Annotated in this window: 91 protein-coding genes (2 of these 91 only partly in view); 44 read left to right on the top strand and 47 right to left on the bottom strand. The window is 49.5% G+C overall.

What is annotated here, in order from left to right:
- Positions 1-556, bottom strand: partial view of a PEP-CTERM sorting domain-containing protein gene (locus ACO0K3_RS11295; protein WP_422984615.1) — the 5' portion only. It extends 95 nt beyond the left edge of the window; 556 of the gene's 651 nt are visible here — the first part of the coding sequence; the start codon lies at positions 554-556; its stop codon lies beyond the left edge, outside the window.
- 250 nt (positions 557-806) lie between these two features.
- Positions 807-1,292, bottom strand: a complete 486-nt coding sequence (locus tag ACO0K3_RS11290) for a low molecular weight protein-tyrosine-phosphatase (protein WP_422984613.1) — start codon at positions 1,290-1,292, stop codon at positions 807-809.
- Between the two features lie 228 nt (positions 1,293-1,520).
- Here ACO0K3_RS11290 and ACO0K3_RS11285 point away from each other — a divergent pair, with 228 nt between their 5' ends.
- Positions 1,521-1,904, top strand: a complete 384-nt coding sequence (locus ACO0K3_RS11285) for a hypothetical protein (RefSeq protein ID WP_422984611.1) — start codon at positions 1,521-1,523, stop codon at positions 1,902-1,904.
- Positions 1,905-2,077: 173 nt separating this feature from the next.
- On the opposite strand, the gene ACO0K3_RS11280 is transcribed toward ACO0K3_RS11285, so the two are convergent.
- Positions 2,078-4,216, bottom strand: a complete 2,139-nt coding sequence (locus tag ACO0K3_RS11280) for a hypothetical protein (RefSeq protein WP_422984609.1) — start codon at positions 4,214-4,216, stop codon at positions 2,078-2,080.
- 514 nt (positions 4,217-4,730) lie between these two features.
- On the opposite strand from ACO0K3_RS11280, the gene ACO0K3_RS11275 reads away from it, so the two are divergent.
- Entirely contained in the window at positions 4,731-5,612 is an 882-nt protein-coding gene (locus ACO0K3_RS11275) for an EamA family transporter (RefSeq protein WP_422984853.1), read from the top strand.
- Here the strand turns inward: ACO0K3_RS11275 and ACO0K3_RS11270 are convergent.
- On the bottom strand, positions 5,609-6,439 hold the full coding sequence (locus ACO0K3_RS11270; protein ID WP_422984607.1) for a lysostaphin resistance A-like protein: 831 nt from the start codon (positions 6,437-6,439) through the stop codon (positions 5,609-5,611). The genes ACO0K3_RS11275 and ACO0K3_RS11270 overlap by 4 nt on opposite strands.
- 440 nt (positions 6,440-6,879) lie before the next feature.
- Here ACO0K3_RS11270 and ACO0K3_RS11265 point away from each other — a divergent pair, with 440 nt between their 5' ends.
- Entirely contained in the window at positions 6,880-7,722 is an 843-nt protein-coding gene (locus ACO0K3_RS11265; RefSeq protein WP_422984605.1) for a PEP-CTERM sorting domain-containing protein, read from the top strand.
- Positions 7,723-7,846: 124 nt separating this feature from the next.
- Here ACO0K3_RS11265 and ACO0K3_RS11260 read toward each other — a convergent pair whose 3' ends face one another.
- On the bottom strand, positions 7,847-8,488 hold the full coding sequence (locus tag ACO0K3_RS11260) for a hypothetical protein (protein ID WP_422984603.1): 642 nt from the start codon (positions 8,486-8,488) through the stop codon (positions 7,847-7,849).
- Positions 8,489-8,912: 424 nt separating this feature from the next.
- Here ACO0K3_RS11260 and ACO0K3_RS11255 point away from each other — a divergent pair, with 424 nt between their 5' ends.
- Positions 8,913-13,082, top strand: coding sequence for a hypothetical protein (locus ACO0K3_RS11255; RefSeq protein WP_422984601.1), 4,170 nt, complete (start codon positions 8,913-8,915; stop codon positions 13,080-13,082).
- A 301-nt stretch (positions 13,083-13,383) separates the two neighbouring features.
- Positions 13,384-13,632 (top strand): DUF3297 family protein, encoded by a 249-nt coding sequence (locus ACO0K3_RS11250; protein ID WP_422984599.1) that lies wholly within the window; start codon positions 13,384-13,386, stop codon positions 13,630-13,632.
- Positions 13,633-13,772: 140 nt separating this feature from the next.
- On the opposite strand, the gene ACO0K3_RS11245 is transcribed toward ACO0K3_RS11250, so the two are convergent.
- The 8 genes from ACO0K3_RS11245 to ACO0K3_RS11210 all read right to left on the bottom strand — a co-directional run bounded on the left by ACO0K3_RS11245 (position 13,773) and on the right by ACO0K3_RS11210 (position 22,974).
- Positions 13,773-14,555, bottom strand: coding sequence for a tRNA-uridine aminocarboxypropyltransferase (locus ACO0K3_RS11245; RefSeq protein ID WP_422984851.1), 783 nt, complete (start codon positions 14,553-14,555; stop codon positions 13,773-13,775).
- Between the two features lie 468 nt (positions 14,556-15,023).
- Positions 15,024-16,142 (bottom strand): HAF repeat-containing protein, encoded by a 1,119-nt coding sequence (locus tag ACO0K3_RS11240; RefSeq protein ID WP_422984597.1) that lies wholly within the window; start codon positions 16,140-16,142, stop codon positions 15,024-15,026.
- Positions 16,143-16,332: 190 nt separating this feature from the next.
- Complete coding sequence (locus ACO0K3_RS11235) at positions 16,333-16,947, bottom strand: HNH endonuclease (RefSeq protein WP_422984595.1); 615 nt, start codon at positions 16,945-16,947, stop codon at positions 16,333-16,335.
- A gap of 1 nt (position 16,948) precedes the next feature.
- A complete protein-coding gene (locus ACO0K3_RS11230) occupies positions 16,949-17,593 on the bottom strand; it encodes a hypothetical protein (protein WP_422984593.1) in 645 nt (214 codons plus the stop codon).
- Positions 17,590-19,881 (bottom strand): ATP-binding protein, encoded by a 2,292-nt coding sequence (locus tag ACO0K3_RS11225; RefSeq protein WP_422984591.1) that lies wholly within the window; start codon positions 19,879-19,881, stop codon positions 17,590-17,592. The genes ACO0K3_RS11230 and ACO0K3_RS11225 overlap by 4 nt, the downstream gene beginning before the upstream one ends.
- Entirely contained in the window at positions 19,878-21,167 is a 1,290-nt protein-coding gene (locus ACO0K3_RS11220) for an N-6 DNA methylase (RefSeq protein ID WP_422984589.1), read from the bottom strand. The genes ACO0K3_RS11225 and ACO0K3_RS11220 overlap by 4 nt, the downstream gene beginning before the upstream one ends.
- 722 nt (positions 21,168-21,889) lie before the next feature.
- The gene (locus ACO0K3_RS11215; RefSeq protein WP_422984587.1) at positions 21,890-22,594 is read right to left on the bottom strand and encodes a DUF3334 family protein; all 705 of its coding nucleotides are present in this window, start codon (positions 22,592-22,594) and stop codon (positions 21,890-21,892) included.
- 41 nt (positions 22,595-22,635) lie between these two features.
- Positions 22,636-22,974 (bottom strand): hypothetical protein, encoded by a 339-nt coding sequence (locus tag ACO0K3_RS11210; RefSeq protein ID WP_422984585.1) that lies wholly within the window; start codon positions 22,972-22,974, stop codon positions 22,636-22,638.
- 551 nt (positions 22,975-23,525) lie between these two features.
- Here ACO0K3_RS11210 and ACO0K3_RS11205 point away from each other — a divergent pair.
- The gene (locus ACO0K3_RS11205) at positions 23,526-23,966 is read left to right on the top strand and encodes a DNA/RNA helicase domain-containing protein (RefSeq protein ID WP_422984583.1); all 441 of its coding nucleotides are present in this window, start codon (positions 23,526-23,528) and stop codon (positions 23,964-23,966) included.
- Here ACO0K3_RS11205 and ACO0K3_RS11200 read toward each other — a convergent pair.
- From ACO0K3_RS11200 to dnaA, 6 genes are all read right to left on the bottom strand, one after another.
- A complete protein-coding gene (locus ACO0K3_RS11200) occupies positions 23,963-24,964 on the bottom strand; it encodes a virulence RhuM family protein (RefSeq protein ID WP_422984581.1) in 1,002 nt (333 codons plus the stop codon). The genes ACO0K3_RS11205 and ACO0K3_RS11200 overlap by 4 nt on opposite strands.
- Positions 24,965-25,063: 99 nt before the next feature.
- Positions 25,064-25,375: a nucleotidyltransferase family protein gene (locus ACO0K3_RS11195; RefSeq protein WP_422984579.1), complete on the bottom strand. Its 312-nt coding sequence runs from the start codon at positions 25,373-25,375 to the stop codon at positions 25,064-25,066.
- A gap of 8 nt (positions 25,376-25,383) precedes the next feature.
- The gene (locus ACO0K3_RS11190) at positions 25,384-25,797 is read right to left on the bottom strand and encodes a nucleotidyltransferase substrate binding protein (protein WP_422984577.1); all 414 of its coding nucleotides are present in this window, start codon (positions 25,795-25,797) and stop codon (positions 25,384-25,386) included.
- A gap of 83 nt (positions 25,798-25,880) precedes the next feature.
- Positions 25,881-28,409 carry a DNA topoisomerase (ATP-hydrolyzing) subunit B gene (gene gyrB, locus ACO0K3_RS11185; RefSeq protein WP_422984575.1) on the bottom strand — a complete coding sequence of 843 codons (2,529 nt, stop codon included), beginning with the start codon at positions 28,407-28,409 and terminating at the stop codon, positions 25,881-25,883.
- Between the two features lie 114 nt (positions 28,410-28,523).
- On the bottom strand, positions 28,524-29,630 hold the full coding sequence (dnaN, locus tag ACO0K3_RS11180) for a DNA polymerase III subunit beta (RefSeq protein ID WP_422955079.1): 1,107 nt from the start codon (positions 29,628-29,630) through the stop codon (positions 28,524-28,526).
- 331 nt (positions 29,631-29,961) lie between these two features.
- The gene (gene dnaA / locus ACO0K3_RS11175) at positions 29,962-31,368 is read right to left on the bottom strand and encodes a chromosomal replication initiator protein DnaA (RefSeq protein WP_422984573.1); all 1,407 of its coding nucleotides are present in this window, start codon (positions 31,366-31,368) and stop codon (positions 29,962-29,964) included.
- A 668-nt stretch (positions 31,369-32,036) separates the two neighbouring features.
- On the opposite strand from dnaA, the gene rpmH reads away from it, so the two are divergent.
- The 8 genes from rpmH (at position 32,037) to ACO0K3_RS11135 (ending at position 41,219) form a co-directional block, all read left to right on the top strand.
- Positions 32,037-32,171, top strand: a complete 135-nt coding sequence (gene rpmH / locus ACO0K3_RS11170) for a 50S ribosomal protein L34 (RefSeq protein ID WP_061535510.1) — start codon at positions 32,037-32,039, stop codon at positions 32,169-32,171.
- 60 nt (positions 32,172-32,231) lie between these two features.
- Complete coding sequence (locus tag ACO0K3_RS11165) at positions 32,232-32,660, top strand: ribonuclease P protein component (RefSeq protein WP_422984571.1); 429 nt, start codon at positions 32,232-32,234, stop codon at positions 32,658-32,660.
- Entirely contained in the window at positions 32,657-33,010 is a 354-nt protein-coding gene (gene yidD / locus ACO0K3_RS11160) for a membrane protein insertion efficiency factor YidD (protein ID WP_422984569.1), read from the top strand. The genes ACO0K3_RS11165 and yidD overlap by 4 nt, the downstream gene beginning before the upstream one ends.
- A gap of 7 nt (positions 33,011-33,017) precedes the next feature.
- Complete coding sequence (gene yidC / locus ACO0K3_RS11155) at positions 33,018-34,760, top strand: membrane protein insertase YidC (RefSeq protein WP_422984567.1); 1,743 nt, start codon at positions 33,018-33,020, stop codon at positions 34,758-34,760.
- Positions 34,761-34,970: 210 nt separating this feature from the next.
- Positions 34,971-36,413, top strand: coding sequence for a tRNA uridine-5-carboxymethylaminomethyl(34) synthesis GTPase MnmE (mnmE, locus tag ACO0K3_RS11150; protein ID WP_422984565.1), 1,443 nt, complete (start codon positions 34,971-34,973; stop codon positions 36,411-36,413).
- 414 nt (positions 36,414-36,827) lie between these two features.
- Positions 36,828-39,344 carry a penicillin acylase family protein gene (locus ACO0K3_RS11145; protein ID WP_422984563.1) on the top strand — a complete coding sequence of 839 codons (2,517 nt, stop codon included), beginning with the start codon at positions 36,828-36,830 and terminating at the stop codon, positions 39,342-39,344.
- Between the two features lie 103 nt (positions 39,345-39,447).
- A complete protein-coding gene (locus ACO0K3_RS11140; RefSeq protein WP_422984561.1) occupies positions 39,448-40,221 on the top strand; it encodes a class II glutamine amidotransferase in 774 nt (257 codons plus the stop codon).
- Positions 40,222-40,262: 41 nt separating this feature from the next.
- Positions 40,263-41,219: a LysR family transcriptional regulator gene (locus tag ACO0K3_RS11135; RefSeq protein WP_422984559.1), complete on the top strand. Its 957-nt coding sequence runs from the start codon at positions 40,263-40,265 to the stop codon at positions 41,217-41,219.
- Between the two features lie 222 nt (positions 41,220-41,441).
- Here ACO0K3_RS11135 and ACO0K3_RS11130 read toward each other — a convergent pair whose 3' ends face one another.
- On the bottom strand, positions 41,442-43,475 hold the full coding sequence (locus ACO0K3_RS11130; protein WP_422984849.1) for an FAD-dependent oxidoreductase: 2,034 nt from the start codon (positions 43,473-43,475) through the stop codon (positions 41,442-41,444).
- 420 nt (positions 43,476-43,895) lie between these two features.
- Positions 43,896-44,165 (bottom strand): DUF4148 domain-containing protein, encoded by a 270-nt coding sequence (locus ACO0K3_RS11125; RefSeq protein ID WP_422958987.1) that lies wholly within the window; start codon positions 44,163-44,165, stop codon positions 43,896-43,898.
- Between the two features lie 251 nt (positions 44,166-44,416).
- Between ACO0K3_RS11125 and ACO0K3_RS11120 the strand changes: the two genes are divergently transcribed.
- On the top strand, positions 44,417-45,352 hold the full coding sequence (locus ACO0K3_RS11120) for a LysR family transcriptional regulator (protein ID WP_422984557.1): 936 nt from the start codon (positions 44,417-44,419) through the stop codon (positions 45,350-45,352).
- Here ACO0K3_RS11120 and ACO0K3_RS11115 read toward each other — a convergent pair whose 3' ends face one another.
- Positions 45,353-46,054, bottom strand: coding sequence for a DUF1045 domain-containing protein (locus tag ACO0K3_RS11115; protein WP_422984555.1), 702 nt, complete (start codon positions 46,052-46,054; stop codon positions 45,353-45,355).
- 213 nt (positions 46,055-46,267) lie between these two features.
- Between ACO0K3_RS11115 and ACO0K3_RS11110 the strand changes: the two genes are divergently transcribed.
- The 3 genes from ACO0K3_RS11110 to ACO0K3_RS11100 all read left to right on the top strand — a co-directional run bounded on the left by ACO0K3_RS11110 (position 46,268) and on the right by ACO0K3_RS11100 (position 54,606).
- Positions 46,268-47,404: an alpha-D-ribose 1-methylphosphonate 5-triphosphate diphosphatase gene (locus ACO0K3_RS11110; protein ID WP_422984553.1), complete on the top strand. Its 1,137-nt coding sequence runs from the start codon at positions 46,268-46,270 to the stop codon at positions 47,402-47,404.
- Between the two features lie 562 nt (positions 47,405-47,966).
- Entirely contained in the window at positions 47,967-50,798 is a 2,832-nt protein-coding gene (locus ACO0K3_RS11105) for a TonB-dependent receptor domain-containing protein (RefSeq protein ID WP_422984551.1), read from the top strand.
- 718 nt (positions 50,799-51,516) lie between these two features.
- The gene (locus ACO0K3_RS11100; protein WP_422984549.1) at positions 51,517-54,606 is read left to right on the top strand and encodes a TonB-dependent receptor; all 3,090 of its coding nucleotides are present in this window, start codon (positions 51,517-51,519) and stop codon (positions 54,604-54,606) included.
- Between the two features lie 306 nt (positions 54,607-54,912).
- Here the strand turns inward: ACO0K3_RS11100 and guaD are convergent, their stop codons facing one another.
- The 3 genes from guaD to xdhA all read right to left on the bottom strand — a co-directional run bounded on the left by guaD (position 54,913) and on the right by xdhA (position 60,339).
- Positions 54,913-56,226, bottom strand: a complete 1,314-nt coding sequence (guaD, locus tag ACO0K3_RS11095; protein WP_422984547.1) for a guanine deaminase — start codon at positions 56,224-56,226, stop codon at positions 54,913-54,915.
- Positions 56,227-56,479: 253 nt separating this feature from the next.
- Positions 56,480-58,816, bottom strand: coding sequence for a xanthine dehydrogenase molybdopterin binding subunit (gene xdhB / locus ACO0K3_RS11090; protein WP_422984545.1), 2,337 nt, complete (start codon positions 58,814-58,816; stop codon positions 56,480-56,482).
- On the bottom strand, positions 58,813-60,339 hold the full coding sequence (gene xdhA, locus ACO0K3_RS11085; protein ID WP_422984543.1) for a xanthine dehydrogenase small subunit: 1,527 nt from the start codon (positions 60,337-60,339) through the stop codon (positions 58,813-58,815). The genes xdhB and xdhA overlap by 4 nt, the downstream gene beginning before the upstream one ends.
- Positions 60,340-60,952: 613 nt before the next feature.
- On the opposite strand from xdhA, the gene ACO0K3_RS11080 reads away from it, so the two are divergent.
- A complete protein-coding gene (locus ACO0K3_RS11080; protein WP_422984541.1) occupies positions 60,953-62,743 on the top strand; it encodes a methyl-accepting chemotaxis protein in 1,791 nt (596 codons plus the stop codon).
- Between the two features lie 92 nt (positions 62,744-62,835).
- On the top strand, positions 62,836-63,183 hold the full coding sequence (locus ACO0K3_RS11075) for an energy transducer TonB (protein WP_422958996.1): 348 nt from the start codon (positions 62,836-62,838) through the stop codon (positions 63,181-63,183).
- A 134-nt stretch (positions 63,184-63,317) separates the two neighbouring features.
- Here the strand turns inward: ACO0K3_RS11075 and ACO0K3_RS11070 are convergent, their stop codons facing one another.
- From ACO0K3_RS11070 to ACO0K3_RS11060, 3 genes are all read right to left on the bottom strand, one after another.
- Positions 63,318-65,492, bottom strand: a complete 2,175-nt coding sequence (locus tag ACO0K3_RS11070; protein WP_422984539.1) for a M3 family metallopeptidase — start codon at positions 65,490-65,492, stop codon at positions 63,318-63,320.
- A 179-nt stretch (positions 65,493-65,671) separates the two neighbouring features.
- Complete coding sequence (locus ACO0K3_RS11065; protein ID WP_422984537.1) at positions 65,672-66,844, bottom strand: pyridoxal phosphate-dependent aminotransferase; 1,173 nt, start codon at positions 66,842-66,844, stop codon at positions 65,672-65,674.
- A 224-nt stretch (positions 66,845-67,068) separates the two neighbouring features.
- Positions 67,069-68,310, bottom strand: coding sequence for an MFS transporter (locus tag ACO0K3_RS11060; protein WP_422984847.1), 1,242 nt, complete (start codon positions 68,308-68,310; stop codon positions 67,069-67,071).
- A 217-nt stretch (positions 68,311-68,527) separates the two neighbouring features.
- Here ACO0K3_RS11060 and ACO0K3_RS11055 point away from each other — a divergent pair, with 217 nt between their 5' ends.
- From ACO0K3_RS11055 to ACO0K3_RS11010, 10 genes are all read left to right on the top strand, one after another.
- Positions 68,528-70,018 carry an AlkA N-terminal domain-containing protein gene (locus ACO0K3_RS11055; RefSeq protein WP_422984535.1) on the top strand — a complete coding sequence of 497 codons (1,491 nt, stop codon included), beginning with the start codon at positions 68,528-68,530 and terminating at the stop codon, positions 70,016-70,018.
- Positions 70,019-70,082: 64 nt separating this feature from the next.
- Positions 70,083-70,568, top strand: coding sequence for a methylated-DNA--[protein]-cysteine S-methyltransferase (locus ACO0K3_RS11050; RefSeq protein ID WP_422984533.1), 486 nt, complete (start codon positions 70,083-70,085; stop codon positions 70,566-70,568).
- A 329-nt stretch (positions 70,569-70,897) separates the two neighbouring features.
- Entirely contained in the window at positions 70,898-71,248 is a 351-nt protein-coding gene (locus ACO0K3_RS11045; RefSeq protein WP_422984531.1) for an energy transducer TonB, read from the top strand.
- A 210-nt stretch (positions 71,249-71,458) separates the two neighbouring features.
- Positions 71,459-72,943, top strand: coding sequence for a metallophosphoesterase family protein (locus ACO0K3_RS11040; RefSeq protein WP_422984529.1), 1,485 nt, complete (start codon positions 71,459-71,461; stop codon positions 72,941-72,943).
- A 192-nt stretch (positions 72,944-73,135) separates the two neighbouring features.
- A complete protein-coding gene (locus ACO0K3_RS11035) occupies positions 73,136-75,358 on the top strand; it encodes a TonB-dependent receptor (protein WP_422984527.1) in 2,223 nt (740 codons plus the stop codon).
- A 262-nt stretch (positions 75,359-75,620) separates the two neighbouring features.
- Entirely contained in the window at positions 75,621-76,652 is a 1,032-nt protein-coding gene (locus tag ACO0K3_RS11030; RefSeq protein WP_422984525.1) for a TonB family protein, read from the top strand.
- Positions 76,653-77,152: 500 nt separating this feature from the next.
- Positions 77,153-78,355, top strand: a complete 1,203-nt coding sequence (locus ACO0K3_RS11025) for a hypothetical protein (RefSeq protein WP_422984523.1) — start codon at positions 77,153-77,155, stop codon at positions 78,353-78,355.
- A 43-nt stretch (positions 78,356-78,398) separates the two neighbouring features.
- Positions 78,399-78,779 (top strand): hypothetical protein, encoded by a 381-nt coding sequence (locus tag ACO0K3_RS11020; RefSeq protein WP_422984845.1) that lies wholly within the window; start codon positions 78,399-78,401, stop codon positions 78,777-78,779.
- A 251-nt stretch (positions 78,780-79,030) separates the two neighbouring features.
- The gene (locus ACO0K3_RS11015; protein WP_422984521.1) at positions 79,031-80,635 is read left to right on the top strand and encodes a methyl-accepting chemotaxis protein; all 1,605 of its coding nucleotides are present in this window, start codon (positions 79,031-79,033) and stop codon (positions 80,633-80,635) included.
- Positions 80,636-80,914: 279 nt separating this feature from the next.
- The gene (locus ACO0K3_RS11010) at positions 80,915-82,654 is read left to right on the top strand and encodes a methyl-accepting chemotaxis protein (RefSeq protein WP_422984519.1); all 1,740 of its coding nucleotides are present in this window, start codon (positions 80,915-80,917) and stop codon (positions 82,652-82,654) included.
- A 280-nt stretch (positions 82,655-82,934) separates the two neighbouring features.
- Here the strand turns inward: ACO0K3_RS11010 and ACO0K3_RS11005 are convergent, their stop codons facing one another.
- Positions 82,935-83,516, bottom strand: a complete 582-nt coding sequence (locus ACO0K3_RS11005; RefSeq protein ID WP_422984517.1) for an ATP-dependent Clp protease proteolytic subunit — start codon at positions 83,514-83,516, stop codon at positions 82,935-82,937.
- Positions 83,517-83,624: 108 nt separating this feature from the next.
- Positions 83,625-84,830 carry a M20 aminoacylase family protein gene (locus ACO0K3_RS11000; protein WP_422984516.1) on the bottom strand — a complete coding sequence of 402 codons (1,206 nt, stop codon included), beginning with the start codon at positions 84,828-84,830 and terminating at the stop codon, positions 83,625-83,627.
- A 203-nt stretch (positions 84,831-85,033) separates the two neighbouring features.
- Between ACO0K3_RS11000 and ACO0K3_RS10995 the strand changes: the two genes are divergently transcribed.
- The 6 genes from ACO0K3_RS10995 to ACO0K3_RS10970 all read left to right on the top strand — a co-directional run bounded on the left by ACO0K3_RS10995 (position 85,034) and on the right by ACO0K3_RS10970 (position 91,505).
- On the top strand, positions 85,034-86,626 hold the full coding sequence (locus ACO0K3_RS10995; protein WP_422984843.1) for an ABC transporter substrate-binding protein: 1,593 nt from the start codon (positions 85,034-85,036) through the stop codon (positions 86,624-86,626).
- A 153-nt stretch (positions 86,627-86,779) separates the two neighbouring features.
- Positions 86,780-87,757, top strand: coding sequence for an ABC transporter permease (locus tag ACO0K3_RS10990; protein ID WP_422984514.1), 978 nt, complete (start codon positions 86,780-86,782; stop codon positions 87,755-87,757).
- Between the two features lie 7 nt (positions 87,758-87,764).
- Positions 87,765-88,682, top strand: a complete 918-nt coding sequence (locus tag ACO0K3_RS10985) for an ABC transporter permease (RefSeq protein ID WP_422984512.1) — start codon at positions 87,765-87,767, stop codon at positions 88,680-88,682.
- Between the two features lie 10 nt (positions 88,683-88,692).
- Positions 88,693-89,712, top strand: a complete 1,020-nt coding sequence (locus ACO0K3_RS10980) for an ABC transporter ATP-binding protein (RefSeq protein ID WP_422984510.1) — start codon at positions 88,693-88,695, stop codon at positions 89,710-89,712.
- Positions 89,713-89,825: 113 nt separating this feature from the next.
- Positions 89,826-90,845: an ABC transporter ATP-binding protein gene (locus tag ACO0K3_RS10975; protein ID WP_422984841.1), complete on the top strand. Its 1,020-nt coding sequence runs from the start codon at positions 89,826-89,828 to the stop codon at positions 90,843-90,845.
- Between the two features lie 96 nt (positions 90,846-90,941).
- Positions 90,942-91,505, top strand: coding sequence for a hypothetical protein (locus ACO0K3_RS10970; RefSeq protein ID WP_422984508.1), 564 nt, complete (start codon positions 90,942-90,944; stop codon positions 91,503-91,505).
- Positions 91,506-92,237: 732 nt separating this feature from the next.
- Here ACO0K3_RS10970 and ACO0K3_RS10965 read toward each other — a convergent pair.
- From ACO0K3_RS10965 to uraH, 4 genes are all read right to left on the bottom strand, one after another.
- Entirely contained in the window at positions 92,238-92,762 is a 525-nt protein-coding gene (locus tag ACO0K3_RS10965) for an ureidoglycolate lyase (protein ID WP_422984506.1), read from the bottom strand.
- Positions 92,763-92,771: 9 nt separating this feature from the next.
- On the bottom strand, positions 92,772-93,782 hold the full coding sequence (gene alc, locus ACO0K3_RS10960) for an allantoicase (RefSeq protein WP_422984504.1): 1,011 nt from the start codon (positions 93,780-93,782) through the stop codon (positions 92,772-92,774).
- 60 nt (positions 93,783-93,842) lie between these two features.
- Positions 93,843-95,060, bottom strand: coding sequence for a urate hydroxylase PuuD (locus tag ACO0K3_RS10955; RefSeq protein WP_422984502.1), 1,218 nt, complete (start codon positions 95,058-95,060; stop codon positions 93,843-93,845).
- A gap of 78 nt (positions 95,061-95,138) precedes the next feature.
- The gene (uraH, locus tag ACO0K3_RS10950) at positions 95,139-95,492 is read right to left on the bottom strand and encodes a hydroxyisourate hydrolase (protein WP_422984500.1); all 354 of its coding nucleotides are present in this window, start codon (positions 95,490-95,492) and stop codon (positions 95,139-95,141) included.
- A gap of 272 nt (positions 95,493-95,764) precedes the next feature.
- On the opposite strand from uraH, the gene ACO0K3_RS10945 reads away from it, so the two are divergent.
- From ACO0K3_RS10945 to ACO0K3_RS10930, 4 genes are all read left to right on the top strand, one after another.
- Positions 95,765-96,478 (top strand): GntR family transcriptional regulator, encoded by a 714-nt coding sequence (locus ACO0K3_RS10945; protein ID WP_422984498.1) that lies wholly within the window; start codon positions 95,765-95,767, stop codon positions 96,476-96,478.
- The gene (gene puuE, locus ACO0K3_RS10940; protein ID WP_422984496.1) at positions 96,475-97,440 is read left to right on the top strand and encodes an allantoinase PuuE; all 966 of its coding nucleotides are present in this window, start codon (positions 96,475-96,477) and stop codon (positions 97,438-97,440) included. The genes ACO0K3_RS10945 and puuE overlap by 4 nt, the downstream gene beginning before the upstream one ends.
- A gap of 91 nt (positions 97,441-97,531) precedes the next feature.
- On the top strand, positions 97,532-98,050 hold the full coding sequence (uraD, locus tag ACO0K3_RS10935; RefSeq protein WP_422984494.1) for a 2-oxo-4-hydroxy-4-carboxy-5-ureidoimidazoline decarboxylase: 519 nt from the start codon (positions 97,532-97,534) through the stop codon (positions 98,048-98,050).
- Positions 98,051-98,208: 158 nt separating this feature from the next.
- Complete coding sequence (locus ACO0K3_RS10930) at positions 98,209-99,060, top strand: outer envelope protein (RefSeq protein WP_422984492.1); 852 nt, start codon at positions 98,209-98,211, stop codon at positions 99,058-99,060.
- Positions 99,061-99,124: 64 nt separating this feature from the next.
- Here the strand turns inward: ACO0K3_RS10930 and ACO0K3_RS10925 are convergent, their stop codons facing one another.
- Positions 99,125-100,444: a cytochrome-c peroxidase gene (locus tag ACO0K3_RS10925; RefSeq protein WP_422984490.1), complete on the bottom strand. Its 1,320-nt coding sequence runs from the start codon at positions 100,442-100,444 to the stop codon at positions 99,125-99,127.
- Between the two features lie 296 nt (positions 100,445-100,740).
- On the opposite strand from ACO0K3_RS10925, the gene ACO0K3_RS10920 reads away from it, so the two are divergent.
- From ACO0K3_RS10920 to ACO0K3_RS10905, 4 genes are all read left to right on the top strand, one after another.
- Positions 100,741-102,450: an ATP-binding protein gene (locus ACO0K3_RS10920; protein ID WP_422984488.1), complete on the top strand. Its 1,710-nt coding sequence runs from the start codon at positions 100,741-100,743 to the stop codon at positions 102,448-102,450.
- Positions 102,451-102,466: 16 nt separating this feature from the next.
- Positions 102,467-103,153: a response regulator gene (locus tag ACO0K3_RS10915; RefSeq protein ID WP_422984486.1), complete on the top strand. Its 687-nt coding sequence runs from the start codon at positions 102,467-102,469 to the stop codon at positions 103,151-103,153.
- A gap of 66 nt (positions 103,154-103,219) precedes the next feature.
- Positions 103,220-104,125 (top strand): DMT family transporter, encoded by a 906-nt coding sequence (locus ACO0K3_RS10910; RefSeq protein ID WP_422984484.1) that lies wholly within the window; start codon positions 103,220-103,222, stop codon positions 104,123-104,125.
- A gap of 161 nt (positions 104,126-104,286) precedes the next feature.
- Positions 104,287-104,529: a sigma factor-like helix-turn-helix DNA-binding protein gene (locus tag ACO0K3_RS10905; RefSeq protein WP_422984839.1), complete on the top strand. Its 243-nt coding sequence runs from the start codon at positions 104,287-104,289 to the stop codon at positions 104,527-104,529.
- Here ACO0K3_RS10905 and ACO0K3_RS10900 read toward each other — a convergent pair.
- The 12 genes from ACO0K3_RS10900 to ACO0K3_RS10845 form a co-directional block, all read right to left on the bottom strand.
- On the bottom strand, positions 104,428-105,456 hold the full coding sequence (locus ACO0K3_RS10900) for an adenosine deaminase (protein WP_422984482.1): 1,029 nt from the start codon (positions 105,454-105,456) through the stop codon (positions 104,428-104,430). The genes ACO0K3_RS10905 and ACO0K3_RS10900 overlap by 102 nt on opposite strands.
- Positions 105,457-105,474: 18 nt before the next feature.
- Positions 105,475-106,392 (bottom strand): xanthine dehydrogenase accessory protein XdhC, encoded by a 918-nt coding sequence (xdhC, locus tag ACO0K3_RS10895; RefSeq protein WP_422984480.1) that lies wholly within the window; start codon positions 106,390-106,392, stop codon positions 105,475-105,477.
- 135 nt (positions 106,393-106,527) lie between these two features.
- The gene (locus ACO0K3_RS10890) at positions 106,528-106,785 is read right to left on the bottom strand and encodes a BTH_I0359 family protein (RefSeq protein WP_422955023.1); all 258 of its coding nucleotides are present in this window, start codon (positions 106,783-106,785) and stop codon (positions 106,528-106,530) included.
- Between the two features lie 202 nt (positions 106,786-106,987).
- Complete coding sequence (locus ACO0K3_RS10885; protein WP_422984478.1) at positions 106,988-107,452, bottom strand: GTPase; 465 nt, start codon at positions 107,450-107,452, stop codon at positions 106,988-106,990.
- A gap of 15 nt (positions 107,453-107,467) precedes the next feature.
- The gene (locus ACO0K3_RS10880) at positions 107,468-108,196 is read right to left on the bottom strand and encodes a response regulator (RefSeq protein ID WP_422955021.1); all 729 of its coding nucleotides are present in this window, start codon (positions 108,194-108,196) and stop codon (positions 107,468-107,470) included.
- A gap of 84 nt (positions 108,197-108,280) precedes the next feature.
- Positions 108,281-110,623, bottom strand: coding sequence for a sensor histidine kinase (locus ACO0K3_RS10875; protein ID WP_422984476.1), 2,343 nt, complete (start codon positions 110,621-110,623; stop codon positions 108,281-108,283).
- Complete coding sequence (locus ACO0K3_RS10870) at positions 110,620-111,207, bottom strand: DUF4390 domain-containing protein (RefSeq protein ID WP_422984474.1); 588 nt, start codon at positions 111,205-111,207, stop codon at positions 110,620-110,622. Before ACO0K3_RS10870 ends, ACO0K3_RS10875 begins: the two co-directional genes overlap by 4 nt.
- A 103-nt stretch (positions 111,208-111,310) precedes the next feature.
- Positions 111,311-112,819 carry a 16S rRNA (cytosine(967)-C(5))-methyltransferase RsmB gene (gene rsmB / locus ACO0K3_RS10865; protein ID WP_422984472.1) on the bottom strand — a complete coding sequence of 503 codons (1,509 nt, stop codon included), beginning with the start codon at positions 112,817-112,819 and terminating at the stop codon, positions 111,311-111,313.
- 1 nt (position 112,820) lies between these two features.
- Complete coding sequence (locus ACO0K3_RS10860; RefSeq protein WP_422984837.1) at positions 112,821-113,459, bottom strand: LysE family translocator; 639 nt, start codon at positions 113,457-113,459, stop codon at positions 112,821-112,823.
- 81 nt (positions 113,460-113,540) lie between these two features.
- Positions 113,541-114,425: a lysophospholipase gene (locus ACO0K3_RS10855; protein ID WP_422984470.1), complete on the bottom strand. Its 885-nt coding sequence runs from the start codon at positions 114,423-114,425 to the stop codon at positions 113,541-113,543.
- A gap of 4 nt (positions 114,426-114,429) precedes the next feature.
- Positions 114,430-114,774 carry a DUF1840 domain-containing protein gene (locus ACO0K3_RS10850; protein ID WP_422959039.1) on the bottom strand — a complete coding sequence of 115 codons (345 nt, stop codon included), beginning with the start codon at positions 114,772-114,774 and terminating at the stop codon, positions 114,430-114,432.
- Between the two features lie 222 nt (positions 114,775-114,996).
- Positions 114,997-115,343 carry the 3' end of an MFS transporter gene (locus ACO0K3_RS10845; protein ID WP_422984468.1) on the bottom strand. 916 nt of this gene lie beyond the right edge of the window, so only the last 347 of its 1,263 coding nucleotides appear in the window; the start codon falls outside the window, past its right edge; its stop codon occupies positions 114,997-114,999.

Below are 115,343 nucleotides of genomic sequence, written 5' to 3'. Positions count from 1 at the left end.
CTCCAACTTCATACCCAATATCGACTAAGCCATATTGGTAGTGATTAAGAGCCGATGTAGGGAAGGTGTCTGCTGTACAGTTATTGCAGTAACGCATGTCATCATATTGAATAGCGCCGGTAGGATACCAGGAGGATGGTAAGGCATTACTGAAGTAATAAGCAGCACCAGGGGTGTTTGAAATCCCCATAACAAGGTAATCATGACCAGCCAGGAGTTGTACAGGAGATTCAAGATTTGCCCAATTCCAATCTGCACCGAAAACTGACCCTAAGGTTGTTTGGGCAAGTTCGGTATGTGTTGCAAAATCCCACAATGTCAGAGTATAGCTACCGTCAGTTACAGGGGCTATACCCAGTTGTGTAACCTCAATATCAGCCGCACCTGCTGTGAAGCGCCAGCCTCTGGCGTTTCCAAAAAAAATATTATTAGTATGAAATCCAAATGCTGTTGGATCTTGATCTCCAAGCGAATGAATAGTGGTGGCTGATGCTGATATTACTGTTCCCGCAAGTAATAAAATACCAACTAGTTGAGAGACGATTTTTTTCATCATGATATCCTTTAAAGAAATTTTGTATTTATCTAAAGCAATAAAGATGCCTTAAAAAAATATCGATAAAAAACAATACCTTATCTATTTTTCATGACTGAAATTTATAGATGCTGTAAAGAATTTCGACAGAGATTTGGCTTTCAGTATGAATCTTTGTCTTCACGTTCAAAATAAAAAATAGATGGTTCGGCTTGTACACGCGTCCTTCGTAGATTTTGTAAAGGTGGCCGGGCTGATTTCTGTCAGATGATTAATTTGGTTTTTTTAGCACCTCAATCAAACCATCAGACGCATCTTCGATGTAATCCAGTACCTGATCAAAACCGCGAGCGCCGCCGTAGTAGGGATCAGGTACTTCGTCTGCATCATTGTGAGTGGCATAGCTCATCATCAAACTGAGTTTGTGTTGATATGCCGCGGGGCAGATTTTTTCTAGCACGGCGAGATTATGTTTATCCATCGCGATGATTAAATCGAATTTGTCGAAGTCATCTGCAACGACTTTACGCGCTCGTTGACTGGATAAGTCGATCCCGCGTTTCATCGCGAATTGCTGAGATCGCAGATCTGGTTGTTCACCAATATGATACGCATGCGTGCCGGCGGAATCGAGCTGTAATTGATGACCTAAACCTGCTGCGTCGGAGCGCGCGCGAAATACACCCTCGGCCGTTGGCGAACGGCAGATGTTTCCCATGCAGACAAAAAGTATCGCCAGTTTTTTTTCAGAGTTCATGATCGTATAACTATGTTTGTTAATGAGAATTTGGAATGTAGTTTTATATTGATATTGTAGGTTGATACTCGCAGTTTGGTATGTCACGTAGATGCAGCGAAATATCTAATACAAATGCGACGTAACAATTCGCAACACATTCTTTGTCAACACATCGTCATCGGAGCGCGTTCTTGGCATACGTAGATTAACTACGTAACACAAACTAAATATAGAACAGGATTAATCATGAACAAGCTGATCGCCGCCTCCCTCGTTGCTGCTACCTTCGCCATGGGTACAGCGTTCGCACAAACTCCAGCTACACCGGCTAAAACAGTTGCGCCAGCTGCTACAAACTTAGTAGCGCAGGCGGCACCGGCAGCCAGTGCAGTAAAAGCATCAGCGACGACCACAGTCGCTGGTACAAAAACATCGATGCCAACAGCGATTGCTCCGATTGCGGATGCTAAGCCAGAGGCTAAAGTTGAAACGAAAACAGAAACAAAACCTGCTACGACAGCGACACCTGTTACTGAGAAAAAAGCGAAACATGTGAAACATGCTAAGGCAACGAAAGCAGCTAAAGCGGAGCCAAAAGCAGATGCAGTAAAAGCCGCATCAGTGAAATAATTCATCTTGCCCTAAGTAATAAAAACGCCGCATATCCAACGATATGCGGCGTTTTTTTATTAGCCTGCAAAGATCTTCTTAAGTATCTCCTGCCTGTTCAGTCATTGTCCCGGCTCGGCAAGTTCAGCAGGCATTGTCTGTCAATACGGACCCTTAGAAACCCTTACGAACGACTACCAGCCAGCGACTAAGGTGTATTTGCCGCTAGTTGCTCCGGTACCGCCCGCGTAGTAAATCACTTTCGCATAGAGCACTTTGGCGGTGGTGCCAGTATTGCTGTTGGTGACGGTATCGACAGCACCAGTTCCTGCGGTACTTGATGTCAGCTTAGTCCCCGTACTACTGTATAGCTCGAGATCATAGTCAGACGTCGCGTTTGGCGTCAGTTTTACTGTCAGTGTTTTCCCCGCAGGCAGACTGACCTGATAGTAATCCACATCGGTACTTGCGCTCATCGTGCCATTAACGGTGGTGTTCGCTGTACTGATCACGTTTGCTGTAGCGGTCGTGTTATTGCTTTCTGTTTCGTTGATGGTAGGACCTGTGGTGGTGGTTGATAAAATATTTTGTGCCTGGAATTTTGCCTTAAAGGTGTTCTCGTATGTTGCATCAGTCGGGAACAGATTATGTGCCGCATTCACAATTGCTGTTGCCATCGCTGGCATCTTGATATTCGACCCCAAACCAAAATGTGCCTCCAGAATAATCTGGTCGATATTCGCACGTGGCTTACCAGCAGCGATCAGTGACACCATCGCCTGGAATAAAGGTGTGGACCACAATTCATCTGACTGGAAAGTCACGCCGCCTTCGGTGACCGAGACGTGGGCGTCATAGCTTTTTGCGCTGTTGTACTTGGCATCGGTACGATTGAGCATGCGGCCAGCCCAGCAAGCGCCATGGCCATCCCAGCTAAACGCCCATTCAGGATGATAGATTTTGCCATTCGGTGTGCTATAAGAATACGAGGCTGCCCAGTAATCACCAAAGCCTTCGCCCATCCCGCCGGTATCGCCGCCACTCCAGCTGGAATTGATATTGGCCTGAATGCCATGACCATATTCATGCAAAATAACGTCGGCATCTTCGGTGTCATTCACGCAGCCATGACCAAATGCCAGATAGTCGCTGGAACCACCGCTGTAGTGAGAATTATCGTCACCATTCACACCGTCGGTATCGACATTCAGAGGACGATTGATGATCGATTTGGTACCGGTAAAACCGAGTGACTGGATATAACGTTGATTTTGATCGAGATGGAAATACACATTCGTGTCATCAAATGCGTTATTACCCCGCTTAGCTGTCCATACGCCATTGGTGGTCGTGCTTGGTGCGGTGTTTGGCGCTTCGATATTGGTGATGTTGACGTAAGGGCCGGATAATTTATACACACCGCCAGTCACGGTCAGATCACGCAAAGTCTTGGTCGAATAGGCGGCATCAAATGCCGATGCCGGTGACGTATCCGTCAGCGAATCTGTATTCAAAACCGTGCGTGGATCAGGATCGAATACCAGACCGCTACCGTTGATGCCAGAGGCGGCGGTTGCCAGTGTTGCAGTCGTTGCGGAGGCCGCGGTCAGTGTTGCGCCACCTTTTGTGTTCATCGCTTGCATCGCTGATTGACGATCCAGCGTTGGCCCTGCCAGCTCTGCACGTGCGGCGATTGAGCGATCTCCGTTTTTACCGATACGCGGTAAGGAGGTGGAGCGTGAGTCCAGCAGCACACCGTTTTGCGCATGGATATACTGGATAAAACCACCGGTGGGCATCTGCGCGGCGATTTCTACTTTATGGGCGAGCTGTACACCGTCTTTTGTCAGAACCCAGACCAAATTACTGCTTGGTGTGGCGACCAGCGGATGCTGGACTTTCATATTCGTCCAGGCTTTATCCATCGCCTGATCGGGTGTCAGTCTGGCCTGCACATACATCTGATTGACGGCATTGGCATCCATCTTATCGGTGATGTGTTTAGTCTCATTGAAAATTTTCAGCAGTTCGCCATTACGACCGATGGACACAATAATTTCGGCGCGATCAACCGGCAGGCCACGCAGCATTTGTTGATAGTAATAATGCTTGCCAACCAGAGAATCCTGTACCTTGGTCAGCACCAGATTGTCGAGTGTCGCTGGCAAACCATATTGCGTTGCGACCTGCCGTAATACATCCTGTGCCGAGCTGGCTTTGGTACCTGAGAAGACGGTGAGATTGTCAGTGACTGCGCTGCTGCCAGCAACTGCGACGCCAGAATAGGCGAGGAAAATGAGTGACGCTAAAGTAGAACGTGAATGATGCCGCATGCTATTACTCTCCCTGAGATTTTAATAACGGACGCCGGACGGCGCCTCATGTGGTAGTCCCGCCGGACCTTACGAGAACATCTTCAAGCCTGTATCTGAGTGCATCACTTCGTTGCAAAGGAATGCAATACTGAGGTATTGCAGGATCTTGCTTCTGGTGCTGCATGCCGGGACAGAGTTGCAGACGTGCCCTTATAAATCAAACAACGTGAAATGAGTATATAGCGAAGTTTTGTCCAAACATAGCAGGCAAAATCATTTGAAAATACGAGTACATCATGCAAATTGACGTTAACTTCACATAAATTGACGAAAAAAGCCGTGCTATAAAAAACAGCAGGTTTGATTCGCGATATAGAGGACGATGCAAGAGAATGCAGATGCCAAGAGCATTTCTGCACCGTAGCATCCTGCACTGTACTCCCTGATTTTTTATCGTTCTGTGCAGTTCATTTCCTGATGTCGTTTGTTACACTGTGATGCCGATTCACCTGTTTATCACTCCTCTATCTACGTGTCCCATACCGCATTTTTTCTCGTCATTCTCGCTGGACTCATACATGCACTTTGGAATATCGCCGCCAAAAAAGCGGGCGGTGATGTGCGCTTTGCCGGATTCACCAGTCTCATCATGATGCTGGTGTGGGCACCTGTTGGCATCTACGCGGGCTGGAATGTCGTACCCACCTGGGGTTGGCTTGAATGGGGTTTTGTGACTGCCAGCGGTATCCTTCATGTGCTGTATTTCATCACGCTGCTACGCGGTTATCGCAAAGCGGAGCTGACCGTGGTTTATCCGCTGGCACGCGGATTCGGTCCCTTGCTGTCGTCGACAGCCGCGATTCTGCTCCTGGGAGAAAAAGTATCCCTGGCCGGTGGTCTTGGAATCATTGCCGTGGTTGGCGGCGTATTTCTGATCGCGGGGGGACCTAAACTGTTTCGCTCAGTCAGCGATCACGCCCAGCATGCCCGAGTGCGAAAAGGCATTGTCTACGGTCTGCTGACGGGCTTATTCATTGCAGCTTATACCGTACTCGACGGATATGCCGTCAAGGTGATCCTGATATCGCCGATTTTGATCGATTATGTCGGTAATTTCATCCGCATCGCTTTGCTTACCCCGGCATTGTTACGCGATCATCAGGCGACCCGGGCATCATGGCAGCGTGAATGGAAATATGCCTTGATCGTCGGTACGATCAGTCCGGTGTCGTACATGCTTGTGCTATATGCGATGCAGAATGCGCCCCTCAGTCACGTAGCACCGGCGCGTGAGGTATCCATGTTATTCGCCGCTCTGATCGGCGGACATTTGCTCGGTGAAGGAGATCGTGTGCAACGTATTATCGGTGCCTTGTGTATCGCCACCGGCGTTATTGCCCTCGGAAATTTTTAATGAGAAATCGCCGGATATACAAAGCCCACAAAATGAATTGCATTGACCAGGAAATGCAGAACGATTGCCATCGCAATCGCACCTGAGCGCTCGTAGATCCGGCCATACCCTACGCCTGCCAGTGTTGCCACCACGATCATCCGCCAGCCGCCCCATGCATGCGCCAGCCCAAATAGCAGCGCGGCGATACCAATGCAGAGCCAGCGATGTTTCGGCAGCAGTGTTAGCAATCCTTGTTGCACGCCGGCGCGAAAAAATGCTTCCTCCGCCAGGCAAGTGAAGAACAAATTCACGCCCAAAAAAGCCCACGCGTTCGCTGACCACTTCCACTGCGGCAGCGTCAGGCCAATTACTACGGCAATGATAAAAATCCCAGCCAAGCTTGTTAGCATCAGGCGCCACAGACCGGGATTGCGCCAGATCGTACCGCGTCGGCTGGCATCGTCACGACAAAATACCGCTAGCATGACTAAGCCCGCAATCGCCTTATCCAGGTGCAAATAAAATGGTTTGGCGTCAGTGCCTGTGAATACATTCAATTCAGGTAAAGCGATATCAGTAAACCCCGGCAGTTTGTGCAATGCCAGCAATAATCCCAGCAGGCCTGTCAGCGTCATTGACAGTTGCCGTCGCCTGCCCTTGGCCTGCAGCGCAGCCCAGCCAGCAGTGCTCATCAACGTGATGAGCAACAAGCCGACCGGCGTGACATGGGCTGCATAAACCGCCCACGCCATCGTCAGCACAAACATACTCATCCATACGCGCTGCCCGGCCAGGCAGAACCAGGCCATCGCGGTAGCGCAGAACAAATAAAAAATTACCGGCATAGATCAACAACAGGCATTAAATGATTTCAAAGAAAAAGCAGCAACAAAAAAAGAACAGCAGATAGGGGCAATAATTTGAGGTAGTGCACATTGTCATAAAGCCCTATAAATCACAAGAACCAGGACATGGATTTAACCTTGGTTTTCTATTCGAGTATTGACAAGCGGGCCTCCGTCCGCATGAAACCATTCACATTAAACCGTGCACCCCAGCCGAGCTGAACAAACTAAAAATAAATCTGCTTGCTGTGAGAGAACTGAGTTCTACCGGCAACTTGTAACGTCGGGCGTTCTTACAAATATCATGTTGTTGTCAAATAACTATTAACATATCTGATTAAAATCAATCACTTAACAAAACTGGTATAAATTATGCAATGCGTGTTGAGCGCCCGCCGTTTTGACAGGCGTAGATCCTTTTAATTCCCAATGGAGATACTATGTCCAACGCATTATCAAAATTATTTGCTGGCCTGGCGCTAGTGGTTACCTGTCTTTCGGCCAACGCCTACGTCGTCGGGGGTGCTGCCAGTTCCCTTATTCCTAGCAGCGGTAACTGGGCCTGGAACGGCTCTTACATGACGGGCTTTCGTGGAGCACTAGAGAATGCAGCTTATTTCGGTCCCGCCGGTATTGTTAATCGCACCATCACCACAACCAATCTCACCGCAGTCAATAGCAGTACGCTGGCAGGCGTCGATATGTTTGTCGGAACTTGGGTTGCCGATAGCGAAGGCGCCGGTTTTTCAGCAGCGATCATGAATTATTTTCTCGGTGGTGGTGACCTGTTCCTGTTGCAGGATGATTCCAGTCACGACGTTCTGGGGACAACCTTAGGGATGAGCACGACGGGTAGCACGGGCTCCGTCTCTAATGGCGGCGCGCCGCTGTTCAACGGCCCCTTCGGCAACGCGACCAATGTCCAGCAGTTCTATGCTGTCGGTCAATTGGATGAGTCCGCCATTTTGGCGCACAACGGCCACGTAGGCGGCCGCAATGTTGAGAATCAGGTGACCTCAGCGTTTTGGCACGCTGGTGAATATGCACCGGGCTCCGGATCTCTGTTTATCATCGCCGACATTGACATGATTGCGACCACTAATTTATGCGGTCAGCCACTCTGCGGTGCCAGCTACGCTCCGCTCAATAACAACGGTATTTATGCGTTGAATACATTTAGTTTTTTACAGCAAAACGGTGGCAATCCTATCCCGGAACCAGCCAGTATTTTGTTAGTAGGAAGCGCGTTGGCAATCCTGGCGGTACGTCGTCGTAAAGGGTAACTAAAGGGTAATAAATCATACAATCCAGATCCGTTCTCGACAAAGGCCGGAAAAAAACTAAAGCTCCTTCGGGAGCTTTAGTTTTTTGTACCTTGGCGAGTGTGCGGTTATCTCAGGTTTTGTATCACCCAGATCGTCTGGTCATATAAATCACGCGCGGGCATGGCGCTTTATCATTTTTCTGGGGGCACCAGAATGACACCGTGATTGACCAGCGGCGGCAAGAAATTTCTATCAGATCCGGCGCGTCACCCATTCCCATATTGCAGGTTGATTCCAGCGCATCATCCAGCAAGTTCGCCTGAAAATAGCCGTAGCGGCTCATTTTTTGTAGGGTCTCGTAGGCGAGTCCGGGCTCTACCGTACCGGGTCGCATCATCAGCTCCCGCTCCTTCAGCGGTACCGTGGTTTCCAGCTCGGCACGGCTACAACTCCACTGCCCCTGATCGCGCACGCATTGGGCAACGTAGTACAAGGGCTGTCCTTTGAGTCGGGCATGCGGCAGACATTTCACATCGGCGAAATTCGGATTCGCTGCGCGTGGCTCAAATGATCGTGCGTCAATGTCTGCCACACCGACCTGATATTTTTTGACGCAGACCACCTGCTCTAGCAAGAGCCGTTCATTTCGGCTGAGTTTGACCGGAAATGTCTGATCAGTCTGGCCATTAGCCTGTGCCAGCCCCACCGGCAAGGCATAGACCAGCGCAGTCAGCACAATCCAGATGAGGCGTTTCGTAAGTGCGGTGGCAGCTCGTGATTGCATGGATGAGTCATCCGTAGCGTGTGTTCTCATGGTCGAAAAACTTATTCCTGGATTACTATATTTGCTGGATAGGGAGCGGATAAACACCGAACAAGGACCGGATTTTTCTTAGCACTGTTCTGATTACTTACCTCGCTCAGATTGCTCAGATTGTATAACGGGATTGTCATGGGTAAAAAACAACATCCGCAATCGCCATGCGGGTTTGCAGCCAAATTAGCTCAGTAGCCCGCATCAGCATTGCGGTTTGGTAAAACAGTTTTACAAATTAACAGTCGATTATCTGCTGTAGTTTGCGTTATTCTTTGCATTAAATGCAATATTGACGCTTATATTTTAGGCAGGCACGCCACGTGTCTGGTCATGTCGCGTCGTAGTGAAACCAAATTTGTTATAAATACAGGGAGCGTTTGGACTGACTGGTATGGATAAGCACATCGTTTATACAAAGACCGCAAAAGGACTGACGGAAGCCATTGGTAAAACCAGGCAGCTGTCCCGCGGCCTGCGCATGCTGCTGAAGGAGATTGATGGCAACGCGTCGGTGGGTGCGATTCAGGTCAGTCTTGATCATCTGTCTGACAAAAAATTAGAGAAAGCGCTGGCACAGCTACTCAAAGATAATTACATCCGCATTTTCGACACGCCGCGCCGTCCGCTGAAAGATGTGCCTGCAGAAATTGCCAGCAAAGCGCCTTCTCCCGACGACATTGATTTTTCTACGATAGGTACCTTCCAGGAGTCGCTACTCCAGCTCACGATGAGCGCGTTTTACAATGCCGTCGAAGCGCAGAACGCTGCCGACGCGATCGATAGCAAGGGTCACCCCAGTGCCGCTGCGGCGGATATCCCGGTCGCGGCACCTGTTGCGAGAGAAGCGCCACCCGCCAAATTGGATCCCGCGGTGCTGAGTCGCCTGCCCAAAGCGATCGCCGATATTGATCCGAATATTCAAGAGCTTGCAGAGTTCGTCGGACGCCTGGAGATCGAGGCACGCGCCAAGCAAGACGCCAAAGAAAAAGCCCGCAAAAAAGCCGAAGAGGCGCGTCTTGCCAAGCTACAAGCACTACAAGAAGAACAGGCGCAAGCAGCCCGTGCAGCGCAAGAACTTGAGGTAAAAAAAGCCAAGATCCGTGCCGATCAGGAAGCGCAGGCGCAAGCAAAATTGCAGGCCGAAGCCGTAGCGAAAAAACAGGCCGCTGAGGAAAAAGAAGCAAAAGAGTCCGCGCAAAAACTAGCACAACAACAAATTCAAAAAGAAGCAGAAGACAACGCTAAAAAAGACGCTCAGGCTCAGGCGTTGCAACAAGCAGAAAAAGCCGCCCAGGAAAAAAAGCAGCGTGATGCCGAAGAGCTGGCACTCAAACAAATACAACAGACGCAAGAACAAATCAAAGCACTCGAGCAAATCCATAAAGACGCTCGTTCCAAGGCAGAAGAGCATTCGCCAAAAGAGGCAGAGCAACTGGCCCGGCACGTCGCTGAAGAACTGCAGCGTAAGGTCGCACAGGCACGTGCCCGTATGGAAGCAGAAAAGAAAATTCTGCGCGAAGAAGAAACAAGAAAAGCCCGCGAACACGCCGATAAAGAAGCCCGGCAGCTCGCCGGAGAACATGCGCAGCGAGCGACTGAGCAGGCAGTAGCAGAATCAGCCCGTCTCGCCCTGGAAAAAGAGCAACAAGTTCAACGCGAGTTCGTAGCGCGACAAGAAGCCGAGCTTGCAGCTAAAGTTGCAACTGAGGTCGCAGCCAAGGTCGCTGCCGAGACCGCACGTCAGGCCGAGCAGCAACAGCAGCGTGAAGCAGAGGCCCTGCGTATTGCCGAGATCGCCAAAGCAGAACAGATCGCCCGCGAGCAAGAGCAGACGCGCTTAGCCGCAGAAGCCGCCGAGCGAGCCAGGCTTGCAGAAGAACAGCAGGCACGTATCGCCGCCGAGGCGAAAGCAAAAAAAGAAGCGCTGCAACGTACCAAGGCTGCAGAAGAGCGACAGTTCAGAGAGCAGCAAGCCCGTATCAAAGCAGAAGCCAAAGCCAGACAAGAGGCCCAGGCGCTAGCAAAGGCAGAACAAGAACGTCTGGCGCGTGAAGAGATGCAGCGTCAAGAGGCAGAAGCCAAAGCCCGACAAGAAGAATTAAAACAAGCAAAGGCCGAAGAAGAGCGTTTAGCACGTGCAGAAAAACTCCGTCAGGAAGCGGACGCCAAAGCAAAACAAAAAGCATTAGAACAAGCCAAATCAGAAGAAGAACGTCAGGCACGCGAAGCACAGATCCGGCTGGAGAACGAGGCCAGAGAACAGCGAGAAAAAGAAGCCGCTGAACAGGCAAGAATCGCACAGGAACAAGTCCGCATTGACGCCGAGACAGAAGCGAAAGCTAGAGCCATAGCCGTAGCACAACAAGAAGCGCTCGACAGAGAAAAAGCAGAGCAAGAGCGGCTTCAGCAAGAACAACAAGAACAACAAGAACAACAAGAACAACAAGAACAACAAAAACAACAAGAACAACAAAAAGAACAGGAACGCCTCGCAGCAGCAGCCAAAGCCGAGCAAGAAGCCTTAGAGCATGCCATGGCTGAAGAAGCACGTCTCGCGCGCGAAGAGCAGATCCGTCTTGAGGCTGAGGAAAAAGAAAGATACGCACAAGAACATCAGGAACTACAACGTCAGGCAGCCGAGCAAGCCAGACGTGCGCAAGAAGAACAATTGCGGCAGGAAACAGAAGTCAGAGCGCGACAAGAGGCTCTAGAGTCAGAGCAGGCCAAAGCCGATGAAGAGCGCCGGGCAAAAGAACTGCAAGCCCGCATAGATGCTGAGGCCAAAGCAGAAGCAGAACGACTGGCACATGAACAGCAAGCTCGTCGTGACGCTGACGCCAGAGAACAACAAGAGCGCGAGGCAGCAGAGCATGCCCGACTCGCTAAGCTGGAACGAGAGCAGGTGCGGATCGCCGCAGAAGAGCACCAGAGGCAAGAAGCATTGCTACGTCAATCGGCGGAAGAACGCGCCATCAATGAGGCCAGCGAGCGCCAGCGTTTAGAGCAAATCGAACAGGAAAGACATCGCGAACAGGCGCATCAACTGACCCTGGCCAAAGAAGCCGAGGCTGAGCGTGCCCGTAAAGAAAAAGACCAGGATGTGCTCAGCGGTATCGCCGCACTGGCAAAACAAGAAGAGCTGGAGCGCGAGCAGCAAGAGCAAGACCGCATTGCGCGGGAAGCCGAAGAAGCGCGCCTGAAAGTCGAGGCAGAAGAGGCCGCGATCCGCAAAACCAGAGAGCTGGAAGAAATGCATGCGCAGGTCGAAGCACGCAGGCTGGCCAAACAAATGCGGGCAGAGGCTCGCGCAGAGAAAAAAGCCGAAGCTGCCAGACAATGGTCAGCCAGATTCGCCCGCGCCAGAGATGCAATTATCAACAGCGTCATAGACACACTGATCAAGAAACTCAGCGTCATTGTTGTCGCCAGCATTGTCGTCGTGATGACCATGATGCATTTCACCTCGTTCGACCGTCAGGCGCTCATATTTCAACGGGCGATCACTAGCGCGACCGGGCAACCCGCAACGATGAATGGCGTCTATTTCTCTCTCCTGCCGCGTCCGCATTGGCGTGCCGAAGGTGTCACCATCGGTGACAAGCAGCAGATTCAGATACAAGAAATTTCTATCGCCATCGACCTCACTACTCTCTTCGACGACAAGATCGCATTAGGGCGCATTGATATCAGCTACCCGCAAGTGAACGAGCAGGCGGCAGGCTGGCTCCTGTTCCAGTCGCGTGCACAAATGCACGAGCAATTCGGCCCTGTTTATGTAGACGATCTCAAGCTGGTGTCACCGAATTTTTCGTTGGCGCCATTGGATGGACATGCCGAATTTGATCGCAACGGACACTGGACCAAGATGGTTCTCGATTCGAGTGAACACCAATTTCATGCAGCCTTGATCCCCGACGGCACTGGTGTCAAGTTCGATATCAATGCAGATGCGTTTGCCGTACCGTTTGGCGCGGGTGTCACGATGAAGCAGTTTCACAGCGTCGGCATGATGTACGAAGACCGTTTCGATATTAAAGAGTTTGGCGGCGGCCTGTACGACGGCGTCATCAGCGGTAGCGGTACGGTGAAATGGGACCCGCGCTGGAGTTTTACCGGTAGTTTCAACGCCATCGAAATCAACCTCCCTGGCATCGCTCCGAGGCTGTTTGGCAGTGGTAAATTGCGCGCTAAAGGCCGTTACAATATGCAGGCCAAAACCAGCAATAAACTTTTTGCCGGATCACGTATCGATGGCAGCTTCAATCTCGGTAGCGGCGAAGTGATCGGTGTCGACATCATGAACGCATTTAAAAACGCGCAGATGGGTGGCCGTTCCAATTTCAACGATATGAGCGGCAACTTTACCTATTCCGCCAACCGCATTCAGGTGCGAGACATCCGCATGAGCGCTGGCCTTGTCACCGCTACCGGCTATGCATGGATCGATGCCAATGCCGGACTCAGTGGCCGCTTCGCCATCGACCTGCAGTCCCCCTCGAACCGCGAGCATGCCGATATTTCCTTATCCGGCAAAGTCAGTGAGCCTAAGTTTGGCGAGTGAGCAGCTTAGGATGGGAACTGTTAAAAAGCCTTAATCACTCTTCCATAGAACGGCTTACGCCTGTTGATGTGATTTTTCAATGGGGATTTTATTAATTTCCAGACACAATCCCGCAGTATCCATGCGGGTTTGCAGCGTAAAAGCCGCCAGCAGCCGCATAATCATTGGGCATTTTAATTGTGCGTACCTCAAAATACGTCATCAATGCGTAATCCGGGTAAGCGGATTCATCGACAAGCAAGACAGCAGGCCAAAAACAGGCAATTGTACTGATCGGCTTTCTAGTGGATAATTCTGATCTATGAACGATACTACGACACCTCCAAGCCTGCCCGATCGCCTCTCTATTGATCCTCGCAGCCCTTATCACATTGCCGCCGTGTTTGAACACGAAGTCGGTATCAAATTCAACGACAAAGAACGTCTCGACGTCGAAGAGTATTGCATCAGCGAAGGCTGGATCAGAGTCGCTGCTGGCAAAGCCCTGGATCGTAAAGGCAAGCCGCTGATGATTAAAGTCAAAGGCAAGGTCGAAGCGTTTTATCGCTAATCCTTTGCGCCATGAGTGGCGTGTAGATTCGCCATAATACGATTTTGATCAAGGCAAAATACAGTACAAAATAGAATAAAAAAACGGGTCAGTATCGGTTATCGATGCTGACCCGTTTACTTTAGTTTGCTTGCATTTGCTTAGGGTTTCGTCAGGCTGGCGCTTGTAGACGCAAGTAAGCGCAAGTCGCGCAGGCGCTGGTGTAAGGCATCGTCCCAGTTCAGCTTTTGCTGTAGCTTGGCGCGCAAGTAGTGTTCGGTGAAGACATCCAGATACGCCTCTAAGGTTTGCGCGGCCAGAGTGTCACCAGCCAGTTGTAAGCACAATGCCGTGACTTCGGAGGTGCACAGATTTTCTTCACGTTTGGAGCGGCGCAGGCGGTAGCGTGACAACTGTTCCGGCATCAGGCTCAGCACGGGCAGGTGAGCGAGGTAAGGACTTTTCTTAAAAATTTTGCGCGCCTCGGGCCAGGTCGCATCCAGCAAAATAAACAGAGGACGCTTGCTGTCGGCGTGGTCTTCCTCCTTTACTGGCAGCAATTCCGTGACCACCCGTTCCGGCGCGACAAATTCCCCGGGGAACACTACATACGGCTGCCACTGCGGATCGGCCAGCACCGCCAGCAACGCAGGATCTACCTCAGTCCGCGCCCAGCCGAACGCCATCGTGTCCGGCACCACGTCGGCAATCAGCCAGCCCGTGTTGCTCGGTTTTAGCGTCTCATGCTCGGCCATCAGCAGACACACTCCAGCTCGCGTAGGCACCACCGGACGCAAGGCGCACAGGCAATGGCTCAGGATCAGACGACAGCCCCCGCAACGTTCGCCATGCGGTCCGCCACGCGCAAGAAAAGGCCGCGTACTCTTTTCCAGACGAGCAGAGCGAAGACGGGACACTGCGTGGGGTAAGTGGGATTTCATCATAAAAATACGTACATCAAGGTCGGAATCTGGCGCAGGTGCATTGGCCGCAATCTCACACAAATAATCACGGCGACCAAAGTCCAGCATTCTAGAGCAATCGAGTCGGCATGCCTATGAATGATCTGAACGATCATTCTCAGACAAATTTTGGCATCATGATCGAGTCACGCTCAACCAAGGATCAGGCAAAAATTCGATCGGTAGCCTTTCACCCTGACTGGTAAATTCGACAGAGCTGGGACATACACAAACGGGACGTACACAAACGGTATCCACTCTCCACATTGAAAAAAAAGCAGCAAGGCTGGCACCTTGCTGCTTTTGGACTTTATCTTCTGTACTTACGCACACACCTTACTTGATTGCCTCGCCCCGATCAGAGGGTTTTTAGAAGTCCTTGTCTCAGGTGCTAAGCCACAACCGAATGGAGGCACGCTCATATTTCACATTCAGCTAATCAGTACGCCCTCAGTTCGCATAATTCCCGAAAAACAATCCACGGAAGCGCTTACGAAAAATCACGACCGTACCAGCCAGTAGCATCATCACCAGGTTAAAGCTGAGAATTTTAGTCCCGCCAAGGTCAACAAAAGGCACGGCGTTGGACTGCATGGTGGCAGCATTCAAGCCGCGGTCATAGGTCGCACCGATCACATGGCCTGCGTTGTTGATGGCATTCGTCAGGTACAGACCTTTGCCGCTTGGGTGCAGCAGCATTTTATTATCCCGCCAGACGAAGGAAAGACGACGGTCGCCAAAACGCTCGTTAGTCAGTTGTACCGTCCCCACGACATGGCCCGCATTGTTGATACCGGTAGCGAAGCTGTCGCCGCGGCCAATGATTGCGCCCAGATCGGTCATGCGTGTGCCGTCGTAGACAAAGGCATGCCAGGTACGGTCTTTCATCTCGGATGCACCGACGACGATCCCCTTGTCATTGATCGCGGTCGCCGTACTGAAGCGGCCGCCCAGCGTCCCAAGATCAATCATGCCGCGCTCAGCATCATAAAAGAAAGCATGACGCGAGCCATCTGGCGTCGTCGCAGTACCAACCACTTGCCCCACATTATTGATGCCGCTGGCGTAGCTGATTTTGCCGCCAAAGGTGCCCAGGTCTTTAAGCGGTTGCCCGGGTTGATACAAGAACGCATGCCAGTCGCCATTCGCCGTATCAGCAAAGCCCACCGCAGCACCAGCGTTATTCAGCGCCATGCCATGGCTATTGATACCACCCAGCGTGCCCAGCTCTTGCATGCCATTGGTACGGCTGTAGAGGAACGCTGTCCAGCTACCGTCCTTCTTGTTCGACGAACCGACAAGCTCGCCCTTGTCATTGATACGCTTCGCTTCACTCTCTGTGCCGCCCAGCGAATCCAGCACGATCAGCTTGCCCTTATCAAAAAAAGCCGCATGCGGCACACCTTTTTCATCCTCAATCACCACAGCAACCTGACCAGCCGCGTTCATATCATTCGCGATTGATCCACCCTGCTTAGGCGCAGCAATCCCAAGCGACTGAGTAATTGCACCGGCCTCACCACCCGCCAGAGCCAGCAGAAAAAAACAGCGACGTAGAACATAACGCATACCAGAATCCTTTCAGGTTGGATTGTGCAAACGAAAAAGTCGTATGTAAATGTACATCAATAATGCTTGCTGTAGATGCCAGATTGTTATGGCTTGTGGTAAGGTGGAAAGAGATAGCATGCATATCAAGGTGTCACTGTACGAAGCGCTTTCTAAAACTATTACTATAGCTCCGCTATTATTAGTCCTGTTAAAGCTCGTTTAAAGATTTCTGCAATAAGATAATTTCTTTGAGTCTCTGTCGCACGTCAGGATTGCTATCGATATTTTCAAGTAATTGCTCCATTAATTTCGTGACGCGTGCAGAAAGTATTTTTTTTCTTTCAGCTATATCTCTTTTACGTCTGATTTGAGTTCGACTCAGTCGGTTAAGTAATAGCTTTGTTACCATGTAATTGATGGGCCCTTGTTTCTGAACTATACATCCGTCATCTCTGACAAATAAATACTCATGAGGATCATGGAAAAATCGATCAATGTATCCGATAGCACCTACAAAAGGCGGATCACCAATATTTTTCCCGCAAGGCCAGTCATTAGTTTTTAATCTGTTACATTTGGCGCAAGATAAATAAAGATTGTGCGGGTGGGTTTTTAACAGTGAAAAATGATTTTGAGGTCTAAAGTGGTCTAACTGCATTCCCTCACCACCATTCTCTTCCAACGTTATGTCACAGTACACACAACGATATTGGCAATCTTCAGAAACCATGTCGCGGTTTTTTGTGTAATCTGCATAAAATGTATTTTCGCCTGGAATGTGGTACTGAGCCTCAACTCTTCTAGTTAATTTTGGAAAGTACATTCTAATGATTTTCAATAAGTTTTAACTGTGCTTCAATTTCACTTAAGAGACGATTCTGTTTGTTTAACTCCTCTCTCAACTCGATTGAAGGCCCTTGCTCCTCAAGAAAAATTGATTTTGTTCTTAAAAAATTTAAATCATCAAATTCTTTCTTTTCATCGTCTGATAATTCAGTTTCAACAGATTTTTTTAACAATTCATCCAACCTAATTGCACGTTCACTTTTTATATCGTTATAGGTATTTAGATGACGTAACAGTTTTTTTGCTAGCTCATTTCGAATATCTTCCGTACTACTAAATTCATGCTTATCAATAACAAATTCGATGTCACCAAAATGAGCAGGTATCTCCGCAGCATTGCTAGTAAGTATATAAATTGGAATTTTGGAGTCAAGATATCGAATACTTTTAATTAATTCTGAGCCAGTGTATGTTGCAATCCCAGTATGATTCAGTCGTTCATCAACTATGTACGAGACAATACTTTCAAAATTTTCTAGATGTTTCAACATGTCCGAAATATCTTGCTTGGGCATTATAGGAATCACGTCATATTTGTGATCATATATACGGTTCAAAGATCTCGTATATGTATCTATTGAAGCTTGTTCATCTTCGATGTAAATAATTTTCTCAGATTTCATTTTTTAGTTACCGGTAGAGTAAAAATAAATTCTGCACCACCAAGCTGGCAATTTGCAATCGCTGTAATTTGACCATTCATATGATCAACAACATGATTTCTAATGATTGCCAATCCCATACCTGTACCAATTACATTTCCTGTTAAATCCCTTTTGCCACTCTGCATTGGAAGAAACACATGCTCTTCCGTTCCTTGCTCCAGGCCGCATCCAGAATCTTTAAATCGCACTTCAAGTAGACCCATTTCAAGAGCAGAAAATTCAACTTGAATAATTCGGTGAGCCCTCTGAATTTTCTCCATAGCCCACAAAGAATTTGTAACTAAATTAATCGCTATACTTTCCCAATCTATTTCAAAGGCGTTTACATTGACATCGGATTCAACAATATCTTGAAACTTAAGTGACCATTGAACACCCATAGTGTCTAATGTTTCAGACATGAGACTGAAAACGTATCTGAATACGGTTGGAATATTTATTTTTTTTCTGGTTCTTTTATCTGGCTGAATATTTTTAAGTGCAAGACTAGAGAAATTTTCTATATATTTAATACTTTTTCTTATCGATTGCGCAGTATTGATGCAATCATCAAAATTAATTAGTCGTCTTCCAATTTTTGCATCGCTGATACTGTCAATAATTTCAGTAGCGTCTGTCGATGCCCTTGCAGAATGTTGTCTAATTTCGTGACCAAAACAGATCGTTAAAATCCCCAGAGATGCTAAATTTGATAACGTGTTTTTTTGTTCTTCAACATATGCTTTTTCAGATTCTAATGCGCTTACATACTGAAGTTCTACTGCGCGCTGTTTCTCTTGCGCCTCTTCAAACTCTGCCAATTTCTTTTTTAGAATTTCCTTTGTTGACGCCTGTTTCTTTTTTCCTTTTGGTTTTCGATTAGTAGTCGAAATAATTTTTTTAATGTTTTGAACCGCTTCATCAGTAGCTAATTTCGATTTGGCGAGAATTATGGCAAGCTCTTCCGACAAATCAGTGTTTTTGTCTCCAGCGGCATCTTTATGAGCCAAAATCTCAAAAGTGTCGATGATTTTCAAAATAAAAGTTCGTAGTTGAAAAAAGGCCTCATTTTCAACTAGCCCTTCTCGGTTCGCTTGATCATTTAAAATAGCATTTTTTTCTCTGGAAATTAACACCGCTCCCAGAATTTGGTTAGGTCCTATATGCCAATTCCCTTGCTTTAGGCCACTTGGATTTTGCGCCTTCCTATAGCCAATATCCAACCAATCTCCTTTGCCGGACGGTTCACCATAGGGTCGAACTCTAAAATGATCGCGGTAAATACGAAATCCGCGGTTTAGATCCATGAACCGTTTTAGATCACGCGAATTTAAGTCAACTTTTTTTATTATCTCGTGGGACTTTGTATCTTGTGAAATATAGTGAAATTCACATTCAATAGCACCAAAAAGTGGGCTGTTACCAGCCCCTTTTATCCACTCTTTCCAAGCCACTTTCTCTTGTTTAATATCTATTTGTTTTTGATTATTTGTGAAGACAGCTGATACGAATCCGTGTTCGTCAACTGCTGCCCTTACTTTCCAGCGAGCGGCGCTCAGAATTTTTTCAGAATTAATTACTTTTTCAGCTTTTTGACTCCCACGATTTGTTTTAATCTTAATCGAGAATTCATTTTCTGCTTGGAAAGGAGAGACCAATAGTCTCAATTCATTTTCGAGTTTATCTAGATATGAATCGTCCCAATTATCCTTAAGGCCAATTAAAACCATTCTTGTTCCAGAACTTTCTTTATCCCAAAAGAAATCACCATATTTATCTTTAATTGGTAAATCTACTTCGAAAATATCATGCTCGATGTCCGATAGCGACAAAGATGTATTTTCAAATTTTTTCCAATCAACGTCTAATTGAAGCGCCGTTTCCATTCCCTTTGTTTTGGTATAAACCACTAATTTTCTACAAAGACGGTCGATTCCTAAACGCCCTAATCCTTTAGCACCTGTCAGCACCCGATTTTTCTTTTGCGAATACCCAATTAAAGACTTGTTATCAGTTCCTATTTTTAGCCAATTTGAAAATAATGCGCTCTGATCCATACCATTGCCACTATCCTCAATTATTAACGTCGATACCGAAAAATCTCGAAGATGAAAATCAAGAGAGACGGTATCGGCGTCCGCATCATAAGAGTTTTTTATAAGTTCAGATATTGCAACTGTAGAATTGGAAATGCTTTCTCTTCCTAACTGCAGAGTAACTCGCGCAGAAAATTCAAATGGTCTTTTCTCTATTAATCGACGATTCATTTACTCTTCTCATTTTGAAGGTAGGGTATCTGTTTTACTGCACCTACAGTAAGGTGGCGACAGCGTATTCTGTCGTTCAAAAAAGCGTTGGTTTCCGGTGATTTGAGTATCTTTAATAAATTATTGCAGTCTTTAATTGTATTATTTTTGGGCTTAATAATAATCAAATGGTTTTCTACTGCTACCGGTTCTTTGCCAACAATAATAGCTCCTGATGCTCGGTATTTGTCTTGGGGGCTAGAGGTTCTCCTGATAACCACAAATGGCGGAGAAATAACAGTGCCCTGAAACTTACGTCGTTCATCAAACCGAATTATTGTCTTCCAAAGAGGGACATTTTTGGGGTGAATATATGGGTAAGATGGCCCTAATTCTGGATCACGATATGCAACGAGGCGACCAACAGAAACGTCAAAAAAATTGGAAATTGATACCGATGGCGAATATGAAATAGTATGCCAGTCAATGGTGCCCATTGAGTTGCGTATAACTCCTTGAAGCTTAAACACATCCACATCAGTTTTTGCATTGAACCGTCCAACAACTTGAATGTCTCCTGTGAAATGGTTTTCTACAAAATTGCGCCATCCATCGTAGCGACTTCCCGAGCGCAACACTTCCGGTAAAATTGCAGATATTTCGCAGTTGTCAGGCAAAATATTTGCGTAATGCTCAAAAATTATTCCAGCAGCGTTGACTTTTCCGGGGCGCCAAAAATCACGTTTAGGGGATGGCCAAATGGAGAATGGAGGGTTCATTATTATATGGGTAACATCTTTGACTTTCTCTGCGCTCACCTTTGTTGCATCGTATATCTCGATAAATGGAAAAAACGTAAGTGCTTTCTCAATTGAACAGTCTGGGCGGCACCCGCGATGGACTGCCTCTAAAATTAGACGCAGTTTCGTTGCTTCAACAAACGAGGGGTATAGATCGTAGCCTCGTAGTACTAATCCCCAATGCTTAAGTGTTTCGACAAGAGAATTTTGTATGTCTATTTGTCTTGAGCAAGCAATTAATAGGTTCCCTGCGCCGCATGTAGGATCTAGAATAACCGAGCGATTGCCAACCGGCAGTTTGAAACTTCTCGCAACCTCTGTGGCTAATTCGTCGCCAGTGAAGAAACTACCGGCTTGTCTCATATCCTTGATGCTAAGGACACTTCTCAAAACCACATCAATTTGGTCGAGATTAACCTGTGCTTTTAAGATCGACGAATCGAAGTTACACAACAACGAATCGAAAAGCGTTCGTAAATTACTATTATGATCGGAAAGCTGGTCCATTATTTTTTTGTTAAAGTCAGTTTGACTTTCTACTAATTAAACATTTTGTTAATTACAATAACATACCTAGTTTAATGATTAGCCTGTGGCTAAAATTAAACGGACTAACATCACTTAAAATATAAGTAATGCTGGTCCTTTTCAGTTTTTTCGTTAGAAATTTTGACAATCCCGCGAAATACAACTGTAATCCTTTTAAAAAAATCGGTAAAACTAATCTGTGGTGATCTTATCTGTTCTTAAGTAGAGCTCGTTCAACTTTATCTCTGTCGCAATACAAATGTTAGGGAATTTTTTTGCGAATCACTGAATCATTTTAGATTCTAAAAGGTATTAGATATGGGAGTTGCGCCATGTGGCAGCCAGGCTGCATCTTGAAAACAAATGAAAGCTTGCTGACTATAGACGCAAATACAAATCGCACTTGCTAAATAAAACCAGCGTTAGCGGACAATTGAAAACGGATTACTGCCATGACCTCGATCAGATCTTGGGCTACGCATCGTTTGATACGTCTGCAGTGAAGCAAGCAATTCTTTGCTATCAATCAAACCAACGTCAGAGTAAAAATCTTCGGCATACCGTTGCGTGCAGATGTGATGAGTGAGGCTAAACGGTTTGTGATTGATAATGTGTTCAGTTTGATGCGAAACCAACTTACACCCATGCGGTAAGTTGATTGCATACATATTTATCTACGGGCCTACCTTGGGCACATGCAATCACATCCCCAACGACCTTAGCAGCTCATCACTGGCATCGTCACCTCCTGCTGAAGCTGCCGGTGGTGTTGTGTTGGATTGGTTGGCCTGACTGGCTTGTTGCATGTCGAGTAAGGCATCTGGGTCGGTGATTTCGCTGGAGTCGAAGTCATGCAATTTAATGAATTCTGTGCGGTCGATGGCGAGTTCTAGATAGAAAATATTATTATTTTCGGTGAAGAAGGAGACGCGGCGGATTTCGGGACGGTCTAGCGGGGTGTCGACGCTAAGCATGACTTGTTTGTTCAGCACCAACATTTTGGGTTGGTTCTGGGTGATGTTGGTTTGCAGTTCTCTGCGGACCTTGCCGGTGAAATCGCCGACGATCTGGTTCATCAGTTCACCCAGGATATTCGAGACCTCGTCAGAGCTGAACGAGGAGGCGAGTTCGGACTTAGGCATGCCCATGCTCAGCATGTATTTCTCATAAATTTCTAAGGCGGCGTTGCCTGCAAAATTCAGTACGACCAGACCAGAAAATCCACCGTCAAACAAGACGAAGCAACCGATGTCAGGTTTCAGGCCGATCTTGGTTACGCGCTGCACCATAGCTGAATAATGAATCTTGCTTTGTGTCGCCACGTTCAATACGCGTGTGACTGAATTGCATAAACTGGTCAAGAGATCTTCTGTTCCGTAGACGACCATTTTTTCTTCTGTACTCATGAGCAACTCCTGAAAGATATTTCTTGGAAATTATTTTTATCTTATCCGCGCAGTGCGCGATCCGCTACTGATTGTGCGTCGTCTCGTCCTAAGCCGGATTCTGTTTCTTGCTGTGCTGGCGGGTCGGCGAGCGCCATGCGAAATAACACAATGCGGCTAAGCAGGCCTGCGATCTGTTCTCTAATCTGTTTTTTGTTGATTGACTCTGTCGGGGCTGGGTGAGCCGACGCCTCGGTCAGGGCTTTACGTAAGGCCATCAGTTCACGCTCAAGCTCACGTACCTGGAGCAGCGCCCGAAGCGCGGGGTCCTGCGTCTGATGTTGCGCGGGTAAGCCTTGTTCCAGCGCTTCGCTCTGTGGTGAAGAGGCTATGCCGGGCATGTCGTTCTCCTTTGCATGGCAGTGTTGCCGGGGACTTAACGCTGTGTCAGCCAGCTCGTTCAGACACGGTAATCCATAGAATTAGTTAAGAATATTCAATGGGACACGTGGCGTCCAGTTGTTTCACACTTTGTGTGCAATTTGCTGCCAGCTTATGCTTGTGATCTTAAGGGATTTGTTGCTGAATTGATCTTTATTTTTGATATGACATTCAGAAAGTGCTTAATCCGTATCGTAACTAACTCTCTTAAGCAATAAGTTGATCTGATTAGGGTCAACGACGAGTTAAATCTATAATCCGCGTTGGATTTATACCAAACGTACGCTTAATGATTAAATAAATTTGTTTTATAAAATTGTCGAATTTTATGAAAACTCTGCGTAGAAACTGTTCAATACGGTGACGCTAATTTGTCAGGAAATTGCCAGTGTTTCTGTCGTATTCATTAAATTCAATGCCATAAAACCTATTTATCTATAAATGGTTGACCTGGTTCTCTGGGATTTGAAAATATTTTGCTCTCTTGTTTTTGTGGGCTGGAAATTTTGGATTGAACCTTTGGACTTGTCCTAATTCAGTATCCAGAAATGCGCACAAAAACATAGCGGTCGCGCTACGAGCAGCGTCCGCAGCGATACAGAATATTCACAAGTTCCGCGACGAGTACATTAAAGACCAATCCGCTCCGGTCGAACATGTAGTCATCTTCGATGAAGCGCAACGATCTTGGGATCAAGAAAACACCTCCAAGTTCATGACCACCAAGAGAGGTCAAAAGAACTTCTCTCAATCCGAACCTGAATTTCTAATTAGCGTCATGGATAGGCACGCCGATTGGTGCGCGATCGTCGCGCTCATCGGCGGCGGTCAAGAAATCAATACCGGCGAGGCTGGCTTACAAGGTTGTCCGGCATATATTTCATTTCTCAGGCTGGACGCGACGCCAACAAAAGCTGGATCTGCTCTAACATTCCAGCGTCATTCTTACTAATGTTTTTTCTCAACTTTTTTTGCCACACCTTCAAGCACCCGCAAATCATCAGCGTCCGCAGCGGTTGCTTCCGCTTCACGCCTTGCCGCATCAAAGCTATCGTAGCGTGTTTGCGCTATCTGCTTCATTTGATCATTGCTGATTTTCCCCGCATTGTGCAAGATCGGCTTGTCATTAAATTCCAGAAGCTTATCTACGTTGCTACGCCAAAAATCTAGGCTTAGTTCTTTGCGGTCTTTGACGCGTAGTTCAGCTTGTTCTAAAAAGATGATGACGAGGCGGTTGAGTGTATCGACTTCATCGGCCGTTAAATAATTCTTTGCAACCACAACATCGTGTTTGCGTACACGTGTGCCGCTCCAAGTCGTGAGTGCCATATTGGGGGAGGTGGGATCGGCACGTGCTACGATGATTTCAGCAGCGGTTTGCTGTGTGACAGCGTACAGGAGTTTATTTTGTACTTCGGCAAAGAACACTTGTGCGGCGCTGTCACTGCTTTGATAGTCACTACTGAGTGCAAATAGATCGCGAACTTTTTGATAAAAACGCTTTTCTGAAGCGCGAATATCACGGATGCGTGCCAGAAGTTCGTCAAAATAATCCCACCCACTTGGGTTTTTCAGGCGTTCGTCATCCATGACGAAGCCTTTAAGCAGATATTCTGAGAGATGAGCGCTAGCCCATTGGCGAAATTGATTGCCGCGTGGCGAACGGACACGGTAGCCAATAGCCAAGATCATCGCCAAACTGTAGAGTGTGGTGCTACGTTTGACTTGGCGATTGCCTTCGGTTTGAACTGTCAAGGATTCCTTGACAGTTGCGTTCTCGTCTAATTCTTTGTCTTCAAGAATGTTCTTTGCATGCAAGCTGACATTTTGCTTGGTGGTAGCGAACAACTCTGCTATCTCTAACTGAGTCAGCCATACATTACCATCTTCCGCTCTGAGTTGAATTCGAACTAAGCCATCTTCTGTTTGGTAAAGAACGAGTTCACTCATGCTAAGACATCCTTGTTTAGGCTGAAGAAGGTTGAAGAGGTCAGCATCGATTAAATGTTAATCGCAGCCGACTCTTTCTATTTAGTAAGTTAGTTCCGATCATAATTCCACAGCCACCTTATGGCTTTCAATAATCCCACGAAACGCCACCTCCACAGACGCCCAATCAACCAAATCAACTCTAAACGGCAAAGCCGATTCAGTGAAATCTTCTGACATTGCGGCGAGCAAATTGATTGCTAAAGGCGTCTCACCAATAATCGCAATATCCAAGTCGGAATAGGGTTTGGCTTGATGCTTGGCGCGTGAGCCAAAGACCCAAATGGTTTTATTCGGGATATGTTTCTGTAAGATCGCTGCGACGATTTTCCATTGCTCCGGTGTGATCGCGATGTCGGGTAAGGGGTTCATGCTTAACGTTATCCTTTGGTGCGCTGGCTGAGTTCTTTGTGTAGCGCTTGGCCTTCTAGCAAAAAATCAGGGATGATTTGCATGACGGCGATGGCTTTGGATTCGTCATAAGTGTGGCTAGTGATACTGCGCGCTTGACGGTAGTTTTTCCACATATCCCAGCCGTTACGCAGTAGTCCTTGTTCGCTTCCTGTTCTAACCAAATCGGGGAAGGCAAGTTCGTCTATTTCTACTGGGTTAGGTGAGGCTAATTCTAGATAACGCTTGAGCATCTTGTGTGATAGCTCATAGCAGAATTCAAATCGTTGAATACAGGCGTCACGGTAAAGCGAGTTTTGGGGTTCGGCAGCATTGGCTTGCAAGGCCTCATCAAGGCGTTTCAAAGCATTTTCTAGTGAACTGAGATCGAGTTGAATTGCCATTGTTGCTCCGCGAGTACTCTTCAAACTTACATGCAATAAAAAAGCCCGGCAAATTTGCAGGGCTTCTTTGATACTGAACTATATCAAACGTCAATATTCCCAGCCCGCAGCGCATTCGACTCAATAAACGCTCTGCGTGGTTCTACGTCATCGCCCATCAGCGTAGTAAAGATTTGATCCGCAGCAATCGCGTCTTCGATCTGTACTTTGAGCAGGCGGCGTACGGTTGGGTCCATGGTGGTTTCCCACAATTGGCTTGGGTTCATTTCGCCCAGTCCTTTGTAGCGCTGTTTGCTGACGCCGCGTTCGGCTTCGTCGCGCAGCCAGAGCATGGCGTGGTGGAAATCTTGTACGGCGATTTCTTTCATGCGTTCGCCTTCGCCACGACGGATGAAGGCGCCTTCGCCTAACAGGCCTTTGAAGGTCTGTGCGGCGGCTTCGAGTACTTTGTAATCGGTGCTGTCGACGAAATCGGCGTCGATGCTGCTGACTTTGATATTGCCGTGGTACAGACGTTCTATCCGCAGGCTGAGCATGCCTGAGAGTTCATCGCTGCGTACGACGGCTTTGACGGCTGGGTCGTTGATGGCGGCGGTGAGTTCTTGGGCGGATTGTTCTGCGTGTTCTACGCTGTCCATTTTGAGCGTGACGCCGGTCATGATGGCGGTCAGTGCAGCGCGGTCGATAACGCGGGTAAGGCGCATCATGATGGCGTTAGCCAGATTGTATTGACGTACCAGTTCACCGAGAGCTTCGCCGGAGATCGGGTCTGCGCCTGTGCTTGGGGTGAGTGCTGCGCCGGTGAGGGCGACGGTCATCATGTAGGTGGCTTCTTCGGCGTCGTCTTTGAGGTAGCGCTCATCGCGACCTGCTTTGACTTTATACAGCGGTGGTTGCGCGATGTAGATGTGACCGCGCTCGACCAGTTGTGGCATCTGACGATAGAACAAGGTCAGCAACAGCGTACGGATGTGGGCGCCGTCGACGTCGGCATCGGTCATGATGATGATGCGGTGATAGCGCAGTTTGTCGACGTTGAATTCGTCGGGGCCGATACTGGTGCCCAGCGTGGCGATCAGGGTAGTGATCTGTTCGCTGGAGAGCATTTTTTCAAAGCGGGCTTTTTCTACGTTCAGGACTTTACCGCGCAGTGGCAGGATCGCCTGGAACTTACGGTCGCGGCCTTGTTTGGCAGAGCCGCCCGCGGAGTCACCTTCGACGATGTACAGTTCGCAGAGAGCGGGATCTTTTTCCTGGCAATCCGCGAGTTTAGACGACAAGCCTAGGCCGTCCATGACGCCTTTACGACGTGTCAGTTCGCGGGCTTTGCGGGCTGCTTCGCGGGCACGTGAGGCTTCGACGATTTTGCCGCAAATGATTTTGGCGTCGTTCGGTTTTTCTGCGAGGTAGTCGGTCAGCGTTTTGGCAACGATCTCTTCGACCGGGCCGCGCACTTCAGACGAAACTAATTTGTCTTTGGTCTGAGAGCTGAATTTTGGCTCTGGGACTTTGACGGAGAGTACGCAGGTGAGGCCTTCGCGCATGTCGTCGCCGGTGACTTCGACCTTGGCTTTTTTGGCGTATTCGTGTTCTTCAATATACTTGTTGATGACACGGGTCATCGCAGCGCGCAGGCCGGTCAGATGGGTGCCACCATCGCGTTGCGGGATGTTATTGGTGAAGCAGAGTACCTGTTCGTTGTAGGCGTCGTTCCATTGCATGGAGACGTCGACGGTGATGTTGGTGCCCTGGTCGGAAACTTTTTCGCCGGTTGCCTGAAAAATCGTCGGGTGCAGGACGCTCTTGTTTTTGTTGATGTACTCAACGAAACCGCGAGTGCCGCCTTCGAAGGCAAATAATTCTTCTTTGCCAGTGCGATGGTCGTTCAATTTAATGCGCACACCGTTATTCAGGAAGGACAATTCACGGATACGTTTTGCCAGAATTTCGTAGTGGAATTCGACATGTGTGAAGATTTCTTCATCGGCCCAAAAATGAACTTCGGTACCGCGTTTGTCGGTTTCGCCGATGACTTTGATCGGTGAGCAGAGTACGCCGTCGATAGTTTCTACTTCGCGATTTTGCGGTACGCCACGGACAAATTCCATGGCGTATTGTTTGCCGTCGCGACGGATGGTGAGCTTGAGTAATTTAGACAGACCATTCACGCAAGAGACACCCACACCGTGCAGACCGCCTGAAACTTTATACGAGTTTTGATCGAACTTACCACCGGCATGCAGCTCAGTCATGACGATTTCAGCGGCGCTGCGCTTAGGTTCGTGCTTGTCATCCCATTTGATACCGGTCGGAATGCCGCGGCCATTATCGGTAATGGAGATGGAGTTGTCGGTATGGATGGTCACGTTGATCTCAGTACAGTGACCTGCCAGCGATTCATCAATCGAGTTATCTAAAACTTCGAATACGAGGTGGTGCAAACCGGTGCCATCAGAAGTATCGCCAATGTACATGCCGGGGCGTTTCCGCACGGCTTCTAGACCTTCGAGAATTTGAATGGACGAAGCGCCATAACCAGCGGATGTGGCAGATTCCGTGACTGGTTTTTCTGGTGATGGCGTTGCTGTGTTGTCTTGGGTGTTCTCGGACATGGCTACCTTCTGTATTAGGGTGTTGCTTGTTCTGACTGATATAGGGTGCTAAAAATACTCAAAAAAGTACTTCAGCCCGGTCCCGCAAGCGGGATCGGGGTATTACCTCAGGATTTAAATCCGCATTGGCATGACGACATATTTAAAGTCGGTGTTGTCAGGGATCGTGATCAGTGCTGATGAATTCGAATCACCCAGAGCGATATTGATTTGATCGACTTTCAGGTTGTTCAATACATCGAGCAGATAGGTCACGTTGAAGCCGATATCGACACTGTCGCCACCGTAGTCGATTTCGATTTCTTCGACCGCTTCTTCCTGGTCGGCATTGGTGGACATGATCTGCATGCTGCCTGGTGTGACTACACAACGCACGCCTTTGAACTTGTCACTGGTCATGATTGCTGCGCGTTGCAGCGAGCGCAGTAATTGTTCGCGACCCAGAGTGAAATTGTTTTTGTAACCCTTAGGGATCACGCGGTTGAAGTCAGGGAATTTGCCTTCGACCAGTTTGGAAATCAATTCGATATCGGCGAACGTCAGTTTGACCTGATTGTTGGCGATGTCGAGTTGTACCAGATCGTCTTTGTCTTCGAGCAGGCGTTGCAATTCGATAATCGTTTTGCGCGGAATGATGACTTCTTGACGCGGGAATTCCTGTTCGACTTCGACCTGACAAAATGCCAGACGATGGCCGTCGGTCGCTACGGCGATCACGTTTTTGCCATCGACCACGAGCAACAGACCATTCAGGTAGTAACGAATGTCTTGCTGTGCCATGGAGAAGTGCACCATGTTAAACAGATGCTTCAGGGTTTTTTGCGGCAGGCTGACGCTGGCATTGAAATGCTCTGCTTGCGCAACCGTCGGAAACTCTTCTGCGGCCAGGGTTTGCAGCGAGAAGCGGGACTTGCCTGCCTGTACCGTCATTTTTTTGTTGTCGAGCTTGAGCACGACATCATTGTCGTCCGGCAGCGCACGCAAAATATCGAGCAGCTTGCGGGCGGCAACCGTGGTGGCAGTGACGTCACCACCAGAGCCGATTTCGGCATGCGTGGTGATCTGAACTTCGATGTCGGTCGACAAGAAGGAAACTTTTTCTCCGTCTTTGCGGATGAGGATATTGGCCAGAATCGGCAATGTGTGCCGACGCTCGACAATACCACTCACGATTTGCAGTGGCCGGAGTATGGTGTCCCGGTGGGTTTTAACCAATTGCATGTGTATATCCTCGCTAAATTTGTAATTAATAAAGGATGCTGAACTGAACTTCTTATCGTTGCTACTTTATTGCTTTTATTACTTATGCCTGGCATTGCCTTGCGCAGTGTTGATGCGGTTTTCAGAGCATTTATGGCCTGGGAGCCGCACCAACATTGCGTGATGCAATTTAATTTTTACGAATCCACTTTTTATCAATTCGTTTTACTAACTTGTTGCTTTACTTTAATCAATTGCCCGTTGACGGGCTGCTCGGTTTTTGTAGGGTGTGCTTGCGCATCGGATGTGCTGCAGCGTTTGCCTGTGCGTATGGCGCACCCCACGTATTTCATTAACCCTTCAGAGTTTGCTCCAGTACGTGTAACTCGTGGTTGCATTCCGGGTTCTTGCCGCGATCCGCTGCGATCTTGCGCACTGCGTGCAAGACTGTGGTGTGATCGCGCCCGCCAAACAATTCGCCAATTTCTGGCAAACTCTTTTGCGTCAATTCTTTGGCCAGATACATCGCAATCTGGCGCGGTCTGGCGATATTGGCCGGACGTTTTTTCGAATACATGTCAGCAACTTTGATGTTGAAAAAGTCGGCGACCGTTTTCTGAATATTCTCGACCGAGATCTGGCGGTTCTGCACCGACAACAAATCTTTCAGCGCTTCTTTGACAACGTCGATCGTGATCTCTTTGCCGTGGAAGCGCGAGTAAGCCAGAATCTTGCGCAGCGCACCTTCGAGTTCGCGTACGTTCGAGCGCAGATGCTTGGCGACGAAGAAGGCGACGTCGTCAGAAAAATGTACACCTTCGGAGTGCGCTTTTTTCAGCAAAATCGCGACGCGCATTTCGAGTTCCGGCGGTTCAATCGCAACGGTCAGGCCGGAGTCAAAACGCGAAATCAGGCGATCATCCATGCCGGTGATTTCTTTCGGATACGTATCGCTGGTGATGATGATTTGCTTCTTGGCGGCGATCAGTGCTTCAAACGCGTAAAAGAATTCTTCCTGTGTACGGCTTTTGCCGCCAAAGAATTGAATATCATCGATCAGCAACAGGTCGAGCGAATGGTAATAGCGCTTGAACTCATCAAACCCCTTGCGCTGGTAAGCAGTCACTACGTCGCGCACATATTGTTCTGCGTGGATGTAGCGAATCCGCGCATTAGGATTATCGACCAGAATCTGGTTACCAATCGCGTGGATCAAATGCGTTTTACCCAAGCCTACGCCACCATATAAGAACAGCGGGTTGTAGGACACGCCAGGATTGTTCGCGACCTGAATCGCGGCAGCGCGTGCCAACTGATTGGCCTTACCCGTCACGAAGCTGTCAAAGGTCAGATCGACATTGATACGGCTTTGGTCACGACGCGGCGTTGGTTCGGCAACAGGCTCTGGCATGTGTTGAGGCATGTGCCCGGAGACGTCGTCGTGTTGCGATAATTCGCGGTGGTTTGATCCATTCGACGAGGTACCATTTTGTCCGCTTGGAGCAGGTTTTTTATTGCCGCGTGGATCGAGTACGAACTGCACATCGATCGGTTCATCCCAGAACTGGGCGGCAAGTTCGGTGATGCGGCCGGCGAACTGGGTTTTGACCCAGTCAAGTTTAAAACGGTTAGGCGCGGCAATACGCAGCCGGCCGTCTTCAAAATCGAGCGGAGCCAGCGGTTTGATCCAGGCGCTATACTGCTGCGGCGTTAACTCCTGCTCTAATTGGGACGAGCAGGCTTGCCAGAAATTTTCCATGTATTCACTTATGTTCGATGCTGATGTGATTCCCTGTCAAAATCATCCGGGCCTGAGTGAGTATCCCGGCAACTAAGCTGAGACAACAACGACACGTATGATTGAGACATGGAATGAGACTGACACGCGGACTGGAACGGCAACAAGCTACGTTTGGATGGGCTTCGGTCAATCGAAGGCAACTCTGGAGTAGATAAACAAGACCTTGGGCGTTATTTAAAATGTTGTCGTTAGTGCAAATCAGTCATGCCACACTAATCCGCTATTCTACCCTTGCCAGCCAGAGTTATCCACAGGCTGAGCAGTAAATTTATGAGGCCGGTATAAAACTGGCGTTGCGGCTACCTGTTGCTATTGTGTACTTAATTTGTGTCAGTGGTAGCAGCAGGTCTTGCTATGAAAATGTGGTAAAAGACCTCATGATTGCTTGTCAGTAGTGACTATGACATGATGAAAAAATGTGCTAAGTGATTGACACGTAAGCCAAAAATGGTGTCTAATTCAGGGTTCCCTACCCTCTTTTAGTTGATGGTGCATTGTTGTTGAATTAGATGCAGCACACCGAGCAGCGGTTTTGGGGCAGTAAAGGTGAAAAGCCTGACGTAGGAATTAACTTAAGCCTTTACCCGTAATTCCGATTTTTTATTTGCTCAAATAGCGAGACCAACATGAAACGTACTTACCAACCTTCCGTCGTTCGCCGCAAGCGCACTCACGGTTTCCGCGCACGCATGGCAACCCGTGGCGGCCGCGCTGTATTGAACGCACGTCGTGCCAAAGGCCGCAAGCGTTTGGCAGCTTGATCCATCAAGCCATAATCAGCGGCAGCGTTGGTTGGTGGCATGAATTGGCATGACTCTATTATGCTCAATGCAATGACACCAGCAAACGCAAGCGATGATTTTGCACGCGCTCGGCGCATCGTTAAAACGGATGAATTTTCATCCGTTTTTCGTTTGCGCCCGGTACAAAGAACCGCGCACTTTGTTTTGTATGCAAGACCCAACGATCTGCCGAATGCCAGACTGGGTGTGGTTGCAGCGAAACGGTTTGCACCACGTGCAGTGACGCGTAATACGATTAAACGTGTCACCAGAGAAATTTTTCGCTGTTCGTCGCTGGTAAACGTGGATTGTATTGTGCGTTTGTCCAAGCCGGTCAATACGAAGTCTGGTCCTGCGACGACAGCCCGCCTCAAGCAAGAGTTGCGGGCTGAAATTGTACGTCTGTTCGCTGCGCAGCAATTGTCTGCTCAGCCGATGCGGCCTTCATTAGCGCCGCCTGCACCATGATGAATCCCGTGAAATCCTTGTTGCTGTTCTTGCTGCGGGTATATAAATTCGCGATTAGTCCCATGCTGGGACAAAATTGCCGCTTTTATCCTAGTTGCTCGGACTATGCAGCAGAAGCGATTCGCGAACATGGCGCCGCTAAAGGCAGTTTGCTGGCAGGCAAGCGTTTGTGCAAATGTCACCCCTGGCATCCGGGTGGCGTGGATCTGGTGCCACAAAAAACGCCGCAAGCGTCAGAAAAATCTGAAAAATATAGATTCATCCCCACATCCGACGGACGTTCCACTCACAGTCGCAGTTTGCTGACCTGGTCAAAACGTTCTGGTTCTTCTTTTAAATCTCTCTGTTAAACACACTATGGATATCAAACGTACCGTCCTGTGGGTTGTTTTCTCGATGTCGCTGTTGATCCTTTGGGACAACTGGATGCGTCATAACGGCAAACAATCATTTTTATTCCCTTCGCCAGCAACGCAACAGAACAAGAACGCTAGTGCCAGTGCTTCGGCATCTGCCACTGCTGCTGCGGCGGCTGCCAATACCGCAGCACCTGGCGCTGCGGCAAGTAGCGCGGGTGCCATTGCCGGTGCGGATACTGCGGCCAAGCACGAAGTCTTTACCGTGACCACTGATGTGTTCAAGGCAGACATCGATAGTCTGGGCGGTGAGCTGAAGCGTCTGGAACTTTTGCAATACAAAGAAACCGTCCACCGCGAACACTGGTATGACGCTTTCCTTGAACTGGCGGGCAAAAAAGAAGTACCGGTTGCGACTAATAATATTGTGCTGTTCACTGAAACAGCGCAGCGTACCTATCTGGCGCAGACAGGTTTGCTCGGTGGCGCGTTCCCTAACCATAAAACTAATTTCGTCGCAAAACCAGGCCCACGTAGCCTGGACGGCGGCAATCAGGTGCAACTGGTACTCGAATCAGAATTGAACGGCGTCAAACTGACCAAGACCTACACCTTCAAAAAGGGTGACTATGTGATTGATGTCAAACATGACGTGACCAATAACACGGCCACCGCCATTACGCCATCGCTGTACCTGCAATTGATACATGACGGTACCAAGCCTCAGGGCGGCGGTATGCTGAGTGGTTCGACTGAGTTTTACGCACCAGCGGTGTACACCGATGATGCGCACTTCCAGAAACTCGATTTCGAAAAAATCGAAAAAGGTTCAGACAGTCACGCGACGAAATCCGACAATGGCTGGGTCTCCGTGATTCAGCATTTCTTTGTCTCCGCTTTCATTCCGCAAGACAAAACAGCACGTGAGATTTTCACGAAAAAGGTCGATACCAATTTGTATGCAGTCGGCAACATCTTGTCCATGGGCAGTATTGCGCCAGGTGCGACAACAAGTCTGAACGCCCGTCTGTATTCAGGTCCGCAAGAATCAGACAAGTTAGAAAAAATTGCCCCTGGCCTGGATCTGGTTAAAGATTACTGGTACTTCGCGATCATCGCTAAGCCAATGTTTGCCTTGATGGAACTGATTCATAAGTTACTGGGTAACTGGGGCTGGACGATCATCGTATTCACACTCACGATCAAACTCGCACTGTTCCCACTGTCTGCTGCCGGTTATCGCAGTATGGCCAAGATGAAAGTAGTCACGCCAAAAATGACCGCAGTACGCGAACGCTATAAAAACGATCCGCAAAAAATGAATCAGGCCATGATGGAATTGTATAAAACCGAGAAAATCAATCCGCTCGGTGGCTGCTTCCCCGTCTTGATCCAGATGCCGATTTTCTTGTCCCTGTACTGGGTATTACAAGCCAGCGTTGAGATGCGCGGTGCACCATGGATGGGCTGGATTACCGATCTGACGGCACCTGATCCCTGGTTTATCCTGCCAGTGATTTATGCAATTTCGATGTTCATCACAACCAAGTTAAATCCGGCACCTGCCGATCCTATGCAAGCCAAGATGATGATGTTCATGCCGTTGATGTTCTCGGTCATGTTCTTCTTCTTCCCGTCGGGACTGGTGCTGTACTGGGTCGTGAACAACATCTTGTCGATCGCACAGCAGTGGGTGATCAATAACAAGTTGATTCCGCCAGAACACAAGGTGGCTGCGAAGTAAGCATGTTGTCGCTGCAGATATTAGCAGCGACATCAGCAATAAGATAAGCAAGAAGATGCGCCATAACACGCAGCAAACTAAGTTTTAAAAAGCCCATGCAGATCATGGGCTTTTTTTTCGACGCGGTTAGACTGCGCTGTTTATGTAGCATTTGAGTCACAAGCCTGACAATTTTTCTGCGCCATTTGTGTGCAGGGTTAGAATTTCATCATGAATCAACACAGTACATCGCTTAGCAGCTACGACAACACACCGATCACCGCGATTGCAACGGCGCCCGGGCGCGGTGGTATTGGGGTAGTCCGTATTTCCGGCAAGGATTTATCACCTATCGTCAGCGCCTTGTTTGCCAGCGTATTAAAGAACAAGCTGTTAACGCCGCGTCATGCGACGTATCTGCCATTTACACAAGCGGATGGCAGCGTGATTGATCAAGGTATTGTGATTTATTTCAAAGGACCGCATTCCTACACCGGTGAAGATGTACTGGAGCTGCAAGGACATGGCGGCCCGGTGGTGATGCAAATGTTGCTAACGCGTTGCCTCGAAGCCGGTAAAGACGCGGGATTGCGGCTGGCGCAACCGGGCGAATTTACGCAACGCGCTTTTCTGAACGACAAACTCGATCTGGCGCAGGCGGAAGCTGTCTCTGATCTGATCGAGGCATCGACTGAGGCCGCGGCAAAATCCGCATCGCAGTCCTTGTCCGGTGTGTTCTCCAAAGTGATTCATGCACTGGTTGAAAAAGTCGTTCACCTGCGCATGCTGGTTGAAGCGACGCTCGATTTTCCGGAAGAAGAAATCGATTTTTTAGAAAAATCAGACGCGCGTGGTCAGCTCACGACAATACAGGCAGCGCTGCAAGCCGTGTTTCAGCAGGCCGCGCAGGGAGCCTTATTGCGTGAAGGGTTGAACGTGGTGCTCGCCGGACAACCGAACGTCGGCAAGTCGTCTTTGCTGAATGCGCTGGCCGGTGACGACGTCGCCATCGTCACGCCGATCGCAGGAACAACCCGCGATAAAGTGACTGAAACCATCCATATCGAAGGTATTCCGCTGAATATCATTGATACCGCTGGTATCCGCCATGACGATGACGAGCTGCATCCGGACGAACATCGCAGCACCATCGATACCGTTGAGCGCATTGGTATTGAGCGCACCTGGGCCGAGGTAAGTAAGGCCGATGTGATCCTGCATTTGCTTGATGCCAGCCGCGGACCGACGCGGGCTGATGAGGGCATCGTCGCCCGGTTTCCCGATGAGGTACCGGTCATCCGTATCTGGAACAAAATTGATTTGTCCGGCCATCACGCCAGTGTCGATGAAATGGATGACGCCACTCATGTGTATCTGTCAGCGCAAGACCATCTCGGGATTGACCTGCTACGTAAAGAATTACTCCGCATCGCAGGCTGGCAGCAGACCGGCGAATCGCTCTACCTGGCACGCGAACGTCATCTTATTGCTCTGAAACAAGCGCATGAACATTTACAAAATGCCGCCGACTACGCGGCACAAAACGATCAGTCCCTCGATCTCTTTGCCGAAGAGCTGCGCCTGACACAAGACCGCCTGAACAGCATTACTGGGGAGTTCACCTCCGATGACTTGCTCGGTGTGATTTTTTCTCGCTTTTGTATCGGCAAATAGAACGTATGTATTCTGGCTTGATCCGGCGCTGTAGTGTTTCCTGCGATTGCCGTATCAACATCTTCACGTGAACTTCTAGAAATCTCCTGCCCGAGCGCATCACGTTGCAGGTAATGTCATGTTTTGCATCTGGTGTTGCATCTCGATTACCGGTTTATAAAAACTTCCTCAATACAATCCGCAATATTGGCGCGGGTTTTCAGGCAAAAAGGCTTGGAAACCCGCGCCAATATTGCGGATTGATCTAGCAGAGTATCTTTATTCCTGCAGCTTGCTTAATAATTATTTATTGCATAAAACATATTACTTGTTGATAATGTATTTCAATAATTCTAACTTTACGGAAAGCCGATTGCTGTTTCTGTTCATCCGGTGTTTTGTTCCGTTTCTTCGTACGACCAACAAGGAGTGAAGATGAGCTTACGCTGGATGAGATTTGGAATTGCAATGACCCCTGCGTTGTCGTTGGTGTCAGTGGTGTCCATGGTGTCTATGGCGTCATTAATGTCGCTGACGACGTCAGCGTTCGCACAGAGTATTACGGGGGATGATGCTGATGCCGTGAGTAGTCGTAATTATCAGGCCGATATTCGCCGCACCAGTCTGGGCGTACCGCACATCAAGGCGGCGAGTTGGGGAGATCTTGGTTATGGGTATGGTTATGCGCAGGCTGAAGACAATCTTTGCACGATGGCGGATGCCTTTTTAACGTATCGTGGCGAACGTTCTAAATATCTTGGTGCCGAGGCGATTCCGGTAGCGGCATCGACATTGGAGTTGGCGCGGAATCTGGACTCGGATTTTTTCCACAAACATGTAATTACCAGCGATGTGCTGAACACCATGATCAGCGCGCAGCCGCAAGATTTACGCAATATGGTGCAAGGTTTTGCCGCAGGCTATAACCGCTATCTACGCACGCTAAGAACCAGCAGCAATACTGCCCACAGCGCCTGTCGTTATGCGGATTGGGTGCAGCCGATTCGTCCCAGCGATGTGTATCGCCGCATGTATGCAGCGAATCTGGCGGGCGGTTATAGCAATTTTGTGAATAGCATTGCGAGCGCAGTGCCTCCCGATGCCGCTAGCAAAACCGTCGCAGTTCTGCCCTTCGATCCTGAACAGACGATCACGCCGCAAATGCAGGTCGGCGGTACTCAGGGCGTAGGCAGCAATATGATTGCCTATGGCAGCGCGTCTGTGACAACGAATAGTCCCCTGTTGTTCGGTAATCCGCACTGGTACTGGCGTGGCGGCGACCGGTTTTATCAGGCGCAATTAACGATACCGGGTCAGTTGAATGTCAGCGGTGCCTCCTTTCTCGGCGTGCCCGTGATATTGATCGGCTTTAACGACAATGTCGCCTGGACGCATACCGTGTCGACCGCGCGTCGCTTTGGCATTTACGAATTGACGCTGGCGAACGGCGATACCACCAGTTATATCAAAGACGGTAAAAAAGTACGCATGACAGCGAACACCATCTCGGTCAGCGTCAGGCAGGCCGATGGTCGCATTGGCGTAGTCAGGCGCACCTTGTACCGCAGTGAATACGGACCGCTCCTGAATCTGGGTTTGCTGAATCCGGCACTAACCTGGAACCCGGCGACGGCGTTTGCAATCCGCGATATCAACGCAACGAACTATCACAGCTTCCGTAACTGGATGCGCTGGAATCAGGCGCAATCGCTGGATGACTTTATCCGTATCCAGAAAGAAGAGCTCGCGACACCGTGGGTCAATACTACCGCGATTGGCCGGGGCTCCAGCAAGGCATGGTATGCGGACATGGGAGCAGTGCCGAACGTGAGCAATGCCCAGGCTGCGAGCTGCACGACGCCGACTGGACAGGCGCTGGCAGCCTATTTGCCCCGCGTACCTTTTCTCGACGGTGCCCGCAGCACTTGTGACTGGAAAACCGATGCCGACTCCGCACAACGAGGCGCGTTCGGTGTCGCCAGATTGCCTAGCCTGCTGCGCAACGATTATGTCGCCAACATGAACGACAGCTACTGGAGTACCAATCCCAAATCTCCGTTGACAGGCTTTGCCGACATCATCGGCAGCGCCGGGACGGAGTCACTCAGCATGCGCACACGGCTTGGCCACACGATGGCGCAAGGCAGACTTGATGGTATTGACGCTTATACGGGCAATAAAGCCAGCGTCGATATTGTCAAACAAATGGTACTCAACAGTCGCGTGCTGACCGCCGAATTATTCAAGGCCCAAGTCTTGCCCCTGATTTGTGCGACATCCAGCGTCACGATTAGCGCAGATCCTGAAACCGGTGAGAGCCTGCCATCAACTGCCGTCAGCTTGAGCAGCGCCTGTGCCGCTTTATCCGCCTGGGACAACACCGGCAATCCCGGTGCGCGTGGCGCACACGTCTGGGACGAGTTCTGGCGACGTGCCTCTTTACTGCCAGAGGCGCAGTTGTACAAAGTCCAGTTCAATCCAGCCGATCCCATTCACACACCCCGTGATATCAATCCTGTGAATGCGCAGGTCTTACAACAAGCCTTTGGCGCTGCTGTGTTGCGCATACAGAACAGCGGTTACGCGATGAATGCTGTGCGTGGTGATACGCTGTTTGTGACCCGCAATCAACGCAAGATAGGTTTATTTGGTGGCTGTGAAAATGCAGGCTACTTCACTGTTGCCTGTTCTGAAAACCGTCTGGATCAAGGCGGCTATAACATGGACGGGAACCCCAATGGCAACAGCTATATGCAGGTGGTGTCTTTCACCGGTAGCGGGGTCGATGCATATACTTTTCTCACTTTCTCTTTATCCGACGATCCTGCCTCGGTCCGGTCCGCTAACTATACGGACCGCTATGCGGCGAAAAACTGGCTGAAGCTGCCTTTCAGCGAAAGTGATATTCGTCTTGATGCCGGATATAGCAACACCACAATTCGCGAGTGGTAGCGGCAATCGGCTAAGACTCAGTAGTCTCCACGTAGTCGGCACGGCGCAATGATGCTAAGCTTGAATATTATGCATAGCAGCATTGCCCGAATACCCAAACTCTATGTGCCAGCTACTAGGAATGAATTGCAATACCCCGACCGACATCGTGTTCAGCTTCACGGGGTTTGCCACACGCGGTGGTCGCACCGATGAACACAAAGATGGCTGGGGCATCGCCTTTTTTGAAGGCAATGGCGTGCGCCATTTTGTTGATCATCAGGCTGCTGTCGCGTCACCGATCGCCGAGCTGATCAAACGTTATCCGATCAAGTCTAAAAATGTCATCTCTCATATCCGCAAAGCGACCCAGGGCCAGGTGACGCTGGAAAATTGCCATCCCTTTGTGCGTGAATGCTGGGGGCGTTATTGGGTATTTGCGCATAACGGCGACCTAAAAAATTTTGCACCCGTACTCGATGGCGCATATCGCCCTGTCGGCACTACCGATAGCGAACAGGCGTTTTGCTATGTGCTGCAAGAGATGCGTCGCCGGTTTGGCGACACCTTGCCTTCAATGACCGAGCTGACTCATTTTCTCCGTATCATTACGACTGAGATTGCGCAGTACGGCACCTTCAACATGATGCTGTCAAACGGCGAGGCACTGTTTGTGCATTGCTCAACCAAGTTACATTACATCGTCAGAAAATATCCCTTTGCCACCGCCAGTCTGTCGGATGAAGAGGTCGCCGTGGATTTTTCTGAGGTCACGACACCGCAAGACCGCGTTGCGGTCATCGTCACGGAGCCACTGACCAATAACGAGACCTGGACGCAGTTTGCGCCGGGCGAACTCCGGGTTTTTGTCGACGGTGATGTCGCCTCGGCTTATTAGTTTTACTCTTAATCTCACTATTGATCCCATCAGATCCCATCATGAGTCACCGCCCCAGCGATCATCTTGACACCAATTTACTGCGCGTACTTCATACCTTGCTGACCGAGCGCAGTGTCACACGCACGGCGATGAAATTGGGGCAGTCACAACCCGCGATCAGTAATATGCTCAAGCGTTTGCGCGAGATCACTGGTGACGCGATTCTGGTGCGCGGTAAAAATGGTATGACGGCAACCGAGCGAGGTGAGGAGTTATTGCTGCTTGCAAAACAGGGTCTCAGTGTTTTAGAGAGTATCGCGCATCCGGCACCGAGTTTTGTCCCGGCACAAACGCAACGAGTGTTTCATCTGGGAGCGCCGGATTATCTGAGTGTCTTGCTGATCCCTCTCATCATGGAGAAAATCCGCGGTCAGGCACCGCATGCAGGATTGGTGATTCACTCACTTAATGCCGGATTTGATTACGCGTCGGCATTAGAAACCGGCGAGCTGGATTGTGTGATCGGTAACTGGCCGGAACAGCCGCCGCACCTGCATCTCGCGCATTTATTTGAAGATGAGCTGGTCTGCATGGTCAATCATCAGCATCCGATCGTGAAAAAAGGACTATCCCTTAAATACTATCTGGAGATGCCACATCTGGCACCGACGCCCTACATGATGGGGCATCGCAGCATCATCGACAGCGCTCTGGCAGAGCAGGGTTTAAAGCGCCATATTCAAATGACGATTCCGTATTTCGGCATGGTGCCGGACGTGCTGGCGCGCACCGATTTGATCTTCACTACGAGTCGCAGTTTTGCCATGCATTTTGTCGGTCAATATCCGATTGCGGTATTGCCGATGCCAGTTGAGATGCCAAAAATGCGCTTCTTCATGCTCTGGCATGAGCGTTCGCATGCCGCGACCGAAGTGCAGTGGCTGCGTCGGATTGTCGCAGATGCATCGCGGGAAGCGATGGGGGCGACCTCTGTAGCATCTGCGGCATCCGCCTAAGCCGTCGTGATCGTTGGGCGCTGATGCGTAGTCGCTCTGTGGTGATAAGTCGGGAGTAGTCCGGCAGCCACTTATTTTTTCTCCTGTCTCGCAGGCGAGACAGGAGAGGATAAGATAAGGAACCGAGGGTCAGGGTGGTCGATTTGTAGTGATAACCGGACGTCTTCAAACGGGATCAGGTCAGTTCTTGGCGTCACTGACCTGCACTGATCCGACCGTCGTTTACAAACTAACCGCCAATTCTGCCCCTTCTTTAATCGCCCGCTTCGCATCGAGTTCAGACGCCAGTGCCGCGCCGCCAATTTTATGAAAGCGCGGTCCTTGCTCAGCGACGTTATCGGGCATCAGCTCTGTCAGTGACTCTTGTCCTGCGCACAGGATAACGTTGTCAACCTCGAGCAGGCGCGCCTCGCCGCCAACCGTGATATGCAGACCCTGATCGTCGATTTTGACGTACTCAACGCCCGCCATCATTTCGACGCCATTACGTTGCAAAGTTGCGCGATGTACCCAGCCTGAGGTTTTGCCCAGGCCTGCACCTACCTTGCTAGCTTTGCGCTGTAGCAGATAAATCTGGCGGTACGGATGTGCCGGTTCTGGTGCGATCAGTCCGCCATTGCTTTGTGCTTGCGGATCGACACCCCATTCGGCGAACCAGTGTGGTAGAGAGACAGGTAAGGCGACGGCGGGGTCGTGCAATAAGTATTCGCCAACGTCAAAGCCGATACCGCCTGCGCCGATGATAGCAACGCGTTTACCTACGGGTTTTTTGTGGATGAGGACGTCGATGTAGGACAGGACCTTGGGATGATTGACGCCGTCGAGTGTTGGCGTGCGCGGTATGATGCCAGTGGCGACGATGATGTCGTCGAAACCTTGTGTCAGTAATTGTTCACGGCTGACGCGCTGATTCAACTGGAGCTTGACGCCAGTCGAGGCGATTTTTTTACCGAAGTAGCGCAGTGTTTCAGCGAATTCCTCTTTACCTGGGATTTGCATGGCGATTTTAAATTGACCGCCGATGCTGTCGCTGCTATCGAACAGGGTCACGTCGTGTCCGCATTCGGCGGCAACGGTGGCGGCAGACAAGCCTGCAGGGCCCGCACCGATGACGGCAACGCGTTTGCGTTTCGTCGTTTTGATGTAGCGTAATTCAGTCTCGTGTCCGGCGCGTGGATTGACCAGGCAGGAGGCGCGTTTATTCGAGAAGGTGTGATCGAGGCAAGCCTGATTGCAGGCGATGCAGGTGTTGATCTCATCGGCGCGGCCAGCAGCGGCTTTATTGACGAATTCCGGGTCGGCCAAAAACGGTCGTGCCATGGAGACCATGTCGGCATCGCCACGCGCAATGATGGCTTCGCCCTGATCTGGCATATTGATGCGGTTAGATGCGACGACCGGAATCGATACGGCTTTTTTCAAGCGGCCTGCAACGCTGGCAAATGCGGCGCGAGGCACCGACGTGACAATCGTTGGTACGCGTGCTTCGTGCCAGCCGATGCCGGTATTGAGGATCGTGACACCGGCTTGCTCCAGCGCTTGTGCGACTTCGACCACTTCTTGCCAGCTATTGCCACCCTCGACCAGATCAAGAATCGAGTGGCGGTACATGATGATGAAATTGCTGCCAACAGCAGCGCGTACCCGACGCACGATCTCGACCGGCAAACGCATACGGTTTTCAATGCTGCCACCCCAGCGATCCTTGCGCAGATTAGTACGTGTGCATAGAAATTGATTGAGCAGATAGCCTTCGCTGCCCATGATTTCTACGCCGTCATAGCCGGATTTTTGGGCCAGCCGGGCGCAGCGCACATACGAGCGTATGGTGCTTTCTATGCCGCTTTCGGTCAGTGCTTTGGGCTGAAACATCGAAATGGGTGATTTCTTTGCCGAAGCTGATACCACGAAAGGCTGATAACCATAGCGACCTGAATGCAAGATTTGCATCACGATCTTGCCGCCTTCTTCATGCACGGCGCGGGTGACTTTTTTGTGGTTCCAGATATCGCCCAGGCTATTCATCGTGCCGCCAAAGGGCAGCAGCCAGCCGCGCCGGTTGGGCGAAATACCGCCGGTGACAATCAGGCCAGCACCACCGCGCGCTCTTTCACGAAAATATTCAGCGAGTTTAGGATAATTATAAAATCGGTCCTCCAGTCCTGTATGCATTGATCCCATGATGGTGCGGTTGCGCAGAGTGGTGAAGCCGAGATCCAGCGGGGCGAGTAGCTTGGGGTAGTGTTGGTTTGGCATCATATCGCTCAGAGTGGTTGTGTGGGGCAAGAATACACAAGAGCGGCTGACTGTGGATAGCTTGTGGATAGGTTGCGCACTCTAATACGACAGTCGCTGCCGAATTGATGTCTGTTTTATCGCCTTATTTCTCTCTTGTTGCCAGAGATTTTCATATACTCCCCTATTATTTGAACAAAATAGGCCTTTATCCGCAACGCTTATAAGGGTATTTAAAAAATACTCTCCTTGAGTATATATTTTGATAAATAGTTGATGCCTTATTGCAGCGGTTGATACCGTGCGGCCTGAGTCTTCACCGTTTGCGTCGCGTACAGAAATAAAAAAACGCCACGAGGGTGGCGTTTTTCTGTGTGCATCGCAGCAGAGCTGTTTATCTGGTCAATTGGTCGCCAGACAAGCCTGCATCGGCCGGCAGATTTACTCTGTTGTGCTGGCAGATTTTGCTTTAGGTGCAGTTGCTGTTTCAGTTTTTGGTTCTGTTGTTGTTTTAGCTACAACCGTTTTTGGTGTTGCAAACCAAGCGAATTCTTCACCGCCGATTTGTTCGCCAGCAGCACGTGCCTGCGCCAGTTCAGCAACGACTTCAGCACGGGTTTTGGTTGATGTTGGTGTAGTGTCAGCAGCAAAAGCGGCGCCAGTTGTCAAAGCGATCAGGCTAGCAGCAGCAAAAATTTGTTTAGCGTTCATGGTCATTCTCCAGAAAATGAATAATAAAGGGCGGTTTGGCCGGCGTCCGCATCAGGTATTCAATTTGCATGAGAAGTGAGATGCCATCACTTCCGATGCCAACTGCAATACGCCCTCGGATTCGGCATCGATGGGCTGTTTATGTTGCACTGCACACCGATGAACGCAGTGTAGGCTTTTCGGATTGAACAAAAAAGGTGGTAATCAGGAATATACTATTGCTGAATATGGAATAATAAAGGGCTTGAAATATGGACAGACTGCAATCCATGCGGATCTTTTCTAAGGTCGTCGAGCAAGGGAGCTTCGCCAGAGCGGCGATTGCGATGGAAATGTCGAATGCCGTGGTGACCCGCTACATGGCGGATCTGGAGACACATCTGGGTACGCGGCTGCTGAACCGGACGACCCGCAAGCTGTCTCTGACCGAGACGGGACAGATTTATCTGGAGCGTGTGCGGCAAATTCTGGCCGACATTGACGATGCCGATGCCGTTGCCTCGTATTCTGCAAAAAAGCCTAGCGGTACTTTGCGCATCTATTCGCACCCGAGTTTTGGCCGAAGCCAGCTAGCGCCGCTTATTCCCAAATTTGCCAAAGAATTTCCCGACATCATTCTCGACGTGCGTGTTACCGATAGAAATATCGATCTGGTCGAGGAGGGGATTGATGTAGGATTTTTTCTCGATCTGCAAAAAATCGACAGCAGCATGATCGCCCGCAAACTAGTGACGTCCGAAGTGCTGCTATGTGCCTCACCGGATTACATTAAAAAATATGGCGCACCTAAAAATGCCGAAGATGTCTCGAACCATAAATGCCTGAATTTTGGTTATGATTTTATGCGCGATAACTGGGCAATCCAGGGCGTTCGTGGTCAGCCAGCCTCGCCCAAGCATATCCCGATTCATAGCTGCGTCATCTCCAATAACGCGGATATTCTCAGAGAGTGTGCAATTGCAGGCATGGGTTTGGTATTGCGCCCGTCAGTCATGCTTGGCGACGATCTCAGCAGCGGGCGTCTGGTGCGCTTATTTCCGGAGTATCTTTTGGGCGAAGTTGCGATTTCCATGGTTTACCCAAGCCGCCGTTTGCTGTCGGCCAAAGTAAGAAATTTCGTGAACTTTATTTCTGCAAATTATCCGCATCCCGATGTGGATGCTTGGCTGGCTAAAGCGTCGGCATGACTAAAAACGACACCGGTGTATCAGTTTGAGTGCCGCCCCCGGCGTGTCTTCTTTGAAGATGCACAAATTATTTATTTCAATCGGCGCAGCGATATTGAAATGATGTTCGGCAGCATTCTGCAAGCGCTCAACGGTCTCCGCCTCTGTCTGTGCAAGGGAGTCGCTCAACGTCATGTGAAAGCGATAGGCTTCTTCAGTGTAAGGATAGCCCCAGCGTAGCAACAACTCTTCATGCCGATGACTTAAGCGCGATTGCCGGCGACGCTGTAATTCAGCATCCGTCATCGCCGCGCGCAGTGGATCAACGTGTACGACGCAGGCTTGCGCCAGCGCAGCGATATCATCCTGTTGTTCGTCCACCTGAATCGCTAAAAAATCTCCCAGCATATGTAGACGAGGATGCGCAACGGTGATCGCGCCAGCATGCTTGCATAATAGCGCGAGCTGAGCGAACAGATCCTTTTCGCTTGCTCCGGCAGCGAGCCGGAATGGCGCTTTCATCGTAGCGTGAAATCCATACCGCCGTGCGCTGGCAGTGAGTTCACTGAGTCGATGAGGAGGAATCTGATTTATTTCCGGCTGCGCGAGTGTAGTGCCTGTTTCCACATCCCGGCCCAGCCAGGAATTGCCGGCCCTGAACCAGGGCGACTGTTGTTCAGGGCTGAAATACACAGCATAACGGGAAGTTAATTCGGTAGTCATTGGCGCATGCTATGCTTTTGAGCAAAATATTTATATACAAATAGGACTGACGCAATATGCTCCCAGCTTAGCGCTGACATGTTGCCGGAATGGTTTTGTTTCAGCCCCATAGAATTAATCTGAGAACAAACCTGAGCTTGCATTCGGCGGCAAGGCTGGCTTTAGCTTTTTACAAGCTGATCTGTACCCGCGTAAATCGATGACCAGAACAATATGATACACACCATACGCAACGCCAGGATCGTTACTGTCAACGATGAATTTTTAGGTCAGATGTCCTACGAGGATGGCTATATCCATGACGTCGCCTCAGATCATCAGGGGCTGACGGGCACTGACTGGGGCGGCGATTATCTCTTACCCGGTCTGGTAGAGATTCATACTGATAACCTCGAAAAACATCTGATGCCGCGACCCAAAGTCAGCTGGCCGATTTTGCCTGCAATCGCTGCACATGACGCGCAGATCGCGGCGTCCGGCATCACGACTGTGCTCGATGCGATCGCTGTCGGTGATATTGATACTGACAGTATGCGGATGAAAACACTGCATGCCAGTATCGCCGGACTACGCACCGCTGCCGACGCAGGCATGTTACGTGCGGATCATTTTTTACATTTACGACTGGAATTGGCTGAGCCTGATTTGATTTCCCTGTTCAGTCCATTTTTAAAAGATGATCGTCTAAAGCTGGTGTCATTGATGGACCATACGCCAGGTCAGCGCCAGTGGACAGATATGCATCATTACCGTGTCTACGTCACAGGTAAGCGTGGCTGGAGTAATGAAAAGGTCGACGGTATGCTCGATCATTTACTAGAGCGGCAACAAACAAACGCAGCGACAAACCGGCGCGAGGTCGTACGCCTCTGCCGCGAGTCCACGCATCCCATACCTCTGGCAACGCATGACGACACCACGATAGAGCACGTCACCGAGGGTATCGAAGAAGGCGTCACCATGTCGGAATTCCCCACCACCATGGATGCCGCCAGAGCAGCACATCAGTACAAACTAAAAATCATCATGGGCGCACCCAACGTCGTCCGTGGTGGCTCGCATTCAGGCAACGTATCCGCTTTAGAGCTGGCCAAGCACGGTTTACTCGATGTTTTATCGTCAGATTACGTCCCCGCCAGCCTGCTACACGCCGCATTTCTACTGCAAAGCCAAGGATTTTCGTTATCAAGAGCCATTGCCACAGTAGCAAGTAATCCAGCGACCTTATTGGGCTTACGTGATCGTGGTGATATTGCAAACGGTTTAAGAGCCGATTTTATCCGTGTGAGATTGATTGAGAACTTCCCGGTGATTTTGGGCGTGTGGAGGGCTGGGCGGCAGATTGCTTGAGTGCATTATTGATGAAAAAGAGGTTTCAGTTTTTCACCGGGCGGCACATTAAATTGTAACGATTGAGTATTAATAATTGCACCAATTTTGTGCAAAAAATATGAATTTTCTATTTCCTCATGCCTATTTTAATCAATCAATTGGACTATTGAGCATGAAGAGAAATTTCTTTTTGTAAAGGCATTTAATCTGATGAAAATGAATATTTTGCATTCGCTCGTCTGGTGAAATTAAATTCAATTTATCCATAGAAATAAAAATTTAGTTTTGTTTATATCCATTAAATTTGTATGTAAGTTAATTTTTTTGCATTGCACAAAAAGAATGCAGATGCTTTAAATCAGGCAATATTTGACTTTTTATCTTGTTGTTTTTTGGTTGTATGGAAATCAAGCGTACATTGACAGTCATATTGAGGAAATGGTTCCATGCTGTATCAAGTTTTTTTGATACACAAATTTTCATGTGTTGTAAAAAACCTTGGGACCATTTGCAAATCTTTACACAACAAAGAATCTGCGTTTGATAGATCAATCTCCACACCTTTTCAGGGAGTTAAGCAATGACAAAAGAAAAAATTCTGTCTCGATCAGTCAGAATGATATTCGCGAGCGGCGTAGCAGCAGGTATGGGCTTTGCGGCTCAGCCAGCATTCTCACAAGAGGCAGCCCCACAACGCGTTGAAATTACTGGTTCATCAATTAAACGTATCGCTGTCGAAGGTGCTTTGCCAGTTCAAACACTTTCAAAAGCGCAAATTGAACAAAGCGGCGCAACGACAGTTGCTGACTTAGTTGCCTCATTGCCTTCTATGCAAGGTTTTGTAACGGCGTCAACATCGATTAACGGTGGTGGTGGTGGTGTGCAAACGGCCTCTATCCATGCGATCGGTACTAGCTACACACTCGTGCTGTTGAACGGTCATCGGATTGCCCCTTACAGCACAGGTTCAGCAGTTAATCTGGCAAGTATTCCGCTGTCAGCTGTTGAGCGCGTTGAGATCCTGACTGACGGCGCATCCGCTTTGTACGGATCAGATGCTATTGCCGGTGTTGTCAACTTCATTCTGAAGAAAAATCAACAAGATTTGAACTTGGAAGTTACTTACAGCACACCTGAGACCTCAGCTAAAGGAGCAACATCCAATGTTGCAATTTCTAAAGGCTTTGGCGATCTGGAAAAAGACGGTTACAACGTTTTACTGGCATACAGCCATGATGAACAAACTGAGTTAGATGCGAGCGATCGCGCGTTTAGTGCGAATGGCGGCGTTCAACAATTCATGAACAACGGTCAGCAATACTCGTTGTATCAAACTAGTAGTAATTCGATTCCAGCCAACGTTACGGTAAAAGGTTCTGGTTTTTCGAAATCGTTTAACCCCGCATTCGTTACGACTGGCGCATGTCCAGCACCAAATACATTCAACGTCGGTAACTCCTGTCGTTATAACTTTGCTAGCACCGTTGAAGCTTTGCCTCAGCTGAAGCGTGATGGTTTCTTGGGTTTATTGAATTACAAAATAAACGATAGCACCAGTTTTTATGCAGAAGCTTTGTACTCCAAGTTCACAAGTACAGCACGCTTTGCTCCACCAGCACAACCGTTGGGCGTAGACATCAACAGCTCGTTATACAAGAACTTCATCGTTCCAGCGATTGTTAAACTCGGTGTAGATCCTACAAAAGTGACTTCATCAACGATGAACCTTCGTTTAGTTGACGCTGGTGGCCGTACTGATGGATGGGAAACTAGCGCGAAACACGTTGTTCTTGGCTTAGAGGGCAATCTGAAAGGTGTTGACTACAATCTGTCATACACGCATTCAGAAAACAAGTCGGTAGATAATGCAGTCGCAGGTTACACCAGCGGTGATAAATTAGATGCTTTGTTTGCGTCTGGTGCATACAATCCGTTTATCGCGCCGACAGCGGCTACTAAAGCAGCACTTGCTCCAGCAGTGTTGCATCAGGTTTTGGACGAAACTGTTTCGAAGCTTGATGTATTGAGTGCGCGCGGATCGATGGAACTGTTCAAAGCACCAGGTGGTGTTTCTCAATTGGGTTTTGGTGCGGATTTCTCTAAGCAGAACTATGCGGATAGCCCAAGTGCGATTGCTCAAGGCCCCAACAGCCTGCAACCAAACTGGACAGATACGAACGTCGGTGGTGGCACTGGCGCGTTGCCTTTTGACACATCACGCAATAGCTGGGGTGCTTTCGGCGAATTGTTAGTTCCAGTAATCAAAAATCTGGATGTAACAGCTGCTGTTCGTTACGATAGCTATGATGCAGCTAAAAACAGCAAAAACTTTGATACAGCAGGTAATTTGATTGCACCTGCAACACAAGGTAACAAAGCGAGCTCATCCACATATAAATTAGCAGTTGCCTATCGCCCGGTAGATGAAGTGTTATTACGTGGTTCTTACGGTACAGGTTTCAAAGCACCGTCTTTGTCCAATATCACTAGCCCATTGTCTAACGGAGGCTCTTCTAACTTCCATCCTTGCCCAATTACTTCAGGTCCTTTGCTGCCATTGTGTAATGGTACAGCCGAATACGGTCTGTTGACAGGTGGCAATCCATTTACTGGTGATGCTGGCCTGAAACCTGAAAAATCGACACAATCTACGATAGGTTTCCGCGTCGAACCGACGAAGAGCTTGTCTATTGGTTTCGATTTGTGGGATGTTAAGCTGAAAGATCAGATCGCCACTTTGCCTGAAAGTTTGGTATTTGATAATCCTAAAACTTATGCTGGATTGTTCTCTTCTTACTACGATCCTATCCAGAAGCAAAACGTTTTAGTGGCAGCTTTGACTCCTTTCAACATTGCTAGTTCGCACTATCAAGGTATTGACTGGGATCATACATTCACGACAGCGACTTCATTTGGTAAAGTTGCTTTGAACTGGACTGGTACCTACATGCTCAAAGCAGAGCAAGCTGTTCCAGGTTCTGATGTTGAGAAGAGCGTTGGTCGTTTTGATGCGTACAATAATGTGGTATTCCGTGTGATTTCTAAACTTGCAGCGACTTGGAAACCATCCGCGACATACACGCACACATTAACTGCGAATTATCATTCTGGTTACCACGATGCGCCAATTACAGCTGATGATGGTGCTGTTCGTAAAGTCAATGCTGATGGTACATTAGGTGATTACGTGGATTCAGTACGTGATGTTAAGTCTTACACAGTGTTCGACTGGCAGACAAAAGCGAGACTGACCAAAAGCTTCACTTTAACTGGCGGTATCAAGAATCTGTTTAATGTAGACCCACCATTCTCACAACGTATTAACGGCGGTGGTAACCAACTCGGTTACGATGGTCGTTATACAGATCCTTTGGGACGTCAATTCTACTTAGTTGGTAACTATAAGTTCTAATAAGTACTGCTAAAGTACCTACCCGAACAAAAAACGCTCAGAGAAATCTGAGCGTTTTTTTGTTATGGCCTCATTCGCTAAATTTATCCCTGCTTTGTACACATCAATAAAAATTAAGAAAGATGGATAAATAAAATATATTTTTGCACCACATTAAAGCGAAAATATTTTCATTGTGTTTTTGTATTTAATTTTTATATAAATCTAATTAGTTAACGTATAAAAATATACTGACTGATAAAACTTTTTTATAAGCTTTTTTAAAAGTACAAAAATATAATTTTGTTGACGGCGACATCAAGAGAATTTATGCCCAAAAACAATAACTTTTATATATCTAAAGTAATAATTTGTTGTCACGCACAAAAATAAGGCTTTCCTTGGCTGATTAGTTTTAGTTGGAAAACACGGGTGTTGTTTTTTTGTGAATCAGCAAAAAGCCAGTATTGACACCCATACGCCAGAGATGTTTCCATGCGAGATGAGTATTTTTTGACAGAATAATTTACATAAATAAGATTACAAAAACGATCTTATTTACATTGAATTACAAAAGAAACACTGATTCTTAGTGTTGCAAATTGTTTCTGGAAGAGGTATTCGTCAGGAGGGTGTTGGCTTTAGTATAGGTTTGCCCGTCATGCAGTTGCAATAATGATTAGTTTTGTCGGCGCGACGCTGTGCAACGTTTTATTGATTTACATAATTAGGAAATCACATGTCCAAGAAAAATCTTGTGTTTAGAAAAACGCTAGTCGCGCATGCGCTGACTGTCGCTTTTGGAGTAGGTGTATTGTCTGTTGGTGTTGCACCTAATGCAATAGCGCAATCTAATACTGTAGGTACGGTATTTGGTAAAGTTGTTGCTGGTTCTGCGACATCTGTTGTGTTGAAAAACACAGATACAAACTTAACTCGTACTGTCGCAATCGATGCTACTGGTAAATTCCAAGGTACAGCATTACCTGCGGGTCACTACAAAGCTACATTGATGAAGGACTCCACAGTTCTGGCAAATGCCGAACTGGATGTATTCGCTGGTCAAGGTGTTGAGCCAGATTTTGGCGCTGCTGCAAACGCAGGAGTACAGTCTATTGAGGTTTCTGCTCGTCGTAGTCGTATTGACGTATCTAGCGCAACTAACGGCGCCACATTTACCGCCAAAGAACTCGCAAAATTGCCAGTGGCACGTAACGTAGAAGCAATTGTACAGTTGGCACCCAACACAACACGCGGTGATCCTACTTATGCTGCGGGCGCAAGCTTTGCTGGTGGTGGCGCATCTGAAAATGCATATTACATCAACGGTTTCCCTGTTACTAACCCACTGACACAGCTGGGCGCATCTGAACTTCCATTCGGCGCGATTGCGCAAGCTGACGTTTTGGTTGGTGGCTTTGGTGCGGAATTTGGCCGATCAGTTGGCGGTGTGGTCAATATTACAGGTAAGAGCGGTACAAACAACTGGGAAGTTGGTGCAATGGCATCGATTACACCAAACGCATTGCGCGCTACACCGTTAGACTACTACTACCCAGTCATTGGTGCGTCTAATACTAAGACAACTGACGGCACTTTACGTTTCCGCCGTCAAGACAACTCAACAGAGCAGAAGCAAATTGGCGCCTATGTTGGTGGTCCAATTATTAAGGACAAGCTGTTCATGTTCTTGGCTGCGGAAGCTACGACAACGGATTTTTCTGGCGTATTCAACGGTAGAACGTCCACAACAAATGCTGTTAACGGTTGGCAAGAGCAAAAAACTAAGCTGAATCGTTACTATTCCAAATTTGACTGGAATATTACTGACGATCATCGTTTGGAATTAACCGCTCTAGGTGATCTTCCAAAAGTAGATAACAAATATTATTCATACGACTACACTACTCGCGCAGTTGGCTCAAAAGTTAATTCATCTGACCATCAAGAAAATAACGGCGCAAATGGTGGTGAAGTTCAAATCCTGAAATACACAGGCAATTTGACAGATAATCTGACTCTGACGGCCTCATACGGACAAAGCAAAGCGACACATATTTATTTGCCAGCTGGATATAACGCTAGCGTGTTCCAAGTTACAGCAGATGCGAATAACCAAGTTCCGGGGTTGAACTACGCAAGTCCGCAAGGTTTTTCAGGTAATCTGCCATTTTCAGGTTCTACTGACACCGTCAAAGCATTCCGTCTGGATTTAGAATATAAGTTAGGTCAACATACAATTCGTGGTGGCTTGGATAATAATTCCATGACTTCATTGAATGCTGGTGATGCAGCGGCCGGTGGTGGTAACTGGACTTATTTAAAGTCCACAACACCAAATCTGCCAACATCCGTTGCAGGTGGAACAGTGCCAGCGTTGACACCATATGGTGGCTTGGCCGCTCAAGGTTACTACGTTGAAAAAATCTTAAGCTCTACTGTGTCGAATGCATATGCAGATCAAGCAGCACAGTACATCGAAGACCGTTATCAAATCACAAAAAATGTCTTGTTGACTTTGGGTCTGCGTAATGAACAGTTCTCCAACTCGAATCAAGATAAAGTGAAGTATATCGAAATGAAAAACCAGTTAGCACCGCGTTTCAGTGCTGCTTGGGACGTCAATGGCGATTCTTCTATGAAAGTATTTGGTAGCGCAGGTCGTTACGCTGTTCAAATGCCTACAGTTGTTGCTTTGCGTGGTGCAAATGGTTCCCTGAATACGAACCAATACTTTGCCTACACCGGTACAGATGCAAACGGTACGCCAACTGGTTTGACACAATTGACTAATGTTTTGTCTGCAAACAATGAACTTGGACAAGCTAAAGATCCTAAGACAATTACGGCGACTGGCTTGAAACCAAGTTTCCAGGACGAGATTACATTGGGTTTCGAAAAGGCTTACTCAGCTAATTTGAACTTTGGTGCAAAAGTTACATATCGTACATTGCGTTCAACAATTGATGACTTCTGTGATCAACGTCCGTTTGATAAATGGGCTGCTCGCAACAACGTCGATACATCAAATTGGAATGGCTTCGGTTGTGCATCATTTAATCCTGGTGAGGCTAACGACTTCTTAGTCGATTTTAACGATGCAAACCCAGCAACTGCACGTAAATCATACACCAAGGTCCATTTGTCGGCTGAGGACTTGGGCTTTGAAAAAGCGGAACGTAAATACAAAGCCTTGGATTTGTTTGCCGAACATCCATATCGTAACGGTTGGTATGGTAAGGTCAACTATACGTGGTCACGCAGTACTGGTAACACCGAAGGTCAAACTTTGTCTGATACAAATACTGGACAAGCTGACGTCGCCGCAACGCAGACATGGGATTACCGTGAGTTAATGTTGTACGCAAACGGTTTGTTGCCTAATGATCGTACTCATCAAGTCAAAGCATACGGTTTCTATGACTTAACGCCAGAATGGACAGTCGGCGGTAACTTGTTGTTAGCAGCTGGTCGTCCTCGTTCATGCTTGGGTACTAATCCTACACCAGCAGACTCTCCAAACTACACATCCGCATCACACTACTGCTTCGGTGTAACTGGTGCACAAAACGTTGCTACTCCACGTGGTACCGTTGGTAATTTGGAATGGGATCGTCGTCTGGATATGAACATTGTCTACAAGCCAGCGTTTGTCAAAGGTCTGTCTTTGAAGCTTGACGTATTCAACGTATTTGATGCGCAAACGGTGCAGAAAGTGGTTGAACGTTACAACACTGCAAACGTACGTTATGCAATCTACGAAGGTGTATTGAGCTATTCCGCACCACGTAGCGCAAAACTGACAGCTGAATACAACTACAAGTTCTAATCCTATAGAATTATGTTAGTTGAGCACATCACATTCTTTATATGATGTGCCAGTTAGAAACTTAAAAGCCCCGGACTTCCGGGGCTTTTTTTATAAATATTGGTTTTTCTACGCTTTACAATGTCCGGGTATTATGTGGAGTACGCCGGAGAATCACTTTATTAAGTTGGTAAAAACATTTAAGTTCGTCGTTACTGTATTCACGTTTCTTCTGTATATCGTCGCCGTAATTTACGGCTTTTAGTCACCCGAACTCGAACAACGCACCAAACCTACGCCGTTAATGCAAAACCAAATTAACACCACTTACTTTCGCACATGCACTTGCTTACCAGCCGCATAGGTGCTGACTACCTGGCGGTCATCGCCTAAAAGTGCCAGTGCGAATAACAGCTCTTCCAGTGAATTGCATTGTGAGATGCGACGGGCCATTAGTGGTGTTGCCTGCGGATCGAGTATGATGAAATCAGCTTCCGTATTCGCCGTAAAATTACCAATGGATCCGTCCAGCTGCATGCTGCGTGCGGCGCCTAGTGTCGCCAGATAAAACATCCTTGTAGCGGATAAGTGGTGTCCTCCCATGCGAGCAACTTTATAAGTTTCGTTCATGGTTTGCAGCATGGAGAATGAGGTGCCTCCCCCAACATCCGTTGCTAATGACAAGAGAATTTTTTCTTGCTCTGCAGCTTTAAAGTCAAACAATCCGCTACCCAGAAACAGGTTTGATGTCGGACACAGCGCCACTGCGGAGCGGGTGGCGAACATGCGTGCCCGGTCTTCGTTATCGAGCCAGATGCAATGGCCGTACATCGCACGTTCTCGCATTAAGCCATAGCGATCATAGATGTCGAGGTAGCTACGCGCCTGCGGAAACAGACTTTTCGCCCAAGCACATTCGTCGCGGTTTTCTGCGACATGAGTTTGTATGAACGTGTCCGGATAGGTGCAGGCTAACTCACCGGCAAGTTGCATCTGTGCTTCACTGGAAGTCGGTGCGAAACGCGGTGTGATCGCATATAGTTGGCGACCTTTGTTATGCCATTTTTGGATCAGCGCTTCGCTATCGCGTATGCCGCCTTCTGCTGTATCGCGTAAAAACTCCGGACAATTCCTGTCCATCAATACTTTACCTGCAATCATCCGCAAATTGCGTGATGAGCTTGCTTCAAAAAAAGCATCGACAGATTCAGGATGTACGGTGCAATACACCATTGCCGTCGTAGTGCCGCAACGTAGCAACTCGTTGAGAAAAAATTCTGCTACTTCACCGGCGTGATGACGGTCCTGAAATCGCCGTTCAGCCGGAAACGTATATTGCTCCAGCCAAGGCAACAGTCCGGGTGCAGGCGATCCTATGATGTCGGTTTGAGGATAATGAATATGACTGTCGATGAAGCCGGGCATGATGATCTTGCCGGGAAAATGTTGCACTACGACGTCATCATTCAAGGTCGTTTTTAGGGTTGCGTAATCACCGGCGGCCTGGATCCGTCCGTCACAAATGATCAGCAATCCGTCTTCACACCATTGCGTCGCCTGATCACTCATCAGGGGATCATCAATAAAATGTAGCAGACTGGCGCGATAGGCTTGCGTCTTTGTAGGTAACTGAGAATGCATAATGTGTACTTTGAACCCGCACTGTTCATGCGCCTTTCAGCTCAAAACAGTCTTGAGAGGCGCATGAAACCTGCGGGATTGATATGGAAATTTCTAAAAATACTACGTGAACGCATCGTATTATTGCGTGCCGATAATAAACTTTCAGATACGGACAGGAAAAATTCTAAACAATATAAAGTTATCTTATGCTTTTCCTTCGTCGCGAATGTCCAGGTGCCGCTCGCAACGGCGGGCGTGAAGGACAACGGAATTACACACGAATAGCATTGATCGCCTTTAGTATCGCCTCGCCAGTTGCCGGCGCCTGTAAAGGCGGATTACGTCGATGACCGGCTACACTGGCGATCGCATCACGGATCGCAAAAAACACGGAAAAGGGCAGCAGCAAGGGCGGCTCTCCCGTTGCTTTTGAGCGATGGATACTGTCTGCAATATTGTGCTTGCCGAATAACTTCACACGAAAATCCTCAGGACAGTCCGAGATCGCCGGAATCTTATATGTTGAAGGCGCATGCGTAGTTAGTTTACCTTGGGCATCCCAGCATAATTCCTCTGTCGTTAACCAGCCCATGCCCTGAATAAAAGCACCTTCGACCTGACCAAGATCAATTGCAGGATTCAGCGAGTTTCCTGCGTCGTAGAGCAGATCTGCACGCAGTAATTTCCATTCGCCAGTCAGCGTATCAACGATGACCTCGGATACTGCAGCACCGTAGGCATAATACGAAAAAGGATTGCCCGTCATGGTCTTGCTATCCCAATGCAAATGCGGCGTCGCGTAGAAACCGTCTGACCATAACTGAACACGGGCGAGATACGCTTTTTGTACCAGTTCGGCAAAGCTGAGCTGGTCGCTTCCAGCTAACACCTGTCCGGAAAAAAACTGCACGTCTTCTGCATTGCCACCGAAGAGACTTGAGGCGAAGACAGCCAGTCTGTCCCGGATCTGGCGAGCTGCGTGCTGCGCGGCCTTGCCGTTCAGATCGGCACCTGTCGATGCTGCCGTGGCAGAGGTATTGGCAATTTTACTGGTATCGGTCGCTGTCATTTTTACCTGAGCCAGCGGAATACCGAGTTCATGCGCCACTACCTGTGCGACCTTGGTATGCAGGCCTTGTCCCATTTCGGTGCCACCGTGATTGACCAAGACTGAGCCATCGGTGTACACATGAACCAAAGCGCCAGCCTGATTCAGATGGGTGACATTAAAAGCGATACCAAATTTATGCGGTGTCAGCGCCAGTCCTTTTTTAAGGATCGGGCTGTCCTGATTAAACACCTCAATAGCGGCTCGCCGTTCTTGATAAGCGCTGTTTTGCTCTAGCTCGGCGACGATTTCATGAATCACGTTATCAACGACTTTTTGACCGTAATGCGTCGTGTTGCGACCTTCATTGTCGTTGCGGCCATAAAAATTAAGCTTGCGAATACTTAAGGCATCTTTGCCGAGATTACGTGCAATGTCATCGATCACGTATTCCACCGCGATTGCACCTTGCGGGCCGCCAAATCCGCGAAAAGCCGTGTTCGACTGCGTGTTTGTTTTACCGCAGAGCGCCTTGATTTCGACATCCGATAAATAATACGCATTATCGAAATGGCAGACGGCACGCGTAGCCACCGGCCCTGATAAATCCGCAGAAAACCCAGCGCGCAACACCATTTCGATTCTTGCTGCCAAGATCAAGCCTTGGTCGTCGTAGCCGATCTCGTACTCATAATAAAACTCATGACGTTTGCCTGTCACCATCATGTCGTCGTCACGATCAGCGCGCAATTTGACAGGCACTTGCAAGTGCATTGCACAGAGCGCTGCACTGGCTGCCCACAAGGCGGATTGCGATTCTTTGCCGCCAAAACCACCACCCATGCGCCGACATTCGACTTGTACCTGATGCGAAGGAATCGCTAGCGCATGTGCCACTACGTGTTGCATTTCGCTCGGATGCTGAGTTGAGCAACAGACTTGCATTGCCTTTGCTTCTTTTGGCAAGGCATAGGCGATTTGCCCTTCGAGATAAAACTGCTCTTGACCGCCAACTTGCAACTGACCTTGTAAGCGATGCGGAGCGCTGTGCATCGCTTGCTGCGCATTCCCTCTTTGCAGAGACATCGGGGGCAGTACAAATGACTGTACGGCACGTGCATCCTGTGGCGTCAGAACCGCGGGTAAGTCTTCATAGACCATCACGGCCTTACGTGCTGCGCGCCTCGCCAGATCATGCGTGCTGGCGACAACAACGAAGATCGGCTGTCCCACATAGGCAACGATGCCGTCTGCCAGAATCGGATCGTCATGCAAGATTGGTCCGCAATCGTTCGTACCGGGAAAATCGCTGGCAGTAAATACCGCCACTACGCCCTCAGCCGATTTTACCGGCGTCAGATCGAGGGTAATTATTTTTGCATGTGCTCTTTGTGATAAGCCCAGTGCCGCATGCAATGTTCCGCGCACTTCAGGAATGTCGTCGGTATATGTCGCCGTACCGCAAACATGCAGGATTGCAGATTCATGCGGATGTGCTTGGCCCACTTCTTTCCATTTTGTTGCCAGTGTTGATGTATTCATGTCTGTGAGTGAGTTCATCGATCGACTCCTTCACGGGCGAGATCCGGTGCGGCAAATACATCGAGGGCGGTTTTTGGCAGTGGTGCGTGAGGACGAGTTTCTAGCCAAAATCTGTGTAAGAGATTTTGTGCTGTCGTCATCCGGTATTCGCTAGAGGCGCGCATATCGGACAGCGGTGCGTAATCTTGTGCCAGTGCGGTCATTGCCTTGAGCAGATTTGCTTCATCCCAGAGGTGATTCTCCAGACAGGCTTCTGCCGCAAGGGCTCGTTTCGGTGTTGCCGCCATGCCGCCAAACGCGATGCGTACATTGCTTAAGCGTCCATCTTGCAATTGGGCGGAGAATGCGGCGCACACTGCGGAAATATCCTGGTCAAAACGCTTGGCGAGTTTATATGTGCGGAAAATTTGCTGAGCTGATGGTAAAGGCAATTCGACCGTCGTCACAATCTCATCCGCACGTAAATCTTTCTTTTGGTAGCCAAGATAAAAGTCTTCTAAAGGCAGGCGGCGCTGTCCGGATAAATTGCTTAAGACGATCCGGGCACCAAGAACAATGAGCCAGGGCATGGAGTCACCGATCGGCGATCCGTTGGCAACATTCCCGCCTAATGTTCCGATATGACGGATAGGCAAGGAGGCAAAGCGTTGCCACAGATCGTTTAGCTCAGGATAGTAATTTGTTGCTGCCTGATAGGCCTCGTCAAGCGGGACCGTGGCACCGATACTCAATACATTGTCTTCAACAGATACCAGCTGCAGTTCCGCGACTTCGCCCAGATAAATAATGTCATTCAGATCGCGTAATTGCTTGGTCACCCACAAGCCCACATCGGTCGCGCCCGCCAGCAGCACAGCATCAGGTCTGGTTGCACGTAAGGCGAGCAGGCTTGTCAGCGTCTGCGGTGCATCAAAGCGCTGATCTCGGTGTTGGTATGACAAAGCCTGTTCTCTTTGCAGTCCGCGTAGGGTCTGGCTCAAGGCATCACGGTCAAAGTCTTGTTTTGGCAGCTTAGCCATTTGACGAGCGGCATCGATGATAGGGCGGTAGCCTGTGCAGCGACATAAATTTCCGCTTAAGGCGATATCGATTTTTTTACGATCCAGCGGCATTGTCCTGATATCACTATTTGTTGTGGTATCTGTCGTTCCGGTGCCCACTTCTCTTAAATACAAATCCCACAGAGACATCACAAAGCCGGGCGTACAAAAACCACATTGCGATCCGTGGCAATCTACCATCGCTTGCTGAACCGGATGCAGCGATCCGGTGCTACTTAAATCTTCAACGGTAAAAATAGCTTTGCCATCCAGCGTCGGTAAGAACTGCAGACATGCGTTCACCGATTTCATCTGTAATCGGTCTTGTTTTAATTCACCGATAACGACCGTACAAGCACCGCAATCGCCCTCCGCACAACCTTCTTTGGTGCCTGTGCAATGAAGATCTTCTCGTAAATATTGCAACAAAGTTTGTGTGGGTGCTGTATCACTAACCAGATGTTTTTTGCCGCGAAAATAGAATTGAATTGGGTCCGGCATGCTTACTCCAGCAGTATTTTTTTAGAGTGTTGCTTCGCTGCGAAAATTGGCACAGAATTGCCAAAAAATCTCAGCGCCATTTTGACATGTAAGAGATTATCACTCATGCATTACCTTGCCATATCAGAACGATGATGCACGGTATCAATTGATCTGCATTAGGCCATTGAAAGCAAACAAAATTTTGCAACATCGCTTTATCGAACACGATAGTTCTATTGCTTGGTTTTATAGCAAATCTTTCTGCCAAACGACGCATCTCAAAGCCGTCTTTTTGTCCGTAACTAAAAGTAAATATTTTTTGATTTCACTAATGAATAAAATGATTTTCTCCTGTATTTGAACTACAGAAAATAACTTGCCATACGGAAAAATAGCGTATATTTCTTTACTTCGGATGCGCGATTTACCCATGTGGAGCGTTTTATGCTTACACTAGAGAACAATCATTTGTTTGTTTCAAAAAGTCGCAAAAGCATCACTGGTCGCACTGTATCGCCACTCAATGATTCAATGAAAAAACGTCGTACCCGTTAAGTCAATAAACGGGTAAGCGAAATCGATATTGAATACCTGATGTGGATTTTATTCCTTACTTCACTAAGACTGAATTATGAACTTTGCAAAAATGAAGGTAGGCAAGCGTTTGGGATTGGGTTTCGCTTTAGTGTTAACCCTGCTGATCGTCGTGACTGCACTTGGCATCAGAGGCATGTCACAAATCGAAGACCGGCTGGAGCGCATCGTCAACGTCAATAACGTTGAAACGCGTCTGGTGATTGAGATGCGTGCGATTGTCTATGACCGTATGGTATCGCTGCGTAATCTGACGTTGCTAAATGACGCAGGCGATATGGAGCCAGAGCTGGCCAAGATCAAAGAACAGTCAAAAAAATACACAGAAGCCGAGGCGAAATTAGCATCGATGTTTGCGTCAGAGACGGCGACTTCTGCGGAAGAAAAAGCCTTACTCGCAAAGCTGAAAGAACAAGAAAATGCCTCAGCACCGTTGCCTGCCAAAGCACAGGAATTAGGTCTGGCGAATAATCCTGAGGTCGCAACGATCACCCTGATCAAAAAAATCCGTCCCGTGCAAAAGAAATGGTTAGATGCGCTGGATGAAATGGTGACCTTGAAAGATAAAGTTAATGAGCAAAGTTCAGAGGACGCGAGATCAGCCTTTGGTACAGCGCGTAATCTGATGCTGGTCCTCGGCGGCTTAGCTTTGCTGGCCGGTATTTTTGCTGGTGTTGTGATTACCCGCAGTTTGCTGAAACAGCTCGGTGGGGAACCTGACTACGCTGCACACATTGCAAATCGTATTGCGGCAGGTGATCTGGCAGTGTCAATTGATAGCAATTCAGGTGATGACAGTAGTCTGATCGCGCAGATGAAAACTATGCGCGACAGCCTGGTCAATATCGTTGGTCAGGTCCGTCAGGGTACCGATACGATCGCGACAGCATCCAGCGAAATTGCCAGCGGTAATCTGGATCTGTCTTCCCGTACGGAACAGCAAGCCAGTTCACTGGAAAAAACAACGTCATCAATGAAAGAACTGACGACCACTGTGAAGCAGAACGCAGACAATGCGCGCGAAGCGAATCAGTTAGCCGCTTCTGCGTCCGAAGTTGCTCGTCAGGGTGGTGTTGTGGTTGCGCAGGTCGTCGATACCATGAGTGCAATTAACGAATCCTCCAAAAAGATCGTCGATATCATTAGTGTGATTGACGGTATCGCATTCCAGACAAATATTCTTGCATTAAATGCGGCAGTTGAAGCAGCGCGTGCCGGTGAGCAGGGTCGTGGTTTTGCGGTGGTGGCTGCAGAAGTCCGTAATCTGGCGCAGCGTAGTGCTGCAGCTGCAAAAGAAATTAAAACCCTGATCGGCACCTCGGTAGAAAAAGTCGACATCGGTACCAAACTGGTAGGTCAGGCAGGCGTGACAATTGATCAGGTGGTCTCTAGCGTGAAGCATGTCACAGACATCATTGCCGAAATCAGTGCCGCCAGCCAGGAACAGAGCGTCGGTATTGAACACGTCAACCATGCCATTATTGAAATGGATGGTATGACGCAGCAAAATGCCGCTTTGGTAGAGGAAGCCGCAGCAGCAGCACAAAGCTTGCAGGATCAGGCGGCAGAACTGGCAAAAGTAGTCAGTATTTTTAAACTCAATGCCGCTGAGCATGCGATGGAGAAAGCACCTGCACCAGTGCGTCGTGTTGAAGCTGCCGCATCTGTTAAGCCTAAGCCAAAAGCATCGACTATTAAATCTTTACCTGCTGCCAGAGCAAGCGTCAAAAAAGCTCCGTCAGCATCACCCAAAGCAAGCGCATCCAGTGCTGCTAGTGCCGGTAGCCGTCACAGCGCCCCAAGTGCTGACGAGTGGGAAGAGTTCTAAAACACAAACTGGCAATGCTTTGCTTGCCAGTTTGTGTTTAGCGTAGTTTGTGGCACAATTTTGATCTCAATTTGAAAAAGAAGAGTTAACTTATGAAAGCATGTTTATCTTCCATCGCCAGTGCATTTTTGCTCGCGGCGGCTGCCAGTTCTGCGTTGGCAGCAGAGGTTGCACCTGTGATTGATAATAAGTCCTGCGACCCTCCTAAGTATCCGAAGGCGGCGTTGATGAATGAAGAAACCGGTACGGTGTCTCTGGGTTTCCTGGTTGCTACCGACGGCAAAGTGTCCGAGTCTAAAGTTGAAAAATCGAGTGGTTCCAAGAGTCTTGATAAAGCTGCGCTGACCGCATTAAGCTTGTGCAAATTCAAGCCAGGAACCAAGGACGGTAAGGCGGAACAGCTCTGGACTAAAGTGGATTTTGTCTGGAAACTTGAGTAAGTATTCTGAGTATATTTTGATGTTAAAAAAGGAGCCACCGGCTCCTTTTTTTATACACACGATCTACCGGCATGTCTTTGTTGATATTCGTGAGTCAGCTCAATAGAGGGTAACTGCCCTGGCAGTTACCTGATTTATTTTGCATTCGTATCTGCTTTTAAACCGCGGCGTAGCAATAAAGGTTCGATCTGTGCATCACGGCCACGGAAGTTGCGGAACGATTCCATTGCATCCACGCTGCCACCGCGCGACAGCAGTTGCTGGCGGAACCAGTCGCCGTTTTTGCGACTTAGCCCTCCGTTTTCTTTAAACCAGTCTACCGTGTCGGCATCGAGCACTTCACTCCATAGATACGCGTAATAGCCTGCCGAATAGCCACCGGCAAAAATATGTGAAAAATAGGTACTGCGATAACGTGGTGGTACCGGTGCAAAATCGACACCTGCCTGTTTCAATGCACTTGCCTCAAATGCCAGCGCATCGGCCGGAATTTGCGCCGGTGTAAGTTGATGCCAGCGCTGATCTAACAGGGATGCTGCCAGATATTCCGTGGTGGCGAAGCCCTGATTAAATTTCGCCGTTGCCGACAGCTTGGCTAACAGCTCTGGCGGCATTTCCTGTCCAGTCTGATAGTGATGCGCATAGTTCTTCAGAATCTCTGGCCATACTGCCCACATTTCATTGACTTGCGAAGGGTATTCAACAAAATCCCTAGGCACGCTGGTGCCTGAGAAGCGCGGATAGCGGACGTTCGAGAACATACCGTGTAACGCATGGCCAAATTCATGGAAGGCGGTCCTGACTTCATCGTAAGTCAGCAAGGTTGGCTGACCTGCCGGTGGTTGCGGAATATTCAGATGGTTGGCGACAACCGGGCGTTGCGCAAACAATCCGGATTGCTGCACATAGGCATTCATCCAGGCTCCGCCCCGCTTATTGTCGCGTGCATACATATCTGCCAGAAATAAAGCCAGTGGCTTGCCGTCCGCATCAAATACCTCAAAAACGCGCACCGTCGGGTTATATACCGGCAAGTCTTTGCGCTCTTTGAAGGTGATGCCATATAGCTGTGTCGCAGCAAAGAACACCCCTTTTTGCAGCACATTGTCTAGTTCAAAATACGGACGTAGCTGGCTATCATCAAAACTGTATTGGGCTTTGCGTACTTGTTCGCTATAGAACGACCAGTCCCACGCAGCAAGCTTAAAGCCGCCCTTTTTCGCATCGATCAGTTTCTGCATTTCAGCCGCCTCTTTTTTTGCGTTAGCGACTGCTGCCGGTGCAAGTTCACGCAACATCTTATTCACAGCATCCGTTGTTTTGGCTGTTGCATCTTCTAGCTGATAAGCGGCATGATTGGCATAACCGAGCAGGACAGCGCGTTCGGCGCGCAGTTTGGCCAGATTAATGGCGACTTCACGATTATCAAATTCGCCGCCATGATTGCTGCGCTCCACAGAGGCTTCATGCAGACGCTGACGCAGTGGACGGTTGCTCAGGCGCGCTTCATAAGGCTGGCCGGTGGTGTTCATGAGTGCGATCAGGTATTTGCCAGGCAGGCCGCGGGCTTTGGCGGCTTCTGCCGTGCTAGCGATCTCACTGTCGGATAAGCCTTTCAGCTCTGCCTTGGTATCGACAATCAAGGCAGACGCATTCGTTTCTTTCAATACGTTCTGGCTGAATGTCGTGCCCAGGCTTGCCAATTCGGCGTTTAGTGACTTCAGTTTGATTTTATCTATGTCAGATAATTTGGCACCAGCACGAACAAAGTCGGTGTAATAACGCTCCAGCAAACGGCGTGATTCGGCATCCAGTGCTAGTTGCATGCGCTGGCTATAGATCTCGTTGACGCGCGCAAATAATTTGGCATTCAGATTGATCGCGTCCCGGTGGGCTGCCAGCTTAGGTGCCAGATCGCGGGAGAGCGCTTCAATCGCAGGATTAGTGTTGGCACTCGCCATGTTAAAAAATACGGTAGATACTCTGCCCAACAATTGACCGGAACGCTCCATCGCCACAATCGTGTTCTCGAATGTCGGCTTGGCAGTATTGTCAGCGATAGCATTGATCTCCGCGGCATGCTGGCGCATCCCTTCGGTAAATGCCGGCGCATAATGTGCATCCTGAATCTTGTCGAATGCCGGCATTTCATACGCCAGCGTGCTGGCTGTGTAAAAAGGATTGCTAGCGAAGGCGCTGCGTACCATTGCGCCGTCGATTTTTGCCGGATTGGCTGGCGGAGTATCTGCTGCCAGACTGGTATGGATTGCCAGGCTGGAACAGAGCAACATGAACAGGGATTTGGACATGGAGGTCTTTTCTAAGTTGTGTTGGGGAAAACAGAAAGTCCATCATAGCATCAGGCTGCGTAATGGAAAATGCTGACTGATGCTGTGACATGTCGGACTGCGCTGAGTTCAGACTGTTTCTACAGAATTCATCTACATGGATGATTGACTCAACCCTGCAATCTAAGAAAAAACCAGAATTACCGCGTTGCCAGATAATTTTTCAGGCGATCGACGCCCAAGGCCAGACTGTCGACAGAGCTGGCAAAGCACCAGCGCACATAGCCTTCTCCTTCCGGGCCAAAGGCACTTCCCGGCGCTAAGCCTAGTCCTGCTTCTTTGACCAGGCGCTTGCACAGGTCCAAGGTGTTTTTCTCTCCGTCGACCCGAAAAAACAGATACATCGCTCCCTTAGGCAAAGGCGCCGTGACACCCGGCAAGGCGTTCAGGTTCTGGTATAAAAAATCTCTGGCAGCCTGGTAACGGCTTAGCGTGTGCCGCAGTACATCTTCACCTTGTTCCAACGCGGTAATTCCCGCTTTCTGGATGAAGCCAGGTGCACATGAGGTATTGAATTCAATCAGTTTGCCCAAGTCCTCCATCACGCTGGCCGGTGCGACGATCCAGCCTAACCGCCAGCCCGTCATCAGCCAAGCTTTAGAAAAACTATTGGTCGACACCAGACGATCCTCCGGCGTAGCAATATCCAGGAAAGACGCGGCGCAGTGTGCTTGATGTGGCTGCTCCGCGTACACCAGTCTTTCATATACGTCATCGGACAAAATCCAGATGCCATGCTGGCGACAATGGTCGAGTACGATTTTCTGTTGATGTCGCGGCATAACCCAGCCGGTAGGGTTGTTCGGCGAATTTAACATCAGCATTTTGGTACCGGGTGTTAAGGCGTCCAGTAATTTTTGCAGATCAAGTTCCCAGCTATGACCAAATTCCAAGACGACTTTCACTACCTCGGCACCCAGTATCTTGGGTATCTCGATCAGATTTGGCCACAGTGGTGTTACCGCAACGACACGATCGCCAGGATTTAGCAGGGTCTGTGCCACCAGCATCAAGGCGGATACGCCCGACGAGGTCACCGCGACGCGCTCGGGTGCGATTGTTTGATGCAGGCCCGACAAATAAGCTGCAATGGCAGTGCGTAGTGCGGGGATGCCATAGTTATGGGTATAAAAGGTGTCGCCTGCATCCAGAGCCTGTTTAGCTGCCTCGCGAATGAAGGGTGGTGTCACCTGATCCGGCTCGCCGAACCAGAACGGTAAAACGTCGGTGAGACCGATACCGGCATTGGCGACCTCACGAATTTGTGAGGCACCTAACTGCTGAACGACGGGGCGAGCTTGGGGAAATGTCATGAGCTACCTTAGTCAAACGGATTATCTTGGTTCACAAATAATGAGAGCACATTTCATCCATAGAGACGGGACGCGTTTTGCATAGGCTACGTCAACAAAGTACGAAACGGTTGGCGAGATCCAGAATAAATGAAGGCTGTAGATACGCCATGAACGTGAGTAACAGTACCGCTGCCAATATCAGGGCGCACAGTATGGTTGGCCATGTCAGACGTATTTTCATATCAAGCCGCGACGGCCGTCGTGCGCGTGATGGGTTTCTCATTGATAGGCAGATTCACCAGCGCCGCAAATACTCCCAGTGCCAGAACGACCATCCAGACCACATCATAATTACCCATGCGGGTATAGATATAACCACCCAGCCAGACACCGAGGAAGCTGCCCACCTGATGCGAAAAGAACACGAATCCCGACAGCATCGATAGATATTTGAGACCAAAAATTCCAGCAATGACGCCATTAGTCAGCGGCACAGTTGACAGCCATAATACCCCCATCGCGGCAGCAAAAATATACACAGAATACGCGGATAACGGTGCCAGCAGAAACAGACCAATGACGACGCTCCGGCTGATATAAATTGACGACAACAGATAGCGCTTGGGAAACATGCCACCGAGTTTGCCTGCATAGTAAGAGCCGAAAATATTAAACAAGCCTATCAGCGCCAGAGCGATCACCGCCACATTCGGATCCATGATGCCTTTATCTTTCAAATACGCTGGCATATGTACACCGATAAATACCACCTGGAAGCCGCATACAAAATAGCCAGCGACTAACAGCAAAAAAGGCTTGTAAGCAAAGGCTTCGCGGATCGCTTCCATAATACTTTGCTGCGGACCGCTTGCATGCACCAGCGGCGGCTCGCGCAGCTTATAGGCCATTGGCAGCATAACTGCCAGCAGCATAGCGGCCAGGATATAAAATGCATTTTGCCAGCCCGTATGATTGATCAGTTGCTGTTCGACCGGCATCATCACAAACTGGCCGAAAGAGCTGGCTGCAGAGGACATGCCAAACGCCCATGAGCGCTTGGCCTCGGGAGCACTACGGCCGATGATGCCACTGACTGCGCCGAATGAGGTACATGCGAGTGCCGCACCAATCAGGATACCGGATCCCATGATAAATAAGCCCGGCTGATCAACCATCGCCATCCACAATAATCCCGCGACATATAAGAACGCGCCAACCACAATCACCCGTGCCGTACCAAACTTATCGATCACCATTCCGGCGAACGGACCAAAGACGCCCCACATCAGATTTTGCATCGCGTTGGCAAGCGAATAGGTTTCGCGTGTCCAGCCATGTGCCTGTGAGATTGGTTGCAGCCAGAAGCCAAAACCGTGTCGTACACCCATTGCCAGGGTCAGGATAAAACCGCTCGCCAGCAGCACGGTTTTCAGATCTGGGGCGCTCACAGGCGCAGTGGAATTGTGGGATGCGGAGGAGGTCATGAGAGATTTCGCAAAAAACGAGTAAGTAAAGCCGGAAATCGAGTGTAGCGCAAACCGCATTGTCATGTGGACTGCTGCTTTGACCATGACGCTTTGGTGCAGTACTTGTTGCCGCAAGCAGTCAGATATTTAACTGCGCTGAGGTGTTGGACATCATCAGCCTGATCTGTCCGAAAACGGCTAGATCGTCTAATGAGAATGCCGTATAAAGATGCTTATGGATACTTTCGCTTTTCCCTCACATTTTCAGGATGACGCTGAGCGTGATCATTATTACTATCGGGCGTTGTCTGCCAAAGATAGTCGTTTCGATGGCGTCTTTTTTACTGGTGTGAGTACGACTGGAATATATTGTCGCCCAATCTGTTCAGTCAGAACGCCGCGCCCATCATCGTGCAGCTTTTACAGTTCTGCAGCGGCAGCCGAAGCCGCGGGTTTTCGTCCCTGCCTGCGTTGTCGTCCTGAATTAGCGCCCTATGCACTTCAGCAAAATCTGGCATATGCCGTGTGGCAACGTATCGCTGCAGGAGCATTGAATGAAAGCGGAATTGAAGCGCTTGCGGAGCAGGTTGGCCTATCGTCGCGGCAGTTACGACGCGTATTGCAGCAACAGTTTGGGGTGACTCCGGTCGAATTAGCGCAGACACAGCGCCTGTTATTCGCCAAAAAACTATTGCAGGAAACCCATCTGCCGATGACGGACGTCGCGTATGCCGCAGGCTTCGGTAGTGTGCGTCGCTTCAACGCCTTATTTGCCGAGCGTTACAAAATGGCACCCGGATCAATACGCCGTACCGCTGCTGCCGAGAGCGACGGAATGGTATTGCGCCTTGCTTACCGGCCACCGTTTGCCTGGGACGCCTTGCTGGCGTATCTGCGCGGTCGGGCCATGCCGGGGCTAGAGGCTGTGATTGAGCAGGACGGTAAAGCCTCATATGTGCGCAGCGTCCAGCTCGAAGGTAAAACTGGCTGGTTACAAATCAGCCATCTGCCTGACAAACAGCAGATCGCTTTGCAAGTGGCACCTGGTCTGTCCTCCGTGTTGATGCCGTTGATCGCCAAGGTCAGACAATTATGCGATCTGGAGGCCAATCCTGTCGTGATTCAAGCGCATCTGGCGACTGATCCTTTATTGGCGGTACAACTAGCGAGGACGCCGGGTTTGCGAGTGCCTGGCGCTTTTAATGTATTTGAACTGGCTATTCGTGCGGTACTCGGGCAGCAAGTCAGCGTTGCCGGTGCCACGACTGTTTCGGGGCGTCTGGTGCAACGATTTGGCGAACCGGTCAGCACGCCGTTTGCTGCAGTAGGTTTTCATTTCCCCAGCCCGGAGCGGCTTGCCGGATTGCCCGTGGAAGACATCGCCGGAATTGGTGTGCCCGGAACCCGTGCCGCGACGATACAAAACGTCGCCCGTTTTGCACTCAGCGGAGGTTTGCAAAGGCAATCAGGACGAGGTTTTGACGATGTCGTCACCGAGCTAAAAACCATAGTCGGTATTGGTGAATGGACGGCGCAATACATCGCTTTACGTGCACTACGTTATCCCGATGCGTTTCCGGCAGGTGATCTGGCTTTACAAAAAGCAGCGGCGATTGCACCGGATACCCGTCTGACTGAAAAACAATTGTTGGCGCGTGCTGCCATATGGTCGCCCTGGCGCGCTTATGCAGCTTTACTGTTATGGCATTCGCTAAGTAAGGAATAAATAAGAAATAAGCGGGTTCGTTCATGCGCAGAATATGTTGAATTTAATAAATAAGGAAACGACGATGTTTTATATAAATTATCCAAGTCCGGTCGGCATGTTGTTAATTGCCGCCAGTCAGCAGGGATTAGCGGGCGTTTATTTTGAAGAACATAAACATTTCAAAGGATGCCAAGGCTGGCATGAGCAAGCTGATCATCCTGTCTTGCAGCGGGCACGACATCAACTGGCTGAGTACTTTGCCGGGCAACGCCAAGACTTTGATCTGCCGCTGGATTGCTCTGCTGGAACTGCATTTCAGCAAACGGTCTGGCAAGCCTTGCGCCGCATCCCTTACGGCACCACCGTTAGTTATGGCGAACTGGCGAAACAGATTCAGCATCCGGCGGCTGTACGCGCGGTGGGTGCTGCCAACGGGCGTAATCCTATTTCCATCATTATCCCCTGCCACCGTGTGATTGCAGGCAATGGCGCATTGACCGGTTATGCCGGAGGCGTGCAAAACAAACAGCGTTTGTTAGCGTTAGAAGAGGCATCTTTATTCGCCTGACAAAAAAACCAGTTTTTTTTAAAAAAACAGAAAAAATTTATTGCACCAAATCAGATAGAAAAAGCGCATGAATAGTGCTGGACAGACGATATCTGCACTGGCCTGGAGAAAAGTAATATCAAGCGAATATGCCCTCTCGCACTGCCTTGATGCAAGGCAACTATTATGGTTTTTGGGAATATCTCCTATTCGAATAATCAATTTTTAATGAGATGAATTGCTCTTTATAGTGAATCCACCTGCAGCGTTTTTAGGAACGAATCAAACATCTTGCAGCCACTATTGCGTCGCCATTTGCTTCACTCTCATCTCAAATTTTCGGAGGATGTATGTTCATCACTACTCGTCGTTTGTGCGCTATCTCTGCCTTGTTCATGTCTGTAGTTTCTGCGCAAGTTTTTGCCAGCGAGGCAAAAAATCCGTTTGAAACAAAGAGCTGCGATATTCCGGCTTACCCTGATAAATCGATCAGCCTGAGTGAAGAAGGCCTGGTGAAATTACAATTCATGACGAACGAAGAGGGTAAGGTGGTTGACGCAAAGGTGGTCAAATCCAGCGGCTATCGCAGCTTGGACAATGCCTCTCTGACTGCCTTGAAAGACTGTAATTTCAAGTCCCTCGCCAGCCATAGCAAGCCAAATAAATGGGACAATATTTCCTTCGCTTGGGTCATGCAATAATGTTCAACAATACAAAAAGGGAGTCAGTAACGACTCTTTTTTTTATGCACCGTCGGCATAAAAAATTTTTCTGACGCATCACATTCTCCGCACAGATTAATCAATAATTCTAGGTTACAAGAATATACAATCCCGATTCATCCCCCGGAAACAAATTGCGGTTAAGCTATATGAGACATATTTTTCGTCATTGATAGCCCGGGATATTTCATGAAGCATGGTTTTTCTTCTACTTCGTTATACTGCCTTCAGCGATTAATTATCGTTGGCCTTATTGGTGCATTCAGCGCCTGCAGTACGACGGCACCGGTGACTTCCGTCACCTCTATATCATCACAAACATCGACAGTATCTCAGCGCGCTCTTGTTTCGGAACAAGGCTTTAACTGGGTCGTATTGGGTGAACAAGGCCAGGCGATTGCCCGCAGTATTACCGGAGCAACTATGTGCCCAGTTCTGATACAAGACGGCGTTGCCCAGACTATGACCGTGCGTGCCGCTTCGGGCAGCGTCGCACAACGTAAGACGGCGAGTAGTACCGAGGACTCCAAAGCATCGGATTTTCCGGTGTTGACCTGTGAAGCGATTCTCAATCCAGCGACCAGAGTAGCTAGTATCAATGGCCAGACTTTGCCCTTACCGAAGCCGGTGCCGCAAAAAATTCTGGTGATCGGCGATACCGGTTGTCGCCTGAAAAAGGCCGATAATTATTTTCAGCCATGCAATGATGCGAGTAAATGGGCTTTTTATGATGTGATCAAAACGGCGGCAGAATTTAAACCCGATCTGGTGATTCACGTCGGTGATTACCACTATCGTGAGAACCGTTGCCCTGAAGGTAATGCTGAGTGCGCAGGCAGTCCATGGGGTTATGGCTGGGATACCTGGAAGGCGGATTTTTTTACGCCAGCAGCCCCTTTGCTCAAAGTCGCTCCCTGGGTTGTTGTTCGCGGCAACCATGAATCCTGTATTCGTGCAGGACAAGGCTGGTGGCGCATGATGGACCCACGTCCTTTACAGGCGGGGCGTGATTGCAATCTGGAGCAGGACGATATGGGTGGTGACTACAGTCCGCCTTATGCCGTGCCACTGGGTAAATTTGGAGAACAAAACGCGCAACTCATCGTGTTTGATTCTGCCAAAATTCCGGGTAAAGCAATCGCGAAAACCGATCCTGCCTATGCAATTTATATGCAACAATTTCAGGCGGTGGATCAGTTGTCCGAGCAGGCGGATTTTAATTTCTTTATCAATCATCATCCGATACTCGGGTTTGCATCGGACCGGAAAAAAGGGGAAGCCGTCGAATTTAAACCAGGCAACGCGGCTTTGCAAAGCCTGATGCAAAACTATCATCCGGTACGACTGTTCCCAAGCAAAGTACATGCAACCTTATCTGGCCATGTGCATTTGTTTGAGGCGATCAGTTTTACATCCGGTCATCCGACACAATTCGTCTCCGGTAACGGAGGATCCTCTTTGGATCAGGCGTTGCCAAATCAGATACCTGCTGGCACCACACCTTTTTCTGCTGCAGAGGTCGATCATTTCAGTAATTCGAATGAAGTCGGATTCATGACTATGGAGCGGATTGCTGAAGGCTGGAAAATGCAGTCCTGGGACAAGACGGGCAAACTCATGACGGCGTGCCTGATGTCAGATGGCAAAACAAAATGCAAACTCATGACGCAATAACCTAAGTAATAACTAAAGTAATAAGCTCAGTACAAGCTAGTCAAAAAATGGGCAATTAAAAAAAGCGGAGTCAAGTGCTCCGTTTTTTTGTTGTAGTGTCATTGAATTGTCATTTTTTGTTCATCATCACGTCATAGCGCTTTCCTACACTCGTGGAATTTTTACCCACCGAGAAATAATCAGGAAGGCAATATGATGGATCGCAAGCAGCAATTTACCCGTCGCGTCATGTCGGCACAAGTATTGATCGCCGTCAGCTTAATGACCGCGCAAACCTATTCCCAGGCGCAAAGCGTGGTAGTGGCACAAGATGCCGTAGTTGAATCCGGCTCCGCCCTGGATGCCAATGCGATCAAAGATAAAGTGGTGATCACTGGTTCTAGCGCTGCCAATCGTGCACCGGTTCAGGCATCATTAAAAGCGACGCAGCCGCAGTCCATCATCACCGCCACCTTTATTGAACAAGCGGTGACACCGCTCGCCGACTTCAATGCAGTTGCCCGTATCGCTCCTAGTGTTGGCGGCGGCGTTTCCGCAAATGGCCCTGGTCTGGCGGAAACTAAAGTTACTCTGCGTGGCTTTCAGGATGGCGAATACAATATGACGTATGACGGTATTCCTTTTGGCGATACCAACAATCCTACACATCACTCCACATCCTATTTCCCCGCACGGATTATTGGCGGCATGGTGATTGAGCGTGGTCCGGGTAACGCCAGCAACCTCGGGCAAGCGACTTTCGGCGGATCTATTAATCTGTTTTCTAAAGAATTATCGCCAGATTTCCATTTCACCCCATATGCAACGTTTGGTTCATGGAATACCAAGATGCTGGGTGCGCAGATTGATAGCGGCCAGCTCGCCAATTTTGGTGACATGAGCTTTATGTTCAATGCCTCGCGTTTAAGCACGGACGGCTATCTGTCATGCAGTGGCGTGACCGAAGACAATTATCAGTTCAAGGCACAACGCAATTTTGGTAGCGATACCGTCGTTACGGTATTTTCTACTTATAACAAAATTCATAGCTATGTGCCGGATAAAGGACCCTCGACCCTGAGTCAGGTTGCGCAATTTGGCAAAAACTACGCTTTGAACAATGATCCAACGAGTCAGAATTATTTTGGCTATAACTACAATAACAAGACGACGGATTTTGAATATATCCGCCTGCAAATAAAATTGGCAGGCTGGGGCATCGATAACGTGCTGTATACCTATGCCTACAATAACGATACCTACTCTGGGCAGGATGCCAGCGGTGCTACCGCTAACGGCACAAAAGCCGGACCGGCAGGCAATAAGAATGTCCCTGGTTATAACAAGCTGAATTCGTATCGTGTGAACGGTGATATTTTCAAGGCAACGAATAGACTCGACGCCGGCTTATTGCGTGCTGGTGTCTGGCTGGAAAGTTCAAACACCAACCGTCATACGTATGATCTTGACTGGACATTAGGCGTTCCTAATCCGAAGGAATCGACAGCACCAAAAACGATTTCCTACGACCAGCGTTCTTCATGGAAGCAGTACCAGCCTTTTATTGAATTTGAATGGGCAGTCGCGCCTCAATGGACGGTAACGCCTGGCGTGAAGTATGTAAATTTCCAGCGTTCTTTGGACGCCCCGGTTAATCAGACAACGCGCATTCCTACTCAGGCAGATCAGACCTACTCGACCACTCTCCCTTTTTTGACCGTGAATTACAGCGTCAATAAAGAATGGTCGGCATACGCGCAGGTTGCCAAAGGTTTTCTGGTGCCGGATTTGTCGATGTTCTATGTGAACAATCCTAACCTGAGTACACCTAAACCGCAGACGTCAACGAATTATCAGTTGGGTACCGTGCATCAGTCTAGCAATCTGACATTTGATGCGGATGTGTATTACATCGATTTCAATAACAAAATTGCTTCCACGGGTACCGGCAATGATCTGGTGTATTACAACCAGGGTGGTGTTGTTTATAAAGGTATGGAAGCGGCGGCGACTTACTATGTCGGCAGTGGTTTTTCTTTGCACGTGAATGGATCAATTAACAGCGCAAAAACCAAAGATACCAACCTGCAGGTCGCGAAAGCGCCAGAGTCGACCTCAGCATTTGGAGTCCTTTACAAAGCCAACGGTTTGTATGGATCACTGATCGCAAAAACAGTCGGATCCCAATACGGTAAAGACGGCGAACCGGCCGCATATAAAATTGCTGCTTACACGACTACCGACCTGACCGTTGGTTATCGCTGGAAAGAAATGGGAGCCTTGGTCAAAAACATCAAGACACAGATCGGTATCAATAATTTGCTGAATAAGCAGGACGTGACGTCGGTATCTGCCAATAGTAAGGGTGTCGCATTCGATCAATACAGCTTTCAGGCTGAGCGCAGCTGGGGTGTTTCGATCAGTGCAGATTTCTAATAGCTGATCCTCGCCTTAGTATTTATCTAAAACCTCTTCTCTGAAAAGAAGAGGTTTTTTGTTTTAGCCTTTCCCTGATGGTGACAATAATCAAAGAGCAAGAATGCGTTCGATAAACAACTAAATGTAGCTACACTATTTGCTCATATTCATTTCTCGCTTTAGTATGAATTTAACGAGTCGGGTAAGTAGAAAAGAACAAAAAATATCAAGTCCCCGTTCGTAGTAATGCACAATAAAATAGATAAACGGAGACTGGGCGATGAGACATTCTGTTGAGACGAGCTTGTGTATTTTCTGTGCGTTTGCAATGCTTGCAGCATGTCAAAAAAAATCTGCAACAGAATCGGCGTCCAGCACGGCGTCCGTCTCTGCTCAGGCACCATCTGCACCGACCGGACTGGTAAAAAATGCGATCCGCCATACCGAGGAAACGGCCGATGTGACTAAATGGATGGAAATGGCATCGACTAAAACACCGGCCCAGTTGGCGGAAGAGGCAAAGCAGAAGCAGATCTTGGCAGAACGAGAGCTTAAGTCGACACCGGCACCGATACCAGTTCCTGTACATGAGCTGCCAAAATCACCGGCAGTTGCTACACAGCCTCCCGCTGTCCTTGTCAGAACGAATGAGTCCACCCCAGCCGTGGTAGCCAATGCACAGAAAACATCGCAAGCGACCTCTGCGCAACCGGCGGTAACGCTGACTTCAGGCGCTACGGTCGCAGTACCGGCAACGACTCCGGCAACTACGCCTGCAACTACATCAGTTCAACTTGTACCGGATCAGCTTGCGCCGAGACTGATTTCGAGTGTGCCGCCCGCATTTCCCTCTGCAGCTGTACTTGCCGGAATAACCGAGGGCAGTGTAAGTGCGCGCCTCAGCATTGGCGTCGACGGTAAAGTGACTCAGGTCGAGATCCTTAAAGCCAGGCCAGTCAAGGTGTTCGACAAGGAGGTGATGACAGCCGCAGCGCAGTGGCGATACGCACCGCTACCAGCGCCGCAAACCAAAGTGGTTGATTTTAATTTTCAAAATGCATTGAAGTTGATGTCCAGCGTACAGCCAGTATTTCCGCAAACTGCAATCCAGGCAGGAGTCACTGAGGGAGTCGTCAGCGCCCGTATCAGCATCGGCACAGACGGCAAAGTCAACCAGGTCGATATCATCAAATCGAAGCCTCTAAAGTACTTCGACAAAGAAGTCATTGCTGCCGCATCACAATGGCGTTACGCCCCTATCTCCAGTCCGCAAACAACGATCGTCGAATTTGCGCTGAAACAAAGTAATTGAGCTGGAATCAGGGTATTGATTAATCTGTGGATCAGCTTTAAGGGGCAGGCAAAGAGAGGGCGAAGAGTTGGTAAAGCGGTTTGCACATCTGTGATTAAGTTGGAGCAGGCCAGTGAAATTAAGCGACTTATGGAGATGCTGCTTAGTCGTGGATAGAGCGATTAAATCTGAAAATAATTAACTAACCACTCTAAACCAAACCTGAGCAGCAAACTAGGAAAGACAACAAAAGTCACAATTCTGTTGCGAAATAGCTAGGAAATTTTTGGTTAACTTGATTAATACCTCTAATCGTCTAATCTAGGCTGGAAATGATAACAAATGTCAACTTTACTAGATTATAAAATTGCCTTATGGCAATCTTCGGCTTCGCCCGAAGTGTGCCAATGCCGTTAGCACATTTCTGCTTTTCACCTCATTTCTGCGCATCTTCCGCCAGCAAATGATTGTTGTAGTTCAAGGAAGAAATTCGCGTGAACGAAAAAACTCAAGGAGAGAAAATGAAATTAACACCTTATCTGGCTTTGCTGGCATTGCCTCTGGCAATCTCAAGTGCTTACGCCGACTCGACTGACGGCCCTACTGTCACTATCAGCGGTTTTGGTACGGCTGCACTGACGCGATCGAATACCGATGATGCAGAATTTGCGCGTGTGGGGCAATTGGCCGGCGTCAAATCAAGTGCAAAAATGGGCGTCGATTCTAACTTTGGCATTCAGGCGACAGCCAAGATGAATGACTGGTTATCGTTGACCGGACAAGGCTTGGTCAGCAAGCATGTCACCGATGAGTTCGGTGCAGAACTGGCCTGGGCATTCGCCAAATTTAAGGCAACTGATAATCTGAGTATCCGTGTGGGACGCATGGGTTTGCCCGTCTATATGATTTCTGATTACCTCAATGTCGGCTATTCAAATACGTATTTGCGTCCGCCGGTTGAAATGTATAGTCAGGTCAATTTGCAAAATGTGGATGGTATCGACGCGATTTACCAAACCTCATTTGGTGACAGCACATTGACTAGTCAAGTCGCAATCGGTAAGTCCGAAACCAAAGGTAACGGTAATTCTTACACAGCTAAATTCACTAGTATTGCCGGAGTTAACCTGGTTCTGGAAAACGGTCCGTTCACAGTACGTTTTGGTCATATCGCCACCAAGTTTGATGTCGATGATTCCGTATCCCTCAATGCCGTTGTTGGTGGCCTGACAAAATATGGTTTTGTGTCGGCAGCTAATAGCCTGAAAATTCACGATAACAAGGCGAGTTTTACTTCGCTTGGCTTAGGGGTTGATTGGAAAAACATGATTGTCCAGTCAGAATACGGTGTTCGCAAATCTGAAAGCCTGTCACTGCCAGATACGACTTCCTGGTACACCATGTTCGGCTATCGTATGGGCAAATTTACTCCCTATTATCACCATGCCTCTGTGAAGCAGGATAGCCCAAGAACCGTCGCTGGTTTGCCGACGACAGGTCCTCTTGCTGGCCTGACAGCCGGTGCGAATACGTTTGCCTCCCTTGCGCCGATTCAAACCAGTAATAGTGTTGGCCTGCGCTGGGATTTCAGTAAATCTGCGGATCTGAAATTGCAATTAGATCGCTTTTCTCCGGATAGCGGGTCTGGGACTTTCCTCAATCCTAAGCCAGGCTTCACTGGTCCTGTGACCGTGTTCGCGGCTGCTATTGATTTTGTATTTTAAGGAGAGAGCCGATATGAAAACAATTCAAACAATACTGTTGGCCATGACTCTGACTGCTGCGACAGCAACAGCGATCGCTGCTGAAGTCGTCGTCGTCGTCAATCCAAAAAATGCAGCGCCGCAAATGAGTTCAGAGCAGGCAGCGCAATACTTTTTGGGTAAGTCCACGGCACTGACTCCGGTCGACCAGCCCGAGAGTTCATCGATACGCGGTGAGTTCTATAAAAAGCTTGCTGATAAAGAGGCGTCGCAGGTAAAGGCGATCTGGTCGAAACTGGTGTTTACCGGTAAAGGGACCTTACCCAAAGAGTACGGGTCGAGTGCTGACGTGAAGAAGGCGATTGCAGCAGATCCTAACCTGATCGGTTATATTGAAAAATCAGCCGTAGATTCTTCCGTTAAAGTGGTAGCAACTTTGCCATAATGGAAAAATAATGCGTGACCGGTGTAAGTCGTATTGCCCGTTTCGGAATACGACTTTGCTGTCTCTCGGGTTAATCCTGAATGAGCGATTAACATAAGCGACAGACAAATCCATCACATAGCCTTGTGGTGGATTTGATTATTCTCTGATGATCTGTCCAGATGCAATCAATGTAAGTTTAATCAATATGAATTTCATCAGCACTTTTTAATAATAAACATTACATACAGACACAATTAAAGGCGCACGATATGAGTATCAAACGCAGAATTTGGGCATTGCCAATCATCGCAACGGTTATCTTTGGCGTAGGACTTGCAGTCAGCGTATATTTTTCTACGACAGCGATTTCTTCAATTAAGACAACTGAAAATGTGGACTATCCGGTACTAGATAGGGCGAAGATTCTTTCTGCAGATGTGCGCGGCCTGACCGATGCACTCAAAGATGCTGTATCCGAAGGCGATAAAAAACGTATCGACGTGGTTGCCGAGAGCGCCAAAAAAGTCAAAGAAAAACTGCAAAAGCTCGGCGAAGTTCCGGGACAAAAGGCATTGGCAGATAAGTTGACTGCTGAATTCGATGCCTACTACGTACCTGCTATCAAAGTTGCCAAGATCATGATGGAGATTGAGCAAGGCGATCCTCAGTCTGAAATCGGCAAAATGCAAAGCGCTTTAAAAGTATTGGAAGCCGATCTGGCAAAAACAGTAGAGAGCGCACAAAAACAATTTGCATCAGGGGTTGAAAAAAGCGGTGACAACGTGCGCAACGTGCTTTATACCAGCATCTTAGTTGCCCTGATCGTGACGGTATCTCTCGGTATTGTTTCGTTCTTCGTCGTGCGTACGATCTGGCAGCAATTGGGTGGCGAACCAGAATATGCGCGTGAGATTGCAGCAGCAGTTGCTGCGGGTGATCTGAGCATGAATATTGAGATGGATGCGGGCGATACAAGCAGTTTGCTGGCGGCGCTCAAAGAAATGCAGGAACGTTTGCAACACATGGTTGCGGATATCAAAACCTCGGCAGAAACCATCAAAGTCGCCAGCGCAGAAATCGCATCCGGCAACGCCGACTTGTCCAGCCGCACAGAATCACAAGCGAGCAGCCTGGAAGAGACCTCAAGCTCGATGGAAACACTGACCGATACCGTTAAGCAAAACGCTGACAATGCGCGTCAGGCGAATCAGCTGGTTGAGAGCGCATCAGATGTCGCGGTAAAAGGCGGTCAGGTCGTGAGTCAGGTTGTCACGACGATGGCAGAGATTAATCATTCATCGAAAAAAATCGTCGACATTATCGGTGTGATTGACGGCATCGCTTTTCAGACCAATATTCTTGCGTTGAACGCCGCGGTGGAAGCGGCTCGTGCTGGTGAACAGGGTCGTGGTTTTGCGGTTGTGGCTGCTGAGGTGCGGAATCTGGCGCAACGCAGTGCAGCGGCGGCCAAAGAGATTAAAACTCTGATCGGCGATTCTGTGGATAAGGTCACTGTCGGATCAAATCTGGTTGATCAGGCGGGCCACACCATGGATGAGATAGTCGCATCGGTCAAGCGTGTCAGTGACATCATGGCTGAAATTACCTCTGCGAGCCAGGAGCAAAGTGCAGGCATCCAGGAGGTTAGCATTGCTATTGGTCAGATGGATGAGATGACGCAACAGAATTCCGCACTGGTAGAAGAAGCTGCTGCTGCAGCCGAATCCCTGGAGGAGCAGGCCGATCATCTGACCAGCGCACTCGATGTGTTCAAGCTGTCGTCAGCATCGCCGACGCGTGCTGCGACCACTCATCCAGCCAGCCCTGCCGCCAGAGCTCAGGGGTATCAGCCACGAGCGATAGGAATGGATTAAATAAATTGAATTGAATTGAATTCAATGAAGAGCTGCATAGTAAAGTGACTAGTAAAATAAATGGCAAAATAGCCACATAGTCACGCTCTCTCAAAACCCGCCAGATAGCGCTAAGGCGGGTTTTTTTACGCCTATGCCTTGTGTAAAAATAATCTTATTCCGCAGTGCAAAACGTATATTTTTCCCGTAATCACGCGTATATTCGTTAACCAGCACTTTTGTTTTTGGCATCTTGTTTGGCAATTCCCCATCGTTCGTACCTCATTGGAAGGGCTTACCATGAAATTGTTTTATGACTTGAGGATTTCTGCAAAACTGTTTGTGGGCTTTATCATCTTGCTGTTGCTCACCAGCTTTCTCGGTATATTCTCCATCTATCAATTAGCGCAGGTCAATCAGACCACGACCGATCTTGGCACCAACTGGATGCCTAGCGTCGATGCCGCAATGGGCATTAAAGAGCGTGTATCGCGTATCCGTTCGCAAGAAGCGCAAGTCGCTTCTGCCGAGAGTCCCGAAGAGGCAGACAAATATGCCGGACGAGTCAAAGAGGCGGTCATCGGACTCAAAGAAAACGAAAAAAAATATCAAGCATTAATCAGCTCGTCGCAAGAAAAAGCCGAGTTTGATGAGTACCTGAAATTGATGAGCAGTTATCTCGTACTCTCCGACAAAATGGCGACTCTGGCGCATGACGGTAACACCAAGGATGCGACCGCTATCTTACGTAATGAGTCGTCCAAGCTGAATACGCAAATCCGTACGATGGTCGATAAGCTGGTAAAAATTAATAGCGAAGGCGGAGCGGCGTCATATCAGCACGGTACGGAAGTGTATAAGAGTTCGCGCTTGTGGATTATCGGCGTATTGACGGCAAGTATTGTGCTGGGTCTCACACTTGCATACTGGATTGCTGACGTTGTGTCCAGCCCATTGCAGCATGCGGTCAAGGTCGCGCAAACGGTAGCGTCCGGAGATCTGACCAGTCACATCGACGTGACCAGCAAAGACGAGACCGGCATGTTGCTACAGGCGCTCAAAGAAATGAACGCCAGTTTGCTGAAAGTCGTCAGCGAAGTCCGCAGCGGTACCGATCAGATCGCCTCGGCATCGATGCAGATTGCGGAGGGGAATATGGACCTGTCCAACCGCACCGAAACCCAGGCCAGTTCATTGGAAGAAACGGCATCCTCCATGGAAGAAATCACCTCGACCGTCCGACACAATAGCGATAATGCGCGGCAAGCGAATCAGTTGTCGCTCTCTGCGACACAGGTCGCCATGAAAGGTGGTGACGTGGTCTCGCAAGTGGTCGATACCATGGGCTCGATCAATGCCTCATCGAAAAAAATCGTCGACATCATCGGCGTCATCGATGGCATTGCGTTTCAGACGAATATTCTGGCATTGAATGCCGCTGTTGAGGCCGCTCGTGCCGGTGAGCAGGGACGGGGATTCGCAGTGGTGGCGTCCGAAGTGCGCAATCTCGCTCAACGTTCTGCGAGTGCGGCAAAAGAGATCAAAGAGCTGATCAATGATTCGGTCGACAAAGTGGATCAGGGATCGCGGCTGGTGGATCAGGCCGGTAGTACGATGCACGAGGTCGTCGAAAGTGTTAAACGGGTAAGCGACATCATTAGCGAAATCACGGCGGCCGGTGCCGAGCAAAGCTCAGGGATTGATCAGATCAATACTGCCATTGCCCAGATGGATCAGGTGACACAACAGAATGCCGCTCTGGTTGAAGAGGCCGCGGCAGCGGCAAAAGCCTTGCAGGATCAGGCTGCGAACCTCAGTGAGGTCGTCAGTGTATTTAAACTCGATCAGGCCAGCGTCAATTCTGCTGCTTCTCGTAAGTCCACAGTCACCGCAGAACGCGCTGCTCCTGTCGCAGGCAAGCCCAAACCCGCTGCCCGCGCCTTACCGAAACCAGCCGTCGCTACTCAGCGACACAGCAGCACCGGTGCGGCTAAACCCAAAGTCGCCGCGGCGGCAACAGATGATTGGGAAGAGTTCTGAGTTGGCAAATCTGGCAGGCGACCAAGTGGTGTTGAATAGCACCTTGGCCGCTTATCCAGATGGTTCGGGTCTTCAAGGATTGGCTACATTCGCACTTCAAGCGCTTGAAGCGCTCTATCCCAGCTGGATATAGAGATGCCCAGCACAGGCAAAAAAATAGCAGGGTAAAATATACTCCCCCTGCTATATATCAAAATATGCCTCAATCCGCATATCTTATCTAGTGCATTAAATAATACTGCTACCCAGTATGTCAATAATCGCAGTATTGACCGATGTTCTATCCTGCCAGTTCAGTTTGCTTGACAATGATCTTCGAGACCAGACCATAGTCTTGCGCTTCGCTGGCGGTCATCCAGTAATCGCGGTCGATATCGGCGGTTACTTTTTCCAGTGTCTGACCAGATTCGCGGGCGATTAAGCCGGCGATGCGCTCACGGACTTTGACGATCTCACGTGCCTGAATGGCGATATCACTTGCTTGTCCGCCCGCGCCGCCGCTAGGCTGATGAATCAGGAAGCGGGTATTGGTCAGGCAATAGCGGCGTTCTTTTGGTACTGATAAAAAGACATTGACCGCAGCGCTGCCGACCCAGCCTGTACCGACCATATTCACCGGCGCGTCGATGAAGCGCACCATGTCGTGGATCACATCGCCAGATTCCACATGACCGCCCGGTGATGAGACCAGCATGGTGATCGGATCCTTGGATTCGGCAGCTAGCGCGATCAGGCGTTTGCTGACTTCGGAGGCGAGTTTGTCGTTGATCGTTCCAAATACCAGTACGGTACGTGATTTAAACGCTTTTTCTTCGAGAAAAGGGCTGCGTGCTGCGTCGTTGTTGTCTTTATCGTCTGCCATGAGTATGCCCTTGTGCTTTAGTTGTGAAGTTAATGCGAAATTCCGGGAAAGAACCTGAAATTTAGCGTAGGTAAGTTAGCCTAAGTAATTTGTCCAAATAGATGGCTATCAAGTTGTTTTTTTCAAGTAGGCTTCCGCCAGCCTGACCCAATAAGTCGCACCGATCGGCAGCAAGTCATCATTGAAGTCATAACTAGGATTGTGCAGGTTGCAGGGGCCGAGGCCATGGCCCATCTCACGATGTTCGCCATCACCGTTGCCCAGAAACACGTAGCAGCCGGGTTTGGCTTGCAGCATGAACGCAAAATCTTCTGCGCCCATCGTCGGTTCAACCTTGTCATTGACTTGTGTATCGCCAACCACCGAGCGCATGACTTCCGTGGCAAAGGCCGTCTCTTTGGTGTGGTTAATCAGCGGTGGATAATTGCGTTTGAATTTGAAATCGACCTGCGCGTCAAAGGCCGCCGCGGTGTGCTCGGCGATTTTTTGCATCCGGCTTTCAATCAGATCAATCATCTCTGTACTAAAACCGCGTACGGTACCGATCAGCGTTGCGTCGTCAGGAATCACATTGGTCGCACTACCTGAGTGAATCTGGGTCACTGACAGCACCGCCGACTCCAGCGGACTGGCGTTGCGGCTGACGATGGTCTGCCAGCTTTGGGCGATCTGGATGGCGACGATAATGGGATCAATGCCTTTATGCGGTTGCGCTGCATGGGCGCCTTTGCCTTTCACGATGACCTCAAATTCATTCGAGGACGCCATCATCGGCCCGGCGGTGACGCCGAAACTACCGACGGCTGCGCCTGGCCAGTTATGCATGCCAAATACTGCATCCATCGGACATTGCTCAAACAAGCCGTCGTCCATCATACGTTTTGCCCCACCACCGCCTTCTTCCGCTGGCTGAAAAATCACATATACCGTGCCATCAAAGACCGGGTGGCGTGATAAATAATGTGCTGCACCGAGCAGCATTGCCGTATGTCCGTCATGGCCGCAGGCATGCATTTTGCCTTCGTGTTTAGAGGTATGGGCGAAGCTGTTGATTTCTTGCATGGGCAGTGCATCGATGTCCGCCCGCAAGCCAATCGCGCGCGAACTGCTGCCATGTTTGATGATGCCGACGACGCCGGTGGTGCCGAGACCGCGAATAACTGGTATTCCCCATTCTTGCAGCTTGCCGGCGACGACGTCTGAGGTGCGGTGTTCTTCAAAACAGAGTTCTGGATGGGCGTGGATATCACGTCGTATTTGCTGTATTTCGCTATGGAATGCGAGGATCGGGTCGATAGGATCGAGTATTTGCATGTCGGTCTCCGTGCAACAACGTTCAAGTCTTGCGCCAAAATAGGGCGCAGTGTATGTTGTAATTGCGTAAATTTTTGGTCTGGCTGATTGTCGTGCCAAGTTTCAGCCTCGGTAATATTTTAGTGTAAAGCATTTTTTGTCGAGATGACGGACGCCATTGCGCGCTCCGTATTTTTTTGAACCTTAGGGAGTTGTCTATGTCGATGTTCCGCGCAATTCGAATCACACCTCGTGCCGCTGTGCTGGTTGCCAGCCTGAGTGCTTTATTTGCCTTGGCGCCTGCCAGTTTCGCACAAGAATTCAAATTGGCGATGAGCTCGCCGCCGACATCACTCGATCCCCATTTTTATAATTTATTTCCTAATCTGAACGTCTCTGATCATATGTTTGAGACGCTGGTCGCCATGGATGCCGATAGTCGCATTGTTCCCAGTCTGGCAGAATCCTGGACACTGATCAACAACCTGACCTGGGAAGTCAAGCTGCGCAAAGGCGTGAAGTTTCATGACGGTTCCGACCTCACGGCGGAGGATGTGATCTGGTCACTGGAGCGTCCGGCGACCATCGTCAATAGTCCGGGCAAATTCGATGTCTATACCCGCGCCATCATTAATAAAAAAGTCATCGACCCTTACACGATACGCCTGACGACCAAAGAGCCATATCCGCTCCTGCTATCCGATCTGACCGCGATCTACATTGTCTCTAAAAAAGCCACGCAAGGATTAAGCAGCGATGACTTTGCCTCAGGTAAGGGAATGGTCGGTACCGGGCCGTATAAGTTTGCCAAATTTTTACGTGATGACCGCATTGAGATGGATCGTTTCGATGGCTACTGGGGCAAGAAGCCGGCAAACTGGAGCAAAGTGACCTTACGTTTCATCCCGAACGGCGCAACCCGCATCGCAGCCTTGCTGGCAGGCGACGTGCAGGCGCTAGAAAATGTGCCGACACCGGATATCGCCCGTGTGCGCAGTGACACGAATCTGGCGATGACTTCCAAGGTTTCGCATCGCCTGATCTATTTATATCCAGACACTTCCCGCGACAAATCCCCTTTTGTGACAGACAAAGACGGCAAGCCGCTGGATAAAAATCCGCTCAAAGACCTCCGCGTCCGTAAAGCGATCTCGATGGCGATCAACCGTGAGGCAATTAAAGACCGCGTGATGGAAGGTTTGTCGCAACCCACCAATAATCTGGTGCCACTGACCTTGTTCGGTCATAACCCCGATCTGAAAGTCGTTAAATACGATCCCGAAGCAGCGAAGAAACTCATGGCAGAAGCTGGCTACGCAAATGGTTTTGGTATCACAATCCATACACCGAACAATCGCTACATCAATGACGAAAAAATTACCCAGACCATTGCGCAGATGTTGTCCAAAATCGGTATCGTTGCCAAAGTAGAGGGCGCACCGATGTCGGTCTACGCTGCACGTGGCGTCAAGCGTGAATACTCATTAGGCTTGCTGGGATGGGGTGCTCAGACTGGCGAAGCCTCATCGCCATTGCGTGCAATCGCCGCGTGTGATGAACCGGAAAAAGGTTATGGCGGGAATAATTATCTCAAGTACTGTAATCCCAAAGTCAATGAACTCCTGAGTAAAGCCTTGAATACTGTCGACGACAAGTCGCGCCTGAAGTTATTGCAGGATGCGACAGCTATTGTCATTAACGACGCCGGTATTATTCCGATTCATCAGCAGGTCACCACCTGGGCGATGAAAAAGAATATCAGTTATATTCCGCGCACTGACGAGCGCACTCACGCCTATGAATTTAGTGCGAAGTAATCTTGTAATCGATCGCGTCCGGGGCATGTCGTTTAAAGAGTCGCCCCGGCCAGGCTTTCAATGAACTCAGGTCCTGAGAAAAAAGCAAATTCGCTCTCTCAACTATTTCATAGTGATACGGAGCGACTATTTACGTGGTGACAGGGATATTGCATGCTGGTTTTTATTATTCGACGTCTGATACAGAGTGTCATGGTGCTGCTGGTGATGTCCTTGCTGGTATTCGCTGGTGTCTACGCGATTGGGAATCCGATTGACGTATTGCTTAGCCCCGATGCCGATCAGATCGAAAGAGCGCGTACCATCGCCGCGTTCGGACTCGATAAATCTCTGCCAGAGCAGTATTGGATCTTTTTAAAAAATGCCTTGAGCGGTGATATGGGTCGTTCGTTTGCCTTCTCGACCCCAGCGCTGGCACTGATTTTTGAGCGTATGCCGGCGACGCTTGAGCTGGCAGTCTGCGCTATCGTGATGGCTATCCTGCTCGGCGTACCGCTGGGTTTGTGGGCAGGTTTACGTCCCAACGGCTTTGCTGGAAAAACGATTATGGCGGTCTCAATACTGGGCTTCTCTTTGCCCACGTTTTGGGTCGGCCTGATGCTGATCATGGTGTTTGCGGTACAGCTAGGCTGGCTGCCTTCCAGCGGTCGTGGTGAGACCAGTTTGTTATTCGGTGTACCGGTCAGTTTTTTAAGCTGGGATGGCTTACGACATATCCTGATGCCCGCATTGAATCTTGCCCTGTTCAATGTCGCCTTAGTGATTCGTCTGACGCGTGCCGGAGCGCAGGAAGCCTTATTGCAGGACTATGTCAAATTCGCCCGCGCTAAAGGCTTGCGTAACAGTCGCATCATCGGTGTCCATGTACTGAAAAATATTTTGATCCCCATCGTCACCGTGATCGCTTTGCAGTTCGGCTCCATCATCGCGTTTGCGATTGTGACCGAGTCCGTATTTGCCTGGCCGGGTATGGGCAAGCTGATCATCGATTCTATCCGCGTGCTTGACCGTCCGGTGATCGTGGCCTACCTGTTACTCATCGTGACCCTGTTTATCCTGATTAATTTGATCGTCGATGTCTTGTACTCGCTGCTCGATCCCCGGGTCCGACTTTCTGAAGCGAAGGCTTGATATGACAATGACTACACCAGACCAAACAACAAGGAAGACACTGCCGGAGGACACCCCGTTCCGTCGCTTTGTCCGGCAATTTTTTGAAAGCAAAATCGCTACTCTTGGTTTGGTTATTCTGTTGCTAATTTTGTTCGCAGCCTTACTAGCGCCTTTGATCTCACCACAAAATCCCTATGATCTCGGCAATCTTGATGTCATGGATTCACGGCTGGAGCCGGGCCAGTTATCGGCAGATGGCAAGCTGCGTTTCTTGATGGGTACCGACGAGCAGGGTCGCGATATGCTGTCGGCGATTATTTATGGCTTGCGTATTTCTGTTGCAGTTGGTGTGATCAGTACGGTTATTGCCTTATTCATCGGTCTGTCGCTTGGCCTGTTCGCTGGTTATGCAGGCGGTAAAACCGAAGCACTGATCATGCGGATAGCCGATATCCAGTTATCGTTCCCACCGATTTTGATCGCGCTGATTTTGCTGGCGCTGACAGGACAAGGCGTCGGTAAAATCATCATCGCCCTAGTCGCGGTCCAATGGGCTTATTACGCGCGCACTGCCAGAAGTGCCGCGCTAGTCGAGCGCAAGAAAGAGTACATCGAGGCCGCTGTAGGTTTAGGTTTGTCACCAGCGCGGATTATCCTGCGTCATCTTTTGCCAAATTGTCTGCCGCCTTTGATTGTAATCGCGGCCTTGCAAGTCGCTTCGGCGATTTCGCTGGAGGCGACACTGTCCTTTCTCGGACTTGGTTTGCCTGTGACCGAACCATCACTGGGTTTGCTGATTGCAAACGGATTTCAGTATCTGCTGTCGGGAAAATACTGGATCAGTTTTTTTCCCGGTATTGCGTTGCTGGTGACGGTCGTGGCGATTAATCTGGTAGCGGATCAGTTACATGATGTACTGAATCCGCGTTTGCAGACACAATAAGGACGACGCTATGACAACAGCTTTTCAGCAGGACGCTCATACGCAAGAAGCAACTTTGGTCGTCCAGAATCTGACTACCGAATTTCACACCCGTGCGGGTATCGCGACGGCAGTCAATGACGTTTCTTTCTCGGTCATGCCGGGTCAGATTATGGGACTGGTCGGTGAATCCGGTTCTGGTAAATCGATGACCGGTTATTCCATCATGGGATTAATTGATGCGCCGGGCAAAGTCGCCGGAGGCAAGATTTTACTGAAGGGGCGCGACTTACGCGCCATGTCTGCGGAGCAGATGCGTCAGGTGCGCGGTGACCGCATTGCCATGATTTTTCAGGATCCGATGATGACCCTGAATCCGGTTTTGCGGATTGATACGCAGATGACGGAGGCGATTGATGCGCATCATCAGGTCAGTCATGCGACCGCACGTGAGATGGCGCGTGATGCGCTGGTGCGGGTGGGTATTCCTTCACCTGATGAACGTTTGCTATCGTATCCGCATCAGTTCTCCGGTGGAATGCGACAAAGAGTCGCGATTGCGATTGCCTTGCTGAATAAACCCGATCTGATTATTTGCGATGAGCCAACTACGGCGCTGGATGTCACGATACAAGGGCAAATTTTATTTGAGATGCAGAAGCTGTGTCGTGAATCCGGGACTTCATTGATCTGGATTACCCATGATTTATCGGTGATTGCTGGACTGGCAGATACCATTAGTGTGATGTATGCCGGACGCATTGTTGAGAGCGGTACCGTGGAGCAGGTGTTGAATCAACCGCGTCACCCTTACACACACGGTCTGATCGCCTCAGCTCCGTCACGTAATCCAGTTGGTCAGCCACTGCATCAAATCCCCGGAATGACACCGTCCTTGCTGCATTTACCTGGCGGCTGTGCTTTTCGAGAACGTTGTGATCGCGCCGATACAGCTTGTTATGAGAATCCGTCGATTCGTGAATTTGATGCTCGTCTGCTTCGATGCTGGCATCCCGTGTCTGACGAAATGCAAAGCGAGCAGGTCGCATGAGCCACGTCGTATCGTCTGGCTCGGATGCAGTTCATGAGTTGCATGACTCGCGTGATTCACATGGCTCCTCCGATCAAACATCGACCCATATAATTCAACCACTTTCCGATGCGATGACAGCACCTACTTCAGTAAACACTTTAATGCCTATTTTGGAATTGCGTCAGGTCAGCAAGCGCTTTGTCAAACCATTGGATGTCGCGGCGAAATTAGCCAAATTCGTCGGCGCCGAGATACAACCCCAAGTTGTGCATGCCGTGGATCATGCGAATCTCAGCATACAAGCTGGCGAAGTTGTGGGTCTGGTGGGTGAATCCGGTTGCGGTAAATCGACCTTGGGCAGGATGGCCGTGGGTTTGCATAGCCTGACGGAAGGTTCGCGCTGGTGGCGTGGGCAAGAAGTGACGGGTCTTGATAAGAAGGCGCAACGCGATAGTCAACTGGCGATCCAGATGATTTTTCAGGATCCCTATGCTTCGCTGAATCCAAGAATGCGGGTTAAAAATATCATCGGTGAAGCACCGCTGGTACACGGGTTCATCAAGGCATCTGAGCAACAAGATTATGTCGAGCAATTATTGCAAAAAGTTGGCCTGGATCCGGCTGTTGCGACACGCTTTCCACATCAGTTTTCGGGTGGTCAGCGTGCCCGTATCGGGATCGCACGCGCGCTGGCCGTCAAGCCAGAATTTTTAGTCTGCGACGAGGCGGTGGCCGCGCTTGATGTCTCGATACAGGCGCAAGTGCTCAATCTCTTTATCCGCTTACGGGACGAGCTCAAGCTTACATATCTGTTTATCAGTCACGATCTTGGCGTGGTTCGTCATTTATCCGATCGCGTGGTCATCATGTATCTCGGTCGCGTGGTGGAGTCCGCGCCGACAGCAGAGATTTTTAGTCAGGCGAATCACCCTTACACTCAGGCATTGCTGGCTTCCGCCCCGAAACTTGAAGTCAGAAAAACGACTTTTATCGCTATTAAAGGGGAGATTCCCTCACCTTTGAATCCGCCTGCTGGCTGTCATTTTCATCCGCGCTGCCCGCATGCGATGCCGCGCTGCGCACAAGAGCAGCCCGTACTGAAAGAGATCGCTCCACAGCGTTTTTCGGCCTGTCATTTGAATACGATGTAAGACAGTTGGACCCGGAAATGCTGACTCTGCCAAATCTGATTCTGCCATATAGTAAGATCATGTCATTCTAGGTGCATCATAGTAAGGAGATCTCGCGTGTCTTATTTGCCTTCTCGTTTTTTTAGTCTATGTCGCCTGCTAGCTGCAGGCATGTTGTGTCTGATGCTAGCGTCACCAGCTAGTGCTTTATATGATCCGAAACCGGATGCCAGCTTATCTGCTGCACAAGGTGAATGGTCCGGTAGCTTAACTTACCGTGACTACAGCAGTCCCGACAAAATGGTCACGCTGCCTACCCGGATGTTTATCAGTCTGAGCGGGCCTGATGAGATCAGTCTGCATTTTATTTTTGCAGATGGTCCGGCGAAGACGGTGTATTCGTATGAAAAAATCGGAATTTATCCCCTGAAAAAAGAGTTAACCTGGAGCAGTGGCGTCAGCGAAAAATCATTGTCGATATATCAGATCCTGGCTGACGACGTCACCGACAAAGGTCGCAAGCTCGTATTCGAGAAACGTTCAGATAAAGGTATTAACCGCTACACGCTGGAGATCGGAGCAAATGTTTTCGTGTTGAGCAAAGATGAGATTGATGCAGCGGGTGTGGCGACGTTTCGTAATCGCTATCTGTTATCCCGTCCTGGTGTGTCGGCCAAGTAATTTATCGTCCATTTTTAAGGCGACGTGGATGGGCTGTAGGCAGGAAAATACAAACCCCTAAGTTATTTGTTTTGGTGATGTCAGGTATACAAAAAAGAAAGAAGCATTATTTGCTGCACTGCGATATATTGAAGTTGTCTCCTCCAACACCGTAAAAGGTTTGGATTTCAGCCCGCTCCGTTAAGGTAGCGGGCTTTTTTTTTGGATTTTTAATATTGCAGAGCTAAAGGCCGGAAACGGAGGTAAATTAATTTCCGTGTGGAATTAAAAACACGTATTTGATATTCGATTTATGAATGGGTGATATGCAAAAATAGTGTTTGGTTTATTTGTTGCGCTGCGATATAGTTACTCTTGTCTCCTCCAACACCTCCTAAGGTTTGGATTTCAGCCCGCACACTCTGCGGGCTTTTTTTTGTCTGATCAAAAATTTTCTGGCATTCAGGTAAATGAAGAGTTTCTCTGGAAAAACTATTATTCACCAAAGTAATAACCGATATGTGAATAATAAAGCAGACGAATTTGCTGCATCGCGATAAAGTACATCTGTCTCCTCCAATACCGCAAAGGTTTGGATTTCAGCCCGCAAATAGCGGGCTTTTTTTTGCTTAAAATTTTGCTTAAGATGTCTTCAATGGGCGACTTTACTGAGACATTCACTGAGAAACTCAGGAGGCTAATCATTAAACCCAAATTGCAACCTAATGGTTGGCAGCCTCTGGTTCATTGACTTTAGATGTTTCTGGCTTGATCTAGCGCGGCTTCTGTTAGCCACAAGTCTGTGGCCAGACTCAGCTCATCACAGTTATGCCCTTGTCCCACTCTGTCCATAACGATGAAATCGCTGATCTTGTGCAGAGCAATCAGCGGGTGATGCCAGACGCCTTTGGCATAGTTCACACCCTGAAATCCCTGACACAGGAAGGCGCGTAAACTATCAAGCCGGAACTCTCCTGCCGGTGCGACTACAACCAGGTATTCGGCTGCCATATCATGCGTCATGGGTGCAAACGCCTGACTCCCTAATGGGTGGCGCTCCATCACGCGGATTTCCAGAGGGAGTGCTCTTGCTTGCGCACGAAACAAACTGAGGATCGTTTGTCCATTCTGCTCTGCTGTGTCGGCAGAGGTCAGTGCGTGATAGCGTTCTGTCGTCCCCTCGTTGATGGGGTAGTGACGCGCACCGTCGAGCATGATGACGTCGCCGAACGGCGCAAAGGCGGCACGGCTGAGAGTTTCAATTTGGATGGAAGGCATAATTTACAGTCACTCCAGGCGGCTCCATAGACGCAGCCGGGAAACACCGCCATCAGGGAAAATGTTAAAGCGGATATGGGTGATCGGCCCCATTGAATTGATCTCATCTGCATAATAATGCTGATGATCCATTTGCAGTTTTTGCTCGGGCAGTAACACTGGCCAGAACATCGATTGCGTGATCAGAGATGTTTCAGTACCGCCCACCATAGACGCTGCCTGTATCATGCAGCGATCCGGATAATTCCCTTTGAAATGGCAAGTGTCCACTTCAATTTTTTCCACAATGCCCGGGTGAGCCAGTGCGATGATGCACCAGTCATTGCCAGGCTCGCGACGACGACGGGTTTCCCAGCCATCCCCCATATTGACACCGCGGCCAGGCATGAGCAGGCTTGATGCCAGACCGAAATGCTGATTATTTGTACCGACAATATGCCCACCGTTTTCCATCGCAATCAGATCGAATAATTGCTGACGATCGGCTGCTACCCAATCGGTTTGCGGCTGTGCATACACGCGCAGGCGTGCGATACCGCCATCGGGATAAATGTTGAGACGCAGATGTGTGTACGCTTTGTCGCTTTGAACTGCGTGATAGTGATGGTTATTCCCTTGCAAATTCACTGACGGCAGAATTTCTTCCCACAAGGTATGGGCGTCAGGCTCGCTATGTGGCAGCATCGCGGCTTCAATTGAGGCTGCTGGCGGGTAGTTGCCAGTGAAATGACTGGTATCAATGTCCACTCCTTGAATAATGCCTGCACGCGCCAGTTTCAGAACACACCAGTCATAACCATTCACGCGTTTGCGGCGTGATTCCCAGCCATCCATCCATTTACCGTTGGTATCGTATTTGCCAGGGATAAAAACCGCTGGTTCAGGATGTAGCATGCGCGCCATTTCGGCAAAAAAATCGTCACTACAAGCGAGTGTCCTGGCTCCCAGTCGAGGATCTGCCAGATTCGGATAGCGGCGGGTAAATTCCGGTGCGCTGGGGTCGGTCGTGATGATGGCCATATTGTTCTCGTTCGCGGTTGTTTGCTTATTTACTGACTTTTTGATGAATTATTTGCTGGTCTATTTTTTGGTCTGTTGGCCGGTTTCCAGATCTTTGCTGACGCTCTGCTCAAACCATTTCCCAATGACGGCACGTTCTTCTTCGGTGATATGAGTCAGATTCCCTAAAGGCATAATCCTTGTCTGCACGACTTGTTGATAAATAAGCTGGGCTTTGGATTTGATCAATGCGGGTTGATCAAGAATCAGTCCTTTAGCCGGTGCGTCCATCAATGTTGGATGTGCCGCATGACATTGTATGCAGCGCACATTGACGATGGTTTGTACCTGCGCAAATCTGTCTCCCACAACGTTATTAGCCTGCGGTGCTGTGGGTTGCGGCATGATCCAGGCAGCTACGCCTGCTAGTATCAAAATGGCGAGCAGCGGATAGGCGAGCTGTGTTTTTCCCTTATGCCGCAGAATAAAAAACTGCCGTATCAACACGCCTGACAGCATGATCATGACCAGCACGAGCCAGTTGGCTTCATGCGTATAAGTCATGCTGTAATGATTGGACATCATCGCGAACAATACTGGCAGAGTGAAGTAGGTATTGTGCACACTACGTTGTTTGCCGCGCTGGCCGTGAACGGGATCGACCGGTTCACCTGCTTTCATTGAGGCGATAATTTTGCGCTGCCCGGGAATAATCCAGAAAAACACATTCGCACTCATGATCGTGGCAATCATCGCACCGGTAATCAAAAATGCCGCACGACCGGAAAAAACATGACACGCTGCCCATGCCGTTGCAATGACGGTGCCGACGATCAGCAAGGGTAGTATTTTGTCGTTCTTGCTGAAAAAACGACATAGCAGGTCATATATGATCCAGCCCGATACCAGAAATCCCAGAGCAAGCAAAATCGCTTGGCTGGAAGAGAGCGGCATTATATTTGGATCAACCAGGTAGGTTTTGGCATTCAGTAAATACAATACGGTGAACAAGCCAAACCCAGATAGCCAGGTGCTATACGATTCCCAGTAAAACCAGTGCAGGTCTTGCGGTAAAGTCGGCGGTGCGCCCATGTATTTTTGCGGATTATAAAAACCACCACCATGGACTGCCCATAATTCACCTGCGACGCCTTTGTCTTTGAGTTGTGTATCGACCGGCGGTGTCAGGTGATTATCCAGCCATACAAAATAGAACGATGAGCCTATCCAGGCAATCGCGACGATCACATGCAGCCAGCGTAATAGCAGATTGGCCCAGTCTAAAAAATAAGCTTCCATCAATTGTCCTAAATTTTGAAAAAACGATGTGAACGGCGATAACTCATGATGCTAATTCACATTGGTAAGACGTATCTTTCAGCTGCCGCGGTAGGTAGAGTAGCTCCACGGAGTGACCAGTAGCGGCACATGATAATGCTGCTCCGGATAGACGACGCCGAAGCGCAAGGTCACTACACCGAGAAACGCCAGATCAGGCAAGCCGTTACCAGCCCTTGCAAAATACTGACCCACATCGAAATCCAGTTCATAGATACCTACGACAAGCGCATCCGCATCGAGCAAAGGATGGTCGCAACGACCGTCGGCATTGGTGCTGGTGCTGTGTAAAAGAGTGCGCTGACCCTGTTCGATCCGGTGCAATTGCACGCTGATACCCTGGCCCGGTTTGCCATTCGCGGTATCCAGCACATGCGTTGTAATTCGTCCCATAACTATTTTGCACTCACTTTTAGTTCATTTTTGCATGGACAGGACTGCTGCCAAATCGTCTTGGCGTTATGCGTCCTCATTAGGCGGTAGAACAATATTGTTGACAATCTTAATGATGAAATTTTGTTTATGTCAAATAAATACTTGATATAAAAAGATTTTTCAATCGACGTTGACAAAGGAGATGCTACAACATTATTTGCAATTGTCGACAATCTGGATTTAAATGTTACTCATCACGACTTTACATAATGCGCAGCACACACTTATTTATGATCACTCTAACCGACACGGCACTACTCGATACTGAAGAGCGTATGTACCGCGAGATCTATGACGCCATCATGGAACATCGCTTACCTGCACGTACCAAATTGACCGAGCAATCTTTGAGCCAGATCTATGGTTTGGCCAGACATGGTGTGCGTAAAGTCTTGGGCCGCTTATCTGCCGATGGGCTGGTTGATCTGGAAGCGAACCGTGGCGCCTTCATTGCCAGCCCTGGCGCACAGGAGGCAAATGATATGTTTGAGCTGCGTCAGACGCTCGAACAAATGGCGATTGAAAAAGTGCTGACGACAGCCAGTGCCGCCGATATGGCCTCACTTCGTCATCTGGTGGAGCGCGAGCGCGATGCGTATCAGCGTGGTGACCGGCCGCAGTGGATACGCTTATCCGCTGATTTTCATATTCAACTGGCGCAGCTCAGCGGCAATCAATTGCTGGTTGAGATGTTGCGTCGGCTGGTATCGCGCACCACACTACTTATTTCTCATCAGTCCGCAACACCAAGTGCGGGCAGTCAGCCCTGCTCGTTTGATGAACATCTCAATGTGGTCAGTGCGCTGGAACGTAAAGATAAAAAACTTGCCTTGCAAGAGATGACACTACACCTGAATCGCTGCGCCTGCCGCACACCCAAGGCAACAGAAAAAGGCTTCGACTTGCGAGCTGCGCTCGCTCAACCTCAACTCAAACCATCATGACTACGAACTCCATGAAGCCATCCGCCAGCCCTCATTACCCTCGCGACCTGATTGGTTATGGTCGTCATATTCCTCACGCACAATGGCCGCAGCAGGCAAGAATCGCGCTGCAGTTCGTCCTCAATTATGAAGAGGGCGGCGAAAATTGTATCCTGCATGGTGACCTGGCATCAGAACAATTTTTATCTGAAATTGTCGGCGCTGCAGCTTATGAAGCGCGTCACATGTCGATGGAATCAATCTATGAATATGGTTCTCGCGCTGGTGTCTGGCGCATTCTGCGTGAGTTTGAGCAGCGACAATTGCCATTGACGGTATTCGGCGTGGCGATGGCCTTGCAGCGGCATCCGGAACTAACGCAGGCATTTGGGGAGTTGGGGCATGAGATCGCTTGCCATGGCTTACGCTGGATTCATTATCAGCATATGGATGAAGCTAGCGAGCGCGCGCACATGCAAGAAGCGGTACAAATCCTACGTGAACTGACCGGACATGCACCCCTGGGCTGGTACACCGGGCGTGACTCGCCGAACACCCGCAAACTCGTGGTCGAACATGGCGGCTTCGTGTATGACGCTGATTATTATGGCGACGACCTGCCATTCTGGACGGCAGTTGATCTGCCTGACGGCAGCAGGCATTCTCACCTGGTCGTTCCCTATACCCTTGACAGCAACGATATGCGCTTCGCCACGCCGCAGGGCTTTAATACCGGCGAACAGTTCTATCAATATCTCAAAGATAGTTTTGATGTGTTGTACGCCGAAGGAGATCCGGCTGGGCAAAATTCGCCGAAGATGCTGTCCATCGGCATGCATTGCCGCCTGCTTGGTCGTCCGGGCAGATTCCGCGCGCTGCAACGCTTTCTGGATTATGTGCAGTCGCATGATCAGGTCTGGATTTGTCGCCGCATCGACATCGCACAACACTGGATTGCCACACATCCTGCGCCATCTGTTTGAGTCAGTCTGAGTTCTGCAATTTTTTTAAAATTTCACAATTCTCACAATTCTCACAATTCTCACAATTCTCACAATTTTTTAATAAGCCACCATGAGCGTTCAACGATCTATACAAGACATCAATCAACTTAGTCCCGCGCAATTTGTCGAGCTTCTTGGCGGCATTTTCGAGCACTCTCCCTGGGTTGCCGAGCGCGCCTGTGTACAGCGCCCCTTTGCTCTGGTACGGGACTTGCATCAAGCCATGGCAGACGCTGTCATGTCGGCACCGCTCCCGATGCAACTTGCCTTAATCCGCGCGCATCCCGAGCTGGCAGGTAAGGCGGCAGTGCGTGGCGAGCTGACTGCAGAGTCGATGCGTGAGCAAAGTGGTGCAGGTTTGAGCGAATGCAGTGCGGACGAATTTGCAACTTTGCAAAAACTGAACGCTAGCTACAACGCCAAATTTGGTTTTCCGTTTGTGATTGCAGTACGTGGCCATGACCGTCATAGCATCATTGCGCATTTTTCACGTCGCCTGGAGTCCACGCAAGAGGTCGAAACACAAGAATGCCTGGAGCAGATTATTAAAATAGGCGGATTTCGTTTGGCGGATGTAGTGCATGACTAAGCTATTTTTGAGTGTGATGTATTGCAGCTCACCGCTCACCGCTAATTGAGCCCGAAAAAGTCCTTTCTGGTAATCGTTTTGTAGTCGAGATCCGCAACAATCCGCAGCAATACGTCACAAGCCATTGCAGTATTTCACTTAACCATAAAGGACATCCAATGAAAAATTTGTTTAAACCATACCGCATCAAATCTCTTGCCTGTACCTTGCTGGCACTCAGCACGGTACAGGCGCTGGCCGCCGACTGGAGTGATACAGCGGTCAGCTGGCGTCATGGCAGTCAGTTCGCCGAACCGTTTAATCCGGCGGATATCAGTAAAGATATTTTTGCCCTGACACACGTCAGCGGCTACAAATACGGCACGAATTTTTTCAATGTCGATTTTTTGCAATCAGACAGCAAGGACCCCGCTTCTGCGACTCAAAAGTCGGGTGCTCAGGAAGCCTATGTGGTCTACAGAAATACCATTGATTTTGGCAAGCTACAGGGGCGCGATATCAAATTCGGCCCTGTCCGTGGCGTCGGTGCCACGATCGGTTTTGACTGGAATACCAAAAATGATGCGGGCTACAATTCACGCAAACGCATGCTGGTAGCGGGTCCTACGTTAATGTGGGATGTCCCTGGTTTTTTGAATACCAGCTTGCTGCTTCTGAGTGAAAGCAATGCCCCGTCCATCGTATCAAGTCGCTATACCTATAAAACTCATGCGATGCTGACCGCGAACTGGGGTATTCCGCTGGCAGACAGCCTGGCTTTTGAGGGCTACGCGAATCTGATCGCCAGTAAAGGTAAGGACGAAGTCGGTGCAGAGACTGGCACAGAGACTAATGTTGATGCCCAGATCATGTACGATCTGGGGTCGCAAATGAGTCTGGCAAAAAATACCTTGCGTGTCGGATTGGAATACCAGTACTGGAATAATAAATTCGGTAATACCTCTGCCACGACCTTTGGCAAAGGTTATAAAGCCAGCACGCCGATGGTCAGGGTTGAGTACCATTTTTAAGCCGAATAACTAAGCTAAACTAAGCAACTAGATCAATGGCGTTTCTGTATTGGCGGCGCCATTTTTATTTGCCGAACGGATTAGTGGTCGTCACAATTTGCCTGTCGGGCGGCGTAGTTGGGGCAGAATTAGCCGGGGCAACGTAGCCATCACTCAAGGTTTTCAAAAAGGCCAGAAGGTCATCAATCTCCGCTTCGCTAAATACCGGTCCGGTAGACTTAGGACGATTAAACGGTGGTCTGTCATTGATGATATTGGCTTGATAGGCCAGTGGTAAATCGTTCGGTATGCCAGTCGGACCATACCAGCGTTGCGGGTCGCTATTGCGGGTTGAATAAAAACTGATGACCTCGCGTAGATTATTGAAGACTCCGTTGTGCATAAATGCCTGCCGCTCTGCAACATTGCGCAGACTGACCATTCTGAATTTTCCGCAAAATTGTTCTATCGTGACATTGGCAGGCACGTTGGTCAGTGCAGGTTTGCTACGCACCGGACCGCATAAACCCAGATCATAAAATCCCGGATTGCTGTTAAGTGGAATATTTTTATTCCGTGGGATACCCGTTGCGTAATACGTAAATTCTGAAAACAACGAATCCCTGGGATTCTTCGATGCCGGGTTCATCAGATGGCAGGATGCACAATTGCCTCGATTCGTATCGACAAACAATTTCATGCCGCGATTTTCTGCTGCGTTCAATGCAACCTGACCTTGTACAAAGAAGTCATATTTCGAACTGAATTGCTGGTGCGAAGAGCTTGCTTCAAATGCGGCAATTGCGACGCCGATTTTTTCAAAAGCAATCGTCGGATTACTAAAAATAGCGGCACCAAACTCAGCCCGTATGAGATTCGCATAGGCTGATCCAGCCACTTTATTGACGACACTTGCCGCGCTCGGATTGTTCATTTCGGCTGCGGCAAGAAACGGTGCAAGTGCTTGCAATGCCAGAGTATCAGCGCGGCCATCCCAGAAATGCCCACCCTGTACTTCGACGACGCCGTTCTCGATTTTAAATGAGAAGACCGGCACAAACGTATTGTAGGCGTTGCTCATAGCATTCCGTTGTCCGACTACACCGGGTCGGCTACCGAGTGGTACACCTATCCTTGAGCCGTTATTACTCGCAAAGCCAGTATTCACATTGTGGCAGCTCACACAAGCGGTGCCTGCCGGTTCTGATAAATTTTTATCGGTGAAGAGTCGTTGTCCGATTGTCTCCAGGCGAGTCAGTGCCGCCGCCGGTGGATTCGGTACGCTGGGTACAGCAGGCGCTTGCGCGAATGTATTCGTGCAGATATGCAGCAAGCCGACTAACAGCACAATCCACACAACCGGACGTGGAATACGTTGGTCAGAGGCAGTGGTAGAGATAGTCATGATTCGTCTCCAAAACAGGAAAATTTGCATTCAGATGGGCAGCAGGATGATTTTTGTTACTGCTGCTTTCACCTTAATGTGCAAATGTGTAGAAATCATGGAGAGAAAGAATCGGCATCCCCTATTTTTAATAAGCTCAGAATGTTGTTGCTAAGACCTGATCAACCGCATCGATGAATTTACTTTGTATTGGATTACTTCATGATTTATCCACAATTGAGGAGTACTCTTGGCAATTGAATATCGTGAGAATATTCTCTTCATTCAACGCTCCCATCCGCTTACGAACCGGTTTTATGCGACTCACCATAGCAAAGAAAATTTCCTCCTCTGTCATTCTGATACTGGTGATCAGTGTGGTGGTCATGGCTGGCTTAACGAGTAACAACTTGCAAAAGGGATTCAATACGTATTTGCAGCAAAAGCAAGAGCAAGAGTTGCAAATCGTGAGCACGGCGATGGCAAATTATTACCGGGAGAATGCGAGTTTTGAGGGACTTAAACATAATCCGGTCGGCGTACGGCGGGTCATTGATCGCGGGCTAGGACGGGAGCACGGACGACGCTTGGAGATAGGGGCAGAGCATGAACCGTATCGTCAGCAAAATCATCCGCCACGTCGTGATTCTGCCAATCAGGCAACCCGAGAAGCACGAGATCCGGAAGCTACTGGCCTTGGTAACGTGAGTCCAGCCGCGGACGGTTCTCCAAGAGCGATGCCTGGGCCAGAGCACAGGCTAGCCTACAACAATTCGGATCGGCCATTTCCGCCGCAGCATCGTCCACCATTAAACCGCCCGGTTCCTGCCGCTGATTCTGTATCTGCAGAATTGCCAGTCCAAGCAGGTAATCAGAATCTGAGCCAGCCACCACGAACACTACCAAGCCCTCAGCTACCGCCACCACCGGTCAATGATTTTTTTAGTGTGGCACCTCGGGTCTCGCTGATTGCTGCGGACGGCACGCCAGTCTTCGGCGCCTTACGGATGGGGGCGAATCAAATACAAAGTCGGGTTGTCGTAGATGGTCAGCAAGTCGGTACGGTGATTGCTCCGATACCGCAGTTTGTGTTGGATAAGACTAACGCCGGTTTTGTGGATACGCAGTTAAAAAATATATTCTGGATTGCGGTGTGTCTGATTCTGGTTGCGATGCTATTCAGTATCTGGCTCGGTGCCCATTTAGTGCGGCCGATTGCAGAATTACGCCGGGTCACCCGGGAGATTGCATCAGGCAAATTACAGGCACGAGCTGATGTGGGTAACCAGGATGAACTCGGCGATCTTGCTCAGCATGTCAATTCTATGGCGCAGGCGCTTGAGCTTAACGAGCAACATCGAGGAAAGATGCTGGCAGATGTTTCACACGAATTGCGTACCCCGTTGACCGTCATGCGGGGCGAAATAGAGGCGCTGCTCGATGGTATCCGGGTACTTGACCGTGCGGCGATGGTCTCGCTGCATGCTGAGGTGCTGCAATTAAATAAACTGGTCGATGATCTGCGCCAGCTCACTCTGGCAGATGCGGGCAATCTGGTTTTTCATTTTTCGCCATTGAATTTGACGGCATTGATAGCCGAGGTAAGTGAGCGCTTCCGCTTGCGTATGCACAAGGCGCAATTGCAGTTCGAGTTGCGTTTACCGGCTGAGGCCGTGATGATTGATGCAGACGCTAGCCGAATTACACAGGTTATCGTCAATCTTCTGGAAAACAGTCTGCGATATACCGACGCCGGTGGTCAGGTCTCTTTGGCGTTAATAACAAACAAAGGCCTCGCGCTGATCGGTATTGAAGATAGCGCACCTGGCGTAGCTCTGGGCAGTCATGAGAAATTATTTGACCGCTTATATCGAGATGATCTGGCGAGGACGCGAGACGGCAGCGGCAGTGGATTGGGATTATCGATTTGTCGTGCGATGATTCAGGCACACCGTGGTGAAATAAAGGCGATGCCATCACCGCTAGGTGGTGTCAAAATAGTGATTGCATTAGCAACCAGAAACTAACTATTCCTACCATCGTATGCCAGCAAGCAAAATCCTGATTGTCGAGGACGATTATAAAATTGCCAGCGTGTTGCAGGATTATTTGCATGCCAGTGCGTATCTGACAGAACATGTGGCGAATGGCTTGGATGCTGTATCGGCGATGCGACAGGGTGGTTTTTCTTTGCTACTTCTCGACCTGATGTTACCGGGACTCGATGGTGTACAGGTCTGTCAGGCGGTACGTCAGTTCAGTAGCATTCCCATCATCATGTTAACCGCGAGAGTGGAAGAAATTGATAAGCTGATTGGTCTCGACGCTGGTGCTGACGACTATGTCTGCAAGCCATTCAGTCCGCGTGAGGTCGTTGCGAGAGTGAACGCGCAGCTTAGACGTAGCGGTATGCATGCCGTTGCGCTGCCGGAGAGTCGTTCTGTATTTGTTGTCGATGCCGACAAGATGCTGATTCTGGTTCGCGGCCTCGCCTTAACTCTGACGCCTGCCGAGTTTCGTATTCTGGCGGAGTTGATACGACATCCTGGGCGAGTCTATTCGCGCCAGCAGTTGCTGACGATTTCTAGCGACGAATTGCGTGACAGCAGTGATCGAACGGTTGATTCCCATATTAAAAATATCCGCAAAAAAATCACTGAGCGCCTGCCTGAACTCGACTGCCTGCAATCGGTGTATGGTGTCGGTTATCGTTTTGAGATGGCGACCTGACACCGTCAGCCTCATGTCCTGAGGTTCTATGGCATATTGGCGGTTCTCCGCCTATGATGCCTGTTCATGAAAATCACATCCCGTACCGCTTTGCTCTTAACTTTGCCGCCGCTGCTCTGGGCGGGTAATGCTGTGGTAGGACGGCTGGCGGTGGGCAGCATGCCACCACTATTACTCAACGCCTGTCGCTGGAGTCTAGCGCTGCTGGTGTTGCTGCCGCTGGGTTGGCGGGCCTTGCGGCATCCGCGCGACCTGCTGGTGCGCTGGCGTTATCTGTTGCTGCTTGGCGGCCTGGGTGTGGGGTGCTATAACGCGCTGCAGTATCTGGCATTACGCACTTCGACTCCGTTAAATGTGACGCTGATTGCGGCGAGCTTGCCGGTGTGGATGTTGCTGTTAGGCGCGACCGTGTATCGCGAAAAGCCGCGCCGTAATCAAATTCTGGGTGCGGTATTTTCTTTACTCGGCGTGGCACTGGTGCTCTCGCGTGGCCAGTTGTCTGCATTGGCGCAGGTTCAGTTTGTGCCGGGTGATTTGTATATGCTGCTCGCGGTGATGGCCTGGGCTGGCTATAGCTGGTTACTGGCGCGTCCGCCGCGGTCGATGCAAGGTGCGATGCGTCCCGTTTGGGGCTGGGCTGAATTTTTACTGGTGCAGACGAGTTGCGGTCTGATCTTTGCGGGCAGTGCAGCAGGTCTGGAGCACATGACGGCCGCGCCTGTGCACTGGACGCCCTGGTTGATCCTGGCCTTGTTGTATGTCGCGATAGGTCCGTCAGTGATTGCCTACCGTTGCTGGGGTCTGGGTGTGGCCGAAGTCGGCCCGACGCTGGCTGCTTTTTTTGGCAATCTGACACCGGTATTTGCCGCGATCTTATCGGCGCTGATGCTGGGTGTCTGGCCGCAATGGTTTCACGCGCTGGCGTTTGTGCTGATCGCCGCAGGCATTGTCGTGTCGTCCAGACCGGATTAGTGCGTGTCTGGAAATGAATATACTCACCTAAGTATATTTTCAATTACCTTATACAGCATGCGGATAAAGGCATATTGGTGATGAAATAATGGGGAGTATAGGTGTTGCAGCATCTATTTTCTGGGTTTTTAAAAAATAATCAGATCGCTGCGAATCGATTCATGCCGTTGCTGTCTCTCAGGTTTTTGCCACAGGTTTATCACGAGATCATTCTGTGGCGTGATGTTGAAGCGCTGAGAATCAGGGAAATCGCCAGCGATTTGAAGCTCAGCACCGCTGTGACAAAAAGCCATCTGCATCGCTTAATGATTCTGGACGTAGCGATCCAGTTCATTGAGCCATTGCTGTTTCTGCTCCGGCGCGGCAAACGAGGCGCAAAAACTGTTCTTGGCAAGTTGGATTAATTCTTCACGCGTCAAGGCCAGTGCATCGGCGGTCGCGATGAAATTTGTCGTCATATAGCCGCCGAAATATGCCGGATCATCAGAATTAATCGTCACGCATAAACCCGCACGCAGCATGCGCGCCAGATTGTGTTGCTGTAAATCGCTGACGACGCACAGCTTCAGATTCGATAGCGGGCAAACCGTCAGCGGCATCTGGGTTTGCACAAGTTTGTGCATCAGTGCCGCATCTTCTTCAGCGCGGACGCCATGATCGATGCGCTCGACTTGCAGTACATCCAGCGCACTGTGAATATACGCCGGCGGACCTTCTTCACCGGCATGTGCAACTAGCCGGAAGCCGAGTTCGCGACATTGGGCAAAGACGGCGGCGAACTTCTCAGGCGGATTGCCGACTTCGGCGGAATCGAGTCCTATGCCATTCCACAGATCCGCGTACTGACTGCGTAAAGGCAATGCAGCAGCCAGTGTCTCGAAAGCGTCTTCCTCACTCAAATGACGCAGGAAGCACAGGATCATGCTGCCAGAAAAATCATGGGCGGCTTTCGCTTCGCGCAAAGCACGGGCGATTCCTGCAAATACGATTGCTGTGCTGATACCACGCGCCGTATGGGTTTGCGGGTCGAAGAATAATTCAACATGACGCACATTGTCTGCCCGGGCACGCTCAATATACGCCATGGTCAGGTCGTAAAAATCCTGCTCGGTTTGTAATACAGCCGCCCCGGCATAATACAAATCTAAAAACGATTGCAGATCGCTGAAGTTATAAGCAGCGCGTACTTCTTCCACCGAGGAATACGCTAATTGGACCGCATTACGTTGCGCCAGTGCGAACATTAATTCGGGTTCGAGTGAGCCTTCAATGTGCAGATGGAGTTCGGCTTTTGGCAAGCCGCGAATGAAATCATGTAAGTTGCTAGTCATTGTGTCGCTCTTCGCTGATCATATTGTGTAGGTTGGAATGCTATTGTTGCCGCTGAGTCTGCAATTCATTACCCTGGTACGGGTATTGTCGGCGGCAACATCGGACCATCGTTGCAATAATTGCGCCGCCACTGCGACGGCAATCACGCCGGGTTCTTTGCCGGTGATGCCGGGTATGCCGACAGGGCACACCATATTTTCTAAGGTCGTGGCGCTGAATCCCCGCTCACGCAGCCGATGCTCAAAACTCGCACGTTTGGTTTTCGAGCCGATCAGGCCGAACCAGGCGATGTCCTGACGGCGCAAGATTTGTTCACTGAGGCGCAGATCCAGACCATGATGGTGTGTCATGACCAAAAAATAACTTCCGGGAGGCGCTTGGGCGATCACCGCTTCGGGTGTGTCAGTTGCTTCGCAGATCACATTGACCGAGGTATCCGTAGGAAATAAATGATCGCGTTCATCGATCCAGTGAATCTGACATGGCGTAGCGGATAAAACCTTGACCAGTGCGGCACCGACATGACCGGCACCGAACAGATAGAGTTGCGGTACCGCCGCTTGCTGCTGCCGGTAGTCTTGAAGATGGCGGTCAAATTCGGCATCACTCCATTGATCTAGCCGGTCAAATTGTAATTCCAGCGCGCCACCGCAGCACTGACCCAGACTAGGGCCGAGTGCCAGTCGCTCATAACGTGGCGACGTCGTTTGTCCCGGCGCTTCTTTCATCCATAAGCGTGCAATGGCCAGGGCTTTCCATTCAAGATGACCGCCGCCGATAGTGCCGTATTGGCTAGTTGCATTGACCAGCATGCGGGTGCCCTCGCCTCGCGGTGTAGAGCCGTGCGACCTGATAATCGTGACCAGCACCGCTTGCCGTGAGGCAGGCAAAGCTTGTAGTCCGGTAAGCCAGTCTTGAGGAGAAATAGTGGGCATGACGATAGAGCCGAATGGTGTTTTATCAAGATAACACCGTTCACTCAGATCGTCATTAATAGGAAGTGATGTCGCGTATTGCCTGAGCTGATGTTAGCGAACCTGAGAATACGATGCCGTCTCAGCCAATCGTGCTTAGTGTGACCAGACGCGCTGCCCCATGTAATCGTCGAACTGGGCAAGAAATTCATCAATTTCTTCGATACTGGGTTCTGTGGCGATCAGCTCGTGCACGTCTTTGCGGAAATTAATAACTTGCGGACCGCCGATGAATAATTCTTTATGCACGGATTTATCGGTGATCTCATAGCCACCAAAGCGCAGAGCCTCATGGTCGGTATCCGCGCCATATTCCACGACGCTATATTGTTCGCTGTTATAGATGAGGTTCATTGTGCATCCTTTCAAAAAACGAAATCGTTGATTTCTCTTGTTAAGGACATGGTGCTGGACTGGCGGTATTTCAAGTCCGCGTATTGTGTAGTGTATCGGCGCTGACGACGATCATCGTCCTGTTATCGTACAGTCAGACAGGTGTAGTAAGGCTCTCTTATCGTTGGTTACGGCGTCATGTGGCCAGAGCTTTAATCGTATTTTACAGAATCTGCTGATCCGGATTGAGGCGAAGCAAATCGAGATACGGCGCCTGTGATAAAAATGTACGGATCTTGTCGATATGCTCAGTACTGGCAATGCCAATGAATAGCTGGGCTGGTCGCTGGCGCAGCAGGCGATTCAAGGTGACACGCATGGCGAGATTGCCGATGCAGCACATGCAGCCTGGTGCAATACGCTGAAGCAGTAGCGTGGGGGAATTGCTGAGTACGGAGTCACCGCTTGGTAAGCCTTCAAGGATGATGGCAATGCGATGTCCAGGGGTGTGGAGTTCTGTGCCTGTTACTGAAGTTTCGATGAGGTTCTTGACCGAAGGTACGGTCAGATCCGCGATCAGATCCACAATTAAGGCTTCTCTTTGCTGATAATTGCCGCCACTGACTAGAGTAACTGAGGTAACCGAGGTAACTGATGTTACTGAGTTGACTGAAGTAGGTGACGGCAAGGGTAGAGGCAGGATTTATTCGCCGCGCTTGGCGTATTTCACGGACTCGACACCGAGCTGTTTGAGCTTGCGATACAGGTGAGTGCGTTCCAGGCCAGTTTTTTCTGCCACGCGTGTCATGCTGCCACCTTCACGGTTTAGATGGTATTCAAAGTAAATACGCTCAAACGCATCGCGTGCTTCTCTCAAGGGCAGATCAAATGACAGATTCGCGAATTGATTATTGACTACCGGTGCAGGGTTTTGTGGCGCGACGAAATTACGCGATTCAAAATTGCTGACGCTGGAAGGGAAGTTGCTGCTGATATTGCCCTGTGCGTTTCCGAGGGACTCACCAGTAATCACACGCAGTGCCGGCGGAGCGGGACGCGTGACTTCGGGCGTTCTGGTCAGACCTTGCTGAACCGCTTTCAGCAGTTTTTGCAGGGCGATCGGTTTTTCCAGGAAGTTCAGCGCACCGATGCGGGTTGCTTCAACTGCCGTATCGATCGTGGCATGACCTGACATCATGATGACCGGCATGGTCAGCATGCCATCACGCTGCCATTCTTTAAGCAAGGTCACGCCATCCGTGTCCGGCATCCAGATATCGAGCAAGACCAGATCCGGGCGCGCTGCCGCTCTGGCTTCGCGCGCCTGTTGTGCATTTTCTGCCAGTTGTACGACGTGTCCCTCATCGCCCAAAATCTCCGAGAGCAATTCCCGGATACCCATTTCGTCATCAACGACCAATATGTTTGCCATAAATCTACCCTATTAAATTCTTGCCATTACCATGTTGTGTTCCTCTGCCGGGTTCCATCAAACATGGCAATAGTTAGACTCAAATTAAGTGACATTTGAATCCGGTGCTAACTTTAACAGCAAAATCGATATTTTTGCACCGTTTGTATCGCTACGATTTTGAATATCAATTCTACCGCCGTGTTCATCAATGATTTTTTTGACCATTGCCAGTCCTAAACCTGTGCCGCGCGGTTTGGACGTTGCATAGGGCTCAAACGCCCGCGCCAGAATTTTGCTGGAAAATCCTGGTCCGTTATCGACAATCGACAGCCGGACCGCCGCCCGCTCGCCCTTGTCGGCACTGGTATAACGGACAACTTCTGTGACGACATCGATTTGCGGCGGCACATCAGGTTTGGCATTATCAGCGACGGCATCTTGCGCATTTTGCAGTAAATTATGAATGACCTGACGTAACTGTGTTGCATCACCCATAACGGCGGGTAGGTCGCTTGCGAGTCTGAGTTTGATCGCATCACGACCGTCACCGGCGATATACAGATGCAAGACTTCATCGATCAGACCGGACAGATTCAGCGGCGTCAATACCGCTGGCGGGGTTTTGGCATAGTCGCGGAAATCGTCCACCATGCGCTTCATGGAGGTGACCTGATTGACGATAGTGCTGGTGCTTTTATTCAGGATAGCGACATCGGTTTCACCGAGTTTGTCGCGCAACTTCATTTGCAGACGTTCGGCAGACAACTGGATCGGCGTCAGCGGATTTTTAATTTCGTGAGCGAGGCGACGTGCGACTTCTCCCCACGCAATCGAACGCTGCGCGGAAATGATGCTGCTGATGTCATCGAAGACTACAACGTAGCCATTACCTGAGGCGACCGGCAAATGTGAGCCGCGTGCCAGCAGTGTGATGCCCTGCTCTTCGGTATTGTTGGGCGCGGTGTTCTCGGTCATATTGGTTTGCAGACGCGGAATTTCGATTTGCTGTTGCCAGTGCTGCGCGTTTTGGTCCTCGCCGCCTGCTGCAGATTGTGCATGTTGTTCCGAAAAGGCTTTATCAACTGCGGCCGCGAAAGCGCTCATGCCTTCGATCTCTGCGATAGGTTTGCCTATTTCTTGTTCCAGACTGCGTTGCAGGATACGCTCGACAGATTCATTGCAGGTCACCAGATGCGAATGTTGATCCAGTACCATCACGCCTGCTGACATGTTCGCAAGAACTGATTCCAGATACGCTTTGGCGTTTTCAAGTTCATTGCGATTTTTTTCGACAGCAGCGCGGGCATCGAACAACTGGCGCGTCATCGTGTTGAAGGATTGCGTCAGGCTACCCAATTCATCCGAAGTGGTAATGATAGGGCGCGGTGAGAGATTGCCCTCGGCAACGGCTTTGGTACCCTCTGCCAGCAGCAGTAAGGGGCGGGCGAGTTCACCCGAGATCAGGAACGCACTGGTGATCGCGGCGAAAATTGCCAGCAATAAAGTCAGTGTCAGCGTGAAGATATACATGGTCTTCAAGCTGCCGCGACCTAATGATCGCACCTGATACTCACCCCAGGCGCTGCGCAAGGCTTCGGCGTGGGTCGCCAGTGAGGCTGGCACAGGATGGATCAATTGCAGATAAACAGGCTCATTCTGTAACGATAGGCCACCGCCGGAGGTTTGCAGCGCAACCACTACTCGTGAGCGCAGGATATTACGCGGCTCCGCAGCCAGCACGGGCCGGCTGGCACCTGCTTTGGCGGCGGCATCATCGGTTTGCAGGCTAGGTTCGGTATTTCCTTCGGTTGCTGCATAAGCTCGCGACACGCGCGCCTGCCGTATCATGGCTGGTGTGGGAAGTTCTGGCACCAGGCTACCCATATTGCCAGTCGCGGTTGCAACCAGGCGTCCTTTGCCGTTGACGATGGTTGCTTCTTGCACCTCCATCTGTTCGCGCAGGCGTCCGAGTTTGATTGATAGTGAGGTTTCTGAGGGCTCAGCTAGCTGGCTCGCCATATTCTGCGCTTTGGATTGCAGGTCTGACAGCGAAAATTCGAGCGCGCTGTGACCCAGAGTCAGGCCGGATTCCAGTGCGGATTCGACTTTGACATCGAACCAGGATTCAATCGAGCGTGACACGAACTGCACCGAGACTACGTAGATGACGGCGCCAGGCAAGATGCCGACCATGGCAAATAACAGAACCAGCCGGGTCATCAGGCGCGAGCCGAACTCCCTGGTACGGTAGCGGCTGAACAAGCGCCATAACAGCGTCAATACCAATAACAGCAGCGCACCTGCGACGACGGCATTGGCACCCAGCAGCCAGCCGTAAAAATGCTCAAAGCTGGCAGAATTTTCTGATGCAGTGGTTAGGAAGAATAGCAAGATGCTCATCAGAGCACCGCCAATAATCAGGGCGTACCGGAGAAAACGAGTCACTTATCCTCTGCCTTGAAGGTAAATCTTTTCCAGTCAGACGACAGGCGCCAGTCACTGTTATTCAGAGCGTTAATTAAAAAAGGCTTGGGGAGCTGATTCAGGTCGAGCCGTAGACGCACCGCCACGTTATATACCGCACCGTTGGTCAGGACCCCGCGCTCGGCAACTAGCCAGCGCCGCGGGCGTAAGACCAGAGCCAGCGCCTCATCGAGAGAATTAAAATTTTGTTGCAGACTACCGTTGATCGCCGCCGTATATTGGCGAGTCCAGAGGTTGTAGGCGATTTTGACAGTTTGTGATGAGCGTATGGTTTTTTCGTCAAACCAGTACCAGCGTGGCCGGCTGAGTTCGACCTCGGTCGTGAAGACCATAGGAATACCGCGCGTAATAGCATCTTCTAGCCCATGCCCCAGTTCAAAAGCAAAGCTGGTGGCGATCCGGTAGCCTTCTTCGCTGCTTTCGAGTCTGGCGGACGTCACTTCGGCCTCGGCGGCATTCGCAACCGGAAGAATAAGCAAACTCAGCAAGATGAACCAGACCATCAGCAACGCATGACGTAGCGGATAGCAAAAGCGTCTGATCATAAGAGTATGAAAAGGCGGAGCGAGGATCATGGTTGTCTAGGGGCGAAAGATGCTATTTGCTGCATCATAGCTTGAAAGTCCCTTGAAATCGCATGAACTTGAATCAGACCGCCGGTTTTTGGAATAAAGCATAGAACAAACCGTCATGATCGTTGTTGCCATCCGACGCTGCTGGCAATGCTGTCGGTAACAATTGACCCGGTGCATCCAGACGGATCGCGTTATGACGTTGCGCAAACGCAGCAGCTTGCAATTCTGATTCCATGGGCCAGATGGAGCAGGTGACTAACAGCAGCTTGCCCCCGGGTTTGAGCATCGTCCAGAGATTATCGAGAATCCGTGCCGACAATACCGAGAGCTGAACCGCATCGGCCTTGCGGCGCAGCCAGCGAATATCCGGGTGACGACGTACGATACCGGATGCAGTACAAGGTACGTCGGCCAGAATCCGGTCAAACGCCTGGCCATCCCACCAGCCACTGCGGCTAGCGTCACCGGTTTTAATATCGGCAGACAGTTTCAGCCGGAATAAGTTTTCACGGATACGCGTCAGCCGTTGCGGATCAGAATCCAGCGCCAGCACATGCACATTCGCGGTCTCAAGAATATGGCAGGTCTTGCCTCCCGGCGCGGCGCATGCATCGAGTACCCGCATGCCATCTTGCAAATCTAATAAACCGGCAGCCAGTTGCGCTGCAGCGTCCTGAACTGACACTACGCCTTGTTCAAAACCGGGAATCTGTGTAACCGGTACAGGCTTGGTCAGACGTACAGCGTGAGCGCCTACTTGCGTGGCATCGATTTGCTGGCTTTGTAGCGTCGCCAGATAGGCGTCGGTTGTACTCAAGCGCTGATTGACGCGCAAGGTCAGTGGTGGCGCCTGGTTGCCCGTTCGCAGGATGTCTTGCCATTGTGCCGGATACGCTGCTTTGCACTGATCGACCCACCATTGCGGATAATTCCAGAGTGCGGCTGGCTGCTTCATGACGCTCGGTAGCAGGCTATCTTGCTCACGTAAAAAGCGCCGCAAAATCGCATTAACCATGCCTTTGGCATGCGCCATATGTGGATTTGATGCAGCGGCATTGACCGCCTGATCGACGACGACGAACGCTTCGTAAGGTAATTCCGATAATTCCACATCGTCGCTAGCATCGCTCTTGACCAGCAAGGTCAGCGCGCAGCATAGCAAGCCATATAGCAGTGCAGGTTCAGGCGCTTTGGTGGTCATGGCGGTTAGCAAAGCGTCTACCCGACCGACCTGACGCATGGTGCGATACGAAATATCCTGAATCGCACCGCGTATTTGAGGTATGGCTTTGGTCTGGGCAAAAACTTTTGCCAGTGCTTGCGGCAAAGCGGTTCCCTCCAGCACGTAGGCGACTGCCTGCGCTGCACCGACCAGACTAAATGCCAGAGAGTCTGATTTGATCTCAAGATAAGTCACGCCCGGCTCTGATGCCACCACCCTCTGTAAGGTCTCCTGAATCGGGGGCGGGCGGTTGACAACGGCTTTTGCAGCTGCGGTTTTGCCGCTAGCTGTCCTTGTTGTCGTTGTCTTTACCGTTTTGCCAGCAGGGCGGGTAATCGTTTTTCTTGGGGGAGGAAGCATATTAATTCTTAGTTAAAGCCAGTTTGAGTCCTAATGCCACAAAGGCAGCGCCTACGGTGCGCTCCAGCCAGACCTTGATCTGCGGATTGCGACCCGCGCGGCGCGCTAGTGTACCAGCCAAAAAGGCTGTTCCACTATTCCAGGCAGTGCTCATCAAGACAAAGGTTGTGCCCAGGATCAAAAATGCCGTAGTTTTGTGATCCGAATCGACCTGGACAAATTGCGGGAAGAACGATAGAAAAAACAGGACGACTTTGGGATTCAGGATGTTCGTCACCACCGCCTGCCAGAAGATTTTTTGCAAAGGGCGAATATCTTGTGGCACCGGCGCATCGGTCGGGTGAGCGGGTTTAGCCAGCATCATCCGAATACCGAGATAGACCAGATAAGCGCCGCCTGCGAGTTTGATGATGCCAAAAGCGGTCGCTGACGTAGCGAGCAAGGCAGTCAGACCAAATGCCGACGCAATCGAATGGAATAAACAGCCGACCGAGATGCCCAGCGCGGACACCAGACCGGCAGCACGGCCTTGTGCGACGCTGCGGCCAATGATGTATGCGGTGTCGGGGCCGGGTGTTGCATTCAGCAGCATGACTGCCAGACAAAATAAACCAAAATTGACAATGCCGAAACTAGACATCATGAGACTCCGGAAAAAGGTAAAAAATTCGAGTGAGCGTCGCCAGCCAGCGCAGACATCAAGCCCGGCAAGATCAGGTTGTCAGCTCGTCAGGTCTTGCTGTGTCGGGGTGAAATGCTGTTGCTCAAGCCAGGTACGTAAGTCATCAAAGACTCTGGTCGCTTCCAGTTCATTAAAGATTTCATGATAAAAACCTTCGTAGAAAAAAGCCTGAGCAGTGTCCTGTGGCAGTCGTGCAAAAAAGCGCTGACTGCCTTCCGGATCCACCAGATGATCGTCGGCGGCCACCTGCATCAGAACCGGGATTTTTAAGTGCGTCGCGTGATCATGCGCATACTCCATGGCAGACAGCATGCTATTAAGCAGGCGGGCGCTGATTTTGGCATGGACCAGCGGATCGTCTTCATAGGCTTTGATGACTTCGGCATCATGTGAGAGGTATTTGGTTTTTAAGCCATTCGGGATGCCGACGCCGGGGATCAGGACGCTCGCGACTTTTAGCAGGACATGCTGAAAACCTGACATCGGGACTGCCAGCGCAGGCGATGACAGGAGCAGTGCACGGATCGGCGCCAGACCTTCAGTCGCAAAACGTGCGGCAAACAAACCGCCCATGCTGTGACCAAATAGTAGCGGCGGGGCACTCAGGTGCTTGCTGAAGTCGTTGATAACCAGGCGTGCATCACGCAACAAAGTTTCCTCATCAGGACAATCGCCGCGAGCGCCGCCGGATTTGCCATGGCCGCGATGGTCATAGGTGCGCACGGTAAAACCGAGTGCATTAAAGAATCGTGCAACGTGCGCATATCGTCCGCAGTGTTCGCCCAGACCGTGCATGATCACGATACCGTCATGCACAGGCGTACTATCGTTTTGCAAGGGCAGCGGCCAGTCGCGAACGAATAAAGGCGTATCGTCCGTGGCGATCAGGTCGAACTCGACTGTTTTATCGATATGCGAGGTCATGAATTCAGACGCCCCACATCACTTCACGTTGCATTTTGTGTGCGGCATGCAGCATTTCCAGCAAAGGATAAACGCGGGTCGAGAAGCTCACAGTTTCTACTTTTTCATGATCGTTATCATCACGGTCGTCATTGTGATGAGCGTCGATATCGCGCTTTACTTCCTCAGAGACCGGATGCGCCTTGCTCTCGGCAACGGCCGCTTCAATCAGTGCAATTGCGTTGGCTGTTTCAGCAGGTGTGATGATGCCCTGATCGACATTCTTGTTGAGTATTTCCAGAACACGGCGTGCATGTTCCTTATACATGGTGACTTCGGTTGATGCTTTAGATTTGAAAGTGATTAACATGAACTACTCCTCTTTGGGTTGTTTCAATGGGTCACTAAAACGGGATTTGATCATTCAATGCTTAAGCCGTACAGATAAGCGGATCTCAGTTCCACAGCCTTAGTTTCAATAATAATCCTAAAAACCGAACTAGGAAGTTTAGCAATGCAGCAAATTGTAAAAAACGGACAGAACACTTTCCAGATCGTGTTATTTATTTTGAAGCAAATTTCTTTATGGTTTTTAGTGAAAATCCCTGGCTTTAGCCTTGCTGGTCACAAACAGCAGCCAGATCACCGCCTGAATTAGCACGCAAACACCAAAGCTGGCACGCATGGCACTGACGACCGGCCAGCCCGCGCTTTGAAACAAATCAATGGCGATGCCAACACCCCATTGCGTCGAAAAAGCACCGACAAACATCAATAAGTTATAGGCAGTGCTGACGCGTCCCGACAAACTTACCGGAAACGTCAGACAGACATGTGTCTGCACCAGCGTTAATACGGTGTAGAACAATGCCATCAATAGCCACAGCATCCATGCCCAGTCTGCCTGGATCAGCAAGATCAGACTTTGCGTCAGAATCG

The sequence above is a fragment of the Undibacterium sp. Rencai35W genome (assembly GCF_049340185.1).
Taxonomy (GTDB): Bacteria; Pseudomonadota; Gammaproteobacteria; order Burkholderiales; family Burkholderiaceae_D; genus Undibacterium.
This window is presented reverse-complemented; position numbering and strand designations above follow the sequence as displayed.

What these genes read in the sequence shown, in the direction of transcription:
- ACO0K3_RS11290 (WP_422984613.1), bottom strand. Translation starts at nt 1,292, where the DNA reads ATGAACTCTGAAAAAAAACTGGCGATACTTTTTGTCTGCATGGGAAAC.
- ACO0K3_RS11285 (WP_422984611.1), top strand. Translation starts at nt 1,521, where the DNA reads ATGAACAAGCTGATCGCCGCCTCCCTCGTTGCTGCTACCTTCGCCATG.
- ACO0K3_RS11280 (WP_422984609.1), bottom strand. Translation starts at nt 4,216, where the DNA reads ATGCGGCATCATTCACGTTCTACTTTAGCGTCACTCATTTTCCTCGCC.
- ACO0K3_RS11270 (WP_422984607.1), bottom strand. Translation starts at nt 6,439, where the DNA reads ATGCCGGTAATTTTTTATTTGTTCTGCGCTACCGCGATGGCCTGGTTC.
- ACO0K3_RS11265 (WP_422984605.1), top strand. Translation starts at nt 6,880, where the DNA reads ATGTCCAACGCATTATCAAAATTATTTGCTGGCCTGGCGCTAGTGGTT.
- ACO0K3_RS11260 (WP_422984603.1), bottom strand. Translation starts at nt 8,488, where the DNA reads ATGCAATCACGAGCTGCCACCGCACTTACGAAACGCCTCATCTGGATT.
- ACO0K3_RS11255 (WP_422984601.1), top strand. Translation starts at nt 8,913, where the DNA reads ATGGATAAGCACATCGTTTATACAAAGACCGCAAAAGGACTGACGGAA.
- ACO0K3_RS11250 (WP_422984599.1), top strand. Translation starts at nt 13,384, where the DNA reads ATGAACGATACTACGACACCTCCAAGCCTGCCCGATCGCCTCTCTATT.
- ACO0K3_RS11245 (WP_422984851.1), bottom strand. Translation starts at nt 14,555, where the DNA reads ATGATGAAATCCCACTTACCCCACGCAGTGTCCCGTCTTCGCTCTGCT.
- ACO0K3_RS11240 (WP_422984597.1), bottom strand. Translation starts at nt 16,142, where the DNA reads ATGCGTTATGTTCTACGTCGCTGTTTTTTTCTGCTGGCTCTGGCGGGT.
- ACO0K3_RS11235 (WP_422984595.1), bottom strand. Translation starts at nt 16,947, where the DNA reads ATGTACTTTCCAAAATTAACTAGAAGAGTTGAGGCTCAGTACCACATT.
- ACO0K3_RS11230 (WP_422984593.1), bottom strand. Translation starts at nt 17,593, where the DNA reads ATGAAATCTGAGAAAATTATTTACATCGAAGATGAACAAGCTTCAATA.
- ACO0K3_RS11225 (WP_422984591.1), bottom strand. Translation starts at nt 19,881, where the DNA reads ATGAATCGTCGATTAATAGAGAAAAGACCATTTGAATTTTCTGCGCGA.
- ACO0K3_RS11220 (WP_422984589.1), bottom strand. Translation starts at nt 21,167, where the DNA reads ATGGACCAGCTTTCCGATCATAATAGTAATTTACGAACGCTTTTCGAT.
- ACO0K3_RS11215 (WP_422984587.1), bottom strand. Translation starts at nt 22,594, where the DNA reads ATGAGTACAGAAGAAAAAATGGTCGTCTACGGAACAGAAGATCTCTTG.
- ACO0K3_RS11210 (WP_422984585.1), bottom strand. Translation starts at nt 22,974, where the DNA reads ATGCCCGGCATAGCCTCTTCACCACAGAGCGAAGCGCTGGAACAAGGC.
- ACO0K3_RS11200 (WP_422984581.1), bottom strand. Translation starts at nt 24,964, where the DNA reads ATGAGTGAACTCGTTCTTTACCAAACAGAAGATGGCTTAGTTCGAATT.
- ACO0K3_RS11195 (WP_422984579.1), bottom strand. Translation starts at nt 25,375, where the DNA reads ATGAACCCCTTACCCGACATCGCGATCACACCGGAGCAATGGAAAATC.
- ACO0K3_RS11190 (WP_422984577.1), bottom strand. Translation starts at nt 25,797, where the DNA reads ATGGCAATTCAACTCGATCTCAGTTCACTAGAAAATGCTTTGAAACGC.
- gyrB (WP_422984575.1), bottom strand. Translation starts at nt 28,409, where the DNA reads ATGTCCGAGAACACCCAAGACAACACAGCAACGCCATCACCAGAAAAA.
- dnaN (WP_422955079.1), bottom strand. Translation starts at nt 29,630, where the DNA reads ATGCAATTGGTTAAAACCCACCGGGACACCATACTCCGGCCACTGCAA.
- dnaA (WP_422984573.1), bottom strand. Translation starts at nt 31,368, where the DNA reads ATGGAAAATTTCTGGCAAGCCTGCTCGTCCCAATTAGAGCAGGAGTTA.
- rpmH (WP_061535510.1), top strand. Translation starts at nt 32,037, where the DNA reads ATGAAACGTACTTACCAACCTTCCGTCGTTCGCCGCAAGCGCACTCAC.
- ACO0K3_RS11165 (WP_422984571.1), top strand. Translation starts at nt 32,232, where the DNA reads ATGCTCAATGCAATGACACCAGCAAACGCAAGCGATGATTTTGCACGC.
- yidD (WP_422984569.1), top strand. Translation starts at nt 32,657, where the DNA reads ATGATGAATCCCGTGAAATCCTTGTTGCTGTTCTTGCTGCGGGTATAT.
- yidC (WP_422984567.1), top strand. Translation starts at nt 33,018, where the DNA reads ATGGATATCAAACGTACCGTCCTGTGGGTTGTTTTCTCGATGTCGCTG.
- mnmE (WP_422984565.1), top strand. Translation starts at nt 34,971, where the DNA reads ATGAATCAACACAGTACATCGCTTAGCAGCTACGACAACACACCGATC.
- ACO0K3_RS11145 (WP_422984563.1), top strand. Translation starts at nt 36,828, where the DNA reads ATGAGCTTACGCTGGATGAGATTTGGAATTGCAATGACCCCTGCGTTG.
- ACO0K3_RS11140 (WP_422984561.1), top strand. Translation starts at nt 39,448, where the DNA reads ATGTGCCAGCTACTAGGAATGAATTGCAATACCCCGACCGACATCGTG.
- ACO0K3_RS11135 (WP_422984559.1), top strand. Translation starts at nt 40,263, where the DNA reads ATGAGTCACCGCCCCAGCGATCATCTTGACACCAATTTACTGCGCGTA.
- ACO0K3_RS11130 (WP_422984849.1), bottom strand. Translation starts at nt 43,475, where the DNA reads ATGCCAAACCAACACTACCCCAAGCTACTCGCCCCGCTGGATCTCGGC.
- ACO0K3_RS11125 (WP_422958987.1), bottom strand. Translation starts at nt 44,165, where the DNA reads ATGAACGCTAAACAAATTTTTGCTGCTGCTAGCCTGATCGCTTTGACA.
- ACO0K3_RS11120 (WP_422984557.1), top strand. Translation starts at nt 44,417, where the DNA reads ATGGACAGACTGCAATCCATGCGGATCTTTTCTAAGGTCGTCGAGCAA.
- ACO0K3_RS11115 (WP_422984555.1), bottom strand. Translation starts at nt 46,054, where the DNA reads ATGACTACCGAATTAACTTCCCGTTATGCTGTGTATTTCAGCCCTGAA.
- ACO0K3_RS11110 (WP_422984553.1), top strand. Translation starts at nt 46,268, where the DNA reads ATGATACACACCATACGCAACGCCAGGATCGTTACTGTCAACGATGAA.
- ACO0K3_RS11105 (WP_422984551.1), top strand. Translation starts at nt 47,967, where the DNA reads ATGACAAAAGAAAAAATTCTGTCTCGATCAGTCAGAATGATATTCGCG.
- ACO0K3_RS11100 (WP_422984549.1), top strand. Translation starts at nt 51,517, where the DNA reads ATGTCCAAGAAAAATCTTGTGTTTAGAAAAACGCTAGTCGCGCATGCG.
- guaD (WP_422984547.1), bottom strand. Translation starts at nt 56,226, where the DNA reads ATGCATTCTCAGTTACCTACAAAGACGCAAGCCTATCGCGCCAGTCTG.
- xdhB (WP_422984545.1), bottom strand. Translation starts at nt 58,816, where the DNA reads ATGAACTCACTCACAGACATGAATACATCAACACTGGCAACAAAATGG.
- xdhA (WP_422984543.1), bottom strand. Translation starts at nt 60,339, where the DNA reads ATGCCGGACCCAATTCAATTCTATTTTCGCGGCAAAAAACATCTGGTT.
- ACO0K3_RS11080 (WP_422984541.1), top strand. Translation starts at nt 60,953, where the DNA reads ATGAACTTTGCAAAAATGAAGGTAGGCAAGCGTTTGGGATTGGGTTTC.
- ACO0K3_RS11075 (WP_422958996.1), top strand. Translation starts at nt 62,836, where the DNA reads ATGAAAGCATGTTTATCTTCCATCGCCAGTGCATTTTTGCTCGCGGCG.
- ACO0K3_RS11070 (WP_422984539.1), bottom strand. Translation starts at nt 65,492, where the DNA reads ATGTCCAAATCCCTGTTCATGTTGCTCTGTTCCAGCCTGGCAATCCAT.
- ACO0K3_RS11065 (WP_422984537.1), bottom strand. Translation starts at nt 66,844, where the DNA reads ATGACATTTCCCCAAGCTCGCCCCGTCGTTCAGCAGTTAGGTGCCTCA.
- ACO0K3_RS11060 (WP_422984847.1), bottom strand. Translation starts at nt 68,310, where the DNA reads ATGACCTCCTCCGCATCCCACAATTCCACTGCGCCTGTGAGCGCCCCA.
- ACO0K3_RS11055 (WP_422984535.1), top strand. Translation starts at nt 68,528, where the DNA reads ATGGATACTTTCGCTTTTCCCTCACATTTTCAGGATGACGCTGAGCGT.
- ACO0K3_RS11050 (WP_422984533.1), top strand. Translation starts at nt 70,083, where the DNA reads ATGTTTTATATAAATTATCCAAGTCCGGTCGGCATGTTGTTAATTGCC.
- ACO0K3_RS11045 (WP_422984531.1), top strand. Translation starts at nt 70,898, where the DNA reads ATGTTCATCACTACTCGTCGTTTGTGCGCTATCTCTGCCTTGTTCATG.
- ACO0K3_RS11040 (WP_422984529.1), top strand. Translation starts at nt 71,459, where the DNA reads ATGAAGCATGGTTTTTCTTCTACTTCGTTATACTGCCTTCAGCGATTA.
- ACO0K3_RS11035 (WP_422984527.1), top strand. Translation starts at nt 73,136, where the DNA reads ATGATGGATCGCAAGCAGCAATTTACCCGTCGCGTCATGTCGGCACAA.
- ACO0K3_RS11030 (WP_422984525.1), top strand. Translation starts at nt 75,621, where the DNA reads ATGAGACATTCTGTTGAGACGAGCTTGTGTATTTTCTGTGCGTTTGCA.
- ACO0K3_RS11025 (WP_422984523.1), top strand. Translation starts at nt 77,153, where the DNA reads ATGAAATTAACACCTTATCTGGCTTTGCTGGCATTGCCTCTGGCAATC.
- ACO0K3_RS11020 (WP_422984845.1), top strand. Translation starts at nt 78,399, where the DNA reads ATGACTCTGACTGCTGCGACAGCAACAGCGATCGCTGCTGAAGTCGTC.
- ACO0K3_RS11015 (WP_422984521.1), top strand. Translation starts at nt 79,031, where the DNA reads ATGAGTATCAAACGCAGAATTTGGGCATTGCCAATCATCGCAACGGTT.
- ACO0K3_RS11010 (WP_422984519.1), top strand. Translation starts at nt 80,915, where the DNA reads ATGAAATTGTTTTATGACTTGAGGATTTCTGCAAAACTGTTTGTGGGC.
- ACO0K3_RS11005 (WP_422984517.1), bottom strand. Translation starts at nt 83,516, where the DNA reads ATGGCAGACGATAAAGACAACAACGACGCAGCACGCAGCCCTTTTCTC.
- ACO0K3_RS11000 (WP_422984516.1), bottom strand. Translation starts at nt 84,830, where the DNA reads ATGCAAATACTCGATCCTATCGACCCGATCCTCGCATTCCATAGCGAA.
- ACO0K3_RS10995 (WP_422984843.1), top strand. Translation starts at nt 85,034, where the DNA reads ATGTTCCGCGCAATTCGAATCACACCTCGTGCCGCTGTGCTGGTTGCC.
- ACO0K3_RS10990 (WP_422984514.1), top strand. Translation starts at nt 86,780, where the DNA reads ATGCTGGTTTTTATTATTCGACGTCTGATACAGAGTGTCATGGTGCTG.
- ACO0K3_RS10985 (WP_422984512.1), top strand. Translation starts at nt 87,765, where the DNA reads ATGACTACACCAGACCAAACAACAAGGAAGACACTGCCGGAGGACACC.
- ACO0K3_RS10980 (WP_422984510.1), top strand. Translation starts at nt 88,693, where the DNA reads ATGACAACAGCTTTTCAGCAGGACGCTCATACGCAAGAAGCAACTTTG.
- ACO0K3_RS10975 (WP_422984841.1), top strand. Translation starts at nt 89,826, where the DNA reads ATGACAGCACCTACTTCAGTAAACACTTTAATGCCTATTTTGGAATTG.
- ACO0K3_RS10965 (WP_422984506.1), bottom strand. Translation starts at nt 92,762, where the DNA reads ATGCCTTCCATCCAAATTGAAACTCTCAGCCGTGCCGCCTTTGCGCCG.
- alc (WP_422984504.1), bottom strand. Translation starts at nt 93,782, where the DNA reads ATGGCCATCATCACGACCGACCCCAGCGCACCGGAATTTACCCGCCGC.
- ACO0K3_RS10955 (WP_422984502.1), bottom strand. Translation starts at nt 95,060, where the DNA reads ATGGAAGCTTATTTTTTAGACTGGGCCAATCTGCTATTACGCTGGCTG.
- uraH (WP_422984500.1), bottom strand. Translation starts at nt 95,492, where the DNA reads ATGGGACGAATTACAACGCATGTGCTGGATACCGCGAATGGCAAACCG.
- ACO0K3_RS10945 (WP_422984498.1), top strand. Translation starts at nt 95,765, where the DNA reads ATGATCACTCTAACCGACACGGCACTACTCGATACTGAAGAGCGTATG.
- puuE (WP_422984496.1), top strand. Translation starts at nt 96,475, where the DNA reads ATGACTACGAACTCCATGAAGCCATCCGCCAGCCCTCATTACCCTCGC.
- uraD (WP_422984494.1), top strand. Translation starts at nt 97,532, where the DNA reads ATGAGCGTTCAACGATCTATACAAGACATCAATCAACTTAGTCCCGCG.
- ACO0K3_RS10930 (WP_422984492.1), top strand. Translation starts at nt 98,209, where the DNA reads ATGAAAAATTTGTTTAAACCATACCGCATCAAATCTCTTGCCTGTACC.
- ACO0K3_RS10925 (WP_422984490.1), bottom strand. Translation starts at nt 100,444, where the DNA reads ATGACTATCTCTACCACTGCCTCTGACCAACGTATTCCACGTCCGGTT.
- ACO0K3_RS10920 (WP_422984488.1), top strand. Translation starts at nt 100,741, where the DNA reads ATGCGACTCACCATAGCAAAGAAAATTTCCTCCTCTGTCATTCTGATA.
- ACO0K3_RS10915 (WP_422984486.1), top strand. Translation starts at nt 102,467, where the DNA reads ATGCCAGCAAGCAAAATCCTGATTGTCGAGGACGATTATAAAATTGCC.
- ACO0K3_RS10910 (WP_422984484.1), top strand. Translation starts at nt 103,220, where the DNA reads ATGAAAATCACATCCCGTACCGCTTTGCTCTTAACTTTGCCGCCGCTG.
- ACO0K3_RS10905 (WP_422984839.1), top strand. Translation starts at nt 104,287, where the DNA reads ATGCCGTTGCTGTCTCTCAGGTTTTTGCCACAGGTTTATCACGAGATC.
- ACO0K3_RS10900 (WP_422984482.1), bottom strand. Translation starts at nt 105,456, where the DNA reads ATGACTAGCAACTTACATGATTTCATTCGCGGCTTGCCAAAAGCCGAA.
- xdhC (WP_422984480.1), bottom strand. Translation starts at nt 106,392, where the DNA reads ATGCCCACTATTTCTCCTCAAGACTGGCTTACCGGACTACAAGCTTTG.
- ACO0K3_RS10890 (WP_422955023.1), bottom strand. Translation starts at nt 106,785, where the DNA reads ATGAACCTCATCTATAACAGCGAACAATATAGCGTCGTGGAATATGGC.
- ACO0K3_RS10880 (WP_422955021.1), bottom strand. Translation starts at nt 108,196, where the DNA reads ATGGCAAACATATTGGTCGTTGATGACGAAATGGGTATCCGGGAATTG.
- ACO0K3_RS10870 (WP_422984474.1), bottom strand. Translation starts at nt 111,207, where the DNA reads ATGATCAGACGCTTTTGCTATCCGCTACGTCATGCGTTGCTGATGGTC.
- rsmB (WP_422984472.1), bottom strand. Translation starts at nt 112,819, where the DNA reads ATGCTTCCTCCCCCAAGAAAAACGATTACCCGCCCTGCTGGCAAAACG.
- ACO0K3_RS10860 (WP_422984837.1), bottom strand. Translation starts at nt 113,459, where the DNA reads ATGTCTAGTTTCGGCATTGTCAATTTTGGTTTATTTTGTCTGGCAGTC.
- ACO0K3_RS10855 (WP_422984470.1), bottom strand. Translation starts at nt 114,425, where the DNA reads ATGACCTCGCATATCGATAAAACAGTCGAGTTCGACCTGATCGCCACG.
- ACO0K3_RS10850 (WP_422959039.1), bottom strand. Translation starts at nt 114,774, where the DNA reads ATGTTAATCACTTTCAAATCTAAAGCATCAACCGAAGTCACCATGTAT.